The 112360-nt window shown below is 60.4% G+C and carries 106 protein-coding genes, 1 tRNA gene and 1 pseudogene (2 of these 108 cut by a window edge); 64 read left to right on the top strand and 44 right to left on the bottom strand.

All coding sequences use genetic code 11. The features are described from left to right. Positions 1–59 carry the 3' portion of a hypothetical protein gene (locus ACHZCU_RS07840; RefSeq protein WP_106309052.1) on the top strand. 178 nt of this gene lie to the left of the window's left edge, so 59 of the gene's 237 nt are visible here — the last part of the coding sequence; its start codon lies beyond the left edge, outside the window; its stop codon occupies positions 57–59. A 217-nt stretch (positions 60–276) separates the two neighbouring features. Here ACHZCU_RS07840 and pgi read toward each other — a convergent pair whose 3' ends face one another. Both pgi and ACHZCU_RS07830 read right to left on the bottom strand, forming a co-directional pair. Then, complete coding sequence (gene pgi / locus ACHZCU_RS07835; RefSeq protein WP_319518326.1) at positions 277–1902, bottom strand: glucose-6-phosphate isomerase; 1626 nt, start codon at positions 1900–1902, stop codon at positions 277–279. Between the two features lie 228 nt (positions 1903–2130). Next, complete coding sequence (locus tag ACHZCU_RS07830; RefSeq protein WP_319518325.1) at positions 2131–2535, bottom strand: hypothetical protein; 405 nt, start codon at positions 2533–2535, stop codon at positions 2131–2133. A gap of 573 nt (positions 2536–3108) precedes the next feature. Here ACHZCU_RS07830 and cyoA point away from each other — a divergent pair. The 9 genes from cyoA to nrdF all read left to right on the top strand — a co-directional run bounded on the left by cyoA (position 3109) and on the right by nrdF (position 13007). Continuing rightward, entirely contained in the window at positions 3109–4218 is a 1110-nt protein-coding gene (gene cyoA / locus ACHZCU_RS07825) for a ubiquinol oxidase subunit II (protein WP_319518324.1), read from the top strand. Further along, positions 4215–6197, top strand: coding sequence for a cytochrome o ubiquinol oxidase subunit I (gene cyoB / locus ACHZCU_RS07820; RefSeq protein WP_106306775.1), 1983 nt, complete (start codon positions 4215–4217; stop codon positions 6195–6197). Before cyoA ends, cyoB begins: the two co-directional genes overlap by 4 nt. Further along, positions 6194–6799, top strand: a complete 606-nt coding sequence (gene cyoC / locus ACHZCU_RS07815) for a cytochrome o ubiquinol oxidase subunit III (protein ID WP_319518323.1) — start codon at positions 6194–6196, stop codon at positions 6797–6799. The genes cyoB and cyoC overlap by 4 nt, the downstream gene beginning before the upstream one ends. Further along, on the top strand, positions 6796–7278 hold the full coding sequence (gene cyoD / locus ACHZCU_RS07810; protein ID WP_319518322.1) for a cytochrome o ubiquinol oxidase subunit IV: 483 nt from the start codon (positions 6796–6798) through the stop codon (positions 7276–7278). Before cyoC ends, cyoD begins: the two co-directional genes overlap by 4 nt. A 325-nt stretch (positions 7279–7603) precedes the next feature. Continuing rightward, the gene (locus ACHZCU_RS07805; RefSeq protein WP_319518321.1) at positions 7604–8359 is read left to right on the top strand and encodes an SURF1 family protein; all 756 of its coding nucleotides are present in this window, start codon (positions 7604–7606) and stop codon (positions 8357–8359) included. Positions 8360–9053: 694 nt separating this feature from the next. Beyond that, positions 9054–9275 carry a glutaredoxin-like protein NrdH gene (gene nrdH / locus ACHZCU_RS07800; protein WP_106307328.1) on the top strand — a complete coding sequence of 74 codons (222 nt, stop codon included), beginning with the start codon at positions 9054–9056 and terminating at the stop codon, positions 9273–9275. Positions 9276–9409: 134 nt separating this feature from the next. Further along, the gene (nrdI, locus tag ACHZCU_RS07795; RefSeq protein ID WP_106306787.1) at positions 9410–9811 is read left to right on the top strand and encodes a class Ib ribonucleoside-diphosphate reductase assembly flavoprotein NrdI; all 402 of its coding nucleotides are present in this window, start codon (positions 9410–9412) and stop codon (positions 9809–9811) included. Between the two features lie 29 nt (positions 9812–9840). Next, complete coding sequence (gene nrdE, locus ACHZCU_RS07790; RefSeq protein ID WP_319519763.1) at positions 9841–12012, top strand: class 1b ribonucleoside-diphosphate reductase subunit alpha; 2172 nt, start codon at positions 9841–9843, stop codon at positions 12010–12012. 17 nt (positions 12013–12029) lie between these two features. Continuing rightward, positions 12030–13007 (top strand): class 1b ribonucleoside-diphosphate reductase subunit beta, encoded by a 978-nt coding sequence (gene nrdF / locus ACHZCU_RS07785; protein ID WP_106307334.1) that lies wholly within the window; start codon positions 12030–12032, stop codon positions 13005–13007. 483 nt (positions 13008–13490) lie between these two features. Here the strand turns inward: nrdF and ACHZCU_RS07780 are convergent, their stop codons facing one another. The 7 genes from ACHZCU_RS07780 to ACHZCU_RS07750 form a co-directional block, all read right to left on the bottom strand. Further along, positions 13491–14468, bottom strand: coding sequence for a DctP family TRAP transporter solute-binding subunit (locus ACHZCU_RS07780; RefSeq protein WP_319518319.1), 978 nt, complete (start codon positions 14466–14468; stop codon positions 13491–13493). 27 nt (positions 14469–14495) lie between these two features. Then, a complete protein-coding gene (locus ACHZCU_RS07775; protein ID WP_319518318.1) occupies positions 14496–15776 on the bottom strand; it encodes a TRAP transporter large permease subunit in 1281 nt (426 codons plus the stop codon). After that, positions 15773–16291 (bottom strand): TRAP transporter small permease, encoded by a 519-nt coding sequence (locus ACHZCU_RS07770; protein WP_319518317.1) that lies wholly within the window; start codon positions 16289–16291, stop codon positions 15773–15775. Before ACHZCU_RS07770 ends, ACHZCU_RS07775 begins: the two co-directional genes overlap by 4 nt. A 217-nt stretch (positions 16292–16508) precedes the next feature. After that, positions 16509–16841 carry a hypothetical protein gene (locus ACHZCU_RS07765; protein ID WP_319518316.1) on the bottom strand — a complete coding sequence of 111 codons (333 nt, stop codon included), beginning with the start codon at positions 16839–16841 and terminating at the stop codon, positions 16509–16511. A gap of 92 nt (positions 16842–16933) precedes the next feature. Beyond that, positions 16934–17818, bottom strand: coding sequence for an NAD(P)-dependent oxidoreductase (locus ACHZCU_RS07760; protein WP_319518315.1), 885 nt, complete (start codon positions 17816–17818; stop codon positions 16934–16936). Continuing rightward, on the bottom strand, positions 17815–18333 hold the full coding sequence (locus ACHZCU_RS07755; protein WP_319518314.1) for a gluconokinase: 519 nt from the start codon (positions 18331–18333) through the stop codon (positions 17815–17817). Before ACHZCU_RS07755 ends, ACHZCU_RS07760 begins: the two co-directional genes overlap by 4 nt. Position 18334: 1 nt before the next feature. Beyond that, entirely contained in the window at positions 18335–19099 is a 765-nt protein-coding gene (locus tag ACHZCU_RS07750; protein ID WP_319518313.1) for an SDR family oxidoreductase, read from the bottom strand. A 227-nt stretch (positions 19100–19326) separates the two neighbouring features. Here ACHZCU_RS07750 and ACHZCU_RS07745 point away from each other — a divergent pair, with 227 nt between their 5' ends. Further along, the gene (locus ACHZCU_RS07745; protein ID WP_319518312.1) at positions 19327–20361 is read left to right on the top strand and encodes an L-idonate 5-dehydrogenase; all 1035 of its coding nucleotides are present in this window, start codon (positions 19327–19329) and stop codon (positions 20359–20361) included. A gap of 101 nt (positions 20362–20462) precedes the next feature. Here ACHZCU_RS07745 and ACHZCU_RS07740 read toward each other — a convergent pair whose 3' ends face one another. Beyond that, positions 20463–20882: a heme-binding protein gene (locus tag ACHZCU_RS07740; protein ID WP_319518311.1), complete on the bottom strand. Its 420-nt coding sequence runs from the start codon at positions 20880–20882 to the stop codon at positions 20463–20465. A gap of 29 nt (positions 20883–20911) precedes the next feature. After that, the gene (locus ACHZCU_RS07735) at positions 20912–21901 is read right to left on the bottom strand and encodes a LacI family DNA-binding transcriptional regulator (protein WP_319519762.1); all 990 of its coding nucleotides are present in this window, start codon (positions 21899–21901) and stop codon (positions 20912–20914) included. Between the two features lie 387 nt (positions 21902–22288). On the opposite strand from ACHZCU_RS07735, the gene ACHZCU_RS07730 reads away from it, so the two are divergent. Continuing rightward, complete coding sequence (locus tag ACHZCU_RS07730; RefSeq protein WP_319518310.1) at positions 22289–23161, top strand: NAD(P)-dependent oxidoreductase; 873 nt, start codon at positions 22289–22291, stop codon at positions 23159–23161. A gap of 85 nt (positions 23162–23246) precedes the next feature. Continuing rightward, positions 23247–24194, top strand: coding sequence for a 2-hydroxyacid dehydrogenase (locus tag ACHZCU_RS07725; protein WP_319518309.1), 948 nt, complete (start codon positions 23247–23249; stop codon positions 24192–24194). Positions 24195–24333: 139 nt separating this feature from the next. On the opposite strand, the gene ACHZCU_RS07720 is transcribed toward ACHZCU_RS07725, so the two are convergent. From ACHZCU_RS07720 to ACHZCU_RS07705, 4 genes are read right to left on the bottom strand one after another with little or no spacing between them, the layout of a single operon-like run. Next, complete coding sequence (locus tag ACHZCU_RS07720) at positions 24334–24801, bottom strand: heme-degrading domain-containing protein (RefSeq protein ID WP_319518308.1); 468 nt, start codon at positions 24799–24801, stop codon at positions 24334–24336. Further along, entirely contained in the window at positions 24798–25868 is a 1071-nt protein-coding gene (locus ACHZCU_RS07715) for a sn-glycerol-3-phosphate ABC transporter ATP-binding protein UgpC (protein WP_319518307.1), read from the bottom strand. The genes ACHZCU_RS07720 and ACHZCU_RS07715 overlap by 4 nt, the downstream gene beginning before the upstream one ends. Before the next feature lie 24 nt (positions 25869–25892). After that, positions 25893–26648 carry a ribonuclease activity regulator RraA gene (locus tag ACHZCU_RS07710; protein WP_106306823.1) on the bottom strand — a complete coding sequence of 252 codons (756 nt, stop codon included), beginning with the start codon at positions 26646–26648 and terminating at the stop codon, positions 25893–25895. Then, entirely contained in the window at positions 26645–27661 is a 1017-nt protein-coding gene (locus tag ACHZCU_RS07705; RefSeq protein WP_319518306.1) for a Gfo/Idh/MocA family oxidoreductase, read from the bottom strand. The genes ACHZCU_RS07710 and ACHZCU_RS07705 overlap by 4 nt, the downstream gene beginning before the upstream one ends. Before the next feature lie 132 nt (positions 27662–27793). Here ACHZCU_RS07705 and ACHZCU_RS07700 point away from each other — a divergent pair, with 132 nt between their 5' ends. After that, positions 27794–28990, top strand: coding sequence for a mandelate racemase/muconate lactonizing enzyme family protein (locus ACHZCU_RS07700; RefSeq protein WP_106306829.1), 1197 nt, complete (start codon positions 27794–27796; stop codon positions 28988–28990). Positions 28991–28992: 2 nt separating this feature from the next. Here ACHZCU_RS07700 and ACHZCU_RS07695 read toward each other — a convergent pair whose 3' ends face one another. Further along, positions 28993–29841 carry an IclR family transcriptional regulator gene (locus tag ACHZCU_RS07695; protein WP_106306832.1) on the bottom strand — a complete coding sequence of 283 codons (849 nt, stop codon included), beginning with the start codon at positions 29839–29841 and terminating at the stop codon, positions 28993–28995. Positions 29842–29954: 113 nt separating this feature from the next. On the opposite strand from ACHZCU_RS07695, the gene ACHZCU_RS07690 reads away from it, so the two are divergent. The 9 genes from ACHZCU_RS07690 to ACHZCU_RS07650 all read left to right on the top strand — a co-directional run bounded on the left by ACHZCU_RS07690 (position 29955) and on the right by ACHZCU_RS07650 (position 37604). Beyond that, the gene (locus tag ACHZCU_RS07690) at positions 29955–30386 is read left to right on the top strand and encodes a VOC family protein (protein WP_319518305.1); all 432 of its coding nucleotides are present in this window, start codon (positions 29955–29957) and stop codon (positions 30384–30386) included. 167 nt (positions 30387–30553) lie between these two features. Next, complete coding sequence (locus ACHZCU_RS07685; RefSeq protein ID WP_319518304.1) at positions 30554–31636, top strand: mannonate dehydratase; 1083 nt, start codon at positions 30554–30556, stop codon at positions 31634–31636. Positions 31637–31667: 31 nt separating this feature from the next. Next, positions 31668–32894, top strand: coding sequence for a sugar ABC transporter substrate-binding protein (locus ACHZCU_RS07680; protein WP_106306841.1), 1227 nt, complete (start codon positions 31668–31670; stop codon positions 32892–32894). A gap of 69 nt (positions 32895–32963) precedes the next feature. Next, a complete protein-coding gene (locus ACHZCU_RS07675; protein WP_106307343.1) occupies positions 32964–33818 on the top strand; it encodes a carbohydrate ABC transporter permease in 855 nt (284 codons plus the stop codon). A 4-nt stretch (positions 33819–33822) separates the two neighbouring features. After that, positions 33823–34653 (top strand): carbohydrate ABC transporter permease, encoded by an 831-nt coding sequence (locus ACHZCU_RS07670; protein ID WP_106306843.1) that lies wholly within the window; start codon positions 33823–33825, stop codon positions 34651–34653. Positions 34654–34663: 10 nt separating this feature from the next. After that, positions 34664–35470 (top strand): aldo/keto reductase, encoded by an 807-nt coding sequence (locus ACHZCU_RS07665; RefSeq protein WP_319518303.1) that lies wholly within the window; start codon positions 34664–34666, stop codon positions 35468–35470. Between the two features lie 325 nt (positions 35471–35795). Then, positions 35796–36929: a Gfo/Idh/MocA family oxidoreductase gene (locus ACHZCU_RS07660; RefSeq protein ID WP_319518302.1), complete on the top strand. Its 1134-nt coding sequence runs from the start codon at positions 35796–35798 to the stop codon at positions 36927–36929. Between the two features lie 29 nt (positions 36930–36958). Continuing rightward, a complete protein-coding gene (locus ACHZCU_RS07655) occupies positions 36959–37147 on the top strand; it encodes a hypothetical protein (protein ID WP_319518301.1) in 189 nt (62 codons plus the stop codon). Between the two features lie 100 nt (positions 37148–37247). Then, on the top strand, positions 37248–37604 hold the full coding sequence (locus ACHZCU_RS07650; protein WP_319518300.1) for a DoxX family protein: 357 nt from the start codon (positions 37248–37250) through the stop codon (positions 37602–37604). Positions 37605–37628: 24 nt separating this feature from the next. Here the strand turns inward: ACHZCU_RS07650 and ACHZCU_RS07645 are convergent, their stop codons facing one another. After that, positions 37629–38003 (bottom strand): helix-turn-helix domain-containing protein, encoded by a 375-nt coding sequence (locus tag ACHZCU_RS07645; RefSeq protein ID WP_319518299.1) that lies wholly within the window; start codon positions 38001–38003, stop codon positions 37629–37631. Positions 38004–38189: 186 nt separating this feature from the next. On the opposite strand from ACHZCU_RS07645, the gene ACHZCU_RS07640 reads away from it, so the two are divergent. Genes ACHZCU_RS07640 through ACHZCU_RS07630 form a run of 3 tightly spaced genes read left to right on the top strand, consistent with a single transcriptional unit; the run spans position 38190 to position 40816 of the window. Beyond that, positions 38190–39110, top strand: coding sequence for an NmrA family NAD(P)-binding protein (locus ACHZCU_RS07640; protein ID WP_319518298.1), 921 nt, complete (start codon positions 38190–38192; stop codon positions 39108–39110). Position 39111: 1 nt separating this feature from the next. Next, entirely contained in the window at positions 39112–39879 is a 768-nt protein-coding gene (locus tag ACHZCU_RS07635) for an SDR family oxidoreductase (RefSeq protein WP_319518297.1), read from the top strand. Positions 39880–39910: 31 nt separating this feature from the next. Continuing rightward, the gene (locus ACHZCU_RS07630) at positions 39911–40816 is read left to right on the top strand and encodes an NADP-dependent oxidoreductase (RefSeq protein ID WP_319518296.1); all 906 of its coding nucleotides are present in this window, start codon (positions 39911–39913) and stop codon (positions 40814–40816) included. Positions 40817–40843: 27 nt separating this feature from the next. Here ACHZCU_RS07630 and ACHZCU_RS07625 read toward each other — a convergent pair whose 3' ends face one another. From ACHZCU_RS07625 to ACHZCU_RS07610, 4 genes are read right to left on the bottom strand one after another with little or no spacing between them, the layout of a single operon-like run. Further along, positions 40844–42262 (bottom strand): M81 family metallopeptidase, encoded by a 1419-nt coding sequence (locus ACHZCU_RS07625; protein WP_319518295.1) that lies wholly within the window; start codon positions 42260–42262, stop codon positions 40844–40846. 6 nt (positions 42263–42268) lie between these two features. Next, complete coding sequence (locus ACHZCU_RS07620) at positions 42269–43258, bottom strand: membrane dipeptidase (protein ID WP_319518294.1); 990 nt, start codon at positions 43256–43258, stop codon at positions 42269–42271. Positions 43259–43276: 18 nt separating this feature from the next. Next, positions 43277–44722, bottom strand: coding sequence for an NAD(P)/FAD-dependent oxidoreductase (locus ACHZCU_RS07615; protein ID WP_319518293.1), 1446 nt, complete (start codon positions 44720–44722; stop codon positions 43277–43279). 14 nt (positions 44723–44736) lie between these two features. Beyond that, positions 44737–45702: a LysR family transcriptional regulator gene (locus ACHZCU_RS07610; RefSeq protein WP_106306870.1), complete on the bottom strand. Its 966-nt coding sequence runs from the start codon at positions 45700–45702 to the stop codon at positions 44737–44739. A 119-nt stretch (positions 45703–45821) separates the two neighbouring features. On the opposite strand from ACHZCU_RS07610, the gene ACHZCU_RS07605 reads away from it, so the two are divergent. The 14 genes from ACHZCU_RS07605 to ACHZCU_RS07540 all read left to right on the top strand — a co-directional run bounded on the left by ACHZCU_RS07605 (position 45822) and on the right by ACHZCU_RS07540 (position 62814). After that, positions 45822–46832, top strand: coding sequence for a TRAP transporter substrate-binding protein (locus ACHZCU_RS07605; protein ID WP_319518292.1), 1011 nt, complete (start codon positions 45822–45824; stop codon positions 46830–46832). Between the two features lie 6 nt (positions 46833–46838). Then, on the top strand, positions 46839–47360 hold the full coding sequence (locus tag ACHZCU_RS07600) for a TRAP transporter small permease subunit (RefSeq protein ID WP_319518291.1): 522 nt from the start codon (positions 46839–46841) through the stop codon (positions 47358–47360). Then, entirely contained in the window at positions 47357–48646 is a 1290-nt protein-coding gene (locus ACHZCU_RS07595) for a TRAP transporter large permease (protein WP_106306877.1), read from the top strand. The genes ACHZCU_RS07600 and ACHZCU_RS07595 overlap by 4 nt, the downstream gene beginning before the upstream one ends. Next, positions 48643–49131: a hypothetical protein gene (locus tag ACHZCU_RS07590; protein ID WP_319518290.1), complete on the top strand. Its 489-nt coding sequence runs from the start codon at positions 48643–48645 to the stop codon at positions 49129–49131. Before ACHZCU_RS07595 ends, ACHZCU_RS07590 begins: the two co-directional genes overlap by 4 nt. Then, on the top strand, positions 49128–49715 hold the full coding sequence (locus ACHZCU_RS07585) for a peroxidase-related enzyme (protein ID WP_319518289.1): 588 nt from the start codon (positions 49128–49130) through the stop codon (positions 49713–49715). Before ACHZCU_RS07590 ends, ACHZCU_RS07585 begins: the two co-directional genes overlap by 4 nt. Continuing rightward, positions 49712–50086: a RidA family protein gene (locus ACHZCU_RS07580; protein WP_319518288.1), complete on the top strand. Its 375-nt coding sequence runs from the start codon at positions 49712–49714 to the stop codon at positions 50084–50086. The genes ACHZCU_RS07585 and ACHZCU_RS07580 overlap by 4 nt, the downstream gene beginning before the upstream one ends. A gap of 4 nt (positions 50087–50090) precedes the next feature. Continuing rightward, complete coding sequence (locus ACHZCU_RS07575) at positions 50091–51221, top strand: PLP-dependent cysteine synthase family protein (RefSeq protein ID WP_319518287.1); 1131 nt, start codon at positions 50091–50093, stop codon at positions 51219–51221. Positions 51222–51471: 250 nt separating this feature from the next. Beyond that, a complete protein-coding gene (locus ACHZCU_RS07570) occupies positions 51472–52062 on the top strand; it encodes a sigma-70 family RNA polymerase sigma factor (protein ID WP_319518286.1) in 591 nt (196 codons plus the stop codon). Positions 52063–52153: 91 nt separating this feature from the next. Beyond that, positions 52154–53107 (top strand): FecR domain-containing protein, encoded by a 954-nt coding sequence (locus ACHZCU_RS07565; RefSeq protein ID WP_319518285.1) that lies wholly within the window; start codon positions 52154–52156, stop codon positions 53105–53107. A gap of 139 nt (positions 53108–53246) precedes the next feature. Beyond that, positions 53247–55895 carry a TonB-dependent receptor domain-containing protein gene (locus tag ACHZCU_RS07560; RefSeq protein ID WP_319518284.1) on the top strand — a complete coding sequence of 883 codons (2649 nt, stop codon included), beginning with the start codon at positions 53247–53249 and terminating at the stop codon, positions 55893–55895. A gap of 84 nt (positions 55896–55979) precedes the next feature. Continuing rightward, positions 55980–56786: a hypothetical protein gene (locus ACHZCU_RS07555; RefSeq protein ID WP_319518283.1), complete on the top strand. Its 807-nt coding sequence runs from the start codon at positions 55980–55982 to the stop codon at positions 56784–56786. A 12-nt stretch (positions 56787–56798) separates the two neighbouring features. Then, positions 56799–58637: a type I secretion system permease/ATPase gene (locus ACHZCU_RS07550; RefSeq protein WP_319518282.1), complete on the top strand. Its 1839-nt coding sequence runs from the start codon at positions 56799–56801 to the stop codon at positions 58635–58637. Beyond that, positions 58624–59928, top strand: coding sequence for an HlyD family type I secretion periplasmic adaptor subunit (locus ACHZCU_RS07545; protein ID WP_319518281.1), 1305 nt, complete (start codon positions 58624–58626; stop codon positions 59926–59928). The genes ACHZCU_RS07550 and ACHZCU_RS07545 overlap by 14 nt, the downstream gene beginning before the upstream one ends. Before the next feature lie 57 nt (positions 59929–59985). Then, on the top strand, positions 59986–62814 hold the full coding sequence (locus ACHZCU_RS07540) for an autotransporter domain-containing protein (RefSeq protein WP_319518280.1): 2829 nt from the start codon (positions 59986–59988) through the stop codon (positions 62812–62814). Positions 62815–63142: 328 nt separating this feature from the next. Here the strand turns inward: ACHZCU_RS07540 and ACHZCU_RS07535 are convergent, their stop codons facing one another. From ACHZCU_RS07535 to ACHZCU_RS07520, 4 genes are read right to left on the bottom strand one after another with little or no spacing between them, the layout of a single operon-like run. Next, entirely contained in the window at positions 63143–64621 is a 1479-nt protein-coding gene (locus tag ACHZCU_RS07535; RefSeq protein WP_319518279.1) for an FGGY family carbohydrate kinase, read from the bottom strand. Further along, a complete protein-coding gene (locus tag ACHZCU_RS07530) occupies positions 64618–65583 on the bottom strand; it encodes a transketolase C-terminal domain-containing protein (protein ID WP_319518278.1) in 966 nt (321 codons plus the stop codon). The genes ACHZCU_RS07535 and ACHZCU_RS07530 overlap by 4 nt, the downstream gene beginning before the upstream one ends. Next, positions 65567–66445 carry a transketolase gene (locus ACHZCU_RS07525; protein WP_319518277.1) on the bottom strand — a complete coding sequence of 293 codons (879 nt, stop codon included), beginning with the start codon at positions 66443–66445 and terminating at the stop codon, positions 65567–65569. The genes ACHZCU_RS07530 and ACHZCU_RS07525 overlap by 17 nt, the downstream gene beginning before the upstream one ends. A 10-nt stretch (positions 66446–66455) precedes the next feature. After that, a complete protein-coding gene (locus ACHZCU_RS07520; protein WP_319518276.1) occupies positions 66456–67922 on the bottom strand; it encodes a fucose isomerase in 1467 nt (488 codons plus the stop codon). A 239-nt stretch (positions 67923–68161) separates the two neighbouring features. Here ACHZCU_RS07520 and ACHZCU_RS07515 point away from each other — a divergent pair, with 239 nt between their 5' ends. The 6 genes from ACHZCU_RS07515 (at position 68162) to ACHZCU_RS07490 (ending at position 75039) form a co-directional block, all read left to right on the top strand. Beyond that, positions 68162–68986 carry a DeoR/GlpR family DNA-binding transcription regulator gene (locus tag ACHZCU_RS07515; protein WP_319518275.1) on the top strand — a complete coding sequence of 275 codons (825 nt, stop codon included), beginning with the start codon at positions 68162–68164 and terminating at the stop codon, positions 68984–68986. A 221-nt stretch (positions 68987–69207) separates the two neighbouring features. Beyond that, positions 69208–70461 (top strand): extracellular solute-binding protein, encoded by a 1254-nt coding sequence (locus ACHZCU_RS07510; protein WP_106306923.1) that lies wholly within the window; start codon positions 69208–69210, stop codon positions 70459–70461. Between the two features lie 96 nt (positions 70462–70557). Further along, positions 70558–71457, top strand: coding sequence for a sugar ABC transporter permease (locus ACHZCU_RS07505; protein ID WP_319518274.1), 900 nt, complete (start codon positions 70558–70560; stop codon positions 71455–71457). 11 nt (positions 71458–71468) lie between these two features. After that, positions 71469–72344: a carbohydrate ABC transporter permease gene (locus ACHZCU_RS07500; protein ID WP_319519761.1), complete on the top strand. Its 876-nt coding sequence runs from the start codon at positions 71469–71471 to the stop codon at positions 72342–72344. A 40-nt stretch (positions 72345–72384) separates the two neighbouring features. Continuing rightward, the gene (locus ACHZCU_RS07495; protein ID WP_319518273.1) at positions 72385–73920 is read left to right on the top strand and encodes a DUF5060 domain-containing protein; all 1536 of its coding nucleotides are present in this window, start codon (positions 72385–72387) and stop codon (positions 73918–73920) included. 15 nt (positions 73921–73935) lie between these two features. After that, positions 73936–75039, top strand: a complete 1104-nt coding sequence (locus ACHZCU_RS07490) for a sn-glycerol-3-phosphate ABC transporter ATP-binding protein UgpC (RefSeq protein WP_319518272.1) — start codon at positions 73936–73938, stop codon at positions 75037–75039. 41 nt (positions 75040–75080) lie between these two features. On the opposite strand, the gene ACHZCU_RS07485 is transcribed toward ACHZCU_RS07490, so the two are convergent. Next, the gene (locus tag ACHZCU_RS07485; RefSeq protein ID WP_106306933.1) at positions 75081–75758 is read right to left on the bottom strand and encodes a GntR family transcriptional regulator; all 678 of its coding nucleotides are present in this window, start codon (positions 75756–75758) and stop codon (positions 75081–75083) included. Positions 75759–76218: 460 nt separating this feature from the next. Here ACHZCU_RS07485 and ACHZCU_RS07480 point away from each other — a divergent pair, with 460 nt between their 5' ends. The 5 genes from ACHZCU_RS07480 (at position 76219) to ACHZCU_RS07460 (ending at position 82771) form a co-directional block, all read left to right on the top strand. Next, a complete protein-coding gene (locus tag ACHZCU_RS07480) occupies positions 76219–77817 on the top strand; it encodes an ABC transporter substrate-binding protein (RefSeq protein WP_319518271.1) in 1599 nt (532 codons plus the stop codon). Between the two features lie 20 nt (positions 77818–77837). Next, positions 77838–78794: an ABC transporter permease gene (locus tag ACHZCU_RS07475; protein WP_319518270.1), complete on the top strand. Its 957-nt coding sequence runs from the start codon at positions 77838–77840 to the stop codon at positions 78792–78794. Between the two features lie 10 nt (positions 78795–78804). Next, positions 78805–79635 (top strand): ABC transporter permease, encoded by an 831-nt coding sequence (locus ACHZCU_RS07470; RefSeq protein ID WP_319518269.1) that lies wholly within the window; start codon positions 78805–78807, stop codon positions 79633–79635. Next, on the top strand, positions 79632–81263 hold the full coding sequence (locus ACHZCU_RS07465; protein WP_319518268.1) for an ABC transporter ATP-binding protein: 1632 nt from the start codon (positions 79632–79634) through the stop codon (positions 81261–81263). Before ACHZCU_RS07470 ends, ACHZCU_RS07465 begins: the two co-directional genes overlap by 4 nt. A gap of 86 nt (positions 81264–81349) precedes the next feature. Beyond that, a complete protein-coding gene (locus ACHZCU_RS07460; protein ID WP_319518267.1) occupies positions 81350–82771 on the top strand; it encodes an amidase in 1422 nt (473 codons plus the stop codon). Positions 82772–82863: 92 nt separating this feature from the next. Here ACHZCU_RS07460 and ACHZCU_RS07455 read toward each other — a convergent pair whose 3' ends face one another. From ACHZCU_RS07455 to ACHZCU_RS07445, 3 genes are read right to left on the bottom strand one after another with little or no spacing between them, the layout of a single operon-like run. Further along, the gene (locus ACHZCU_RS07455; RefSeq protein WP_319518266.1) at positions 82864–83799 is read right to left on the bottom strand and encodes an ornithine cyclodeaminase; all 936 of its coding nucleotides are present in this window, start codon (positions 83797–83799) and stop codon (positions 82864–82866) included. Between the two features lie 32 nt (positions 83800–83831). Further along, the gene (locus ACHZCU_RS07450; protein WP_106306954.1) at positions 83832–84176 is read right to left on the bottom strand and encodes a RidA family protein; all 345 of its coding nucleotides are present in this window, start codon (positions 84174–84176) and stop codon (positions 83832–83834) included. 45 nt (positions 84177–84221) lie between these two features. Then, positions 84222–85415, bottom strand: a complete 1194-nt coding sequence (locus ACHZCU_RS07445; protein WP_319518265.1) for a M20 aminoacylase family protein — start codon at positions 85413–85415, stop codon at positions 84222–84224. A 216-nt stretch (positions 85416–85631) separates the two neighbouring features. Between ACHZCU_RS07445 and ACHZCU_RS07440 the strand changes: the two are divergent. The 3 genes and pseudogenes from ACHZCU_RS07440 to ACHZCU_RS07430 all read left to right on the top strand — a co-directional run bounded on the left by ACHZCU_RS07440 (position 85632) and on the right by ACHZCU_RS07430 (position 88354). Further along, a pseudogene (locus ACHZCU_RS07440) lies at positions 85632–86698 on the top strand (ornithine cyclodeaminase). A gap of 4 nt (positions 86699–86702) precedes the next feature. Further along, positions 86703–87881, top strand: coding sequence for an amidohydrolase (locus tag ACHZCU_RS07435; RefSeq protein ID WP_319518264.1), 1179 nt, complete (start codon positions 86703–86705; stop codon positions 87879–87881). A gap of 149 nt (positions 87882–88030) precedes the next feature. Then, entirely contained in the window at positions 88031–88354 is a 324-nt protein-coding gene (locus tag ACHZCU_RS07430; protein ID WP_319518263.1) for a hypothetical protein, read from the top strand. Positions 88355–88455: 101 nt separating this feature from the next. Here ACHZCU_RS07430 and ACHZCU_RS07425 read toward each other — a convergent pair whose 3' ends face one another. Together ACHZCU_RS07425 and ACHZCU_RS07420 are read right to left on the bottom strand one after the other, a co-directional pair. Then, a complete protein-coding gene (locus tag ACHZCU_RS07425; RefSeq protein WP_319518262.1) occupies positions 88456–89748 on the bottom strand; it encodes an Hsp70 family protein in 1293 nt (430 codons plus the stop codon). 137 nt (positions 89749–89885) lie between these two features. After that, on the bottom strand, positions 89886–90839 hold the full coding sequence (locus tag ACHZCU_RS07420; protein WP_106306973.1) for a bifunctional enoyl-CoA hydratase/phosphate acetyltransferase: 954 nt from the start codon (positions 90837–90839) through the stop codon (positions 89886–89888). A 432-nt stretch (positions 90840–91271) separates the two neighbouring features. Here ACHZCU_RS07420 and ACHZCU_RS07415 point away from each other — a divergent pair, with 432 nt between their 5' ends. Both ACHZCU_RS07415 and ACHZCU_RS07410 read left to right on the top strand, forming a co-directional pair. Continuing rightward, the gene (locus tag ACHZCU_RS07415; protein ID WP_319518261.1) at positions 91272–91619 is read left to right on the top strand and encodes an MliC family protein; all 348 of its coding nucleotides are present in this window, start codon (positions 91272–91274) and stop codon (positions 91617–91619) included. After that, positions 91616–92149, top strand: a complete 534-nt coding sequence (locus ACHZCU_RS07410) for an AAA family ATPase (protein ID WP_319518260.1) — start codon at positions 91616–91618, stop codon at positions 92147–92149. The genes ACHZCU_RS07415 and ACHZCU_RS07410 overlap by 4 nt, the downstream gene beginning before the upstream one ends. On the opposite strand, the gene ACHZCU_RS07405 is transcribed toward ACHZCU_RS07410, so the two are convergent. Next, positions 92143–92538 carry a VOC family protein gene (locus ACHZCU_RS07405; protein ID WP_106306982.1) on the bottom strand — a complete coding sequence of 132 codons (396 nt, stop codon included), beginning with the start codon at positions 92536–92538 and terminating at the stop codon, positions 92143–92145. The two genes, ACHZCU_RS07410 and ACHZCU_RS07405, sit on opposite strands and share 7 nt — an antisense overlap. A 184-nt stretch (positions 92539–92722) precedes the next feature. On the opposite strand from ACHZCU_RS07405, the gene ACHZCU_RS07400 reads away from it, so the two are divergent. The 3 genes from ACHZCU_RS07400 to ACHZCU_RS07390 all read left to right on the top strand — a co-directional run bounded on the left by ACHZCU_RS07400 (position 92723) and on the right by ACHZCU_RS07390 (position 94493). Beyond that, a complete protein-coding gene (locus ACHZCU_RS07400; protein ID WP_106306985.1) occupies positions 92723–93610 on the top strand; it encodes a DMT family transporter in 888 nt (295 codons plus the stop codon). Between the two features lie 88 nt (positions 93611–93698). Continuing rightward, positions 93699–94301 carry a GTP cyclohydrolase I FolE gene (gene folE, locus ACHZCU_RS07395; RefSeq protein WP_319518259.1) on the top strand — a complete coding sequence of 201 codons (603 nt, stop codon included), beginning with the start codon at positions 93699–93701 and terminating at the stop codon, positions 94299–94301. A 116-nt stretch (positions 94302–94417) separates the two neighbouring features. Continuing rightward, a tRNA-Thr gene (locus tag ACHZCU_RS07390) sits at positions 94418–94493 on the top strand. A gap of 342 nt (positions 94494–94835) precedes the next feature. Here ACHZCU_RS07390 and ACHZCU_RS07385 read toward each other — a convergent pair. Next, positions 94836–96158 (bottom strand): TRAP transporter large permease, encoded by a 1323-nt coding sequence (locus tag ACHZCU_RS07385; protein ID WP_319518258.1) that lies wholly within the window; start codon positions 96156–96158, stop codon positions 94836–94838. Position 96159: 1 nt separating this feature from the next. Continuing rightward, entirely contained in the window at positions 96160–96663 is a 504-nt protein-coding gene (locus ACHZCU_RS07380; protein WP_319518257.1) for a TRAP transporter small permease, read from the bottom strand. A 187-nt stretch (positions 96664–96850) separates the two neighbouring features. Between ACHZCU_RS07380 and ACHZCU_RS07375 the strand changes: the two genes are divergently transcribed. Then, positions 96851–97882 (top strand): LacI family DNA-binding transcriptional regulator, encoded by a 1032-nt coding sequence (locus tag ACHZCU_RS07375; protein WP_319518256.1) that lies wholly within the window; start codon positions 96851–96853, stop codon positions 97880–97882. Positions 97883–97955: 73 nt separating this feature from the next. Here the strand turns inward: ACHZCU_RS07375 and ACHZCU_RS07370 are convergent, their stop codons facing one another. The 5 genes from ACHZCU_RS07370 to ACHZCU_RS07350 form a co-directional block, all read right to left on the bottom strand. Beyond that, complete coding sequence (locus ACHZCU_RS07370; protein ID WP_319518255.1) at positions 97956–100454, bottom strand: hypothetical protein; 2499 nt, start codon at positions 100452–100454, stop codon at positions 97956–97958. Continuing rightward, positions 100454–101290: a 5-dehydro-4-deoxy-D-glucuronate isomerase gene (kduI, locus tag ACHZCU_RS07365; protein WP_319518254.1), complete on the bottom strand. Its 837-nt coding sequence runs from the start codon at positions 101288–101290 to the stop codon at positions 100454–100456. Before kduI ends, ACHZCU_RS07370 begins: the two co-directional genes overlap by 1 nt. After that, a complete protein-coding gene (locus tag ACHZCU_RS07360; protein ID WP_319518253.1) occupies positions 101290–102381 on the bottom strand; it encodes a glycoside hydrolase family 88 protein in 1092 nt (363 codons plus the stop codon). Before ACHZCU_RS07360 ends, kduI begins: the two co-directional genes overlap by 1 nt. Before the next feature lie 222 nt (positions 102382–102603). Further along, positions 102604–103362, bottom strand: a complete 759-nt coding sequence (kduD, locus tag ACHZCU_RS07355; RefSeq protein WP_319519760.1) for a 2-dehydro-3-deoxy-D-gluconate 5-dehydrogenase KduD — start codon at positions 103360–103362, stop codon at positions 102604–102606. Between the two features lie 222 nt (positions 103363–103584). Further along, positions 103585–104562: a TRAP transporter substrate-binding protein gene (locus ACHZCU_RS07350; protein WP_319518252.1), complete on the bottom strand. Its 978-nt coding sequence runs from the start codon at positions 104560–104562 to the stop codon at positions 103585–103587. 694 nt (positions 104563–105256) lie between these two features. On the opposite strand from ACHZCU_RS07350, the gene zigA reads away from it, so the two are divergent. Then, positions 105257–106468 (top strand): zinc metallochaperone GTPase ZigA, encoded by a 1212-nt coding sequence (gene zigA, locus ACHZCU_RS07345; RefSeq protein ID WP_319518251.1) that lies wholly within the window; start codon positions 105257–105259, stop codon positions 106466–106468. Here zigA and ACHZCU_RS07340 read toward each other — a convergent pair whose 3' ends face one another. The 3 genes from ACHZCU_RS07340 to ACHZCU_RS07330 are packed head-to-tail and all read right to left on the bottom strand — an operon-like array spanning position 106469 to position 109283. Beyond that, a complete protein-coding gene (locus tag ACHZCU_RS07340) occupies positions 106469–107758 on the bottom strand; it encodes a TRAP transporter large permease (protein WP_319518250.1) in 1290 nt (429 codons plus the stop codon). Continuing rightward, positions 107755–108270 (bottom strand): TRAP transporter small permease, encoded by a 516-nt coding sequence (locus ACHZCU_RS07335; RefSeq protein WP_106307025.1) that lies wholly within the window; start codon positions 108268–108270, stop codon positions 107755–107757. Before ACHZCU_RS07335 ends, ACHZCU_RS07340 begins: the two co-directional genes overlap by 4 nt. Continuing rightward, positions 108267–109283: a TRAP transporter substrate-binding protein gene (locus tag ACHZCU_RS07330; protein ID WP_319518249.1), complete on the bottom strand. Its 1017-nt coding sequence runs from the start codon at positions 109281–109283 to the stop codon at positions 108267–108269. Before ACHZCU_RS07330 ends, ACHZCU_RS07335 begins: the two co-directional genes overlap by 4 nt. Between ACHZCU_RS07330 and ACHZCU_RS07325 the strand changes: the two genes are divergently transcribed. Together ACHZCU_RS07325 and ACHZCU_RS07320 are read left to right on the top strand one after the other, a co-directional pair. Next, a complete protein-coding gene (locus tag ACHZCU_RS07325; RefSeq protein WP_319518248.1) occupies positions 109282–109509 on the top strand; it encodes a hypothetical protein in 228 nt (75 codons plus the stop codon). The genes ACHZCU_RS07330 and ACHZCU_RS07325 overlap by 2 nt on opposite strands. A 57-nt stretch (positions 109510–109566) precedes the next feature. Then, positions 109567–110604: a zinc-dependent alcohol dehydrogenase family protein gene (locus tag ACHZCU_RS07320; protein ID WP_319518247.1), complete on the top strand. Its 1038-nt coding sequence runs from the start codon at positions 109567–109569 to the stop codon at positions 110602–110604. Positions 110605–110751: 147 nt separating this feature from the next. Here the strand turns inward: ACHZCU_RS07320 and ACHZCU_RS07315 are convergent, their stop codons facing one another. Together ACHZCU_RS07315 and ACHZCU_RS07310 are read right to left on the bottom strand one after the other, a co-directional pair. After that, positions 110752–110937, bottom strand: a complete 186-nt coding sequence (locus ACHZCU_RS07315) for a hypothetical protein (RefSeq protein ID WP_106307034.1) — start codon at positions 110935–110937, stop codon at positions 110752–110754. A 34-nt stretch (positions 110938–110971) separates the two neighbouring features. Further along, positions 110972–111127, bottom strand: coding sequence for a DUF3309 family protein (locus ACHZCU_RS07310; RefSeq protein WP_106307037.1), 156 nt, complete (start codon positions 111125–111127; stop codon positions 110972–110974). A gap of 734 nt (positions 111128–111861) precedes the next feature. On the opposite strand from ACHZCU_RS07310, the gene ACHZCU_RS07305 reads away from it, so the two are divergent. Next, positions 111862–112360 carry the start of a helicase-related protein gene (locus ACHZCU_RS07305; RefSeq protein ID WP_319519759.1) on the top strand. Its footprint extends 2564 nt past the window's final position, so only the first 499 of its 3063 coding nucleotides appear in the window; the start codon lies at positions 111862–111864; its stop codon lies off the right edge, out of view.

Below are 112360 nucleotides of genomic sequence, written 5' to 3'. Positions count from 1 at the left end.
GCGTTGGCGAAAACGGCGAACTTGAATTCGTTGATCAGGTTCGTCAGAGCAACGACTAATCTCCTCGTCGTTACTCTTACCCTGGGCAAAGCATAAAGGGCGGCCGCAATAAGCGGCCGCCCTTTTTTTGTGCTTAAATCAAGACCTTCGCCCGCAGTGGCGATTACGTCCTTCGGGTTGGCCGAAACCGGAAAGGTCCGGCAAGCCCGGACGCGATCCGGCGTATCCCGACCGTGCAGCCACCCGCCCGGATCGCTATTTCACGCGAACCAGGCTTCAGTGCGCCGCAGCAAGAAGGGTGGCAACGAGGCCTTTGGTCGAGGAATCGTGCCCGTCGGCGCTTTCACTTCCCGAAACCACCGGCAGCAGACCGGTGGCAAGTTCCTTGCCAAGTTCCACGCCCCACTGATCGAAGGAATTGATGCCGAAAAGCACGCCTTCGACGAAGACGCGATGTTCGTAAAGCGCGATCATCCGGCCAAGCGCATAAGGCGTCAGTGCATCATAGACGAAGGTGATCGACGGGCGGTTGCCGGAAAACACGCGGTGCGGCGCAATCTTGTCGGCCGTTTCGGCATCCATGCCCTTGTCGAGAAGCTGGGCTTTGGCCTCTTCCAGCGTGCGCCCCTTCATCAGGGCTTCCGACTGGGCCAGGCAATTGGCCATCAGCAGCTGGTGCTGGTGACGCAGGTCGGTTTCATGGCCATTGGCGGCGATCATGAACTCGATCGGGATGATGTTGGTGCCCTGATGGAGCAGCTGGAAGAATGCGTGCTGGCCGTTGGTACCGGGCTCGCCCCAGACGATCGGGCCGGTCGGCGTGGTCACATCTTCGGAGTCGATCGTCACCGACTTGCCGTTGCTCTCCATGTCGAGCTGCTGAAGATAGGCGGCAAACCGCGACATGCGCTGGTCATAGGGAATGACGGCGCGCGAGGGATAGCCGAGCACGACACGCTGGTAATAGCCGATCAGGCCAAGCATGAAGGGCAGGTTTTCGGTCACCGGCGCTTCCTGGAAATGCTTGTCGATGGCGTGCGCGCCATCAAGGAAAGCGCCGAAATTCTTCTGCCCGATCGCGATCATCAGCGGCAGGCCGATTGCCGACCAGATCGAATAACGTCCGCCGACCCAGTCCCAGAAGCCGAAGACGCGCGAGGAATCAATGCCGAAATCGGCAACCTTGTCGAGCGCGGTCGAAACGGCGCAGAAGTGATGGCCGACAGCCTCTTCGCCAAGCGCTTCCGCGATGAATTTGCGCGCCGTGCCGGCATTGGTCATGGTCTCGATGGTGGTGAAGGTCTTGGAGGCGACGATGAACAGCGTCGTTTCCGGATTAAGGCCGGCAATCGTATCGGCAATATGCGCGCCGTCAATATTGGAGACGTAATGCAGCCGCGGTCCGTCGTGATAAGGCGCCAGCGCCAGCGTGGTCATGGCCGGGCCAAGGTCCGAACCGCCAATGCCGATATTGACGACATCGGTGAAGGCCTTGCCGGTGGCGCCGTTGATGCTGCCGCTGCGAATGCCCTCGGAGAATTCGCCCATGGCGTCGAGCACGTCGTTGACGTCGGGCATGACATCCTTGCCATCGACCATGACCGGCGTATTGGCGCGGTTGCGCAGTGCGGTGTGCAGCACGGCGCGGTCTTCGGTGATGTTGATCTTTTCGCCCGCAAACATGGCCGCGCGTTTTTCCTCGACGCCCTTTTCCGCGGCGAGCCTGACGAGCGCGTCAAGGACCTCGGCATTGATGGCAATCTTGGAGAAATCCATCAGCAGGTCTTCAAACCGCAGGCTGAAATTCCTGAAACGCTCCGGGTCGCTGGCAAATGCTGCGCGCAGATCCGTGGCGCTTGTCCTGTCGGCCGTTTCCTTGAGGGAATTGAGAAGGGCATTCATGTCGATGTGCTCCCTGAAAATGCTTTGATCGGGCGGTTATAGCGCTTTTTTAAAACGATTGAATGGGATTCTGCTAAATCATGACAGCGGAGTCGAACGGATTTTTGACATTGAAGGCGGTTGAGACATGAAAATCAACCGTTCGAATGTGAAAAGCCATCGGCGAAAGACACAGGAAACCGCGCGCCGGAGGGCGCGCGGTTGAGGCATTCGGATCAATGAGTTCGTTCAGCCGGCGGTGTGCGGCGTGGGATGATGCTCGCGTTTGTGGGCGACCACCATGAAGTAGATGAACACGAACGGGATCGCGCTCCAATAGGCGACCGACGTGTCGTGGCCCATATTGCGGGCGCGAAATGCGGTGAAGCGTCCGAACGCAAGGCCGGGCACGATCGCATAGATCGACAGGCCCATATAATAGGCGGTCGAAAGCGCCATGCCTTCGCTGCCGACGGATTCACGCGGAAATGCGAATTCCAGAAGATAGGAAATCACCAGATTGATCACGAAAATGAAGCAGGCGCGCAGGAAGTAGTCCCGGCGGTCGTACTCTCTGGCCTCACGGGTCAGGTAAACCCCCAGCAGCACGCCGATGGCGCTTGTTACATATGGAAAGAAAAACAGGCCTGACATCACGTCTCCTCCTCGAAACGATTGTGTGCAGTTTGTCGCATGTGGCGTATTGTCGCACATAACCCCGCGCCTATGCAACTCCCGGCAAAACCGGGCCTTTCATTTGTGCGCGCCGGATGTTTAACAGGCTGTCGGATGAATACTGAAAGTCTATGCTGCGCTGCAGCAAAACCGCAGTCCTGGGCGACAATACTGCTGCGCTGTTCTTTTGAGCGAGATCAATGAAGGCGGCTGAAATCGCCGCCATTGCCGTCGGTAAACCTGCCGATTGCCAATTTACGTGGCATTTTTCACGCATTACGCGCAAAAAAGAGGCGGGCAGGTGACGTGAATGCGGCCTTGTGCCAAAATGCCACAGGACGGCAACGCTTCATTTTTGCTCTGATTGCGATTAAGAGACCGTCAGAGATGACACCTCCGTGCGCACAGGCAGGGGGCTGTCTATTAAGGAAATGCCTGCATTACGCGTTCGGCCGCCGCGGGGCGATGGGTTGGGGCCGGCAGGCATTTTATCGACAATCAAGTCTGGATTATCCGCGCAATCCGGCGTCATTGTAGAGAATGAAGGCGATTGTGAACTTTTTCAAGTTATTGAAACCGGCGCTGCTTTTGCCGCTTGCGCTGCTGTTGTCGGGCTGTCAGCTCATTCTTCTCGACCCGGCCGGCTGGGTCGCCAATCAGGAGCGCGATCTTCTGATTGCCTCGACCGTGCTGATGCTCGTCATCATCGTTCCGGTCCTGGTTCTGGCCGTGTACATCCCGTGGCGCTATCGCGACAGCCGCAAGGCAACGGATGATTACGATCCCGAGTTCGAGCATTCGTCGCTGTTCGAGGCCTTCATCTGGGGCGTGCCGGTGCTGATCATCATCGCGCTCGGCGCGCTGACATGGATCTACACCCACAGGCTCGACCCCTACAGGCCGCTGGATCATATCGCCGGCGAACCGCTGGAAATCGAAGCCGTGTCGCTCGACTGGAAATGGCTGTTCATCTACCCTGAACAGGACATGGCCGTCGTCAACCAGCTGGTCATTCCGACGGACCGTCCGGTCAACCTGAAGCTCACCTCCAGCTCGGTGATGAACACCTTCTCCGTGCCTGCCCTTGCCGGCATGATCTACACCATGGCCGGCATGGAAACCAAGCTGCATCTGGTGGCCGAAGAAGCCGGCCAGTATTACGGCCGTTCGGCCAACTATTCCGGCCCCGGCTATGCGCACATGGATTTCGAGACATTCGCGGTTTCCGAAGACGAGTTCGACAACTGGGTCAACACGGTCAAGACCTCTTCCAACACGATGAGCGACGAGACCTATCTTCAGCTTGCCAAGCCGACGGTTGCCGACAGCGTGTCCTATTATAACGGCGTGGCCGACAACCTCTTCGACAAGATCGTCGGATTGTGTGTCGAGCCGGGCAAGGTCTGTATCGGCGACATGATGATGCAGGACATGATGGGTGGCGGCGGCCTGCAGGGCGTCAACACCAAGGACCAGTACATCTATGACGAATTCCCGCCGGGCGAAGGGTTCGACCAGCATGAATTCGACGAGGTGCTCCACGCCAACCCCGATGAGCCGACGAAGGGTCCGGTCAACGTCAAGAACCCCGACCAGACCGTGACCAATCTTTCCGGCGGCGACGATGCGTCGAACGCTTCTGAACCCGTGAGGCAGCAATGAGATCTGAAATCTGGAACATCATATTCGGTAAACTCACCTGGGATGACATTCCCTACGACGTTCTCATTCTCGATTTCACCTTTGCGGCAGTCGTCATCGCCGGTCTGGCGGTTTTCGGACTGATTACCTATCACCGTAAATGGGCCTATCTGTGGAATGAGTGGTTTACTTCGGTCGACCACAAGAAGATCGGCATCATGTATATCGTGCTGGCGCTGGTGATGCTGTTCCGCGGCTTTACCGATGCCTTCATGATGCGCACCCAGCAGGCGATTGCCGCCGGCGGGGCGCAGGGCTACCTGCCACCACACCATTTCGACCAGATCTTCACCGCCCACGGCACGGTCATGATCTTCTTCTTCGCCATGGCCTTCCTGGTCGGCGTGATGAATATCGCCATGCCGCTGCAGATCGGCGCGCGCGACGTGGCCTTTCCGTGGCTGAACAATTTCTCGTTCTGGATGACGGTGGCCGGCGCGATCCTGCTCAACGTGTCGCTGTTCATCGGGCTTCTCGGCCGCACCGGCTGGCTCGCCATGCCGCCGCTTTCGGGCATTGCATACTCGCCCGATGTGGGGGTCGACTATTATATATGGTCGCTACAGATCGCGGGGATCGGCACGACGCTTTCGGGCGTCAACATGATCGCCACGATCCTGAAGATGCGCGCGCCGGGCATGACCATGATGCGCATGCCGGTGTTCACCTGGACCACGCTTGCCGCCAATGTTCTGATCGTCGCCGCCTTCCCGGTGCTGACGGCAACGCTGGCCATGCTGGCGCTCGACCGCTATCTCGGCATGCACTTCTTCACCAATGACATGGGCGGCAACCCCATGCTCTACGTGAACCTGATCTGGATCTGGGGGCACCCGGAAGTCTATATCCTGATCCTGCCCTGTTTCGGCATCTTCTCCGAAGTGGTCGCGACCTTCTCCGGCAAGCCGCTGTTCGGTTATCGCTCGATGGTCTATGCGACCTCCTGTATCCTGGTTCTGTCCTTCGTGGTCTGGCTGCACCACTTCTTCACCATGGGGTCTGGCGCCAGCGTCAACACCTTCTTCGGCATTGCCACGATGGTGATTGCGGTGCCCACGGGGGCCAAGATCTTCAACTGGCTGTTTACCATGTATCGCGGGCGTATCCGGTTCGAGACGCCGATGTACTGGACGGTCGGCTTCCTGATCACCTTCACCATCGGCGGCATGACCGGTGTGATGCTGGCCGTTCCGCCGGCCGACTTCCAGCTGCACAATACGCTGTTCCTGATTGCCCATTTCCATAACGTCATCATCGGCGGCGTGGTCTTCGGCCTGATGGCGGGGTATCAGTACTGGTGGCCGAAAGTCTTCGGTTTCAAGCTCGACGACAAGTGGGGCCGCCGCTCCTTCTGGTTCTGGTGCATCGGTTTTTACGTTGCCTTCATGCCGCTCTACGTTCTCGGCCTGATGGGTGTGACCCGCCGTCTGCAGAGCTACACGGATACCGGCTGGCAGATCTATTTCATCGTTGCCTGTATCGGCATGCTGCTGATCGGCTGTGGCATCGCCTGCACGGTCATTCAGCTGGTCGTGACCATCAAGAACCGCGACAAGCTGAAATGCGGTCCCGATCCGTGGAACGGCCGCACGCTGGAATGGGCCACCGCTTCGCCGGTGCCTGCCTACAACTTCCCGCAGGATGTTGTTGTGACCGGTCGTGACGCCTGGTGGCAGATGAAGAAGCAGGGCTTCAAGTGGTCGACGGATTATGAGCCGATCCATATGCCCAAGGGCACCTGGGCCGGCATCGTTCCCGCCTTCCTGGCGCTGGTGCTGGGTTTCGCGCTCGTCTGGCACATCTGGTGGCTGGTCATTGCCAGCTTCCTCGCTGCCGTCGGCACGATCATCTATCACACCTTCAATTTCGATCGCGACTTCTACATTCCGGCCGAGGAAATCGCCCGTGACCAGGAGAAGGCCAAGGAGGCTTATGCATGACGATCGCTGATCAGACGGGCGATACGCATCACGAAGAACACGCCCACAGCAGCCCGACACAGCTCGGCTTCTGGATCTACCTCATGAGCGACTGCCTGATCTTCGGCACGCTGTTTGCAACCTATGCCGTGCTGGGCCGCTCCTATGCGGGCGGTCCCTCGCCGGCCAACCTGTTCGAGCTCGATTTCGCGCTCATCGAAACGGCGCTGCTGTTGTTTTCCTCGGTCACCTTCGGCATGGGCATGCTGCGGATGGACAAGGGCGACAAGGCCGGGCTGATGAAGTGGCTGGTTGTCGCCGGGCTGTTCGCCATCGGCTTTCTGGCAATGGAAGTCTACGAGTTCCATCACTTCATCGAACTCGGCGCCACCCCGGATCGCTCGGCGTTCCTGTCGGCCTATTTCACCCTGGTCGGCACGCACGGCCTGCACGTGACCTTCGGTACGATCTGGCTGATCGTTCTGCTGGTTCAGATTTCGCGCAAGGGTCTGAACGAGGCGACGCGCCGGCGCACCGCAACATTGTCGATGTTCTGGCACTTCCTCGATCTGGTCTGGATCGGCGTGTTCTCGCTCGTTTATCTCACGGGAGTGGTTCTATGAGTTCAGCCAACGAACATGTATCCCACGAAAGCCACGGTCACGACGGTCACGACGGTCACGGGCACGGCAGCTTCAAGGCACTGATGACGGGCTTCGGTCTGGCGGCCGTTCTCACCATCATTCCCTTCGGTCTGGTGATGGCGGATGCGATCACGAGCAAGAGCTTTCTGATTGCGGTCATCATGATCTGTGCCGCCGCGCAGATCCTGGTGCATCTGAAGTATTTCCTGCTTTTGAGCAGCCAGCAGGAAGAAGGCTGGACCATGGCGTCCTCGCTTCTGGCGCTGATCCTGCTTCTGATCGTGCTGGCCGGCTCGCTGTGGGTCATGCACAACATGAACGCCTACATGATGCCCCTGCCGGAAAGCGGCTATACCTATCTCGACGATGGCACCATTGTCTGCGCCACGCCCGAGATCGCCCAGCAGCTGCGCGATGCCGGCGTGACCGGAAACATCGTCGTTCAGGGTCAGCAGTAAGGCCTCGTCCTTGTTGTCAGGACACGAAAAGGAGCATGGCGACTATCGGTCTTGCGACGCCATGCTCTCAACATCTTGATGCGTCATCCTCGGGCTTGACCCGAGGATCCAATGTCCTGTCTCCACGATAGGACCGGGCTATCCAGATCGCGTGTTTCTAAAAAGCCAATTGTTTTTTTCGCGGAAAGGCTGATTGGATGCTCGGGTCAAGCCCGAGCATGACGCCGAAAGATGCATTCCGGCCCAAAAATGTCTTTCATTCCTGCACCTGAGCTTCCTTACAAAACATTTTCAGGACGCTTCAGGTCCGAAAGGTGCTTTCCCAATGGCTGCTTCTTCATCCAGAACACGTCTGATCGCCATCACCGCCATTGCCGCGGTGATCTTTGCCGGTTTCGTCGCGCTCGGCGTCTGGCAGGTCTATCGCCTGCAATGGAAACTCGACCTGATTGCCGCTGTCGATGCGCGGGTCGAGGCGCCGGCCGTGCCTGCGCCCGGACCTGACGCATGGCCCGAGATCACCCGTGACAAGGATGCCTACCGGCATGTGACGGTGACGGGCAAGCTGCTGAACAGCCAGGAAGTGCAGATCTATTATTCGACCGAGCTTGGACCCGGCTTCTTCGTGATGACGCCATTGCTGCGGCCCGACGGCACCTATGTGCTGATCAACCGCGGTTTCGTGCCGGAGGAAAAGCGGGACCCCGCAACCCGCACGGCGCCGGAAGGCGAGGTGACCATCAACGGCCTGCTGCGCATGTCGGAGGACAAGGGCTGGCTGTTTTCCCGCGCCAACGATCCTGAAAACGGCAACTGGTACCGGCGTGATGTGCAGTCGATCATGGCGACCAAGGGCCTGCTTCCGGCAGCGCCCTATTTCATCGACGCCGACAATACGGCCAATCCGGGTGGCTATCCGATCGGCGGGCTGACCGTGGTGAAGTTCCGCAATGCCCATCTCAGCTATGCCCTGACATGGTTTGCCATGGCGCTCGGTACCGCGTTTTTATACGGGCTGGTGCTGCGCTATGAAGGTGTCTGGGGCACGCGCCGTCCGCGGCAGGACGACGACGACGAATAGCACCGGTTTTCGCCGGTCAAGCGCTGCGCACGGCCGCGCCTGTTTTCCAAGCCGCATATCACCAGCTTTTTTGTGTGGCTGTGGAAAGTGCTGAAGAATAGCCGCGTGTATGCGTGTTCAATCCTGGGTTGGTAGCCGTCGCCCGGGATATGCAGGCATCTTTGCCGCCGTCGACATTCATGTCAGATCGATTCGCCAGGTTGCCGCTGTTTGTTTTCAAAAGCGGCACGCCTGCGCAGGCTGTTATTTTCCCTTTACCAAAAATTAACGCTGTATGTGGAAAACATCTCCACGTCGCACTATATATTGTGAGTTCGGGCATTTCAGTTCGCATATATTGTGTTATGGTGATTCTATCGAATCAAGCTGATGCGTCAGCAGCGTCCGGTTTTCAGGTTTTTGAGTCTTCAATAGCATATGTCGAAGCGGTGCTCGCCCGAGAGCTGCGCGACCTGTGCCGACTTGTCGAGGGCCAGAAAATGCAATCCGGTCAATACGTTCGAGGAGATCGTTGAGAGACGGTGGCGAAGACGGTTTACAACCGCAGCTGTCCGGTTCGGCGGATGTCGGCGACGATCGGATCCGGGGTCATCCTGTTGGTTTTGCAACAGGGCTTACCCTTCAGATGCGCGGAAAGGCGCCGTGGTTTTGCCGGCGGCGCTTTTTTGAGAAAAATGATTATGCGAGGATAACGATGAAGATCACTGTCTATTCCAAACCGGCTTGCGTGCAGTGCAATGCAACGACCCGCGCACTGGAGCGCAAGGGCCTCGACTACGAGATTGTCGATGTGTCGGTAGACAACGATGCCTATGATCATGTTGTCGGCATGGGTTATCGCCAGGTACCGGTTGTCGTTGCCGGCGAACAGCACTGGTCCGGCTTCCGTCCGGACATGATCGGCGCCCTCGCCTGAATAGAACGTTCCGGCCGCGCTTCTGCGCTGCGGCCGGCAATATGCGCGTGACCGCAGGCAGGAATGCGGTTCGGTGATTGGACAAAGCGGCGGCGCGTCAGAAAGGCGCGCCGCACTGGTGAAGAGGTAAGGGGATGACGGGCATGCTCGTCTATTATTCCAGCGCAACGGGCAATACCCACCGTTTCGTCTCCAAGACGGGGCTTCCGGCAAGGCGGCTTTACCCGCAGGGCGACACGGAAACGGTGGATGAACCCTATGTGCTGGTGGTGCCGACCTATGCCGGCGGCGATGGCAAGGGGGCTGTGCCGAAACCGGTCATCCGTTTCCTCAACAACCCGGAAAACAGGGCACTTCTGAGAGGCGTCATTGCCTCCGGAAATACCAATTTCGGGATTACATACGGTGTCGCAGGCGACATCATCGCGAAGAAATGCAGCGTACCGTACCTCTATCGTTTCGAACTGCTCGGGACTGAAGAGGATGTCAACAACGTCAGACAGGGACTGGAAGAGTTTTGGAAACGGCAGAACTGAGGATGGCCGCAAGCGCCGAGGAAGAGACCGTGCAGGATACCGCCACGGAAACCAAGACCGCTGAAAAGGGCGCCGCCAAGACCAAGGCGGCGACGCTGGACTATCATGCGCTGAACGCCATGCTCAATCTCTATGACGAGAACGGGCATATCCAGTTCGACGCCGACCGGATGGCGGCCAAGCAGTATTTCCTGCAGCATGTGAACCAGAACACCGTGTTCTTCCACAATCTGCGCGAAAAGCTCGATTACCTCGTCGATGAGGGCTATTACGAGCAGGAAGTGCTGGACCAGTACGCGTTCAATTTCGTGCGTGATCTGTGGGACCATGCCTTCGACAAGAAATTCCGTTTCCAGACCTTCCTCGGCGCGTTCAAATATTACACCGCCTACACACTGAAGACGTTTGACGGTAAACGCTACCTGGAGCGTTACGAGGACCGCGTCTGCATGGTGGCGCTGGCCCTGGCCAAGGGCGACGAGACGCTCGCAACCGCGCTGGTCGATGAAATCATCGCCGGCCGTTTCCAGCCCGCAACGCCCACTTTCCTCAATGCCGGCAAGAAGAGCCGCGGCGAGCTGGTCTCCTGCTTCCTGCTTCGGATCGAAGACAATATGGAAAGCATCGGCCGCTCGATCAATTCGGCGCTGCAGCTTTCCAAGCGCGGCGGCGGCGTGGCCCTGTCGCTCACCAATATCCGTGAATCCGGTGCGCCGATCAAGAAGATCGAAAACCAGTCCTCCGGTGTCATTCCGGTGATGAAGCTGCTGGAAGATAGCTTCTCCTACGCCAACCAGCTGGGCGCGCGCCAGGGTGCGGGTGCGGTTTATCTGAACGCGCATCACCCCGACATCATGCGCTTCCTCGACACCAAGCGCGAAAATGCCGACGAGAAGATCCGCATCAAGACGCTGTCGCTTGGTGTTGTCATTCCGGATATCACCTTCGAACTGGCGAAGAACAACGAGGACATGTACCTGTTCTCGCCCTATGACGTGGAACGCGTCTACGGCAAGGCGATGTCGGAAGTCGAAATCTCCAAGCACTATCGCGAGATGGTCGACAATTCCGAGATCCGCAAGAAGAAGATCAACGCCCGCGCCTTCTTCCAGACGCTGGCCGAACTGCAGTTCGAAAGCGGCTATCCCTACATCCTGTTCGAGGACACCGCCAACCGCGCCAACCCGGTCGAGGGCCGGATTTCGATGAGCAATCTCTGCTCGGAAATCCTGCAGGTCTCCGAGGCCAGCGAATTCCGCGACGACCTGTCCTACAAGCATCTCGGCAAGGATATTTCCTGCAATCTCGGCTCAATGAACATCGCCATGGCGATGGATTCATCCGATTTCGGCCGCACCGTCGATACCGCGATCCGCGCGCTGACGGCGGTCTCCGACATGAGCCATATCTCCTCCGTGCCGTCGATCGAGAAGGGCAATGACGAAAGCCACGCCATCGGCCTCGGCCAGATGAACCTGCATGGCTATCTCGCCCGCGAACGCATCTTCTACGGTTCGGAAGAGGGCGTCGACTTCACCAACATGTATTTCTATGCCGTGACCTATCACGCGCTGAAGGCATCGAACCGGATTGCCGTGGAGCGTGGCGTTTCCTTTGCCGGCTTTGAAAACTCGAAATATGCCAGCGGCGAATATTTCGACAAATACACCGAGCAGGACTGGGCACCGGCGACTGAAAAGGTGCGCGATCTGTTCGAAAAATCCGGCATCGATCTGCCGACGAAGGAAGACTGGCTGGCGCTGAAGGACGCGGTGATGAAGGGCGGTCTTTATAACCGCAACCTGCAGGCCGTGCCGCCGACGGGGTCGATCTCCTACATCAACAATGCCACGGCCTCGATCCACCCGATCGTCTCGAAGATCGAAATCCGTAAGGAAGGCAAGATCGGCCGCGTCTATTATCCCGCGCCGTTCATGTCGAACGACAATCTGGAATATTACCAGGATGCCTACGAGATCGGGCCGGAAAAGATCATCGACACCTATGCGGCTGCCACCCAGCACGTCGATCAGGGCCTGTCGCTGACGCTGTTCTTCCGCGACACCGCCACCACGCGCGATGTCAACAAGGCGCAGATCTACGCCTGGAAGAAGGGCATCAAGACCATTTACTACATCCGTCTTCGGCAGATGGCGCTTTCGGGCACCGAGGTCGAAGGCTGCGTATCGTGCAGCCTGTGATGAAGGGAAACAGAACCGTGAACATGCAGACAAAACCCGCCATCGCCGTGCCGCGCGCCGTCAACTGGAACCGCATCGAGGACGAGAAGGACCTGGAAGTCTGGAACCGTCTCACCGGCAATTTCTGGCTGCCGGAAAAGGTGCCGCTGTCGAACGATATCCCGTCATGGGCGACACTGAAGGAAGACGAGCAGCAGCTCACCATCCGTGTTTTCACCGGCCTGACGCTGCTCGACACCATCCAGAACACCGTCGGCGCGATTTCGCTGATGCCGGATGCCGTAACCCCGCATGAAGAGGCGGTGCTGTCCAACATCTCCTTCATGGAAGCGGTGCATGCGCGCTCCTATTCGTCGATCTTCTCGACGCTGTGCTCGATGGCCGAGATCGACGACGCCTATCGCTGGTCCGAGGAAAACTCTTTCCTTCAGGAAAAGTCGCAGCTGGTGCTGCAGGAGTACCGCGCCACAGACCCCTTGCGGAAAAAGGTCGCCAGCGTTTTCCTCGAAAGCTTCCAGTTCTATTCGGGCTTCTATCTGCCGATGTACTGGTCGAGCCGCGCCAAGCTGACCAATACCGCCGACCTCATCCGCCTGATCATCCGCGACGAGGCCGTGCATGGCTACTATATCGGCTACAAGTTCCAGGAAGGGCTGAAGAAGGTCAGCGAGGCAGAGCGCCAGGCCATCAAGGATTTCGCCTTCGGCCTGCTGTTCGAACTTTACGACATCGAGTCGAAATACACCGAGCAGCTCTACGATTCGGTGGGCCTGACCGAAGACGTCAAAGCCTTCCTGCACTACAACGCCAACAAAGCGCTGATGAACCTCGGTTACGAAGCGCTGTTTCCGCCGGAAGCCTGCAAGGTCAACCCGGCGATCATGTCCGCGCTTTCGCCGAATGCCGACGAGAACCACGACTTCTTCTCCGGCTCCGGCTCCTCCTACGTCATCGGCAAGGCAGTCTCGACCGAAGACGACGACTGGGATTTCTGAAAAAGCACGGACAGTGCAGATGACATCGAAAAGGCGGCCTTTACGGGCCGCCTTTGGTTTATGGCCAAACCCTGCAAGCAATCACGGTTTTGCCTCCTTCCCCGCCGTCATTCCGGCCCTGAGCCGGAATCCAGTGAGCGCAAGTCCTTGCGCACAAAGACTCTTTTTGAAAGCGCATAACACGCGGCCCTGGATACCGGCACAAGGCCGGTATGACGAAAGAAAACTGGGGCGAGCTTTGTCAGCAATCTGAGGCGGCCTTTGCGGGCCGCCTTTGGTTTATGGCCAAACCGCTCATACCTCGGTTTGACCGAAGGCGTCAGAGAGCTGTTTGTTCGATAGCTTGCGCGGAAGGGATGTTCGGGCGGGGTGGACAACAAACTGAACCCCGGACCAGAGGCCCGGGGTTTTGTGTTTGAACGTCAGGATGTTGCGGAACGGGGTTGCGCAGCCATTACCAGAATGAGGGCGCGTGTTTGCGCGTTATTTCGACGTGACGGCCTGAACCTTGTTGACGAGTTCGTCGCCGTATTTTGCGGTAAACGTATCCCAGACGGGACGAACGGCTTTCTGGAATGCGGCGTGGTCGACGTCATCGTTGACGATCATGCCGTTGCTTTCCAGATCGGCGATCATCGCCGCGTCGCCATCTTTCGACAGCTTGCGTTCGTAATCGATGGCGTCCTTGGCCGCCTTCATGATGATGGCCTGCTGCTCTTCGGACAGGCTGTTGAACTTCTTCTGGTTCATGGCCAGAACCAGCGCTGCATAGGAATGGTTGGTGAGCGACAGATATTTCTGCACTTCGTAGAACTTGAAGGACTGAACGATGGTGATCGGGTGATCCTGTGCGTCAACGACGCCGGTTTCCAGCGCGGTATAGAGTTCCGCCACCGGGATCTGTTGCGGGTTGGCCTTCAGCAGCGCGAACATTTCGTTGAGCGCTTCTGAATTGTTGGTGCGCATCCGCAGACCTTCAAGATCCTTCGGCTCGACAATCGGGCCGCGGTTATTGGTGATCTCGCGGAAGCCGTTTTCCGGATAGCCGAGAACCTTGAGGCCGAAATTACCAAACTTCGCAGAGGCTTCCTGACCGATCTCGCCGTCATAGACTTCATAGGCCTGGTCACGGTCGGTGATCATGAACGGCAGCATCAGGCCGCCGAGTTCGGGCATCATGCCGGTGAAGTTGTTGAGGCCGCTCATGGTGATGTCGATGATGCCGGAGCGTGTTCCGGTGATCATCTGGGAATCATTGCCGAGCTGTCCCTGCGGGAAGATCTGCACCGTGATATCGCCGTCCGACATGGTCTTGACGTCTTCGGCAAAGCGCTCGGCCAGCTTTTGCTGCAGGTCGCCCTGCGGTGCTGCATGCGCCAGCTTCAGCGTCGTGGCATTGGCAGAAACCGTGCCGGCGATCAGCATGCCGACGGCAATCAGGCCTGTTGTAAAACGTTTCATTTCATATCCTCCGTAGAAAGTGAGAAGTCAGCCCGCGATCCATCCGAGTGGAACCGTGATCAGTTGCGGTACAAGAATGAACAGGATCAGCACGGCCACATAGACAGCTATGAATGGCAATACACCTCCGACTGCGTCCTGAACGCGGGTTTTTCCAACGCCGCAAACAACGTTGAGAACCGTACCGACCGGCGGCGTAATAAGGCCGATACAGGTATTGATGACGAACATCAGTCCGAAATAGACAGGGTCGATGCCGGCTTCCTTGACCACGGGCATCAAGAGCGGCACGAGGATCAGAATGGTGGGGCTCAGATCCATCACCATGCCGACCAGCAGCACCAGAACCATGATCGCGGCCATCAGCAGGCGGGGGCTGTCGACAAGCGGGCCGAGCATGACGGCGAGCTGTTGCGGCAGCTGGGCCACGGTAATCAGCCAGGATGCGACCATTGCCGCGCCGACCAGGAACATGACCATGGCCGTGGCGCGGCCGGAACTGAGCAGGACCCGGTAGAACTTGGCAAGCGTGAGCTCGCGATAGACCAATGCCGAGACCAGAATGGCATAGACGGCGGCGACAACGGCGGCTTCCGTGGGCGTGAATATGCCGAAGCGGATACCACCGACGATGATCAGCGGCAGGATCAACGCCCAGATCCCATCCTTGAGGGCGGTGCGGCGTTCTTCCTTCGGCGCTTTTTCATGAGTTTCCAGCTTTTCGTTGCGCAGCAGGAAGGCCCATGTGCCGATCAGCGCCGTGCCCATGATCAGGCCCGGCACAATGCCGCCGAGGAACAGTTTGGCAATCGAGATATTGCCCGCAACACCCATGATGATCAGCGGCAGGGACGGGGGAATGACCGGGGCAATGATGCCGCCGGCGGCTAGAAGACCGACCGAACGCTTCTGCGGGTAATTGGCCTCGCGCATCATCGGATAGATGATCGATACCAGCGCTGCGGCGTCCGCCACGGCCGAACCGGACAGGCCGGCAAGCACGATCGATGTCAGGATCGCGACATAGCCGAGCCCGCCCTTGCGGTGACCGACATAGGCCATGGCAAGGCGGACGATGCGCCGAGACAGGCCGCCGGTGGACATGGTTTCGCCGGCGACCATGAAGAAGGGGATGGCGAGCAGGGGAAAACTGTCGACGCCGTTGACCAGCGACTGGGCGAGAATGTCGACGCTGAACAGGTGCATGTGCAGCATCAGGCCGACAGAACTCAGCAGAAGCGCAAAGGCGACGGGAACACCAAGCAGGATGGCGCCGATCAGAACGGAAAGAAACAGCACGAGGGTCATTGTGCATTCTCCCCGGCATTTTCGGCGTCGGGGCCATAATCGGGCGCCGCATTGCGCGGATCGATCAGGCGGAGGAGAGCAATGCCGGCCATCAGCACGCCGCCGATGACGCCGGCCAGATAGAACATGCCGACGGGAATGCCGCTCATCGGGGAGATGTTGTCCCAGTTCGCGACAACCTGCGGGCCAGCCCCCAGAACGAGCATGATGCAACAGCCGAGAATGACGGCGTTGACGAAGCGCCGCAGCCAGAAGCGCGCTTTCGGAAACACGGCCTCTGCGATGTCTGCAAGGGCAAGATGTTCGAAATTGCGAAGGCAGGTGGCCGCGCCAAGCATGATGACCCAGACGAACAGAAGCCTTGAGATTTCGACCGACCCCAGAATGCCGCTGGAGAAGCCGTAGCGCAGAACGACATTGGCAAACACCAGAACAATCATGACCACAAGTGCAAGTGCGATCAGCGCATCAATAATTCGCCAGCCAATACTGACGATCCGGGTGAGCATGCTCATTTCCAGGTACCTCCCTGAATTCTCCAGTTTTGTCTCGCAGAGACATGTTATCGATAACAAACCTCTGCGGAATTGTCCCGTCTTTTCTGGCCTTCCAGGCATAAAGTTTGGACTTTTCGACGTGAAAATATCCGAAGCTTTTGGCGCTCCCGGCCCGGCCGCGCAGGCGCTTTTGGCCGGGTTCCCGGTCCGTCAGAAAACGTGGACGAAGCAAGCGTCACGCCGGTGCGTATTGGTCGCCGTCGAAGACGTGATGGTGAACGCGGCCGGTGAACATCTCCAGAAGCCCCTGGGTCACGTCCCGGCTTTGATAGCGCACATCGGATTCCAGCGCTTTGGCGACAGCGTCAAGACTGTCATAGCGCACCGCCATGACGAGCGCATATTCGGGCGCGCCATCGTCGCGTTCGACGCCGAAATAGACCTGCAGGTCTTGCGCGCCGGGGAATTGACGCCAGAGCGGCACCAACCGTTCGGTCACGTAAGCGCGAAATTCGGCCTCGCGGCCTTCATTGATCCTGCCTTCGAAAAGGGCGTAGCGGATGATCATTCAAGTGTCCTCCCTGAAAAGCCGCGTTAGCGCGGTCAGGCGCTGGGAATGGAGAAAGGCGCACCCTTTCCCGGTTTGTCATGCCAGCCGGATCATTCCGGCCGGGTGGTCCCGTCGAGCAGGCGCATCATTTCAGCAGAGTCCTTCGGACCCAGCCCCGCGGCGACCAGAAGACGGTGAATTTCGGTCACCTGGCCGGTCATCGGCAGCGGCGTGCGGGTCTTCAGCGCAAAGGATTGCAGGCTGTCGAGGTCCTTCAGCATGTTGTCGATGCGGCCTGTCGGGGAGAAATCGCGGGCGGCGAACTTGCCCATGAATTCCTGCATGATGTTGCTGTCGGCCCGCCCGCCGGCCAGCGCCTGCGGAATGCTGGCCGCATCGACGCCGCCGGCCTCGGCCAGCTTGACCGCCTCTGCGACCGCCTGAAACTGGACGGCGCAAAACAGCTGGTTGATCAGCTTTGTTGTCTGTCCGGCGCCGCTCGGGCCCATCAGGGTGTAGTTGGCGCAAAGATCGTCCATGACGGCGCGCGCGCTCTCGAAATCGTCCCTTGTGCCGCCGGCCATGACGGTCAACCGCCCTTTCGCCGCACCCGGCGCGCCGCCGGAAAGCGGGCAGTCGACCCAGCCCATGCCGGTCTGTGAAAGCAGCTGTCGGGACATGTCGGCGGTGGCCTTCGGGTCGATCGACGACATGTCGATCAGCAGCTTGTCTCCGCTTGCTGCTTCGGCGACGCCGTCCTTGCCGAAAACGACGGCGTTGACGATATCGGCATGGTTCAGGCTCAGGATCACGAAGCGGGAAGCCGCGGTTGCCTCCTGCGGATTTGCCGCGGCCGTCGCGCCGCGCTCCACCAGGGCTGCGACCTTTCCGGCATCCAGATCCGAAACTATCAGCTTGTGTCCCTTTTCCAGGAGGCGCGTGGCAATGGCGGTACCCATGATGCCTGCGCCGATGACGGCGATTGCCTCGGTCATTGTCGGTCTCCTTGTTCCGCTTTCACAAAGGCGAGAGAGGTCTCGGCAATCTTTTCCGGTTTCAGATCGCAATCGAGTGTCAGGACATCCGGCTCGCCGTCGGTGGCTTCCAGCGTTGCAAGCTGACTGTCAAGCAGGGAGACCGGCATATAATGGCCGGGCCGGTTGGCCATGCGTCTGGCAAGCACATCGCGCTCGCCCTTCAGGTGAATGAAGCGCAGTGCCGGGCCGGCGCGCTGTCTCAAAAGATCACGATAGCTTTTCTTCAGCGCCGAGCAGGCAACGATAACGCCGTTGTCGTCGCCCGCTGTGGCAAGCGTCTGGCCAACCAGTTCGAGCCACGGTTTGCGGTCGTCATCGTTGAGCGGAATGCCGGCCCGCATTTTCTCCACATTGGTGTCCGGATGCAGGCTGTCACCCTCGACGAAACGGGCGGCGAGCGCTTCGCCAAGGGCGCGGCCGGCAGAGGATTTGCCACAGCCGCTGACCCCCATGACCACGATAGCGGTCGTCATCTCACACGCTCACAGTGATGCCGCCGTCGACGGCAAGGACATGGCCGTTGACGAAGGATGATGCCGGCGAGGCCAGATAAACCGCAGCGCCGACGAGTTCCTCGACGTCGCCCCAGCGACCCGCGGGGGTGCGCTTTTCCAGCCATGCGGTGAATTCGGGATTATCGACCAGTGCCTGGTTGAGCGGGGTCTTGAAATAGCCGGGCGCGATGCCGTTGATCTGCAGCCCGTATTTGGCCCAGTCGGTGCACATGCCGCGTGTCAGGTTGCGCACGGCGCCCTTGGTGGCGGTGTAGGGGGCGATGCCGGGACGGGCAAGCTCGCTCTGCACCGAGCAGATGTTGATGATCTTGCCGCTGCCGCGCTTGATCATGTGGCGCGCAACCGCCTGGCCGGTGAAGAAAACGCCCGAAATATTGGTTTCGAGAAGGCGGTGCCATTGTTCTTCGGGGAAGTCCTCGAGCGGCGTGCGATACTGGATACCAGCATTGTTGATCAGGATTTCGATCGGGCCGGCCTTGTCCTCAATCGCATCGACACCGGTTTCAACAGCCTGTTTATCGGTAACATCAAACACCGCCGAATAGGCCTTCACGCCCTTTTCGGCAAATGCTTTCACGGCCGCTTCCGCACGCTCGCCATTGCGGTCGTTCACGACAGGAATGGCGCCCTGATCGGCGAGCCCGGAAATCAGCGCATGACCGATTCCCTGGCTGGAACCCGTTACAAGAGCGAGCTTTCCGTTGAGCTTGAACATATCGGACATTGGCATTCTCCTACCCTGTGGCCGGCGCGCTTTAATGGGTGATCCGCTGGTGCATGGAAATATCTGCGCCGCTTCCGAATGTTCTTGACTTAACTGTTATCGATAACATAATCAACATTAAAATCGGTCCCGGACAAAAATCGTCGGGCAGGACATTACAGGCGGGGCGAAAACCGGTCTCCGATTTCCGGAGCTGCGCCGAACAACGCTTATCAAGGGAGGCAGTGATGAAAGCTGCAATCATCCACGCGGCAAAGGACCTGCGCATAGAGGACATCGCACCGGAAACGGCCGGTCCCGGCCAGCTGGAAATCAGGATCGGTGCGGGCGGCATTTGCGGTTCCGACCTGCACTACTACAATCACGGCGGCTTCGGTGATGTGCGCGTTCGCGAACCGATGATCCTGGGACACGAGGTGGCCGGAACGGTCACGGCGCTTGGTGCGGGCGTTGACGGGTTTGCGGTCGGTGATCGTGTTGCCGTTTCGCCGTCACGGCCCTGCAATAGCTGCGAATACTGCCTGAAGGGGCTGCAAAACCACTGCGTCAACATGCGCTTTTACGGCAGCGCCATGCCGATGCCGCATATTCAGGGCGCGTTCCGGCAAAACCTGGTCGCCGAAGCCTGGCAGTGCCACAAGGTTGCCGATACCGTTTCGCTTGGCGAAGCCGCAATGGCGGAGCCGCTTGCGGTCACCCTCCATGCGGTTTCCCGCGCAGGATCGCTTCTCGGCAAGCGGGTTCTGGTGTCCGGCTGCGGCCCCATCGGGGCGCTGTGCATTGTGTCTGCCCGCGCGCATGGTGCGCGTGAAATCGTGGTCACCGACGTCATGGACGACGTCCTGCCTTATGCGGAAGCTGTCGGCGCCAACCGGGTGATCAATGTTGCCAAGGACCCGGAAGCGCTTTCGGCCTATGCGGCCGGCAAGGGGTCTTTTGATGTGATGTTCGAGGCATCCGGCAATGCCCGTGCCCTGGCCAGCGGCCTGGAGGCTCTGCGCCCGCGCGGCGTTCTGGTTCAGCTCGGCCTTGGCGGCGAAGTCGGTCTGCCGCAGAACATGGTGGTCTCCAAGGAGATCGAGATCCGCGGTTCGTTCCGCTTTCACGAGGAATATGGACTGGCTGTCGATCTCATCAATCAGGGCAGAATCGACATCAAGCCGCTGATTTCGCAAACCTATCCGCTCGATGACGCTATCGCTGCCTTCGAAACCGCCAGCGACCGGTCGAAATCGATGAAGGTGCAACTGGCCTTCGAATAGAAATGCTGGCCCTGTCGCTTTTCCATCGATGAAGCGACAGGGCTGTCTTTTGCATCTCAGATGCGGCCTCGTCCTTCGGACCGGGGCCTTGCGTCGGACACTCAGACCGGATCGGCGCCAATGGCGGCAAGTGCTGCCTGGGCGACGATGATGTCCTGATCGCCGGTGCCCGAACCGATGCCGATGCCGCCGGCCAGCAGGCCGTCAAAGCGGATCGGAAGGCCGCCCTTGAGATTGATGACGTCGCCTTCGGTGGCGATGGCCGCCGTTATCGCAAAGTCCGGCGCCATCTGCCCGGTCGGCCCATTGATCGAGGCTGCGGTTATGGCCTTGGCCCGCGCCGTTTTCATCGAGGTGAACTTGGCGCCGTCCATGCGGAAAACGGTCAGCGTTTCACCGCTCTGATCAACGATCACGACGTTCTGCGGAACCTCGATTTCTTCTGCCTTGGCCACGGCTGCGGCAAGGGCGGTCATGACGCCGCTGTGGCTGAGGGCGACGGCTGGGCGGGTGTGGGACAATTCGCTTTCCTTTCGTGAGTGATGAACGGTCACGTGCTTTCGCGCAACAACACCTTATAGGGCGTCAGGATCAGTTCGTCATTGCCGGCTTCGTCACCGGCAATCTCGCGCAGCAGTTTTTCGGCCGCAAGGCGACCGATATCGTGGCAACCGACATTCACCGTGGAAATGCGCGGATGGCAGAAGGCGGAGATCTCGTAATCGCCAAATCCGGCAATCGCGATATCCTCGGGGACCCGGATATTGCGCCGCTGGCATTCCATCAGCGCGCCGAAGGCAGAGAGGTCGGAGACGCACAGGACCGCCTCGGTATCCGGCCAGCGCTCGAGCATCGAGACAATTGCCTGGGCGCCCTGCTCGATCGAAATGGGGGGCACGCCGAAGGAAATCAGCCGTCCGGGTTCCAAATCCAGTTCCTTGATGGCGTTGAGAAAACCGATCTTGCGCATATTGCCGCGGGTGTCGCGCGTGCTGGTGCCACCGATATAGCCGAATTTCCGATATCCCTTGGCTGCCAGCGCCTTCACCATGTCGCGCATCACCGCGCTGTTGGAAAATCCAACGACGCTGTCGATCGGTTCCTCGGGAATTTCCCAGGTCTCGATCACCGGTATTGCGGAATTGACCAGCATGCGCCGGGCGCTCAGCGTGTGCGCACCGCCGGTCAGGATAATGCCTTCGGGGCGGCGCTGCAGCATCGACTGGATCAGCTGTTCTTCCTTGTCCGGCGAGTAGTCGGTATAGCCGAGCAGCAGCTGCAGTCCCGTTCCTTCCAGCGTTTCGGTAATGCCGCGCGCCGTTTCGGAGAAGTTCGAATTGTTGAGGGAGGGGACGAGGGCTGCGACGAACCCGGTCTTGCGCGACGACAGCGAACCGGCCGACTGATCGAGAACATAGCCGAGCTCGTCAACCGCTTCGAGGATGCGCTTTCGCGTCTCGCGGGAGACGTGGCCGTCTTTCTTGAGCGCTCTTGAAACCGTCATCGTCGAAACGCCCGCCAGCCTGGCGACATCTGCCATGGTCGGGGCGCTTTGCGGTCGAGCGACGTTTTTCTGGCCGTTTTTCACTTTGTCTTTTGCCAAACCGAATTTCCGTAAACGGTTCCCTGCTGCTGAACCATGGGCCTGCGGCTGTGCGCGCCACCTGATCTTCTGGTCAGGGGGCGGCCAGCTGTCAATGAAGCATAGCCTTCACCCCCAGAAGATGCCGGAACCGTAGCCCCGATTTCCCAGGTTTGAGAAGGCTTTGTCTTGACGTTTATAACATATCTGTTATCGATATCATAGGTCTTTGTTACCACTGTTTCCGCAACACCGTTTTCGGGTGATCATATCGGAATGGCTTTGACCGGCGGACAGGGCGCAGGTCATGTTGAACAGTCTGAGAATCACGCGGCTGAGGATATTATGAAAATAGCATTTCTGGGAACCGGGCTCATGGGCGCACCGATGGCGCTCAACCTGATCAAGGCGGGCTTTCCGGTCACCGTCTGGAACAGGAGCTCCGGCAAGACGGATGCCCTGTCGGAAGCCGGCGCAAAAGTGGCGACGACACCCGCCGGCGCTGTTGCGCAGGCCGATGTTGTCATCACCATGGTTTCCGATGGTCCCGCCGCCGCCGACCTGCTGTTCGGGCAGGAGGTCGCCCGCAACATGCAACCCGGCGCGACGGTGATCGACATGAGTTCGATCAAGCCTGCCGAAGCGCGTGAGCACAGCCGCAGACTGGGCGAAATGGGTATCCATCATATCGATGCGCCGGTCAGTGGCGGAACGAAGGGGGCGGAAGCCGGCAGCCTGGCCATCATGGCGGGCGGCGAAGATGCGGTGTTTTCGCCGCTATTGCCGGTTTTCGAGGCCATGGGGCGGGCCATCCTGCTCGGGCCTTCGGGAAGCGGGCAGCTGGCAAAGCTTGCCAATCAGGCGATTGTCGCCATTACCATCGGTGCGGTGGCGGAAGCCACACTGCTGGTGCGCGAAGGCGGCGTCGATCCGGCCCGGTTCCGTGCCGTGCTGCAGGGCGGCTTTGCCGATTCCGTTATTTTGCAGCAGCATGGTGCGCGCATGCAGAACAGCGATTTCACGCCCGGCGGACGCTCTGCCTTCCAGCTCAAGGATCTTGAAAATGTCCTGGCGGAATGCCGGGAGATGGGCATTTCACTGCCGCTGACCACGCTTCAGCGCGATCGTTTTGCAGATCTTGTCGAGCGCCTCGACGGCGCCGATCTCGATCATTCCGCCTTGTTCGTCGAACTTCTCGACCGCAACAATCTGTCCTGAAAACAAGGGCCGTCCGCTTTCCGGCAGGCGGCCTTTGCTTCGGGCATCTATGATATCGATAACATATAATCAAAGGAAAACACCCATGTCCAAAGTCGAAATCCTTCAGATCGGCGCCTATCAGAGCTGGGACGACGAAAGGCTGAACGCGCAATTCACCATGCGGCGCTATTACGAGGCCGAAGACAAGCAGGCCTTCGTCAAGGAGCATGCGGCCAATATCCGCGGCATTGCCACCCGCGGCGAACTGGGCGCCGACCGGGCGCTGATCGAAGCCCTTCCTGCCCTTGAGATCATCAGCGTCTACGGTGTCGGCTATGATGCCGTTGACCTTGATGCCGCCCGCGAACGCGGTATCCGCGTCACCAATACGCCGGATGTGCTGACCAAGGATGTCGCCGATCTCGGTGTTGCGATGATGCTCTGCCTGTCGCGCGGCGTCGTCGGTGCGGAGGCATGGGTGAAAAGCGGCAATTGGGCAGAAAAGGGGCTTTATCCGCTGATGCACCGCATCCACGGCAAACGCGCCGGTGTGCTCGGTCTCGGCCGCATCGGCTACGAAGTTGCCCGCAGGCTTTCCGGCTTCGACATGGATATTGCCTACAGCGACGTGGCGCCGAAGGATTTCGCCAGCGACTGGACATATGTCGAGACGGCCGAAAAGCTGGCGGAAAATGTCGACTTCCTGTTCGTCACGCTGGCGGCATCCGCCGCAACGCGCCATATCGTCGACAAATCCGTAATCGAGGCGCTGGGGCCGGATGGCATGCTGGTCAACATTTCACGCGCGTCGAATATCGACGAGGAAGCGCTGCTCGATGCGCTTGAGGGCGGCAAGCTCGGCGCGGCAGCGCTTGATGTTTTCGATGGCGAGCCGAATATCAATCCGCGGTTTCTGGCGCTCGACAATGTCCTGCTGCAGCCCCATCACGCCTCGGGGACCTATGAAACCCGCAAGGCGATGGGCAAGCTGGTGTTTGACAACCTTGTGGCCCAGTTTGACGGCAAGCCCTTGCCGACGCCGGTGCTCTAAGCGGCACGGTAAGCGCCCCGGTGCCGCCACTATCGTCCCGAAGCGTCGGGCGAAAAAGCCTTTACCGGCTTTTCGTTACCCGACGCGCCGGGGGTAAAAAAACGGACCGTCGGACGATGTTCATCAGTCGCCCGATGGTCTAGGCAAGCAGTGCGCGAAGCGCCTCGGCGCCCAGTTGATGATCCTGATACTGGGTGAGGCCGGAGACGGTGACGCAGCCGACGAAGCCGCTGTCGGCGGTCCTGATGGCGACGCCGCCGCCGGAATGCACGAAATCGGCTTCGCTCAGCTTGAACTGTTCGGGGATCTTGCGGCCGCGCTCGTCACATCTGAGGGTGACCAGAAGCGAGCTTTCCCAGAACCGTTCGACGACGTTGCGCTTGCGCCTGATCCACTCCGCGTTATCCGGGCTTGCACCCGGCATCGCGGCGAAGAACAGCCGCCCGCCGATGCCCGAAACCTCGATGGCAATCGGATAATTCTCGGCGGAGGCGCGCGCCCGGATGTGATTTCCGATCGTCCAGGCGACATCCGCGTTGAATGCAGGCAGAACGAGCGTGCGGCGCTCTTCTTCCAGGCGGGCGATATGATCGAGCCGTTCGCTCACAGGCGCCTCCCCGACTTGCGGTCGAAGACATGGACCTTTTCCGGCGGGACATGCGCCTGGATCGTCTGATCCACCGCATATTCGCTGGCCGCATCGACCACGGCGAGGAATGGTTGGGCCGTCTTTCCGGTGGAAACCGAAACCAGTGTCTGCGCGCCCGTCGGCTCGACCATGGTCACGGATCCGGCAAAGCTGCCGTCACCCAGGGCAAAATCTTCCGGCCGGAAGCCGAGGGTCACGTCCAGACCGGCCTTGTCGGCATAAGACGCCGGCAGCACGATGTCGTTGCCATCGACACAATGGCCGACGACGGTTTCACCCTTCTTCGCGATTTCGGCGTCGATGAAATTCATCGCCGGTGAACCGATGAAGCCCGCGACAAACAGGTTTGCCGGCTCGCGATAGAGGTCGAGCGGCCGTCCGACCTGTTCGATGATGCCGCCATTGAGCACGACGATGCGATCGGCAAGGGTCATGGCCTCGATCTGGTCATGGGTCACGTAGACCGAGGTGGTGCGCACCTTCTGATGCAGCGCCTTGATTTCGGCGCGCATCTGGACGCGCAGCTTGGCATCGAGGTTCGACAGCGGTTCGTCGAAAAGGAACACCTCGGGATTGCGCACCACGGCGCGGCCCATGGCAACGCGCTGGCGCTGGCCGCCGGAAAGGTTGGCAGGCTTGCGGTCCAGCAGGTTTTCCAGCCCCAGCATGCGGGCGGCTTCATCCACGCGCTCGTTCTGCTGGGCCTTGGGCGTGCCGGACAAACGCAGATTGAAGCTCATGTTCTGGCGCACGGTCATATGCGGATAGAGCGCATAGGACTGGAACACCATCGCGATATTGCGTTCGCGCGGCGAAAGATCGTTGACGGTTTTTGCACCGATCTGGATTTCGCCTGCCGTCACCTCCTCAAGGCCGGCCAGCATGCGCAGCAATGTGGATTTGCCGCAGCCCGAAGGACCGACCAGCGCCAGGAATTCGCCATCCCTGACATCGAGGCTGACGTCGTGAATCACTTCGACCGAGCCAAAGGACTTCTTGACGTTCTTGAGACTGATATTAGCCATGTTACTCCTCCACGGCGGGTTTGTTCAGAGCGGGTTCTTTTCGCGCCATGCGCGGTATTCGGCCTCGACTTCCTTGGAAATCGGGTAGTATTTGCGAAGATCGGCACCCTGGCTCAGCCTGAGACGGGCAAAATCCTCCCAATCGGCATGTTCATTGCCCATTTCGAGGATCTGTTCGGCAAGCTTGATCGGAACGACCACCGCGCCATCATCGTCGGCAACGACGATATCGCCCGGCAGCACCGTGGTGCCGCCGCAGGCAACAGGCACGTTGACGGCATAGGGCATCAGGCCGGTCTGGGTGTGGAAATTGGGGGTGCGGCCGCGCGACCAGATATTGACCCCGAGATCGGCAATCTTCGGCGTATCGCGCAGGCAGCCGTCAACCACCAGCCCGGCACCCTTGCGGCCCTTGAAATAGGTCATCATCATCTCGCCGAAAATGCCGGAATGCATGTCGCCGCGGGCATCGACGACGACGACATCGCCTTCCTGCACCAGATAGAGCACATGGCGGTGGATCTGCTTTTCCGGCTCTTCATATTCCTCGCCGGGGGCAAGGTCTTCGCGCTTGGGCAGAAACTGCAATGTCAGCGCCGGGCCGGCCATGCACTGGCCGTGGGCCATCGGCGTCAGGCCGGTCAGTTGCGGATCGCGGATGCCCAGCCGGCTGAGTTCGCCGCTGATGGAGGCCGTGCCGATCTGCGCCAGGCCGTCGACAAGCTTTTTCGGCGGGCGGGTGATATCGGCAGGCGGCGTGACGGATGGATCGATGATCATATGGAAGCGACCTTTTCCCAGGTATGGCTCTTGGCAGAGCGGTAAAGTGCGTCGATTGCCGCCATGTTGTTGACGGCGTTTTCGATCGGATATTCGGCGGGTGTCTCGCCACGGAAGACGCGGGCGGCCAGATCGGCCTGAAGCGTGTACTGGTCCGAAGCCGCAATCACTTCATGGCGCATCTGCGCCGGATCGTTGGTGCCGTCGGCATCGATCGTGATCGTCACTTCTTCGCCTTGTGGCGCATTGAGTGAAACCGGCACCTCGATACGGCCCTTGCGGCCGATGATCTGGACCGTCTGGAAACGCGCCAGCTGCGTGCCGCAGGTAAAGGAAAGCTGCCGTCCGTTGCCGAAGTCGATGATCCCGCTCATCAGCCGGTCGGTGTGCATGTTCGGGTCGATATCGCTGATGGCGACGACCTGCTGAGGTTCGGCATTGAAGACAAATCGCGACAGGAAGAGGGCATAACAGCCGACATCATAGAGCGCCCCACCGCCGACTTCGGCGATGTTGCGGATATTGTTGGGGTCGTCGTTGAAGAAACTCATCGTCGTCTGCATCAGGCAGACTTCGCCGATCTCGCCGGAACGGATGATCTCGGCGACGCGCAGCCATTGCGGATGCTGGCGCACCATCACGGCTTCCAGAACCTGTTTGCCGGTGCGCTCACGTGCGTCAATCAGACGCGCGGCTTCTTCGGCGCTCATCGCAATCGGCTTTTCGCACAGCACATGCTTGCCGGCTTCCATGGCGCGAATCGACCAGTCGACATGCATGTTGACCGGCAGCGGATTGTAGATCGCATCGATTTCCGGATCGGCCAGCAATTCTTCATAACTGCCGTAAGATACCGGAATCTGGAGTTTTTCGGCCGCCGCCGCCGCTTTTGCCGCGTCGCGCGAGGCAATCGCCTGAACCGTGACCAGCTCGGATTTCTTCATACCGGGAATGACCTTGCGCATACCGATTCCGGCTGTGCTCAAGACACCCCATTTGAGTTTATCGGACATGGATGCCCTCCCATAGTTTCATATTTGGACCAAATAGGTTCCGAATATGGATTGAAAAGAGAGGAAAATTCAGTCAAAGTCAATAGCGAAGAGTCGCGATCACAGCGACGGGCAGGGAAGCAGGAGCGCCCAATGAAAATCACGGACCTTAAATGCGCGGTCATTGGCAACCACCCGGTTGTCCGTATCTCAACCGATGAAGGGATTTACGGGATCGGCCAGGCCGAATTCTACAAACCGTTTCTCAAGCCGCAGATACTGCAACTTCGCGAAGCCATTCTCGGCGCCGACCCGACGGACGTGGAGCGCGTCATGTTGCGCATCCGCCAGCGGGGCGGCAACAAGCCCTTCGGAAGCGCCGTCAGCGTGATCGAGATGGCGCTGTGGGATATTGCCGGCAAGGCCGCGAACCTGCCGGTTCACAAGCTGCTTGGCGGCAAGGTTCGCGACAAGCTGCGCGTCTATAATGGCGGCATCCGCTTTCCGCTGAACGGCTACCGGCCGGAAGACTATGCCGACGACATGCGCAAGATGATGGCTCTGCCGGAAGGCTTCACCATGATCAAGCAGCCGATCGCCTTCCACTGCGCCATGAAGGAGGTGGTTCCCGGCTATCATTATGGCGAGCATGCGGGGGCCGGGCCGCACGGTATTCTCGAGCGCGGCAAGATCACCGAGAAGGGGCTGCGCCATACGATCGATTGCGTCGAGGCGATGAAGGAAGTTGCTGGGGAAACGGTCGGCATCGCGCTTGATTGCGGTCCGGGCTGGATGTTTTCCGATGCGCTGCGGTTTGCCCGCGGCGTGGAGCACCTCGATCTGCTCTGGCTCGAGGACCTGATTTCGGGCGACTACACGCCCTGGTCGGACACCGATCTTTATCGCGATCTGACGACGGCGACCTCGTCACCGATCCATACCGGTGAGCAGATCTATCTCAGAAACAACTACAAGCCGCTGATCGAAGCGCGCGCTGTCGATGTGATCGGCCCCGATCCGGCGGATGTCGGCGGTCTTGCCGAGCTGAAATGGATTGCCGAATACGCCGACCTGCACGGGATCATGATGGCGCCGCATGGCACGGCCAACGGATTGATCGGCCTTGCCGCGCTCATCCAGGTCAGCGCAACGCTGCCTGCCAATTTCATCGCGTTTGAATACCCGATCGCCGTTCCCGAATGGTGGGCGGAGATCGTCACCGGCTTGCCGGAGACGATCGTGAAGGACGGGTTTGTCGACGTTTTGACCGCACCGGGCCTCGGCGTCGACCTGATCCCCGAGGCAGCCGAACGCTATCTGAATGACGACGATGCGGATTTCTTCAAATGAGATCAGCCGTTCCAGCCCGTCGAACTGCGCTTGGGCGCTGCCGGCAGGTCCGCTGCGATGGCGCCGGCGCTGGAAATCGTGGCGGCGCGCAGCATATCGAGGCGGCTGCCATCGGTTTCGCCCGCGAGATAGGGCAGGCTGAGGGCGGCAATCGTCTTGCCGTTGCGGTCGGGCACCGGCGCGGCAAAGGCGTTCACGCCGGTGGAAAATTCGCCTTCGTCCCAGGCCCAGCCCTGACGGCGGATGCGGGTCAGTTCGGCGCGCAGGCTCTTTACCGAGGTGATCGTGCGCGGCGTGTAGCGCGCCAGCGTCTCGGGCAGAATGGTGTCCAGCTCCGATTTGGTGAGGCTGGCGAGCAGGACCTTGCTTGCCGCGCCCGCATGCAGCGGCAGGCGCTGTCCCGGCACGCCGGCAAGCGCATGACCGCGCGAACCGGGGCTGGCGGCAATCACCACAACGCCGTCCTCGTTGAGAACGGAGAGTTTGCAGCCTTCCCCCGTGGTCTCCGAAAGCCGCTCCATATGCGGGGTGGCCAGCAGCACGATATCGATATCGGCGGCGCTCGGCAGGACGCGGGCGGCCAGCGAAATCAGCCGCGTGCCGAGCACATAGCTTCCGTCTGGAAGGTGGCGGACAATACCGTAGGCATGAAGCGAATTCAGCAGGCGGTAGACCGTGGTGCGCGGCAGGTGCAGCACTTCCACAAGCTCGCGCATCGATGCGCCGCCGGGCTTTCGCTCAAGATAGGACAGAACATCCATCATGCGATCGATTGCGGGAATGCGGTTTTTTTCCGCGGCTGCACCATACCCCTCGGCTGCCACCCCCGGCGCATCAGACCTCGTTTTCATAGAATGATCCCAAATATGAACTTTTTCTTTTGGGTATCGGGATTTTCGGCGCTTGTCCATCGGTCGGGCGCACAAACCTTGGGTACAACCCACATTGCAGAGGAGTAAACGCAATGGTTTTCACCGGAATCGCTCACGTGGCCATTCGTTGCACGGACATCGAAAAGTCGCTTGAATTCTACCAGACGGTTTTCGGTTTTCCCGAAATGTTCCGCCTGAATCAGGACGACGGCCGCGTCTGGCTGGTCTACCTGAAGGTGACCGACACGGTCTATCTCGAGCTCTTCCCGGAAGGCGAAGGCAACCCGGTTCCCGGGCCAAACGCCACGGGTCTCAACCATTTCTGCGTTGAAACCGGCGATATCGACGCGGCTGCAAAGCGCTTTGCGGAAATGAATGTTCCGCTCGCCAAACCGGTTGTGACCGGCCGCGATGGAAACCGCCAGTGCTGGGTCGACGACCCCGACGGCAACCGTATCGAGGTCATGCAGATGATGCCGGACAGCATGCAGTTCGCTGCCATCAAGGCCATGGCTGCCAAGTAGGCGATAATTCGCTCAACCGGCGTCGCATTCAGGACAAAGGTCTTGACTCGATGCGTTATGACGATCTAGTTTCATATAAAGAACAATAAGTTCCAAATATGGACTTTTTGAAAGAGATGCAAAACCGGGAGAGGCGAAGGTTTGGCAATCTCGATTGGGAGCACGAAATGCGGGTAGGACTGACACTTTTCGGAGAAAGCCTTTCACCGGCCGGTGCGCGCTTTGCCGTCCAGCTCGGTGTCCGGGATGCTGTCATCCATCTCGTGCGCTACGGCCACAAAGCCGACCCTTCGGGCTGGCTGGCCGGCGAAGCAGGTCCGCCTCTCTCCGAAGACCGCGACGCCGTGCTCTGGGACTATGAAACGCTTTCCGGTGCGGTGAAGATGCTGGCCGACAACGGCCTTGGCGTTGCCGCGCTGGAAAACTTCTCGCCGTCCTTCTGGTCCGACATCCTCCTGAACGGCCCCGAACGGGCAGCGCAGATGGATGGTCTGAAAAAGCTCGTCCGCGATTGCGGGCGGGCCGGCATCCCCGTCATCGGCTACAATTTTTCACTGGCCGGTGTGTGGGGCTGGCAGAGACAGCCGATCGCCCGTGGCGGCGCGATGGCAACGACATTCGACATGTCACGCTTCGATCACGACCGGCCGATCCCCGACGGTATCGTCTGGAACATGCGTGTGCGTGAAGGTCGCGGGCCCGATCCGGTGACCTGCAGCGAAGAAGAATTGTGGCAGCGCCTCGAATGGTTCCTGAAGGAACTGGTGCCGGTGGCCGAAGAAGCGGGCGTGGTGCTTGCCGCGCATCCCGACGATCCGCCTGCCGACAGCCTGCGCGGGACCGCCCGTCTGGTCAATCGCCACGAAAAATACGACCGGCTGCTGCAGATCGTCGAAAGCCCCTCCAATGCCATGCAGTTCTGCATCGGCTCGCTGATGGAAATGCCGGGCGATGTCTACGAAACCACGCGTCACTACGCCCGCACGGGGCGGATTGCCTATGTGCATTTCCGCAACGTCAAGGGCAAGGTTCCCCGCTATGCGGAAGCCTTCATCGATGACGGCGACACCGATATGGCCGAGATCGCCCGTATCCTTCATGCCGAAGGCTATGACGGCGTGCTCGTTCCCGATCACATTCCTGAAATTTCCTGTCCTGCCCCCTGGCATGTCGGGATGGCGCACGCCGTGGGCTACATGAACGCCCTCGTCAGGACAGCGCCGCGGGTCAACGACCCGCAAATGTCCTGAACCACAACACTTCTTACTTGGGAGGAAGACCATGAGACTTAAATCCAAACTCGCACTGACCGCGGCCGTGCCGCTGTTCCTGATGCAGGCCCCGGCCTTTGCCGGCGAAATTACATGGTGGGCGCCTGAATTCGGTGCCGATCGCGCCGAAGCGCTGGCGCAGAAGTTCGAAGAGCAGAACCCCGATATCTCGGTCCGGGTCGAACGCGTCGTGCCCAACGGCCTGCAGAACCGCGTTCTCGTGGCCCTGCAATCCGGCAATACGCCTGACCTCATCGATGTCGCCAACGGCTGGACCGTGCCGTTCGCAACCACCGGCGGGCTGGCTCAGCTCGACGATTTCATCGCCGAAAACGAGATCGACCTTGATGACTTCCTGCCGGCAGCCCTGCAGACGGCCGAAGTCGACGGCGGCCTTTACGGCATTCCCTTCCGCGCCGAAGCGCATGCGATGATCTACAACAAGGACATGTTCCGCGAAGCCGGACTCGATCCGGAAGACTTCCCGGAAACCTGGGCCGAGCTGACGGAAACCGCTGCCGCGCTGACCAATAACGGTCACTATGGCATCGGCATTGCCGGTGGCGGCGAGGTCTCCAACACGATCTTCCGTTCGCTTCCCTTCCTGTGGATGAATGGCGGCGGCGTTCTTGCTGAAGACCTGCAGTCGAGCATTCTCGATACGCCGGAATCCGTGGAAGCCGTCGACTTCTATACCAGCTTCCTGGCTGACGGCTCCGCGCCGCCCTCCACGCTCGAAAACGACGGCACGGCGCTGCGCCGCCTGTTCATCGCCGGCACCATCGCCATGTATCAGTCGGGCCAGTTCGATCTCGGCTCGATCGGTCAGGAAAACCCGGATATTGATGTCGGTACCGCGCTGATCCCGCACCCGGAAGGCAAGGAAACCGCGGTTATCCTCGGTGGCTGGAACTTCGTGATCCCGGAAGCGGCAAAGAACAAGGAAGACGCAGAAACCTTCCTCGCCTATCTGCTGGAGCCGGAAAACATGGGCTTTTACACCCATGACAACTTCCCGGCCCGCGAAACGGCCATGCAGATGGAGCAGTTCCAGCTTCCCGAATACGAGAAGTTCCGCGAAATGCTGCAGTATGCGCGTCCGCAGCCGCCGGTGAACAACTGGGTGCAGATTACGCAGATGTATTTCGACTCCATCCAGGAAATCCTGCTCGGCGGCGCCGATGTTCAGGAGGTTCTGACGGATACGACCCAGCAGATCGACGGTCTTCTGAAATAACAACTTTTCCGGCCGGGCCGCACCCATGTGCTGCGGCCCGGCCTCTCCGCTGTTTTCAAGAGGAATGCCATGCGTGTCAGTTCCCGCTTCACCGGACCGCTGTTCGTGTTTCCGGCACTTTTCGTGCTTGCCCTGCTGGTGTTTTATCCGCTGGTCTACACAGTCGTCCTTTCCGTCACAGATCCTGCGGGCAATTATGTCGGTCTGGAGAACTTCCGGACCATGCTGGATCAGCGCCTGACCGGCATCACGCTCCGCAACACCTTCGTCTACGTGTTCTTCTCGATCGTCTTCCAGATCATTCTGGGCACGGCGGTCGGCATCCTGCTCAACGCGCCCTTCTGGGGCCGTAGCGCGCTGCGTGCGATGATCGTCGTGCCGTGGGTTATTCCCGGCATTGTTGCCGCCACCACCTGGGCATGGATGTTCCACACCGAATTCGGCATCATCAACTACATGGCGCAGGGCGCCGGCGTGATCGATCAGCCGATCGGCTGGCTGACCAACCCGAACACCGTCATGCCGGCGCTGGTCACCGTCAATGTGTGGAAGATGTTCCCCTTCGTCGCCATCATGGTTCTGGCGGGCCTGCAGGCCATTCCGCAGGATGTCTATGAGGCCGCCCGCATCGACGGCGCCAAGCTGCACCACGAAATCCTCTACGTGACGCTGCCCTATCTGAAGCCGGTGCTGAGCTCGCTTTCGCTGCTCCTGGCCATCTGGGGGCTGAATGCCATCACCATCATCTACGCGATGACCGGTGGCGGACCTGCCAACCGCAGCATCATCCTGCCGATCCAGATCTTCCGTCAGGCCTTCCAGTTCTTCCAGTTCAACCAGGCTGCCGCCCTTTCGGTGATGTTCCTGGGCATTACCGGCGTGCTGATGGTTCTCTACGTAACCGTATTCGCAGAAAAGGAGTAAGGTGATGGCTTCCCGTACCCGGGCCAAATGGCCGCTTTATCCCGCTGTCGCCGTCGTCGTCGTCGTCACGATGTTTCCGTTTCTCTGGATGCTGATCTCATCCTTCAAGAAACTGAGCGAGCTCTATACCGTTCCGCCGACATGGATTCCCGAAGCGCCGAGCTGGGCCAATTACGCAAAGGTGCTGTTTGAATCCAACGTGCCGCGCTACTTCCTGAATTCGCTGATCATCTCGGCCGGTTCGACGGCAATCGCGCTGGCGCTCGCCATTCTCGCCTCCTACGGCTTTGCCCGTTTCAAGTTCAGGGGCAAGTCGCTGGCGATCTCGCTGATCATCGTCGGCCAGCTTTTGCCGACGGCGGCGATCATCGTGCCGCTTTATGTCGTGCTCAACTGGCTGAACCTGCTCAACACCTATCTCGGCCTGATCCTCGCCTATCTCATCCTGACCCTGCCGCTCAGCGTGTTCATGCTGATCTCCTATTTCCGCGGTATTCCGGTTGAGCTGGAGGAGGCGGCCATTGTCGATGGCGCCTCAAGGCTCGGCGCGCTGCTGCGCATCACGCTGCCGCTGTCGCTTCCCGGCGTTGTCGCGGTGATCGTCTATGCCTTCGTGACCACATGGAACGAATTCATCTTCGCGCTGTGTTTCGCCATCGACTCCTCCACCAAGACGCTGCCGATCGGCCTGTCGGAATTCACCACCGAATTCAACACCGACTGGGGAGCCGTCATGGCCGCCTCGGTGATCATGACGGTGCCGATCGCCATTCTTTTCCTTGCCATGCAGAAGCTCTTTGTCGGCGGTCTGACGGCCGGCGGAACCAAGGGCTGAAGGAGATACCATGCCTGACAAAATCCCGATGATGGGCCTTGGAACCTATGGCCGCCTCGAAGAAGACGGCATCCGCGCCATCGTCTCCGCGCTCGAAATCGGCTATCGCCACATCGACACGGCACAAAGCTACGGCTCCGAGCCGATGGTCGGCGAGGCGGTGCGCAGAAGCGGCATCGACCGCGACGATATCTTCATCACCACCAAGGTGGCGCAGAAGAAACTCGACCGCGCCCAGTTCATGCCGTCGGTCGAAAACAGCCTGAAGGATCTGCAGGTCGATGTCATCGACCTCGTGCTGATCCACTGGCCGTCGATTGATCCCGATGTGCCGTTCGAAAGCTATATGGAAGATCTCGGCCGCCTTCAGGATCAGGGAAAGGCGCGCCATATCGGCGTTTCCAATTTCCCGATTGCACGCCTGAAACAGGCCGAAGACGTTCTCGGTCCGGGACGGATTCATACCGACCAGGTGGAAATCCACCCCTTCCTGCAGAACAGCAAGCTCGTCGATTTTGCCCTGTCGAAGGGCATCGTGCCGACGGCCTACATGCCGCTGGCGCAGGGGCGCGTTGCCGACGATCCGGTGTTGAAGGAGATTGCCGAGGAGCACAATGCGCTCGCCTCGCAGATCTCGCTCGCCTGGCTGATGCAGCGCGGCATCGCCGTCATTCCCGCATCCTCCAGCGCCGAGCGCCAGAAGAGCAATTTCGAAGCGCAGAACATTGCCCTGAGCGAGGCGGAAATGAACCGCATCGCCGAACTCGACCGCGGTTTCAGGATTGTCGTGCCGGAGGTCGGCCCGGACTGGGACTGATTTTCAGCCCGGCCCGGCCGTGAACCCAACAGCAATGACGGGGGCGTGCGTCGTTTCCGTCAGTGCGCTGACAAAGGTTTTTCCACCCTCTTTCGTCATGCTCGGGCTTGTCCCGAGCATCTAAGCACACATCATCGCGACAGGCGTCTCGGGCGAAAAATCTATTGAATTGCAACCCATTACGAGACGCCAACGTCGCTCGCGCGGAGCGGTGATTAGATCCTCGGGACAAGCCCGAGGATGACGTCCGTAAAAAGGATAAGCTTTGTCAACACGCTGACGGGGCCGTGCGCCGTCCCCGTTTCAACAAACCGGAATAGAGATCATGAAAACCGTTCTCGGCGTCGGCCTTATCGGCTGCGGCAATATCTCGGCGGCCTATCTTGCGCGTGCCAAAACCTTCGAAAACATCACCTTTGTCGGCGTTGCCGACATGGATGAGGCCGCCGCCGAGGCGCGCGGCGCGGAATTCGGGATAAAGGCGATGTCGCCGGAGGCGCTTCTGGCCGACCCGGATGTCGATATCATCCTCAATCTCACGCCGCCCGCCGCGCATTTCCCGGTGTCGAAAATGGCGCTTGAGGCGGGAAAGCACGTCTATTGCGAAAAGCCGTTCGTGGTGGATGTCGATGAGGGCAAGGCCCTGATGCAGCTTGCCGAAGCGCGGGGCTTGCGGGTCGGTTCCGCGCCCGACACGATCCTTGGCGCGTCGCATCAGCTTGCCCGGCATCTGATCGATGACAATGCCATCGGCACAATCACGTCGGGAACCTGTTTCGTGATGAACCACGGCATGGAGGAATGGCATCCCGCGCCCGATTTCTTCTTCCGTAAAGGCGGCGGGCCGATCCTCGATCTCGGCCCCTATTACGTTGCCAATCTCGTCCAGCTTCTCGGCCCCGTTGCCCGCGTCTCCGCCGAAGCGGCAATGCCGGAAAATTCCCGCCGCATCGGCTCCGGCCCGCGCACCGGCGAAACTGTTCCGGTGGAGGTCGCAACGACGGTGCAGGCGATCCTCACATTTGAATCGGGCGCGCTGGTGACCCTCGTGACAAGCTGGGATGTCTGGCAGCATAATCTCGCGCCGATGGCGCTCTACGGCAGCGAGGGCACCATCCACATTCCCAACCCGAACTTCTTCGATGGCCCGGTGGTCGTGACCAGAAAGCGCGATATTGCCGAACTGCCGCACTGGGACCATCCGCTTGGCCCCCCCAACCGCACGGTCTCCAGCGGCGAGGTCGCCGATTACCGCACTGCCGGTCTCGCCGACATGGCGCAGGCCATCGTCGAAGGTCGCGAACACCGCTGCAACGGCGAATACGCGCTCCATGTCGTGGACGTCCTCACTGCAATTCTGCGTGCCGCCGAAGAGCAGCGCAGCATCAAAGTGTCCACGCGTTGCCGTCGTCCCGAGGCGCTGGACGGCCCGCAGGCCGGTCGCCTTCTGAAAGCCTAGGCGGGCAATTCTGCGGGAAGCAAAAGATCTTGAAGCGGCTCGGCCGCTTCAAGATCGCGCAACGGCGGACGGAATTAACAGCAGCGATGAAGCGCTGCGAGCGCGGACTTTTCTGCGAATATGCTGCCCTGCCGGTGACGTCCTTTGAGGAGCAAACGCCCTCTTTATGTTTGCAATGCGTTTTTCAAAACTTACATGACGTTCATCAATTTGCCTGATGAAGAAACACAGGCGGTCGGCAATGGCGAGCGTGGAACAGCCCGGACGTGCTGGCCGCTCACACGGTCAAATCACTTTCGCGTCATGAGGAGAAACGCTATGAAAAACATTCCCTGGAATCATGTTCTCGCAGGGCTGTTGACCGCGTTTTTTGCCGTTGGCGGAACGCTCAACCTGATGGCGTCTCCGGCAACGGTCGAGGAATATGTGCACTGGGGCTATCCGGCCTGGTTTCCCTATGTCACCGGAACGCTGGAATGGGCAGCGGCCGTGCTCATCGCCCTTCCCGTCGTCCGGCTCGCCGGAAGCGCACTTGCCGGTCTGGTCATGACGGCGGCCGGCATAACCGTGCTGTCGAATGGCGAATACGCTCACGTCATTCCGCCTGCGGTGATATTGACGCTGGTCTGCCTCAATGGCTGGCTGACATGGCGCAGCCGGCGCAAAACCATATAAATTCCAGCTTTAAAAACGGGGCTGTTACGACTTTTCGTCGTAGCGGATCCGTGATGTTTCGATTTCCGACAGGTGGCAGAAGGCCCATGCGCCGACCGCCTGAACCGGCTCGGCGAGCGAATGGCCCAGTCCGGTCAGTTCGTAATCGACGCGCGGCGGTATCGACGTCGTCACCGTGCGCGTGACGAGGCCATCCCGCTCGAGATTGCGCAATGTCAGTGTCAGCATCCGTTGTGAGATGCCGTCGATGCCCCGCTTCAACTCGCTGAAACGAAGCGGTTTTTCCCTGAGCAGCATGATGATGAGGACACTCCATTTGCCGGCGATGCTCGAGAGCACGCGCGCAACGCGCAGGCATTCCTCGGAATGGCGGATAACAGGTTGGTCGGTTCCTTGCATGTAACCCCGGTATCATTTTTGTGCCGTCTTGCGGCGGAAATACGTGGCTACATATATATACCGAGTTACAAAAATATACCAGAAAGCGACCGCCCATGGCGGCGGGCCTTTCCGGTATCCCGACCACGAACAAGGCTTCGCCGTCCTCCCGGTGCGTTGCCGAAAATCAGACAGACGAGGATAAATATGACCGAAGCAGGCAAGATCGTTGTGCTCGCTGGCGCAACCGGCAATCTGGGCTCGCTCATCGCCGATCAGCTTCTGGACAGGCCGGATGTACAATTGCGCGTGCTCGTACGGCCGCAAAGCGCGGCAAAGGTCGCGGGCCTGCGCGAAAAAGGCGCGGAGATCGTCGAGATTGAAGTCGACTCCGAGGCTCAGGCAGACCGTCTGGAAGACGCGCTTCAGGGCGCATATTCCGTGATCTCGGCAATACAGGGCGGTCCCGCCATCATCGTCGATGCGCAGCTGCGTCTGCTTGAAGCCGCCCGCAAGGCCGGCGCGCGCCGGTTCATTCCATCCAACTTCTCCTACAATATCTTCGGCGTCGACGACGGTGACAACATCAACTCGGACGACCGCCGCGCCTTTGCCAGGGCAGCCGAAAAGGCGAAGGGCGATGTCGAAGTCGTGCAGATCCAGAACGGCGCTTTCATGGACCGGATTGTTCTGTTCGGCTTTCTAGGCGCCTTCGACCTTGACGCGCGCACCGCGTTTCTGTGGGGCGACGGCAATGCCCTGATGGATTTCACCACCTATGCCGACACGGCCCGCTTCACGGTCGAGGTGGCGCTGGACGATGAACCCGTTCCAGCCATCTTCGAGGTTGCCGGTGAGACGCTCGATTTTCATGGCCTCCTGAAGACCTATGAGGATGCGTCGGGCAAATCCCTGACCGTGAAGCAGATGGGAACGCTCGCTGATCTCGACGACGAAATCGCAAAGCGCCGGGAAGCGGAGCCTGCCAATGTGTTCAGCTGGCTGCCGCTGATGTACTGGCGTGCGCTGCTGACGGGCAAGGGCAAGCTCAATGCGATTGCCAACGACCGCTATCCGCATATCATGCCGGTCAGCGTCGCGGACTATGTCAAACGCGAGGGACTTTGAGATGACCGCGACGATCGATCTTGCAAAGGCGCGCTATCCCGATCTTTCCGACCGCCGTGTCGTCATTGCCGGCGGCACGGGCGATGTCGGCGAGGGCATTGTCCGCACATGGCTGAAGACCGGCGCGCATGTCATCGTGCCGTCGCGCACCGAAGGCCGGGTGAAACGGTTCCGGGAGGTTCTGGCTGAGGCCGGTGAGAGCGAAAAACTGTCTTTCGTGACCGGCGATTACACCGGTTTCGACAGTGCGCAGGCGATGGCCGAGCGTATTACCGCCGAGTTCGGCCCGGTCACGGATGTCATCGCCTCCATTGGCGGCTGGTGGCAGGGCAAGACCCTGTGGGAGATTTCCGAAAGCGACTGGCAGCGCTATTTCGTCGATATGTCGACGGCGCATGTCGCCACCGCCCGCGCCTGGATCAGGCGTCTGCCGCAGACGGGCAGCTATCAGCTTGTCCTCGGCGGCAGCGCGGTCGCGCCGGTCCCCGGCGCCTCGATCATCAATATGCAGCAGGCAGCCCTCTTCATGATGCGCCAGGTTCTTTCAGCCGAGGTTGGAAAGGCGCAACGCGTCGCCGCGCAGGTGCTGGGGCCGGTGATCACCCGCGCCAGGCTGCGCTACAATGACGACTGGGTTTCCAACGAGGAAGTCGGCCTGGTCTCTGCCGGCATTGCCGCCAATCCGGCGGTGAGCGACGAGGATTATTTCGCCTATGACAAGACCGAGATGCTGGAAGGCCTGCAGAAACTCGGCGTCTATCCGAAATAAACAGCAAAGCACGAGCTGAAAGGAAAAGATCATGAAAGCGGTCCAGTTCAGTGAATATGGCGAGCCGGATGTCCTGAAAGTGGTTGACGTGGACGAACCGCATGCCGGTCCCGGTCAGGTGCGCATCGCCGCGCGGGCGGCGGGCGTCAACCCGGCCGACTGGAAGCGGCGGTCGGGAATTTTCCGCGACTTCATGCCGCTGGAGTTTCCCCACACGGTCGGCTTCGAAGCCTCCGGCGTGGTGGACGAGGTCGGTGAAGGCGTAACCGGCGTTTCCGTCGGCGATGCGGTCTTCGGGCTCGGCAACCACGCCACGGCGGAATATGTCGTGCTGAAAAGCTGGGCGCTGAAGCCGGACGACATGTCCTTCGAAACGGCCGCAGCCCTGCCCGTGGCCGTCGAAACGGCCTGGCGCATTCTCGATCAGGTGCAAGCGAAAGCGGGCCAGACGGTGCTTGTCAGCGGCGCTTCCGGCGCGGTGGGCTCCGTAGCCGTCCAGCTTGCCCGCCATCGCGGTTTGACGGTGATTGCAACGGCCAGCGCGCGGAACCATGATTACCTTCGCAAACTGGGCGCAACCCCCACGACATACGGCCCCGGCCTCGCAGCCCGTGTGCGCGAACTGGCTCCCGACGGCGTGGATATTGCGCTCGATATCGCCGGTTCCGGCATCATCGACGACCTGATCGAGATCACCGGCGATCCGGCGCGGGTCATTTCCATCGCCGATTTTTCCGCATCCGATCGCGGCGCCCTGTTCTCGCCCACGCAGCTGAAAGAGCCCGGTATCGTATTCACCGAGGCCGCCCGGCTTTACACCGAGGGCGCATTGCGCCTCGATGTTCAAAAGACATTTCCGATGGAAAAGACCGGCGAAGCACAGGCGCTCAGCGCCGAAGGGCATGTGACCGGAAAGCTGGTGATTTCGGTGGCCTGAAGGATCATACCTCGCCCGGCGTGCGGCTCATGGAGCGCCATGGGCGGCGTCGATGCGCCTTGGTGATGAGTAGCCGCCGCTGTCGACCAGCACCAGAGCGCCGGTGGCCAGCGGCGTGTAGGAAGCGCGGAAATGGCCGATGGACTTCACCGCGATGAGGTCCATCTTTTCCAGATCGATCCCCTGTGAGATGAACGCGTTGACGTCGTAGGCCTGAATGCGGAGGCTGGAAACGAGAATGCGCGAGGGACCGATGGACAGCACCGCGCCGGGCCCGCCATAAAGCATCTCGCCTTGCATCATCGCGCCGGTATTGCGGTAACGGATATCGGCCAGCGCCTCGACACCGGCCGTAATCGTGCCGTCCGGAACGGCGATCCCAATCGTGCTGCCAGTTCCGGCCTGCCGTGCTGCGGTCACCAGTTCGGGCGCGACCAGAAAACCGAAGGCGAACGGTCTTTTCAGCGAAACGAGGGCGGGCAGAAGAGCGGTGACGTCGCCAAGTCCGCCGCCGCCCGGATTGTCGCCGATATCGGCGATGACGACGCGGCCGCGTGACAGGCCGTCACGGATTGCGGGCAGCGCGTCGTCAATGCCGGGAACGGGCGCCAGAAGGGCCGTGCGCCGTTCGTCGATGGCAGCACGCACCTTGTCTGCCACGGGCACCGCTTTCGTCTTGTCTGTCGTGGTCACCAGAAGACTTGTTCCCCGGAATGGCGCCATCGAGAACGGGAAGCCGCCAAGCAGCGTGACGTCGCCGATATCGCCGCCTTCCAGTCGATCCGTCAGCGCCGCCAGTGCGCTGAAGGGGCCATCGACGGTTTCCTGCCGGGGCATCGGCACCTGAAGGCCCATCGGGATGTGCACCGTCTTCCAGCTTTTGCCGGAGAGCGCCAGTTCCACCAACCGTTCGCCGCGCTCGCGCGTATCCGTATGCGGATAGAGCTTGCCGCCCAGCACGATATCGGCAGCCTCGATCAGGCCCGGTCCGGGATTGGCGTGGAAATCGAGCGGCACGGCGATACGGGCCGCGCTGCCGACCCTTTTGCGCACGGCGCGGGCGATATCGCCTTCCGGATCGTCGCGCCCCTCGGCCAGTAGCGCGCCATGCAGCAGCAGGAAGACGTGGCTGACGGGGCCTTCGGCAAGAAGCACGTCGAGGCTTTCCAGCAACTCCGCCTCAAGCATGGCAAAGTCGTCAGCAGCGATGGGGCCGCCCGGCAGGGCCGCCGTGCAAAGCCCGATCTCATATGGCATATCGGCCAAATCGAGTGCCGTCAGAACGCCGCCCATCCAGTTGCGGGTGTCGCGAAAGGCATCGGCCACGGCGCGGCCGCGCAAATGGTGGCGTTCGAGGAATTCCGCCCGACGCACCTGGAGCGGCGAAATGGCGCTGGCCTCATGGAAAAGCTGAAGAACGACAGCACGCCGGACGGGGCTGTTCATGGCCGTTTAACCCCAGGTTTCACCGAAAAGACGCATCCAGTTGCCGCCGAGGATTTTTTCGATCCGTGCCTCGCTCCAGCCGCGTCGCTGCATTTCCGCAGTAAGATTGGGGAATTCGTCGTTGCGGCGGATGCCTTCCGGCTTGGTGATCTTTGCCGAGCCGAATTCTGTCAGCGTGCGGCCGGTTCCCTTGTCCTTGTTGGCCCAGAGAAGCCACGGGCCGGGACGGGCCCGGTTGTGGTTGAAATCCGTACCGATGGCGACATGATCTTCGCCGACCAGACCGAGCGTATATTCCATGGCGTCGATGACATCGGCAACGGTGGCGTCATTGCCCTTTGCAAGGCCGGGCGCAAACAGCGACGTGCCGATCACGCCGCCCTTTTCGGCGCATGCCCGGAAAACGTCGTCCGGCTTGTTGCGCGGCACATCCTTCAGGCCGCGCGGCAGGCAATGGGTAATGGCAACGGGCTGTTTCGCGTAGTCGATCGTATCGAGCGCCGTCTGGACGCCGACATGGGAAAGGTCGATCATGATGCCGCAGCGGCGCATCTCGTCGACGGCCTCGCGACCGAACCCGGTCAGCCCGCTGTCCTTTGCCTCGAGATAGCCGGCGCCGAAGAAATTCTGGGTATTGTAGGTCAACTGCATGATGTTGACGCCGAGATCCTTGAAAATCCCGAAATAGTCGAGCCGGTCTTCCACCGGAGAGGTGTTCTGCCAGCCGAAAATAATGCCGACCTTGCCTTCAGCCTTTGCCCGGCGGATGTCGTCAGGCGTTTTCACCGGCATGGCGATGTCGGCGTTCTCCTCCAGCTTCTTCTTCCACATGATGACATATTCCATGCCGCCAACGAAGTTTTCCCAGAGAACCGACGAGGCGCTGATTGCCGTCACCCCGCCCTTTTGCGCCTCCAGCAGGATTTCACGGTTGAAGTCGGAGCATTGCAATGCGTCGATGACGAGTGATCGGGTATGAAGGTCGGTATCGGTCATGGAAGACATCCCATTGGTTCAGGCGGTGACGGAGAGATCGGAAGGACGCCATTCCTCGCCGGTCATGTCAGGCACATCGTAATTGCGGAAACGGGCGAGGTGAAGTTCGCCATCCTCGGCGAAAAGCGAGCGGACCAGGCCGGAGGCAAGCCGGCGCGCGCCCTCGCTGGAGGCCGGAATGCCGGAGGTCACCTTGCCGTGGCTGGGCACGGACGGGTAGGCGAAACAGGTCACTTTCGAAAGGGAAGGGCAGGCGCCCTTTTCGTTTTCGGTGAAGGCAAAATCGAAATCCAGATAGGGGTGGGCGGCAAGACCGGGATTGGCGGCGGCCTTTTCAGCGCCCATCACATCGCCCCAGGTGCGGATATGCGCGGCAAAGGAGGAAAGCTCAGGCCGCTGCGCCAGATCGATGCCGAAACCGGTGGCGAAAATGGCGATATCGGCTTCGAGTGTGCCGGCCGGCGTCACCACGCGAATGCCGTTTTCCGTTTCCTCCAGGCCGGTGACAGGAGCGCCGACATGCAGGAAGGCGTTTTCGTGGCGGGCAACCCGTTCGACGGAATGTTTCGGCGGCGGAACGGGAAAACGGTCGCCCTCGTTCATCAGTTCCCACTTGATGGTATCCGGCAGGCCGACATAGCCGGACGTCATGCCGCGCGAGCCGGTTCCGGTAAACTTGTCGATGACCGGAATGGCCGGGCGGCGCACCAGAAGGTCGAGACGCGCGCACCCCGCCTCGAGCGCCGTTGCTGCATTGTCCATGGCAGAAGCGCCGGCGCCGACAACGACGACCCGCTTGCCCTTCAGGGTCGCGGTGTCAAAGGTATCGGCAGAGTGGCAGACCTTGTCGCGCGGCAGGTGGCGGGCGATTGCGGGCAGGCGCGGCGCGCCCATGGCATCAAGACCGGTGGCGATGACCACGCGGCGGGCGAAAACCGCACCGTTAGAGGTTTCCAGACGCAGGAGCGCGCCTTCCGGCTCGATCCCGGTCACGGCGCAGTCATTCACGACATCGGCCCCGGTCATCGCCCGGAACCAGTTCATGTAGTCCATCCACATGGTGCGCGGGGCAAGATCCATCGCGTCCCAGGCATCGTCACCCCATTGCGCCTCGAACCAGGCGCGGAAGGTCAGCGCCGGTATACCCATGGCCGGTCCCGCCGCTTCCTTGACGGTGCGCAGCGTTTCCATGCGGGCATAGGTGATCCACGGCCCTTCACGCCCTTTTTCAGCCCGGTCGAACAGGCGGATATTGAAAATGCCTTCCATCTGCAGCGCCAGATTGGCGACAAGCCCGCACAGTCCCGCGCCGATAATGGCCACGTCGAGCACGGCGGCGCCGTCTGGTCCGGTCGTTTCCGGCATCCATGCTTTCGGCGGCAGGTTCAAAAGTGTCTTCTGCCGCTGAAGTTCGGTTTCGAGGGCGGCGAGGCCGGAAGCATGAGGCCCGGAGGATTGGGACATAGTTGCGTCCTTGTCTAGATACTGGCGTGGTCGAGCTGCCGGATGTCGGCGGGATCGTGAAACACGCAATCGGGGATAATGGTCGTGCAGGCCGTGCGGAAACTGTCGATGAAGGGGGTGATGTCACCGGGAAGCGTGCGCCCTGCCGCGCTGAACAGCCCCCATGTATAAGGCATCTCGTGATCGATCTGCCGGATCGCGGTGCCTTCGACGGGAATTCCGAAAGCGGTGACCGGATCGATGATCGCAATCCCCAGACCGGAGCGCGCCGCCATCAGGGCATTGAGCGATGAATTCGTCGCGAGTTCGGCTTCCGGCGAAAGTCCGGCCTCGCTGAAGACGCGGTTGATTTTCCGGCGGATGCGATACGTGTTGCCGACCGTCAGAAGCCGGGTTGCGGCAATCTCTGCCAGTGTAACCGGCGTATCCGTGTCGAACGGTCCGCCGGCTTCAACTGCTGCGACAAGGCGGGAGCGGCAAACCACCAGCGCTTCCAGCGCGGCATGTTCGAGCGGCAGCGCGGAAACGCCGAAATCGGCGGTGCGCCCGGTCAAGTTTCGGGCCACGTGTTCGGCGGTCATGCTCTGAATATTGACGATGCCGGGCAGGCTGTCCTTCATCCGTGCCAGCGCCGGGCCGAGCAGACCGCCGGCCATTGTCGGCGTGGCCGCGATATCGATGGCCGGAAGCCGCTGATCACGGATGGCGGCGGCCCGATCGCCGATCTGATGCAGGCCGGACATGAGGCGCTGGACCTCATCATAAAAGCGCAAGCCGCGATCCGTCGGCGAAATGCGGGGCCCGTTCCGGTGGAAAAGGGCAAAGCCGACGATCTTTTCGAGGTCTTTCACCAGACGCGTGACAGCCGGCTGACCAATGCCCAGCTGTTTAGCCGCGCCGGTCATCGAGCCATAGGCCATGGCCGCCTGAAAGGCCTCAAGCGCCTTGACATCGAAAATCTTACCATTCTCTATTGACATAATTTGCTAATCATTATCCAAATTATGAATATTGACAAGACCAGAAAGCAGGCCGGTCCGCAGATGAAGCAATGTCTGGCGTGACCGATACCCAAGAAGAGCCACAGAGGAGTTCCCGCATGTCTGTTATTGCCCGTTTCGTGGGGAGCGTCACAATTGCCGCTTCGGCCGTGTTCATGTCCCAGTCCGCTGGCGCCGCAGAGGTGTGGCGGCTCAGCTCGATGATGACCCCCGACAGTTTCGAGGGGCAGACCTACCAGAAGTTCGCGGATCTGGTGGATGAATACACCGATGGCGAAATCACGGTGCGCATCTATCCCAACGAGCAGATCGGCTCGATGGATTCCGTCGTGGAACAGCTCAGCCAGGGCATTGTGCAGCTTGCGCCCTCCGGCCTGTCCTTCCTGTCGCGCTGGGAAGACGGTATCCGCTATGCCGCAGCGCCGTTCCTGTTCGACGATTACCAGCACTGGTCGAACTTCGTGAACGGCGATCTGTTCCAGTCCTGGCTCGCCAGTGTCGAGGAAGAAGCTGATATTACCGTTCTTGGCAATATTCCCGATACGCCGCGCGGCTCCTTCCGCACGCTTCTGTCCAAGACGCCGGTTGAAACCGCCGACGATATCGAAGGGCTGAAATTGCGGCAGTATCAGGACCAGCTCGTGATCGACGCCTGGACCCATCTCGGCGCCGAGGTTCGGGTTCTGCCGTGGGGCGAGGTCTATGACGGCATCAACCGCGGCATTGTCGATGCGGTGACATCCCCTGCCGAACTGATCGAATCCATGCGCTTTTATGAAGTGGCGCCGTATATCATCCGCACCAACGAATATCCGCAGGCTGTGGCCTGGATGATGAATGCCGATGCCTGGAATGCGTTGACGCCGGACCAGCAGGACGCCATGCTGCGTGCACACAGCGAAGCCGCCGCCTATGGCCGGCAATTGCTCGACGACGCTTCGGCCACGCTTGAACAGGATCTGAAATCGAAGGAAGGGGTTACCGTGAATTTCGATTTCGACACCGCGCCGCTGGTGGAGAAAATGGCGACCTTCTATCAGCAGCGCGCCGATGCCGGTGAACTGCCGGAAGGCCTGATGCAGGCGGTGCAGGCCGCACGGCAAGAGTAAGCCCCGATGGGTGCGCTCAACCGGGCACTTGATCTGCTCGCCAGCCTCTTCAAGGGGCTGGCGACGCTTTGTCTTGCGGTCATGGTCACGCTCAATCTGTTCAACGTGATCTGGCGCGCGGTTTTCGATCAGGCGTTCGGCTGGGTGTTCTCGTGGACGCTGCTTCTGTTCATGTGGATGCTGCTGTTCGGTTTCTTTGCCTATATCCGCGGACGCCGCGATGTGGTGGTCGATATCTTCATGTCGCGCCTGAGCACGGTGCCGCGGCGGATCATGGGCATGTTCTCCTGTCTTGTCGGCATGGCGGTGATGGTGGCAATTCTGCGGGCAGCACCCGAACTGCTCGCCCTGCAGCGCGCGCCCATGGAAGGCACGGGGCTGCCGATTTGGAGCCGTTCCCTGCCGCTGTTCATTTCCGCAGCGCTGATCTTCGTGCATTTCCTTATCTTTTTCATCGAGATCGCCACCGGCCGGGTCGAGCCCTTTCCGCATGACAGCGAGCCCGTCGAACACGGAGCTGTCGAATGATACTCGGACTGATCGTTGTCGGCGGATTCATACTTCTGATGCTGCTCGGCGTGCCCGTCACGATTGCCATCGGGGCGAGCTCGATCATCGGTCTCTACTGGGCCGGATTTGGCGATATGAGCCTTGTCATCCCCCAGCAGATCCTGGACGGCGCCGGCAAGCCGGCCCTGATGGCCATTCCGTTTTTCGTGCTGGCCGGCAATCTGATGAACACGATCGGGCTGACGGATCGTATCTTCAATTTCTGTCTGGCGCTGGTCGGCCACTTCCGCGCCGGCCTGGCTTATGTGAACGTTATTGCATCGCTGTTGTTTGCCGGCGTTTCCGGTGCCGCTACCGCCGATATCGCCGGCCTCGGCCAGCTTGAAGTCAAGGCGATGCGCAAACGGGGGTATTCGCCCGAGTTTTCCGCAGCCCTGACGGTTGCGACCTCGCTGGTCGGGCCGATCGTGCCGCCTTCAATCAGCCTGATTGTCTATGCCTGGCTTGCCAATCAGTCGGTCGCCCGGCTGTTTCTCGCCGGTATCGTGCCCGGCATTCTCGTGGCGCTGTCCTTTATCGTCTATATCCGCGTCGTTGCGACCTGGACGCCGATGCCGCGCGAAAAGCGCGCGACCATGCGCGATCTCGGCCGTGCGACAATCGAGGGCGTGCCGGCGCTGATCGCACCCGCCATCATTCTCGGCGCAATCGTGTTCGGTTTTGCGACAGCCACTGAAGCCGGTGTGATTGCCTGCGGCTATTCCCTGCTGATCGGTCTGTTTTATCGCTCGATCCGCTGGAAGGGCATCTGGGATGCACTGGTCGAAAGCGCCATCCTGTCGGCCCTGATCATGATGATCATCGGCGTTTCGCAGATCATGGGCTGGCTGTTTGCCTTCGAACAGGTGCCGCAGTCCTTCGCATCCGGCATTCTGGACACGATCAGCCAGCCCTGGGTGTTCATGATGTTCACCATCGTGCTGCTGGTGGTGATCGGCTGCTTCATGGAAGCGACGCCGGCCAAGATCATCCTTCTGCCGCTTCTTCTGCCGGCCGCCGATGCGTTTGGCATCGACCGGGTGCAGTTCGGCATGGTGATCACGCTGGCGCTGCTTCTGGGGATCGCGACGCCACCACTGGGCGTCGGGCTTTATCTGATGTCGGCGGTTTCGGGGGTGCGGTTCGAGAAACTGGCGATTGCGATCCTGCCGCTGATGATCCCGCCGATCATCGTGCTGATCCTGCTTGCCACCGTGCCGGAGATCACGCTCTGGCTCCCCGATCTGATCATGGGACCGCAATGACGACATCACACGAACGCCCCGATACACTCGACCGCGCCGGCGCGCTTGCCGAAGACGGCGCCGTCTTTGCCCTGCGCGCGCAAAGGCCGGAATTCCTCAATGGCGCGGAGGATTGCCGCAAGGCGGTGCTCGCGCCCGACAATGATCTCGGTCTTTCACATGATCTCCGTCTTGCCATCGGCCGCCGTGTGGCGCTGACGGGGGGCAATGACCGGCTTCTTGCCGAATATCCGATGCCGGAAAGCGATGATCACCGCACCCTGGCATCTGGCGATATGCCGGAAGATGCAAGGCTTGCGGCCATCGCGGTGCATACCGACATGATTGCCACCGATCCCGGGGCAAGCAGCCGTGAAAGTCTCGACAGGCTTCTGGATGCGGGGCTTTCCGTGCCGCAGGTGATTGCCCTGTCCGAACTGCTGGCCTTCGTCTGTTTTCAGATTCGGGTTGCCCACGGACTGGCGCTTCTGGAGGCCTGTGCATGAGCGCGCCCGGCAATATCCGTATCAAGCCGCTGACCTGGCACCCGCATCTGCCGCCGGTAGAGGTCAGCGAGGCAACGCCGGAACAGCTTGAGGCGATGAAGGTGACGCCCTCGGCCAAGAAGGTTTCACCCTATGTGCGCACGCTGGCGCATGACCCGGAAAGCTATGTGGCGCGCACCACGCTGTTCAACGCGATCATGTATGCTGATGGCGGCCTGCCGCGCCCGGACCGCGAGCTTGGCGCCCTTGCCGCCTCGCTGGTCAATGGCTGCCGCTACTGCGCCAATGTCCATGCCCGCCAGCATATCCGGCTTACCGGTTCGTCGGCGACGATTGCGGCGCTGTGGACGCAGGAGCGCGACCGGCTTTCGCCGCGCGATGCGGCAATCGTGGATTTTGCCGAAGCACTGACGGCAACACCGCCGAAGGCAGACCGGAACCATATCGAACGGCTGAAAGCCGAGGGCGTGGATACGTTCGAAATTATCGACCTGATCCATGCCATCGCGATTTTCGGCTGGGCAAACCGGCTGATGCACCCGCTCGGTCATTCCGATCCCGGAGAAAAGGAAAAGCAGCAATGAAGGCCATCTCTACCGAAACCGCTCCGGCCGCCATCGGCCCTTACAGCCAGGCGATGCGTTCGGGCAATCTTCTGTTCGTTTCCGGCCAGCTTCCGCTCGATCCTGAAACCGGGGAAATCGTACCCGGCGGGGCCGTCGAGCAAATGCGCCAGTGCCTGAAAAACATCGCCGCGATTGCAGAAGGTGCGGGAACCGAGCTTTCCAGAACCGTCAAGACCACCATTCTTGTCACCGATCTTTCCGGTTTTGCCGACATCAATGCTGAATACGGCAAGGCCTTCGCCGATCCTTTTCCGGCCCGGGCCTGCTACGAGGTTTCGGCGCTGCCCAAGGGCGCAATGGTGGAAGTCGAAGCGGTGATCGAGATCTGACGTCATGGAAACGGATGTTTTTTCAGGTGATGATCTGCCGCTTGCCCTGCCGGAATGCGCCGGGCGTGAATGGGCGCGGCGCGCCATCGGCCTTTTGCAGGGCGACGCGCGCCGCTCGGCCGATACCCATCTGATCAAGCCGGTGTTTCCGGGGCTGGGCAATATCTCGGTCTATCTCAAGGATGAGAGCACCCATCCGACCGGCAGCCTAAAACATCGGCTGGCGCGTTCGCTTGTGCTCTATGGCATCTGCAACGGCTATATCCGCGAGGGCACGACGCTGGTTGAAGCCTCCTCCGGATCGACGGCGGTGTCGGAGGCCTATTTCGCCCGGATACTGCATCTGCCGTTCATTGCCGTCATGCCGCGCTCGACATCGGCGCAGAAGATCGAGGCGATCGAGCGCTTCGGTGGACGGTGCCATTTCGTCGAAAGGTCGGCGGAGGTCTATCAGGCCGCCCAGCAGATCGCGGCGGAAACCGGCGGCCATTATCTCGACCAGTTTACCTATGCGGAGCGGGCGACGGACTGGCGCGGCAATAACAATATCGCCGAAAGTATTTTCGCGCAGATGGAAAACGAGCCGCAGCCGGAGCCGGAATGGGTGGTGATGAGCGCGGGAACGGGGGGAACGTCGGCGACGATCGGCCGCTATATCCGCTACCGCAACCTGTCGACGCGGCTCTGTGTTGTCGACGTCGAGAATTCGGTCTTTTACGACAGCTATGTCAAAGGCGATCCGGCGATGACCTGCACGGCCGGTTCGCGGATCGAGGGGATCGGACGTCCGCGCGTTGAACCGTCCTTCATGCCGACGGTTATCGATCATATGATCCGGGTGCCGGATGTGGCCTCGCTTGCGGCGATGCATGTTCTGTCTGACAGGATTTTCCGGCGGGTCGGCGGCTCGACCGGCACGAATTTCTTCGGCCTTTGCCGGATTGCCGCGCAGATGCTGCGCGAGGGGCGCGAGGGATCGCTTGTCACGCTGATCTGCGACAGCGGCGCGCGCTACACCGATACCTATTACAATCCCGACTGGCTGAAGGACAACGGCTTCGAGTTGGGGCCTCACATCGACCGGCTGAATGCGTTTCTGGATACCGGAAAAACGCTCACTTCCTCGGCCGAGTGAGATGCGGAGCCAGGTCGCGTATCGCCGGCTGATTTTGAGCGATCTTCGGCACAGAGAACGCAAGACGGATCCCTGAAAGCACCACCGTTTGAATTTCGACCGGCTGTCTCAACGGTTTGGCCGAACGCAAAATGTTTTCCGGCAACCCGCTAAACGGAAAATTCATAAACTTGACGCTAGAAAAAAACATGATTTAAACAATCAACTTTCATGGTGCTCTCTTCCGTCGGGCGGCTGACCGTCCGCTCGGATGACGGGTGACATGAGTATACGGCATCTCAGACCTGGCCTGACGTCTGCTACGGGTTGCAAGGGACATTCGTTTCTTATGACTTCTTGGAAACAGCAACTGGCGCGGCTGTTTGCCATGCACAAGGGGCATGTCGAACAGATTGCATTCCGGCGCGTGCGCGATCGCGAGGTGGCAGCCGATATCGTGCAAACCGCTTTTACAAAGTTGCTCGCAAGCGGTGGCCGCGAGAGCGAAGAGGAAAATACGAAGATCTTGTTTACCGCCGTCCGGAATGAAAGTTCGAACTATTTGACTGGCAGCATGCGCCGGTCGAATATTCTGTCCGGCCTGACGCTGGAGCAGATGTTCAGGCAGCAACCGTCCTCACAGGACGCAATGGAAAGCGCGCAGGCGATGACGGCGCTTGAAGAAGCCCTTGGTGCATTGCCGGAAAGAACGCGGCATATTTTCATACGGCGGCGTGTCCACGGTGAAAGCAATGCCGTGATTGCCGCCGACCTTGGCATTTCCGTGCGTGCCGTTGAAAAGCATCTGGTGCGGGCGATGGAGCATTGCCGCTCCGCAGTTGAAGACTATTTTCTGCCCTGAGGCTCACACGCCGTTGATAAAGCGCCAGAACGGGAGAAACTGTCGGCACATGAACAGGGACGACGGGAAGCAAGAACAGGAAGACGCAGCGATGCAATCCATTATCCTGACCGGTGCTGACAGGAAGGCCGCCTATGAATGGCTGGCGTTGAGGGACGGGGAAACGGGACCGGAAACCGAGGCCTCGTTTCAGAACTGGCTGCGCCAGAGTCCCCGTAATCGCAAGGCCTATGAAGAGGCGAACAGGCTGTGGGCAATGTTGCGCACGCCGGCGCTGAATATTTCCGCCGCCAATGACTGTCGGCCCGAAACGCGCGTGCGAGCCGGACCCGCCTTCACGCCCTGGGCGCTGGCTGCCTCGTTTGTTTTCGCCATCGCTGTTGCGGTCTGGATGATTGATCCGGCATTCGTCCAGAACTGGCGCGCGGATATGAAGACCGCCTATGGCGAAACACGCAGCTTTTCGCTTCCCGATGGGTCTTCGGTCATTCTCGGGCCGGATGCCGCGCTTGTAAACAATTTTGCCGAAGGCGAGCGGCGTGACGTCGAGATCTTGCGTGGTGAAGCGTTTTTTCGGGTGAAGCACGGCCTTCCCACGCCGTTTGTTGTCGATGCGGGCAAAGGGCGTGTGACGGTGACGGGCACGGCTTTCGATGTCGACAGGATCGGCGACCATATTTCCGTGGTTGTCGAAAACGGTTCCGTCGATGTGTCCGGCAATGCGGGTCAGACGCGTTCGCTGACGCCGTCTGAAAAAGTATCGCTGGATGACGGCAGGCCCGGTGCGGTCAGCACCGTTGACCTTGGCCTCGAACTTGGGTGGATGACTGGCCAGATTTCCTTCGACCGTCAGCCGGTTGACCATGTGATGGCGACGCTTGAACGCTATCTGCCGGTCAAGATCATGATGCGGGGCGGAATTGGTGATCGTCTGGTCTCCGGCAGCTTCCCGACCGATGATCCGGAAGAGGCGATGCAGGCAATCGCTGCGGCCGTGGATGCACGCGTTAGGCACATAACTCCTTGGATTGTTATCGTTTTCTGACAATCCGGAGAGGTTGGATTTTTTTAGAAAAAACTTGAGTAAAAAAGTTCGCTTTTAGCGCGCTCGCTTGTTTTATCTGATGGAAGGCAAGAACGCCTTCTGCCGGAAACGGCAGATATAAACAGGGAATGCTCGCTTTATGGTGTATCGCGTATTGGGAAGACGGGGCGTCGTCTGTTTCGCCTCGCTGCTTTTGGCTTCGACTTCATTCGTTCCTCCCGCATCGGCACAATCTTCGTCCGGCAACACGGCTGTCGAGGCCGGGGTCTATGATTTCAATCTGCAGCCGTCTTCGCTTGCCTCCACCGTTGCCCGGATCGGCGCCGTGTCCGGCTGGCGGATCTTTTATGGCGGGAGCGTTCCCTCCGACACGCTGACCAATGCCGTCAGTGGCCAGTTGACGGTGACCGAAGCACTCGGGCGCGCGCTGCAGGGGACCGGCCTTCAGTATGAACTGACCGGCTCGCGTTCCGTCAGTATCGTTTCCGCAATGCCCATCGAAGACGACGTGTCGTATCTTGATGACGGCGTTTCCACCTTCCTTGATCCGGTCTATGTCACTACCGGTGCGGGCGGCGCTTCCGGCGCGGGCTTCATGGGCACGCCGGACTGGGTTTACGACACAGCCGGTTCGCTCAGCGTTGTCTCCCGCGATGCGATCCTTGCATCGCCATCACGCAATGCGCGCGATCTTCTCGACAATGTTGCCGGCGTCTACGCCAACCGCTCCAACGGGCAGGACCCGGGCATTTCCGTCAATATCCGCGGCCTTCAGGACCAGAACCGCGTCGTCACCATGGTTGATGGCGCGCGGCAGAATTTCCAGATCGCAGGTCATGGCTCCACATCGCGCGCCTATGTGGATTCCGCCTTCATTCGCGAGATCGATATCGACAAGATGGGCGGCTCCGGTGTCGGCGGAGCGGGCAATCTTGGCGGTTCGGTCAATTTCCGCACGCTGATTGCCGATGACGTGATCCTGCCCGGCAATGACTGGGGCCTGTCATTCAACGGCGCCAGCGGCTCGAACGAGTTCCAGTATGACGGATCGATCGTGGCGGCCACGCGGATCACCGACAATTTCTCGGTTCTGGGCGGCTACAGCCGCAAGAAGATGGGGGCTTACAATTTCGGCACCAATGGCGATGTGGAGATCAATCAGGAAACCACGATTGACGGCGTTTCGGTGTTCACCGGCTCCGAGGTCGAATCGAGCATTCTGAAAGGCGAGGCGTTTCTGGGCGATGACATCGACCTGACGCTGACCTGGCTGCGCAACAGCTCCGAATTCAGTACGGGCGGCTATATCTGGTCCGGCCCGCTGGAAGGTGGAACACAGGAATCCAGATACGGTGTTGTCAACAACACGGTAACGGCCAATCTCGGTTGGAACCCTCTGAGCGATCTCGTCGATCTCGATGTCAACCTCTGGTACAACCACCTGCAGAACGATCAGGAATTCGAACAAATGCTGATCGGCGTCATCCTTTCGGCGCCGGCTCATTATGAGCTCGGCACGATCGGCGGCAGTATCGACAATACCAGCTTCTTCGATACGCGGTTTGGCGACCTGACCGTCAATTACGGCATCGAAGGGTTTCACGATGATGGCGAGACGACCGTCGAAGCCGATTTTCCGCGGGACGAACTCACCGGTAATGAAGGGCTTACCGGGCCGAATCCGACCGGAACGCGCGATGTCTTCAGCGGTTTCGCCAGCGCCACGCTGGAGCCCACTGACTGGCTCTCGCTGACCGGTGGTCTTCGTTATGACTGGTACAGGATCAAGGGGATCGGGTCCTACGCATGGCATCGAACGCATCCCAGCACGTATGAATGTGAAAGGGTCTGGGATGCTTCGACCGATTCGTGGCGTCAGATATGCACAGGGGAACGGTCCTGGAAGGAATGGGTCAAGGAAGATGTTGACATTGACCGCTCGGACGGCGCGTTTCTGCCTTCCGTAACGGCGGCGTTCGGTCCGTGGGACGGTCTTCAGCCCTTTGTCCGCTATGCGAAAACCTTCCGCCCACCGACCCTGATGGAGCAGCTGTGGGGAGGCCAGCACTATATCGGAAGCTCACCGCTCACTTATGCGCCCAATCCGAGCCTGAAGGCTGAGAGCGCCGATACCTATGAGATCGGGGTCAATTATGCGCGCGACGGCTGGTTCCGGGGCGACGACAGTTTCAGGATGAAGGCTGTGGGCTTCTTCCGCGCGGTCGATGACTATATCGCGCTTGGCCACGTCTACAAGGATGTCAGCGACCGCGTTTATCAGTCCTTCGTGAACCTCGACGGCGCAAGCTACATGAAGGGCATCGAGTTCGAGGCCAATTACGATGTCGGCCGGTTTTATGTCGGCGCTTCGGCAACCGTTCTCAGCACCGATTATGCCGATACCTACACCTATCATGGCGAGAGCGCACATGGTTCGGGAACGATGGGGCAGCTCCATGATGGAGATGTGAGAAGTTCCGACACGCTCTATGCTCCGCCGACCTTCTACCTGACCATGGATGCGGGGCTGCGGTTTTTCGACGAGCGCCTGACCCTCGGCGGGCGGCTGACCCATTCTTCCGGCGGCAAGGCCGGTGAGCTGCGGGCCTATGATGTCGAGGATTACACGGTCTACGACATCTACGGCTCGTGGGAATTCAACGAGACTGCGGCACTGCGCTTTGCCGTCGATAACGTCACCAATCTTGCCTATGTGCCATCCATGGGCACCGCCGACCTGCCCGCACCGGGCAGAACCTTCACCGCATCGTTGAATCTGAACTTCTGATATTCCCCGGCCCGCGCCGGGAACAGGGATCCGTCTGTGGACGGATAATGCGAGAAACGCCATCAACTTGGAAGGAAAAGGAAAATGGCAGTTACAATCACGCAGCAGAATGGTGCCAGCAACGACCTGCTTGGCTACTTTGATTCCTGGAGCAATAACTACTCCTACGACGATAACGGGTTTTTCAATCCGGATTATAATTCCGGCGGTCCTTACACACAATGGGGTGCCGGCGATATATACGATCCAGCGAATCCGGCGGCCACGCCGACACCAAGTGTGATTCTGGGAGGTCAGAATTTCGAATATAATCCCGGGGAATTTTCGGGTGATATTCAGTCACTGAACTTCGGAGAGGGAATTTATTATGATTCCGCTTCTTCCGAATATGTGCAGAACGATCAGTTGCTTATCGATGTAAGCAGCGTAGATGTCAGTACTTCCAACACGTTCTCCTACGCAATTTATGTCCTGTCCAACTTCGGTTCGTTCACTAGCCAGACTGTTTTCGGCACGAACTTCCCGGGCATGTATGACTTTTTCGCAGAACAGGGGACGGAGCAGATCGGTACGGCCAGCGCCGATACCCAGTCCAGCTTTGGCGGCAATGATTCCCTGACTGGCGGATCGGGCAACGATGCATTCCGTTTCGTTCTAGACGACACCGGGGCAAGTGCGATCGGCGAAGACACCATCACCGATTTCGACGCTGCAAACGAAACGATCTACATCGGTCTCAACGATAGCGCCTACGACAGCTACAGCGAGATTCGCAATGCAGCCTCCGATACCGCTGAAGGAGTCAACATTAATCTCGGCAGCCATGGATCGATCACACTGGAAGGTGTAACCGTCTCCGAGCTGTCCAGCGACAATTTCGATTTCGTGTAGGCACCCAGACATATGTTTGGATCTTCCAGACAGGGTCCGTCGCAGCCACGTGCTGCGGCGGTATCCTTCCCGATTGCGAAAAGCGCGGCAGGCATTGCCATGATCAGCGGCGTGGTCAACGTTCTGGCGCTGACGTCGCCGCTGTTCATGCTGCAGGTTTATGACCGGGTGCTGGCAAGCGGCAGCGTGCCGACATTGATCGGTCTGGCCGTGCTGGCCGCCGGCCTCTACGGTTTTCAGGCCGTGCTCGATGCCTTGCGCGGGCGTGTGCTGCTGCGGATCGGCGAGCGTTTCGACGGTGATTTTTCCGGCCGGGTCTTTGATGCTGTCCTGCGTGTGCCGCTTCTTACTCGCGTGAAAGGTGACGGCCTCCAGCCGTTGCGCGATCTCGACAATGTGCGCGGCTTTCTGGGCGGCAATGGTCCGACGGCCTTTTTCGATCTGCCGTGGATGCCGCTTTATCTGGCAATCTGCTTCCTGTTTCATTTCTGGATCGGCATGACTGCACTTGTCGGCGCGGTGCTTCTGATCGGCATGACGCTTCTCACCAATGCCCTGTCTCAGACCGCAATTCGCGACGTTATCGCGCGCAACATGACGCGCAACACGCTGATGGAGGCAGGCCGCCGCAATGCCGAAGTGGTGCGTGCCATGGGCCTGCATGCGCAGATGGCCGGGCGCTGGCAGACGGCTAACGGCGCCTATCTGGATGCCAACCGCAAGGCAGGGGATGTCGCGGGCGGACTTGGCTCCCTTTCGAAGACAATGCGGATGATGCTCCAGTCCACAATCCTTGGTGTCGGCGCTTATCTTGTTATCCGCCAGGAAGTGACTGCGGGTGTGATGATCGCCAGTTCGATCATGATGGGCCGGGCACTCGCGCCGGTCGATATCGCGATTTCAAGCTGGAGACCGTTTCTCATGGCCCGGCAAAGCTGGGGCCGCCTGAAGGACCTTCTGGGTTCGGTTCCCCACGACGAGCGCTTTCTGGCTCTGCCGGACCCCGAAAAGGAACTGCGGGTGGAAGCGCTTGCCGTCGTTCCTCCGGGGCAGAAGGCCCCGAACCTTGCCGGGGTCGGCTTTTCGGTCAGCGCGGGCAACGCGCTCGGTGTGATCGGTCCGTCCGGTTCGGGAAAATCGACATTCGCCCGTGCTCTGGTCGGTGTCTGGCAGCCGGCTTCCGGCAAGGTCCGGATCGACGGTGCGAGCCTCGATCAGTGGGACCGCCAGATGCTCGGACGCCACATCGGCTACCTGCCTCAGGGTGTCGAACTGTTCGACGGCACGATTGCCGAAAACATTGCCCGTTTCGAACCGGATGCTGACGCGGCGGCAATCGTCTCTGCCGCCCGGATCGCCGGCGCTCACGAGCTGATCCTGCGCTTCGAGAACGGATATGAAACGCAGATCGGCGAAAGCGGATCGGCACTGTCTGCCGGCCAGCGCCAGAGGGTCGGTCTTGCCCGCGCTCTTTATGGCAATCCGTTTCTCGTGGTGATGGACGAACCCAACGCCAATCTTGATGCCGCCGGGGAGGCAGCCGTCGTAGAGGCGATTTCGGCGGTGCGCGAAAGGGGTGGCATTGTCGTGGTGATCGCCCATCGGCCCAGCGCCATAGACGCCGTCGATCTCGTTCTGATGCTTGAAAACGGACGGCAGAAAGCCTTTGGCGCACGCGATGAGGTGTTGTCGCGTGTTTTGAAGCCGGCGGCGGCCACCGCATCTGAAACCCGCGGTTTTCCGGCGTCCGCGACCGGGCTGACACCGCTGCGGGTGATCGCCGAGGCGGCTTCGAAACAGGCAGGTGCTCAGGAGACAGAGCTGAAGGAGGCGCCGGATGGAACGCACTGACAGGGTGTCCCGCTCGATCCGCTTTCATCTGATGGCCGGAATGGCTGTCAGTCTGCTGCTGGTTGGCGGCGTCGGCGCCTGGGCGACGACGACAAGGCTTGCCGGCGCGGTTGTCGCTTCGGGACACTTCGTGGTCAACAGCTATGTCAAGAAGGTGCAGCACCCGACAGGCGGCGTTGTCGGCGAGATTCTCGTGCATGACGGTGATGATGTTGCGGCAGGTGAAGTCGTCATGCGTCTCGACGCCACCCAGACGCGCGCCAATCTGGCGATCATTGTCAAGAGGCTGGATGAACTGAATGCCCGGCTTGCGCGGCTACAGGCAGAAAGGGACGATCTCGACCAGATCACCTTTCCGGAAGACCTTCTCGCGCGACAGGATGAACCCGATGTGGCCTCGGCAATCCGCAGCGAGACGCGGCTGTTTGAATTCCGGCAGGAATCGCGGGCCGGCAGAAAGGCGCAGCTTCGGGAACGTATCACCCAGTTCGAGCATGAGATCGAGGGGCTCAAGGCCCAGGAAGTTGCCTATTCCCGTGGACTTGAGGTGCTGGAAGGGGAGATCGCTTCACAGAAATCACTATTCGAGCAGGGAATCGTTTCCGTTCAGCGTCTCAATGGTTTGCTTACAGAAGCAGCGACCTTCGGCGGAGAGCGTGGCGAAAAGATCGCCTACCAGGCGCAGGCCGCCGGACGGATTGCCGAAACCAGACTGCAGATCCTTTCCATCGACAACGACCTGAAAACTGAGGTCGGTCAGGAACTGAGGGAAGTGCAGGCTCAGATCGGGGAATATGTGGAGCGCAGGGTTGCCGCTGAAGATGAACTGAAGCGCATCGACATCATCGCGCCGCAGTCAGGCGTGGTGCACCAGCTCGCCGTTCACACGGTGGGCGGTGTGGTTTCGCCGGCCGAACCGGTCATGCTGATCGTGCCCGAAAGTGACGATCTGACGCTTGAAGTGCGTATCCGTCCTCAGGATATCGACCAGATACGGACCGGCCAGAAGGCCATGCTGCGTATGTCCGCTTTCAATTTGAGGACTACGCCCGAGCTGGAAGGATATGTCAGCCGTGTTGCTGCCGATCTGACCACCGACGAGCATAGCGGCATGACCTACTACCTGATCCGGATCGCCGTGCCGTCTGCCGAACTGGACAAGCTCGGGGAACTGACGCTGGTGCCGGGCATGCCTGCCGAAGCGATGATCCGCACCGGCGACCGGACCGCACTTTCCTATTTCATGAAACCGCTTTCCGACCAGTTGGCGAAAGCCTTCCGCGAACAATAGCCGAGCGGTCAGGGCTGCATTGTCAGCACCCGCTTTAAAAGAAGGGACACAGAACACATGACTGATATCAAGTATTGCGTTGCAAACCAAACCAACGCGCGTCCGACAGGCCATACGCTTCGGCGTTTCAACCGCCACCTGCTGGCCGGTGCGGTATTCGCCGCGACGGCGCTCGGGGTACAAGCGCCGCTTCACGCAGAGGACTGGATTGCCGGAACGGGCGACTGGTTCAACGGCGCCAACTGGTCCAACGGTCTTGTGCCGGATGTTAATATTGATAACGGCATATACCGCTCGGCCGTAATCGAGAACGGGGGAGAGGTGACGCTCAGTGGCGGAGATGCCGTCGCCATGACGCTGGACATCGGTAGTCTCAACGGTCCTGGCGGCACGATGACGGTCACCGGAGGAACCCTGAATACCGGGAATATCGGTATCGACGGCGGCGGTTCGATGACGGTTTCCGGCCGAGGAACGGAGTGGGACCTGGCGAAGCCCAACACGCCTTTTTTCACCAGTGGAAGTATCAGGGTCTGGGATGGATCGCTCGCGATTTCCGGCGGGGCGAAAGTGCTTAATGCCGGCATTGCAACGCTCGGGGCCAGGGCTGGGCAGACTGGATCGTTAATACTGAGCGGTACGGGTACTACGATGACATCAAATGTCGGAATCAGCGTTGGTTCTCGCGGAATCGGTCTGTTGAGAGTGGAAGATCACGCAATTCTCCAGTACAGCAGGTTGGAGATCGGCACATTTGACGGTGGCCAGGGGACAGTCGTGGTAACTGGCAACGGCACCAGCGTGCTTGTCAGCGATCTGATCGTCGGATACCGGGGCGATGAAGAAGACCGGGCCAGCGCTATATTGACCATTGCTGATGATGCACAGGTAACGGCTTCGGACGAAGCCTTTATCACCAACGACGGCAATTATGGTGGCTGGACATCCGGTACGATAAACATCGGCGCCGCCGAGGGTGAGGCAGCGGCAGCGGCGGGTACGCTCAATGCCGATAACGGCGTGTATTTCGGTTATGGCGATGCCAATCTGGTCTTCAATCACACCGAGACAGACTATGACTTTTCCCATGACATGACCAATTCCGATGAGGCGACGGCCAGCGCGTCGATCAGGCAGGTGGCCGGCGTCACCGAGCTTTCCGGCAACAGCGCCAGCTTCACCGGCTCCACGGAAGCAACCGGCGGCACACTGCTGGTGACCGGCAATCTGGGCGGCGTCCTTTCGGCTTCCGAGGCGGGCACGATCGGCGGAACCGGCACGATCGGCTCCACCACGATCGGTGACGGCGGCACGCTGGCGCCGGGCATGCGCAATGCAATCGGATCGCTCACCGTCAATGGCGATCTGACGTTCGAAAGCGGTTCGACCTATGCCGTCGACCTCACCGGTGCGGCAAGCGATACGGTAACGGTTTTGGGAGCAGCGACGCTGTCCGGCGGCACGGTCACCGTCCGCTCGCTTGATGATTCCACCAGCTACCAGCAAAGCCAGACCTACACGATCCTGTCGGCGGGAACACTCGACGGTTCGTTTACGGAAACAATCAGCCCGTCGGCTTTTCTCGACGTAACGACCACGTATGAGGGCGACAATGCCAAGATCACGGTCGCGCTTATCGGCTCCGGCGAAGGCGATGGGGGCGATAACGGCGGCGGTGACAATGGCGGCGGAGACAACGGTGGAGGCGACAATGGCGGCGGCAGCGGCGTTTTCACCTGGGCAGCCGATACGCCGAACCAGTATGCCGTGGCTCAGTCTCTCGATTCACTGGATCAGTCCGGCCAATCGCTCGAACTTTACAACGACATGCTGATGCTCAGCCTCGACGAAGCGCGTGAAACCTATGAACAACTCGGTGGCCTCGATTACGCTGCCGGACAATCGGCGATGATGCAGAATTCGCTGTCTGTCGGCAGGATGATCAACAACCGCCTGCGGTCGGCGTCAGGTGGTGCTGCCGCGCCGTCCGTGCCCGCGCTTGGCTATGCCGAGGAGAGTGACATCGCCGCCAAGGGCGCCTTCCCCGACAGTGCAACGGATGGCTTCGATGAAGGACGCTTTACCGCCTGGGGCAGCGGCTTCGGTACATGGGGTGAGATCGACGGAACCAATGGCAGTGCCGATGCGGATATCGGCAGCGGCGGTTTCATCGGTGGTGCCGACATGATGGTCAATGATATGTGGCGGGTCGGTGTCGCCGCCGGCTATTCGCGTTCCACCTTCGATGTCAACCAGTCGACCGGCAAGAGCGACAACTACACCCTGGCGACCTATGCCGACATGGAGTGGAACGCGCTCGCCGTGCGCGGCGGCCTTGGCTATACCTTCCACAGCGCCGAGGCCGACCGTAAGATCACCGCGCTTGACCAGACGCTGAAGGGCGAATATGACGCCAACAGCTTCAACGCGTTCGGCGAACTGGCCTATCGCGCAGACCTCGGTCCCGCATCGGTGGAACCCTTCGCCAATCTGGCCTTCGTTCACCTGAAAACCGACAGCTTCACCGAAACCGGCGGCACGGCGGCGCTCAGGGTGGATGGCCAGACGATGAGCACCACCTTCACCACAATTGGCCTGCGGGCTGCCACCGATTTCGACTTCGGCGGTGTGCCGACAGTCGCGCGCGGTTCGCTCGGCTGGATGCATGCGTTTGGCGATGTCGACACGCAGACGACGGCGCGCTTTGCCACCGGCAACGACTTCACCGTCTTCGGCACGCCGCTCGACGAGAATACGGCGTTGGTGGAAGCCGGGCTGGACTTTGCGGTTACGGAATCGGCCACGCTGGGCGTCAGCTACAGTGGCCAGTTCGGCGAAAACGCCACCGATCAGGGGCTGAATGCCAACTTGCGCGTGCGGTTCTGATATGCTGAAACCTACGCCGGCGACGCATTGTCTTCGCCGGCGTTGCCATGATGTGGCGGATGGCCGGATGCCCTCGGTATATCCGGCAAGGCCATCAAAACGAGAGGAAGAAATTCATGAAGATTTACGCCTCGTTCCCCCGAATTCCTGTGTACGGGTTCATCGGAGAGCGGACGCCGTTCGGCAAGGCCGCCCGGTGTCGCTGATGTGACCTCCTCACAGGGCCGGACCGGCAAGCCAGCCAGCCAAGCGCATCGCGCGTCTTGGCAAGCCAGCCAGCCGGTCCGGGTTTCTTTTCCCGATCTGTGTTCCGGTCAAACGAAGAGCTTCAGGGCCGGTTTCGGGCCCTTGTCACGGCATCGCGCCAGTTGCGACGTCTTTCGCGGCGGTCGCAATCCCGCCCGTTCGGTGCGAATGAACGTGTATTCTCGCGGACAAAACCGCGGGCATCCTCGTCGTCAAACATGCCGTCCGCAACGCCGGCCATGAGACCGGCGCCGTAGCCGCTTAAAGCATGAATGGCCGGAACATGAACCGGGGCATTGAGAAGGTCGGCCTGGGTCTGCATCAGAAATGGATTTGCAGCCGCTCCGCCATCGGCAAGCAGGCCGGAAATGGCGACACCGAGATCGGCAGCCATGGCGTCTGCGACATCGCAGACCTGCATGGCGATGGCCTCCAGCGTGGCGCGGGCAATGTGGGCGGGTTTCGTCGAAAGGGAAAGGCCGGTAAGGCTTCCCCGCGCTTCGGCGTCCCAGTGCGGCGCACCAAGGCCAGCCAGCGCCGGCACGAACACGACGCCATCCGTGTCGGTCACTGTTTGGGCCAGCGATGAAAGCGCGGCAGGGTCGGCCAGACCCAGCATGGTGCTTGCAAAGGCCGCTGCCTGCCCGGAAACTGTGATGTTGCCCTCAAGCGCGTAGAGCGTTTCGCCATCACGCTTCCAGGCGATTGTCGTCGATAGACCGTTTTGTGAATGCAGGGGCGCCTCGGTCAGTGTCATCAGCGAGGTGCCGGTGCCATAGGTTGCCTTGATCACACCCGGCCCGCGGGCGCCGTGGCCGAAGAGGGCTGCGTGACTGTCACCGATCATCGCCCGGATCGGGATACCTGCCGGCAGCGCCAGTCCTGTCGCGGTCTGACCGAAAGTGCCGTCGCTGTCGACGACATCGGCAAGCAGGGAGGTCGGAACGTCGAACAAGGTACAGAGATCTTCGCTCCACCGATTGGCGGCAATATCGAAAAGCTGGGTTCTCGACGCATTCGATGCATCGGTCCTGAAGTTTTCACCGCCGGTCAGCCGATAAAGAAGGTAGGTGTCGATCGTCCCGGCACAGAGCCTGCCTTCATTGGCGGCCCGTCGTGCGCCGTCAACATTGTCGAGCAGCCAGCCGATTTTTGCCGCCGGAAACAGCGGGTCGAGGTTGAGGCCGGTTTTTTGTCGCACCAGCCGTTCTGTCTCGTCGCTGCGCAGCGGGCCGAGGCGTTCTTCCGAGCGCCGGCACTGCCAGATGATGCAGGGGCCGACGGGCTCACCGGTCTGCCGGTCCCACAGGAGGACCGATTCCCGCTGATTGGAAATGCCGATTGCGGCAATGCTGACATCGCCCGCCATGCTCAGACAGGCGGTGATGGCCGCCTCGACGCTCTTCCAGATTGCCTCGCCGGTTGTTTCCGCCCAACCCGGTCTGGGATAGACAACCTCAAGAGCGGCCGACCCCGTCGCGACAATTGCGCCTTTCCCGTTGATCAGGAGAACCTTGGTGTTGGTCGTCCCCTGATCGATGGCGAGGGTATGCCCTGTCATGTGTCGTTCCCGGCCTCAAGCACACCACGAACAGAGGCGGTGATGCCATCGGCAGTCAGGTTGAAATGCGAATACAGAAACGAGATCGAGCCCGTCGGCGCAAATTCCGGGAAGCCCATGATTTTCAGGCGTGCCGGGCAGTGCTCGGCCATGACTTCCGCTACGGCTCCGCCCAGTCCGCCTCGAACCGAGCCTTCCTCGACGGTGACGACGGCGCCTGTTCCGGCCGCTGAAACGATAGTCTCGATATCGAGCGGCGCGATCGACGACATGTTGATGACGCGGGCATCGATGCCTTGTCCGGCCAGTTTGGCCGCGGCTTCCAGCGCCCGATGCACCATCACGCCATTGGCGATGATGGCCGCATCATTGCCCGTCTTCAGCGTTTCGGCGACGCCGAGCCTGAACTGCACGCCTTCCGGCCGCGCGATTGCCGGCACGGGAAAGCGGCTGATCCTGAGATAGAAGGGCCCCTCAAGGCTGGCCGCCAGCCTGACGGCTTCGCTCGTCTCCCAGGGGTCGGAGGGTACGATGATCTTAAGGTTCGGCAGCGCGCGCAGCCAGGCCATGTCCTCGATCGAATGATGGGTCGGGCCGAGTTCGCCGTAAGCAACGCCGGATGACTGCCCGACCAGCTTCACATTGGTATTGGTATAGCAGACATCCGCCTTGATCTGTTCAAGCGCGCGTGCCGTCAAAAAGCAGCCGGCGGCGCTGACGAAGGGAATTCTGCCGCCGTTTGCAAGACCGGCGCCGACGCCGACCATGTTCTGCTCGGCGATGCCGACATTGACCAGCCGCTCGGGCCAGCGCTTCTGAAAGCCGCCGAGCTTGGACGAGCCGACGCTGTCATTGACCACCGTGACGATGGCGGTGTTGTCTTCGGCCAGCGCTTCCAGCGTCGAGGCGAACGCAACGCGGCAGTCAAACAGCTTTTCTTCCTTTTCAGCCAGCGCGCTCATCGCTCAACTCTCCTATTGCCTGGTCATATTGTGTGCGGTTCAGGACACCGTGATGCCAGTGCACCTCGTTTTCCATGAAGGAGACGCCCTTGCCCTTGATCGTGTGGGCAATGATGCAGCGGGGCTTGCCTTCCGAAGCGGCGGTGAGGTGCCCGAAAAGCGCGCCATGATCGTGGCCGTCACATTCCCGCACGTCCCAGCCGAAGGCGCGCCACTTGTCGCCCAGCGGCTCGAGCGTATTGGTGTGTTCCACCCTTGCCCCCTGCTGCAACCGGTTGCGGTCGATGATCAGCGTCAGATTGTCCAGCTTGCGATGGCCGGCCAGCATGCCGGCTTCCCAGTTGCTGCCTTCCTGCTGCTCGCCATCGCCGGTGACGACGAACACGCGCCGATCGGAACCGTCGAGCTTGGCGGCGATCGCCATGCCGGCGGCAACCGGCATGCCGTGGCCAAGCGGCCCGGTATTGGTTTCCACGCCCGGCAGATAATTGCGGTTCGGGTGGCCGTTGAGGCGCGAGAGCGGGCCCATATAGGTGGAAAGTTCTGAATGCGGAAAATAACCGGCTTCGGCAAGCGTTGCGTAGAACGCGCCGGTGCAGTGGCCCTTGCTCATGACGAAGCGGTCGCGTTCCGGCGCATTGGGCTCGGCCGGATCGTAGCGCAGGACGCCGAAGAACAGGGTTGCCAGAATGTCGGTGACCGACATATCGCCGCCGGGATGGCCGATCTGGGCCTCGAAGACCATGGACAGCGCACTGCGCCGGATGTGTGTGGCCTTTTCCCGAAGGAAGGCAATGATTTCATCCGGATCGGATGACAGGCCGGCCCTTGTCGTGCCGGCAGGCAGGGTAACGGTGTTCATTCGTCTGGCCTCACTGGAAAATATTGGGTTGCGGACAGAGCGCTTCGGCCTCGCCGCCATGCCGGTAGAGCGGCCATTTCAGATAGCGCGTGATTGCTTCCTCCACGACATCGCCGTGATGGCCGCGGACCATGGCGACGTGGTGCTCGAAACCGTTGCGCACGATAAAGCGCATCAGCGAGCGCAGTTTCTGCACCGAGGTGACGGCGATGCCGCCATCCATCGGGAACGGGTCATCGGTAAAGTCGCCCTCGCCGGTATAGGCTTTCAGCGTGCCGGCAGTGTCATCGGACGACAGCCGGAAATAGGTCATCGGGCCGGCCTTGACCTTGCCCTTGACGGCGCCGAAGCATTTTTCCTTGCCGATCACCGTGCCGAGAACGTCGAGTTCTGAGATTTCCGGCTCCGCGCCGATGAAACTGCGGGGGAAATTGCCGCAATGCGTGCACACGCATTTGTCCGCCTCGCGGGCATAATTGTTGTTCCAGTCGAGAATGGCGGCCGGCGCGCCGGAAGCGAGCGAGAGCGCATACATGGAGATCGCGCCCATCACATCCACCTCGCAGGCGCTTGGCATCAGCTTTTCGCTCAGCATTGACATCGAAACACAGGTGGCACAGCCGAAATTGTCCTGAAGCGAGCGCCAGCACTGGATGGCGCTGGCATCGCATTCGTTTTCCGCAATCCAGCGGTCGACGGTGACACCCCATTTGGCCTGGCGGACAAGTTTTTCACGGCCGATATGCGCCGGGATATGGCCGTACTGGGCAATCGCCTCGACCTTGGCCGCAACCTCGCTGTCGGCATCGCTCAGCTTTCCGGCGCGGTCGATCAGCTCGGAAAGGTCGACGGTCACAACCGTGACGCCGCTTTTTTGCAGCAGCTTTTCCGAATAGCGCATCGTCTGGAATGAGCCGGTGCGCGCGCCAATGGAGCCGATACGGGCGTTTTTAAGCCCGCGTACGGTGCGACAGATGCGGGAAAACCGCTCCAGGTCCGCGCCGAATTCGTCGCCATCGACATCCGATGTATGTGTGGTCGTGTCGGTGAAATCGATGCCGTACTGATAGAAATTGTTCGAAACCGAGATCTTGCCGCAAAACGCATCGCGGCGGGAATGGACATCGACCTTGTCGACTTCGTCATTGGACGCCTGCAGCAGCACCGGCACGTCGAGCCCGGCGCCGGCAACGGTTTCGGCGATTGCGATCTCGTCGCCGAAATTCGGCAGCAGCACGACAAGACCGTCGATCTCGTCACGATGTTCCTTCAGAAAACGCGCACACAGTGCGGCGTCCTCGCGTGACTGGACCGCGCCGTTTTCCGTTGCATCGAACGGTAATATGCGGTGGTCGATATCGTATTTCGAAAGCTGCTCGATAACCTGGCGGCGGCTTTCAACGGCGGGCGCGCCATTGAAAAACTGACGACTGCCCACGATAAGTCCGAATGTGATTTTCTTCTCGAAATGATGCACTGAGCCTCCTCCCGGCAACGCCACATCGCGAATTATTTTCGATTTCTATCGAATATTTGTGTTTTTAATCATTTTGTCAATCGCAGATTTCTGTTTTTCTTTGATGGCTGTGCAGTTCTAAGGTATGGATTGCCTAGATTGCGGGAGTGTGAAGCATAGTTGCAACCGTCCGGCGCGCGCGTGATTTTGTTCTTGATCGTGGCTGCCTCGCGGGCTTGTCTATGCGGAAGGAATGGCTGATGGCACAAAGAAAATCCGGAAAAAATGTGGATGCGGCAACGGGCAACGGTGACAGGAAAGCACTGCTTGCCGAGCCGCGCCGGCTCAAGATCATGGAATGGCTGCAGGAGGAAGGCAGTGCGCGCGTGCGCGATCTTTCGGTTGCTTTCGAAGTCTCCGAGGCCACCGTCCGTCAGGACCTCGAACGGCTGGAAAATGAGGGGCATATCGTTCGGGAGCATGGCGGCGCCTATCTCAAGACCATGCCGCAGCAGGTGCAGACCCTTTCGCTTCAGCATCACGATCACATGGTCGAAAAAGCCGCGATCGGCCGGGTTGCCGCCGGGCTGGTGAAAGACGGTGAGACAGTTATTCTGGATGCCGGCTCGACAACCACGGCCACGGCCGAAAACCTGTTGAAACACAAGGACCTGACGGTTATCACCAATGCGCTGAACATCGCGCTGATGCTCGGCAGCGTGCCGGGCTTTACCGTTCATATGCCGGGCGGACAGTTCAAGGCGCCGACCCTTTCGCTCAGCGGTGACAAGTCGGTCGAATACTTCCGCGACATCTTTGCCAACAGGCTGTTTCTGGCAACAGCCGGGGTCGGTATCGAGACGGGACTGACCTATCCGAGCTTTGCCGATCTTCAGCTCAAGGAAGCGATGATACGGGCCGCCTCACGGGTCTATCTTGTCGCCGATTCCTCCAAGATCAACCGCGCCTCTTTCACCCGCCTGGGCGCGCTGGACATGATCCATTCGTTTGTGACCGATGCCGGCATCAGCGACAAGGATGCGCAGGCGCTGGAGCGCCACGGCATCGAAATCATCATCGCCTGATCCATTCATTTTCGTCTGTTTTGCCTGCGTAAACCCGTGGCGCGTTGTCGCGGCGGGTGTTCGCGTCGATTCCCGTGTCCGCTTTTCAGAGCGTCCCGGCGGTATGGCGACCGCAAAAATCAAAAAAAATAATAGGAAAACAAAAAAATATTGACAGTTATCGAAAGTTCGCCATGATAATCGTCATTAATCGAAAATAGTTGAAGCCTTGGGAGGAGAACATGGCGAAACTGTCTATTCGTGCGGCGCTGATGGCCGGCGCGGCTGTTGCGGGTCTGGGGGCAGGTGCAGCGCAGGCGCAGGAGGAGAAACTGACGATCTGGACGATCGCCTACACGTCCGATGCGCAGGTACAGGCGCTTATGAATGCCGCGACGGGCTTTGAGGAGACTCATCCGGGCGTGGATGTCGAGATCGTTCAGCGCGGTATCGACGAACACAAGACCGCGCTCAGGGTTGCCGCGGGCGCCTCCACCGGCCCCGACATCTATATGAGTTGGGCCGGGCTTGGTCTCGGCGGTGAATATGTTGCTGCCGGTCTCAGTGCCGATATTTCGAAATATTACGAACAGTATGGCTGGGCCGACCGCCTGTCTGCGCCGTCTCTGGCCTTTGCCAGCCAGTTCGGCGAGGGCATGCACGGCATTCCTTTCCGCTTTTCCGGCGAGGCGATCTACTACAACAAGACGCTCTTTGAGGAAGCGGGCATCGAAAGCGAGCCGCAGACCTATGACGAGCTGGTCGCCGCGGCCCAGAAGCTGGCGGATGCCGGCATCCCGGCCTTCACCTTCGGCGGAACGGTCAACTGGCACCTGATGCGCCTCATGGACAACCTGCTGGAAACCGAATGTGGCGCCGAAACGCATGACGCGCTGATGGCCATGGAGCTCAACTGGGCGGAGACGGCCTGTGCGACCGACGCATTTTCGGAAATGCAGATGTGGGCACAGAATTACATCCTGTCTCCCTTCATGGGCATCGACCAGGCGCAGTCCTTCAACCTCTACGTTGCCGGTCGCGCGGCCATGATGCTGGAGGGTGACTGGCTGGTGAACCAGCTGAACGAAGTCACCGATATTGCCGATTACGACGTGTTCCCGTTCCCGACCGGGACCGACCGGCTCTATGGCTTCGCCGAATATTTCTACATTTCGACCAAGACTGACGATCCTGATCTGGCGGCGGAGTTCTTCGACTTCTTCACCTCCGATGACTATCAGGAACAGGTCAAGGGCACGTTCGGCGCCATATCGGTGAACATGAATGTCGACCTCGACGCCGATGCGCTGCCGATCGAACAACAGTGGTACGACATTTTCGCCAATGCCAAAGGCACGTTCGTGAATGGCGACCAGGCGTTTCCGCTGGATGTCACCACCGAATATTTCCGCGTCATCAACGACGTGGCATCGGGCAATATGGAGCCCTCGGAAGCTGCCGGAGAAATGCAGACCTTCATCAACAATCGCGGCTGATGTCCTCCTGTCGCAGTTGACAGCCGGCCGGGCCGAAAAGGTCCGGCCGGTCTGCCCCGTGCCGGTGAAACAATGCCGCTTTGAGGATGTGGAAACATGAACCTGAAGAATATGCTGCACGATCCGCGCTATCAGGCGTTCGTCCTGTTGGGGCCCGCGCTGATCATCTATGCGGTTTTTGCAATCTACCCGATGATCGACGTGATCATCCTGAGCTTCCAGCGCTGGAACGGGCTGGACCCGAACCGGGAATGGGTGGGGCTCGCCAATTACCAGCACATCTTCACCCGCGATCCGGTGTTCTGGGTGGCCTTCCGCAATACGGTGATCTGGACCGTTCTTTCGGTCATCTTTCCGCCGATGATCGGCCTGTTGCTGGCGCTCGGGCTCAACCAGAAGATTTTCGCCCGCGGCAGCCTGCGTGCGCTTTACTATCTGCCCGTCATCATCGCGCCGATTGCGGTCGCCACCATGTGGCGCTGGATGTACGACCCCTTCTTCGGCCTGTTCAACCAGCTTTTGACCGCGTGGGGCATGCGGGGCCTGATCCAGGACTGGTTGGGCGACCGCGATATCGCGCTCTATTCCGTTTTCGTTGCCTATGTCTGGCAGTCTGTCGGCTTTTCCATGGTGCTGTTTCTCGCCGGTCTTCAGGGCGTTTCGAAATCGCTCGTCGAGGCGGCGCTGATCGATGGCGCCAGCCGCTGGCAGGTGTTTCGCTTCGTCACCCTGCCCGCACTTCAGGCAACGATGACCATCGTGCTGGTTCTGTCGCTGATCAATTCGCTCAAGGCCTTCGACATCATTTACGGCATGACCGGCGGCGGGCCGGCGCAATCGACGCAGATGCTGGCATTGTGGGCGTTTACCCAGGCCATGCAGATTTTCGACTTCGGCCGGGGCGGTGCGATCTCGGTGGTTCTTCTGGTGATCACCATGGTGATCGTCGTGCCCTACATGAACTGGTCGCGCAAGCGTGAGGAGGCGGCGCAATGACGGCAGAAACGATGGTTGCCGACCGCAAGGACGATGTTTCGAAAGCCGTGGCGATGAAGCCGGCCCGCGATCCCGTTCTGATCGCGCTGTGGATCTGTCTGGTTGCCGTTGCCGTGATCTGGGTGGCGCCGTTCGTCTTCATTGTTTTCACTTCGCTGAAAACGTCCAAGGATGTGATGATGACGGGGGCATTCAGCTTTCCCTCGTCTCTGGAATTCGCGAACTACACCAATGCCTGGGGGCGGGGGAATTTTGCGACCACATTCTTCAACAGCGTGATCATCTCGGTCATCAAGGTGCCGCTCGGCATCTTCTTTTCGGCCATGGCCGCCTATGCGATTTCGCGCATCGAGGTCGGGTTCAACAAGTTTCTGCTGATGCTTGTCCTGTTCGGCACCATGATCCCGTTTCAGGTCATGCTGGCGCCGCTGTTCACGCTGGTGAACCGGTTTGGCCTTGTCGATACCTATGCCGGCGTCATCCTGCCCTATATCGCCTTCGGCGTGCCCTATCAGGTGTTCATCCTGCACGGGTTCTTCAAATCCGTGCCGAAGGAGCTGAGCGAGGCCGCGCGCATCGACGGGGCATCGCATTTCACCATCTTCCGGCGCATCTTCCTGCCGATTTCGATCCCGGCGCTGTCGGCGCTGTTCATTCTCGATTTCGTCAACACATGGAACGAGTTCGCCATGGCGCTCGTGCTGTTGCAGGACCAGGGCATGTGGACGCTGCCGCTCGGACTGATGAGCTTTCAGGGGCAGTTTTCCAGCGATTACGGCCAGCTCAATGCGGCCATCGTCATGACCGTCCTGCCGGCCACCATCGTCTATCTGATTTTCCAGCGCTATTTCGTCTCCGGACTGACATCCGGTGCGGTGAAGGGGTGAGGCTTCGCCGGCGCGCAACATGCAAGAATTGAGGAGTAACATGCAGTTTCCATCCAGCGTATCGAAGTGGTCCGTGTTCGAAGTCAGCCTTGAAGGCACCGAAACGGGCAATCCCTATCTCGATGTTGAACTGTCCGGCCGTTTCAGTCAGGCAAACCGCGTGGTGACGGTGCCCGGCTTTTATGACGGCGACGGTGTCTACAAGCTGCGGTTCATGCCGGACAGCGAGGGCGAATGGCAGTTCGAGACGGCATCCTCGGATGCAGCACTTGACGGCAAACAGGGGGCCTTTTCGGTCGGCTCGGCAGACGCCGGCAATCACGGTCCCGTGCGCGTTGCCCATCGCTACCACTTCGCCCATGAGGACGGCACGCCGTATTTCCCGCTCGGCACCACCTGCTATGCCTGGACGCATCAGCCGCTGGAAGAGCAGGCGAAAACGCTTGAGACCCTTGCGCAGACGAAGTTCAACAAGATGCGCATGTGCGTCTTCCCGAAAGACTATCCCTATAACCACAACGAGCCGCTCTATGATGTCTATCTGCCGCTGGCAGACGGCGAGGGCCAGGATTTCGACCGGCCGAATTTCGAAGCCTTCCGGCATTTCGAAAACCAGGTGAAGGCGCTCGGCGACATGGGCATCGTCGCCGATATCATCATCTTCCACCCCTATGACCGCTGGGGTTACTGCATGATGAGTGAGGCGCAGGATTTCCGGTACCTGAAATATCTCGTCGCCCGGCTTGCGGCCTATCACAATGTCTGGTGGTCGCTCGCCAACGAGTATGACTTCCTCATCGACGTCAAGCCGATGCAGCGCTGGGACCGGTTCTTCCATATCATCGAGGAAAACGACCCTTACCGGCACCCGAAATCGATCCATAATGGCGATCCCGATGCCAATTACGACCATCGCAAGCCCTGGGTCGATCATGTCTGCATCCAGAACTGGGATGTGAAGCGCACGGCCGACTGGCGCGCGGATTTCGGCAAACCGGTGGTCAATGACGAGCCGGAATATGAGGGCAATCTGGTTCAGAGCTGGGGCAGCATCACCGCGGAAGAACTGGTGCACCGCTTCTGGATCACCGTGATGCGCGGCGGCTATGCCGGCCACGGCGAAACCTATGTGCAGCCCGACGACCGTCTCTGGTGGGCGAAGGGCGGCGTGCTGCATGGCGAAAGCTACAAGCGCATCGGCTTCCTTCTCGACATCATTAGCGAAGACGTGACCACCGGCCTGACGCCGCTTGGCCCGACCCCGCTCGGCTTTCCCTGGAACCGTGTTTCCGGCGCCGGCGACGAGAATGTCACCTACATCTATTTCGGCGAACACCAGCCGGTGATCTGGTCGTCGGGTTTTCCGCTGGAAGACGGCGATTACGAGATCGACATTATCGATACCTGGAACATGACGGTGACGCCGGCAAAGAAGGTGCCCGCGCCCGTCCCGCATCCGACCCGCCATGGCTCGGTGGTGCGCGGCGGCGTGGCCGATGCCGCCTTCGGCGTGGAATTGCCCGGAAAACCCTATCTCGCCGTCCGCGTCAGACCGCGCGGCAAGAAAATCGCTTAACAGGGAGCGCAGCTTATGGCTTCAGTTGAAATCAGGGACGTTCGCAAATCCTATGGCGCCGTGGATGTCATCCACGGTGTCTCGGTCGACATCGCGCATGGCGAGTTCGTCATCCTCGTCGGGCCGTCCGGCTGCGGCAAGTCCACGCTTTTGCGGATGATCGCCGGTCTGGAAACGATTACCGGCGGCGAGATCGCCATTGAAGACAGGGTGGTCAACAACCTCCAGCCCAAGGCCCGCGATATTGCCATGGTGTTCCAGAACTATGCGCTCTATCCGCAGATGACGGTCGCCCAGAACATGGGCTTTTCGCTGGAGCTTCAGGGCGCGAAGAAAGACGAGATCAGGACCAAGGTCGGCGAGGCGGCTGCCATTCTCGGGCTGGAACCTTTGCTGGAACGCAAGCCGGCCCAGCTTTCCGGCGGCCAGCGCCAGCGCGTCGCCATGGGTCGCGCCATCGTGCGGGACCCGAAGGTGTTCCTGTTCGACGAGCCGCTTTCCAATCTCGATGCCAAGCTCAGGGTGCAGATGCGTTCCGAAATCAAGGCGCTGCACCAGCGTCTCGGCTCCACCATCGTCTATGTCACCCACGACCAGATCGAGGCGATGACGATGGCCGACAAGATCGTGGTGCTGCAGGGCGGCTATATCGAGCAGGTCGGCGCACCGCTGGAGCTATACGACAATCCGCGCAACATGTTCGTGGCGGGCTTTCTCGGTTCGCCGGCGATGAACTTCATCCACGGCACGATCGCCGAAGATGGCGGGCCCGCGCTTCGCCTGCCGTCCGGCCTGCGCATCCCGCTGAGCCGGGTGCCCGCAGGCTGGCAGGGCCGCGACGTCGTGCTCGGCATCCGGCCGGAGGACATTGCGCTCGGCGGCCCGGATGATGTCAGCGCGGAAGTCGAGTTGATCGAGCCGACCGGCTCGGAAACCCATCTGAACGCTGGCCTTGATGGCAAGGAACTCGTCTGCGTCTTCCGCGAGCGCGTCGACCACAATCCGGGCGAACAGATAAGACTGTCCTTTGCGACGGACTCCGTGCATTTCTTCGATCCCGAAACGGAACTGCGGATTACGGAGGATGTAGGGCAGGTGACGGAGATGACCGGCGCCTGAGATGAACCTCAAGGGGCATGTGCCGCTGGCTGGTGAAGGCGCTAACCGGTGGTCTGGCGTGGCTCTTCGAAACGTGGCGCCACGTCACGGCTCCAGTAGGCGGCATCGTCGTGGAGAACCGTTCGGGCCTTTTCGTAGTCGCCCGCCACCATTGCACTCCAGAACTTTCGCTGGGTGTCGATAATGCGATGCATGCGCTCCACCGTATGTTCAGGGTGGAGCAGGGCGGACACGATAAAAAAGTGGCGATGCAGGGACTGGATCTGGCCTGCAAGGAAACGGTTGTTCAGGTGTGCGGACATCCGAGTGCGGAACGCAAGCAGGCTGTTTGCAAATTCGAGCTTTCCGCTGGTATCGATCGTGTCGATGTCGGCCAGGATTTCGGCGTAAAGCGTTGTATCGCTGTGTGTCCTGAAATCTTCAATCATGGCCTGGTCCAGCCATTGCTTGGCCTCATAGAGGTCGCTGATTTCCTTGGGCGTATAGTCGGTGACGTAAAATCCCTGCCGGGGCCGGCTGATCAGGACGCCCAGTCCCTCAAGCTCGCGGGCGGCCTCGCGCACCGGTCCGCGGCTGACCCCGAAACTCTCTGCCAGATGCACTTCGTTCAGCCGTTGTCCGGGTTTCAGGATTCCGGCTGCGATCAACTGCATCAGTTCTTCGCCGATCCGCTCGGACAGTCTGACGGATGAGATTTGTATATTTTTTATCAATGTCATTTTCCTGCTGTCCCTAGCTTGCGCTGACACGCGTGTTCACGTCAATGCAATGACCAAAAATTGGCTTTCAGTCAACTGTTGACAGTTTTATGAGCCACTCATATAGTTTTCAAAAAAAAGAGTTCGAACGCCTGGTTCGGACGCTGTGTGTGGAATTGGTGCTCTCCTTGTTCCGGCTGCATCCTGTCTCCGCAAAAGCCTGCCATGCAACTGCAAATGGCAGGTCGGTTTTGCGAAGAAGGTCATGCCTGCCCAAGGCCCAGAACCATGTCCCGATTGCGCAGGTCATGACCGGGGGAACATGCACAATCGGTAATGCACATTTCCGAAATGGCGCGGAATTTCGGCATCCGTCCCCATGACGAAAGTGCAAGTGAGGCACGCGCGCTTCGGCAACCTGCCTCAAGCCTGTCCTGCAACATGACCAGAAGCAGCAGGTGACAACATGGAGACACACACGATGAAAAGACGTGATTTCAATACCATGCTTCTGTCAGGGCTGGCTGCGGCCGGTGCGGCGTCCGTGACCAATCCCTGGGGCGACGGGATGGCTTATGCGCAGACCGAAAGCGGCGGGCTGACGGCGCTCCTGACGCCGGAACCGCCGCTTATTGTCCTGCCGCTCAACCAGCAACAATCAACACTCGTCGTCGGCACAAAGATCTATGAAGGACTGCTGAGTTTCGATTTCGACCTTAACCCGCTGCCGCAACTGGCCGAAAGCTGGGACATCTCGGATGACGGCCTGATCTATACCTTCCATCTGCAAAAAGGCGTAACTTGGCATGACGGCGTGCCGTTTACCGCAGCCGATGTCGTGTTTTCCTGCCAGGTGATGCTGATGGAGCTTCACCCGCGCGCCCGTGGCAATTTCGAGCGTTGCGAAACCATCACGGCGCTTGACGATCATACGGTCGAATTCGTTCTGAAAGAGCCGTTCTCGCCGTTTCTCAAGGCCTTTGAATGCGGCTCCGCCCCGATTTGCCCGAAGCATATCTACGATGGCACCGATTACGCCAACAACCCGCATAATGACCGCCCGATCGGCACCGGACCGTTCCAGTTTTCCGAATGGGTCCGCGGATCGCATATTCATCTGGTCGCCAATCCGGATTACTACGTTGAAGGCCAGCCCGGCCTGAGCGAGATTTATTTCCGGATTGTGCCCGACGCTGCCTCGCGGTCGGTGGCCATGGAAACGGGAGAAGCCCAGCTTTCCTCCTGGAACGACGTGGAGATGTTCGATGTCGAGCGTCTGGCCAGCCTTCCGCATCTGACGAAAACCACCAAGGGTTATGAATTCTTCTCGCCGCTGGTGTGGTATGAGCCCAATTTGCGCAGGGAGCCGCTCAACGACGTGCGCTTCCGCAAGGCGATGATGCACCTGCTTGACCGGTCTTTCATCGTCGATCGGATCATGTTCGGACAAGCGCGTCCCGCCCGGGGGCCCCTGAGTTCGACCACGCCGTTTTACGAACCGGACCTGCCGGAATACGCTGTCGACGTGGCGCAGGCAAACGCGCTTCTCGACGAGATGGGGCTGGAGCCGGACGGCAGCGGAGTGCGCGTCACGATCGATTTTCTGGTGGCGCCCGCAGGCGAGATGTGGATCCGGTTGGCCGAATATTTCCGTCAGGCGCTGTCGGCCGGCGGCATTAACGTCAATCTGGTTTCGACCGACATGGCCGGCTGGGGCCAGTCGGTGGCGAACTGGGATTACGACATAACCGCCAACCTGCTCTTCCAGAATGCCGATCCGGCGCTGGGTGTGGCGCGCAGCTATATCAGCAGCAACATCCGCAAGGGCGTGCTGTTTACCAACACGGAGGGGTATGACAACCCCGAGGTGGACCGTCTTTTCGCCGAGGCCGCCGTTGCGGTGGACCCGGCAAGGCGACAGGAGCTGTATTCTGACGTTCAGCGGATTCTTGTCGACGAACTTCCCGTTCTTTGGATGGCCGAACAACGCTATCCGACCATCTATGACAACCGACTGTCCGATCTGGTCGTGACCGGCACGGGCGTTAACGGCAATTTCGCTGCGGCGCGCTACCTCTGATGCCTGTTTTGATGCGCCTTATGGCAAAACTGGCGGGGATTGCTTTCGCAATCCTCGTCATAGCCACCATCAATTTCACACTGGTGCATTCGGCGCCCGGAGACCCGGCATTGGTCATTGCCGGACAGTCCGGCGCAACGGATGCCGAATTCATTGACAATATCCGTCGGGATTACGGGCTCGATCAGCCATGGTTCGTGCAATATGCGAACTATATCAAAAAGGTCGTCACTCTCGATCTGGGCTACTCGATTCGGCAGCGGGCCGATGTCAGCACTCTGATCATGGAGCGGTTGGGGCCGACCCTGCTTTTGACGATTTCGGCCTTCCTGCTGTCTCTGATCGGGGGCGTCGTCTTCGGGGCATTCGCCGGGTTGCGACAGGGCAGCTGGCGGGATCTGGCGATCTCGCTTGTGGCGCTGATCCTCTATGCCACGCCGGTGTTCTGGCTGGGGCTGATGCTGGTTCTGGTGTTCTCGATCAATCTCGGATGGCTTCCGGCCTTCGGATATGTCGACATCCGTGCGGCGGGTTTCGGCCCCTGGCACTATGCGCTGGATGTTGCGCGCCATCTCGTCCTGCCCGCGGTGACACTCTCGGCAATCTACATGGCGGTCTATACCCGTCTCATGCGCGCCTCGCTGATCGAGGTCAGTCATGAAGACCATGTGAAAACCGCCCGCGCCAAGGGGTTGAGCGAAGGCCGTATCCTGCGCGGCCACATGCTGCGCAATGCAGCCGGGCCGGTGGTGACCTTTGCCGGGCTTCAGGCCGGGGCTCTCATTGGCGGTGCCGTGGTTGTGGAAACGGTCTTTTCCTGGCCCGGGCTGGGGCGGCTGACCTTCGATTCCGTAACGGCGCGCGACTATCCGGTCCTTCTGGGGCTGTTCCTCGTGATGTCGGTTCTCGTGATCGTGATCAACCTTTTGACCGACCTGATTCACCGTCTGGTCGATCCGCGCATCGGGGCACAATAGGAGGCACGCCATGTCAGACGTTTTCAAAACCTTTCTGCGGCGGCCGGCAGGCGCCGTCGGGCTTCTGCTCCTGACCCTGGTTATATTGATGGCTGTGTTCGCATCGGTCCTTTATCCGGGCTCGCCCTGGGACATGTCGAGCATCCCCTTCAGCCGCCCCGGCGAAAACGGCATGCTGATGGGCAGCGATACCATGGGCCGCAACATTGCGGCGGGCGTGGTTCACGGCGCGCGTATCTCGATGGTGATCGGCGTGGCCTCGACCCTGACGGCCCTCCTGATTGGCGTCACGCTCGGCTGCGTTGCCGGTTATGCCGGCGGTTTCGTGGATGCGGCCATCGTGCGCTTCACCGAGGTTTTCCAGACCATTCCGAATTTCGTTCTGGCGATCCTGCTGGTGGCCATCCTCACCCCGTCGATCGGGACCATCATCCTGGCCATCGGTCTGGTCAGCTGGCCGCCGCTGGCGCGGTTGACCCGGGCGCAGGTGCAAGCCGTCTCGCAGCGTGAGTTCGTTCAGGCCGCGCGCTGTCAGGGCCAGTCGACCCTGTCGGTGGTTGTCCGTCATGTGCTGCCTAATGCGGTGTCTCCGATCATCGTGCTGGGCGCGATGACGGTGGCCGCGGCCATCCTGATCGAGGCTGCGCTGTCGTTCATGGGGCTGGGTGATCCCAACTACATGAGCTGGGGCTACATGATCGGCGCGGGCCGCACCGTCATCCGGCAGGCCTGGTGGATGAGCGTGTTTCCCGGATTGGCCATCCTGATCACGGTCATTGCGATCAATCTGGTCGGCGAAGCCCTGAATGACGCCCTGAACCCGAGGATTTCACGCGCATGACACATCCGCTTCTGACGATTGAGGACCTGGTCCTGGCCTTGCCGGAAAGCGCCGATCGCGCCAATGCGGTGGACGGGATCAGCCTGGAGATCAATGCCAACGAGATCGTATGCCTGGTCGGAGAAAGCGGTTCGGGCAAATCGATGACGGCGCATGCCATCCTGGGCCTGCTGCCGCCAAAGGTGACGGCGAACAGCGGCCATATCCGGTTTCACGGCGACGATCTGCTGCGCCTGCCGGAAAAGCGGATGCGCGGGCTGCGCGGCGGCGAGATCGCGATGATCTTTCAGGAGCCGATGACCGCGCTCAATCCGCTGGCGCAGGTGGGCAAACAGGTGGCCGAGACCATCCGCACCCATGATCCTTCGCTGCCGGCAAAAGCGGTTTCCAGGCGGGTGCAGGAACTGTTCGAACAGGTCGGGCTGCCGGATCCGAAATCGCTGGCACGGGCCTATCCGTTCCAGCTTTCCGGCGGTCAGCGCCAACGCGTGATGATTGCCATTGCCCTGTCCAACAATCCGAAACTGCTGATTGCCGATGAGCCGACAACAGCTCTGGATGTGACCACGCAACGGCAGATCCTCGATCTGATCAAGTCGTTGCAGGCCGAACGAGGCATGGGCGTTCTGTTCATTACCCATGATATCGGCGTGGTCGCGGATATTGCCGACCGGGTGGCCGTATTGCGGCATGGACGCATCGTGGAACAGGGCGCGGCCGGTCAGGTTCTCCATGACCCGCGCGAGGACTATACCCGGATGCTGCTTGCCGCCGTGCCGGGGCGCGGCTCGGCAATGGCTGTCGCGTCGGATGCGCCGCCGCTTCTGGATATTCGCGGTTTGCAAAAAACCTTTTCCACCGGGTCCGGTTTCCTGTCATCCCGGCGCCGGGTCATGGCTGCGAAGTCTATCGATCTGCAGCTTGCGCGCGGCGATACGCTGGCGGTCGTTGGCGAGAGCGGTTCGGGAAAATCGACACTGGCGCGGATGGTTCTGCGGCTGATCGAACCCGATGCGGGTGAAATCCTGTTCGATGGCGTCGACGTGCGCGCCATGCGCCGGGAAGCCTTGCGCCAGTTCCGGCGCAAGGTCCAGATCGTGTTTCAGGATCCCTATGCCTCGCTCGATCCCCGGCTCAAGGTCGGGGAGAGCATCCTGCGCGGGCCGGCGTCTTTCGGAACCCCGCGCGAAGAGGCGCGGGCCATTGCCGAGAAATGGCTGGTGCGGGTTGGACTGGGCGCGGGGGCGCTGGATCGTTTCCCGCATGAATTTTCCGGCGGTCAGCGGCAGCGTATCTGCATTGCCCGCGCGCTGGCGCTCGATCCGACCTTCCTGATTGCCGATGAAGCGGTCTCCGCGCTGGACGTTTCGGTGCAGGCCCAGGTGCTGGACCTGCTGTCGGAACTGAAGGCCGAGATGAGCCTGACCATGCTGTTCATTACCCACGACCTGCGGGTCGCCCGCGAAATTGCCGACCATATCGTCGTGATGCAGCGCGGCGAGATCGTGGAAAAGGCCAGCGCGACGGAGGTATTCGCAAACCCGAAATCGGACTACACGCGCCGTTTGCTCGAAGCGGTGCCCGGCCGCGACTTTTTTGCCGACACCGAGACGGAACCGGTCGGGTGAGCGCAACGACCGAAACATCTGCGCGGCCCGTTTCCTGTCGGGCGGGCCGGCAGCCTTCTTTGAAACCCTCTACAAAAGGTTAGACAATGAGCGACGATCTCTGGCGCTGGAGCGCAGCTGATCTTGCCCGTGGCATTGCCGCAGGGCACTTCACCAGCGTTGAGGCCACCACGAGCGCGCTGGCGCGCATGGATGCCGTCAACCAGCCTCTCAATGCGGTTGTGGACCCGTTGCATGACGATGCAATGGCCGCAGCGCAAGCGGCGGATGACACCCTGCGCCGGACCGGCCCGCTCGGCCCGCTGCACGGCGTTCCGGTAACGGTCAAGATCAATGCAGATTACGGCGGGCGGGCGACCACCAACGGCGTGGTTGCCTATCGGAACCTGATCGCGCCCGAAGATGGCTCGGTGGTGCGCAATCTGAAAGCGTCCGGCGCCGTTATCATCGGCCGCACCAATACGCCGTGTTATTCGATGCGTGGTTTTACCAGCAACGATCTTCATGGCCAGACGCTCAACCCGCACAATCCGGCGATCACCGCGGGCGGATCGTCGGGCGGGGCAGGTGCCGCCACGGCCGCCGGTATCGGCGCGATGGGCCATGGCAACGATATCGGCGGGTCGATCCGCCACCCGGCGAACTGCAACGGCCTTTACGGATTGCGGCCCACAGCGGGCATGGCGCCGGCCTTCAATCCCAGCCAGGCTGCCGAACGATTCATCGTCTCGCAGATGGCTGCGGTTCAGGGGCCGCTGGCACGCTCCATGGAGGATATCCGGCTTGCAATGCAGGCGCTTTCGGCCCCGGACCCCCGCGATATCTGGCAAATACCCGCCGGCGACGAATATCGCGTGCCCGAACACGCGCCCTGCCGGGTCGCCATCCATGCCGAGACCGACGAAAGCGTTGTTGATCCGGAGGTTTCCGCTGCCATTCGCCACGCCGGCGAAATTCTCTCGGATGCCGGATATGATGTTGTCGAGGTCGCGCCGCCTTCACTGTGGGAGGCGATGGAATTCTGGCTGCTGCTGCTGGGCAACGAGATGCGCGCCGGGCTGGGCCTGCTGATGGAAGAGCACGGCGACTGGAAGATGAAACAGGCCTATCGGGTGCTGACGGACGGTATCCCCGAAATCTCCGATCGCGATGGCTTCCTCAAAGCCTATGCGCGCCGGTCGGCGTTGCTGCGGCAATGGCAGCTGTTCTTCGAGGAATATCCGCTTGTGGTGACAGCTGTGACCTGGACCAGACCAATGCCGGCCGAACACGACGTGTCCGAAGGGCTCGATTACGACTGGTTCCGTCGTGCGACCGCGCCGATGAGCGGGACGCCCACGCTGGGTCTGCCGGGGCTGGCTGCGCCGGTGAACACCGTGCCTGGACGTCCCATGGGGGTTCAGCTTCTGGCCGGGCGGCATCAGGATCATCGCCTGTTGCAGGCCGGCATTGTTCTGGAACGCGCCATCGGGCAGATCCTGCCGGTTGACCCGGTCTTGCCTGTCTGAACCGACCGGTCCCGTCGCGGCTGAGCGGCGGCGGGATCGACGAAGGCCGAACTGGGTTTTTCGCTGTGAGAGAAGTGGACGTGGCTGCGCTTTCAGCCGGCAGCGACTGCGTCGGCCACATAGATCGCGATCATGGTATCGAGATGAGCGCCGCCGCCATTCTTGTACAGGGTAATATCGCTGTCGGTTTCACGTCCGGCCTCGCCTGAAACCAGCGCGTAGAGATCGCCACGCACGCTGTCTTCTGAAATGATGCCGCTGGCGATGGGGATCGCGAGTTCCCCGATATGCCCGATCGTGCTGTCGCGGCTGTCCACGAACAGTCGGGCCCGCGCGATCAGATCGTCGTCGGCCTCGCGCATGTCGGCCTTGAAAGCGCCGATCAGGTCGACGTGGGTGCCGGGGCGCACCCATTCTCCCCGCAAAATGGGAGTGCGGGCCATGGTTGCCGTCGAAACGATATCGGCCGCGCCGACAGCGTCGGGCAGGTCGGCAACAGCACGGACGTCGTAGCCGTTGGCGCGCATTTCGGCGCACATGTCGTTTGCCTGCTTCGGCCGCCGGGTCCAGACCGAAATCGTCTCCAGACCCGGAAATACAGCGCTGTAGGCCTTGACCAGATTGCGGGCCAGTGTGCCGCCTCCGACAATCAGCAGGTGGCGGCTGTCGGGCCGAGCCAGAAGCCGGGCCCCCAGAACGGAGTCTCCGGCGGTCTTCAGTTCGGTGATGATCCGGGCGTCGATTATGGCAGTCAGGGTTCCGTGGACCGGTTCGAACACCATCATGGCCCCCTGTACCGTATCGAACCCCGCCTCTGGATTCCGGTCGAATACGGTGACGGCTTTCACACCGTAGCCGAGCCCCTCGATAAAGGCGGCCCGGGTCAAAAGGGTGCGGTCGGAAGGACCCTGAAACAGGTCGCCCAGCTTTGCCTTCGGCCGCGTATGCCCGTCACGCAAGGCTTCAATCGCTTCATGCCAGGAGACATGGGGGCGTGCGTCTTCGTAGGAAATGACGGTTTGCGTCATGGGGCGGGCCCTTCCGTCCTGTCTTGCGCCGGTCAGGCGATGGCGGCAACAATCATGAATTCGACACGATATTGCGGCGTCGCAAGCCTGGCCTCGCCGCAGGCGCGCGCCGGCGGGTTCTGCGGGTCGATCCATGCGTCCCAGACCGCATTCAGCGCGTCGAAATCGTCCATGTCGGCCAGCCAGATGGTTGCCGACAGGATCCGGGATTTGTCCGAACCGGCCTGGGCCAGCAGTCGTTCGACTTCGGCCAGGGCATTCCGGCTTTGTTCGGATACATCCGCACCGGCGCCGACCTGACCGGCAAGGTGTATGGTTCCGTTGTGGACAACAGCCTGGCTCATGCGCGGGCCGGGTGCGATACGGGTGATGGTCATGAAGGTCCTTTCATTTGTCTTTGATCTTGATTGCAATGATCCGTATCAGCCTGCCGGGGGAAGAACGCGGTTGACCAGTTCGACCCAGAAGGCAATGCCGTGACCCAATGCTCTGTCATCGAAGTCATAGGCGGGATTGTGCAGCGGCGCGCTGTCGCCATTGCCGATAAAAATATAAGCCCCGGGCACCGCACGCAGGAAAAAGCCGAAATCCTCCGAAGCCATTGCCGGTTTCAGATCCAGATGCACGTTTTCGAGCCCGGCGACCGCCCTCATGGCGTCTATCGCCAGATTGGTTTCGGTCGGGTGGTTTACGGTCGGCGGATAGGGTTCGCTCGGTGGACGTTCGACCGTCACGGTGCAGCCCTGCGCCTCGGCGGTCGCGGTGCAGATACGCTGGAGCTCGCTGAAGATCCGGGCCGACACGGTTTCGGAAAAACAGCGAAAATTGCAGCGCATGGTGACGGTGTCGGGAATGACGTTCCAGGCTTCGCCGCCGTGAATGGAGGTGATCGAGACAACGGCCTGATCGAACGGGCTGATGCTGCGGGATACGATCGTCTGCGCTGCCGTGACGATGGCGGCGGCGCACACCACCGGATCGCGTGCAAGCTCGGGCTTGGCAGCATGACCGCCTTCACCTTTCACCGTAATCAGCGCGCCGTCGGCCGAGGCCATGACCGGGCCATGGATGGCGGCGAAATGTCCAACGGGCAGGTCCGGCCAATTGTGCAGTGCATAGGCGCTCTTGACGGGCCAGCGTTTCAGCACGCCTTCCCGGATCATGACGTTCGCGCCGCCTTCTCCCTCTTCGGCGGGCTGGAAGCAGAAGATCAGCGTGCCGCTGAAATCACGGGTCTGCGCCAGATGGCAGGCGGCGCCGAGCAGCATCGCGGTGTGTCCGTCATGTCCGCAGGCATGCATGACCCCTTCGGTCTGTGAGGCATAGGGCGCGCCTGTTGCCTCTGTGATCGGCAGCGCATCCATATCGGCGCGCAGGAGAACCCGCGCATCGGCTTTTTCCGCCGGTCCGTCCTGACCGTGCAGAACGCCGATCACACCGGTTTTGGCAATGCCTTCGATCACCTCGTCGAACCCGAATCCCTGAAGCTGACGGGCGACGGTCTCCGCAGTGTGCGGCAGATCGAACATCAGTTCGGGCTGACGATGCAGTGCACGACGCAGCGCCACGAAATCGGGAAGGATCGATGCGATGGAAGGCGCAGTCTCTGTGGGCATGGTGTCCTCTGGTCTCAGTCGGGGTTCGGGGCGCAACAGACAGCCGGATAAACGCGACATTGCCGGATGCGGCCGGGGTCTGGCCGATCGAACAGCCCGGTTGTCGCCCGAAACCGGCTGGATCATGGCACCGTGAAGCGATATGTGTCAACTGTTGACAGTTTTTGAATTGCGTTCTATGCCCGTTTCTATACAATTATCGCAGGGAGTTCCGTCATGACGCAGGGCCAGCCAGGACCCTTCAGCATCGTTCCGTTCGTCAGCGTTGACGACATGATGAAGCTGACGCTCGACATCGGGATCGAGCAGATGCTGTACGATCTGGCGCAATGGATCGAACAGGACTTCCGGCGCTGGGAGCAGTTCGAGAAAACGCCCCGCGTGGCCGCCCATTCCGACGAAGGGGTGATCGAGCTCATGCCCACTTCGGACGGCGAGGCCTACGGCTTCAAATATGTCAACGGCCACCCCAAGAACACCCGCAGCGGGCGCCAGACGGTCACCGCCTTCGGGGTCTTGTCTGATGTCGAGAACGGTTATCCCGTTCTTCTGACCGAGATGACCCTGCTGACGGCTTTGCGCACAGCAGCGACATCGGCCATGGTCGCGCGTCATCTGATGCCCGAGGGCGCCAGCACCATGGCGATGATCGGCAATGGCGCACAGTCGGAATTCCAGTGTCTTGCCTTCAGGGCGGTGTGCGGCATCAAGCGCGTGCAGCTTTTCGACATCGACCCGGCGGCGACGGCAAAGGCGGTGCGCAATCTTGAGGCGCAAGGGCTCGATGTAGTCGGCTGCGCGTCGTCGCAGGAGGCCGTCGAGGGGGCTCAGATCATCACAACCTGTACCGCCGACAAGCAATATGCCACGATCCTGACCGATAACATGGTCGGCAACGGGGTACACATCAATGCCATGGCGGTGATTGCCCGGGAAAGACGGAATTGCACCGCGATATCCTGACCCGGTCCGAGATTTTTGTCGAATACCCGCCGCAGACCCGGATCGAGGGTGAGATCCAGCAACTGGCCGCCGATCATCCGGTCACCGAGATGTGGAAGGTGATCACCGGGCAGGCACCCGGGCGGACCTCGTCACGCCAGGTTACCCTGTTCGACAGCGTCGGTTTCGCCACCGAAGATTTCAGCGCCCTGCGCTATGTCCATGCCCAGCTGAAAACGCATCCCTATTACCAGAACCTCGACCTGCTCGCGGACCCGGACGATCCCCGTGACCTATTTGGCATGCTGATGCGCAAGCAGGCACAGTCTGGGGCGTCCTAGGGACATGGACAGCAGGGATTTGCACAATTCCGGCCTGTCGGCCGGCGATATCGCAGAATTGACCGCGTGGCGCCGGGATCTGCACCGCACGCCCGAACTGTCGGGCGAGGAGGCCCGGACCGCTGAAAAGGTTGTCGGGATGCTGGAGCCGAGCGAACCGGACCGGATACTGACCGGCATGGGTGGACATGGAGTGGCTGCGGTCTATGCCGGATCGAAACCCGGGCCCTCGGTTCTGCTGCGCTGTGAGCTGGATGCGCTTCCGATCGCGGAGCTGAACGACAACCTGCCGCACCGGTCCCAGGTGCCGGGAACGGCGCATCTGTGCGGGCATGACGGGCATATGGCCATGCTGGTTGCCACGGCGCGCTGGCTTGGCCGGAACCGGCCATCGCACGGGCGCGTGATCCTGCTTTTCCAGCCGGCCGAAGAAGACGGTTCCGGCGCGAAAAGGGTTATCGAAGACCCGCGGTTCTCTGAAATTCAGCCCGACTTTGCCTTTGCGCTGCATAACTGGCCGGGTTTGCCGCTCGGCCACGCAATCCTGTCGGAAGGACCGGCACATTGCGCCTCCCGCGGCATGAAGATCGTTCTGACCGGGCGCACCGCCCACGCCTCACAGCCTGAAACCGGCCTCTCTCCCGCCAGTGCGCTGGCACTGCTGATTGAAGATCTGGAAACGCTTTGTGCTGGCGAGGATGCGGCTTCGCCCGATTTTGCCCGTGCGAATGTGACCCATGCCCGGTTGGGCGAAGCGGGCTTCGGCACCACGCCCGGCGATGCCGAATTACATGTGACCCTGCGCACGCAAAAGGATGATGGCATGGCGCTGCTGGTGCAGCAGGCCGAAGACAGGGTAACGGCCGCCGCTGCGCGTTGGAACCTGCGGTCGGATATCAGCTATCACGATATTTTCCGTCATTGCGAAAACGCGCCGGAGGCTGTGCAGGTCTTCCGCAAGGCACTTGCAGCTGAAGATATTCCGCTTCATCCGGCAAATGGCCCGGTGCGTGGTTCGGAGGATTTCGGGCGGTTCGGCGATCATGCCAGATCGGCGCTGCTGCTGCTGGGGGCCGGCCTTGACACGCCCGATCTGCACAATCCGGATTTCGATTTTCCCGATGAACTGATCCCGGTTGGCGCACGCCTGTTTGCGCAGATCGTAACCAGCCTGCTGGATTAAGGGGCAACGGTTCGGCCGTCGGATCGTGTTTCGTGCATAGATGGCGGTGTTGTTCCGGAAAAGAGACTTGCGCAAGACCGGGCATGAAATTACTCATGTCATGATATCGATATCATATTGTCTTTGCCCGTTTGCAGAAAGAGCAGTGAATGTTTACCAGAAGTGCCATTTTCCGTGGCCGGATCAAGCCGGGGCGGGAAGACGAGTTCTATGCAGCCGTTCAGGAGAGGCTGGTTCCGGCGTGGTCGCAGATGCTGCATGCACGAGCCGTGCGGGTTTATCGGCCGCGGCAGTGCGAGGCCGGGGAGGAGGATGTCTTTCTGGTTCAGGAAATCGACTATCCCTCGCTTGCCCACATTGAAGAGGCGCTGTCTTCGCCTCGGCGCGAAGCTGCCGTTGCTGCGCTGGCGTCTGTGCGGGCGCTTTATGATGGCGAGCATCGCCATATCATTTACGAGCGTTTGACGGATTGAGGGCGTTGCAAACCCGGCCTTGATTGTGCTGCCCGCGGTCATCGGGCAAGGGCGACGCGAACAAGGGCCGTTCACCCGGCGAGCGGCACGGAAGCCGGCGCTCACATCCCGTCTGGAAAATCGTCTTCCGCCCCGATCAGCGCCAGCCCGTGGGCAATGGACAGCAGCTCGCCGCCGGTCTCGATGCGGGCAATGTCGAAACGGTCTTCGAAGATCTTGCGCACCGCCGGCACGAAGGATGAGCCACCGGTGAGGAACACCTTGTCGATTTGCGACGCGGCAATGCCGGCGCCCTCGATCGCCTCGTCGAGCGCGGCCTCCATCTGGTCGAGTTCGCCTGCAATCCAGCGCTCGAAATCGGCACGGCGCACGGTGCGGCGACTGTCCTTGCCAAGCGGGGCGAAGAAGAATTCGGCTTCCTCTTGTGCCGACAGCGCCCGTTTGGTGGCCGATATCGCCTCATAGAGCGGATAGCCTTCATCGTTTTCGACCAGGTCGATGAACAGTTCGAGCGCGTCCGGGTCGGTGGCGTCGCGCACCAGGCTTTTCAGGTCGATGAAATCGCGGGTGGTCTTGAAGATCGAAAGCTGGCTCCAGCGGCCGAAGCTTGCGTAATAGTTCGACGGCACGTCGAGCACCTTGCCGAAGCTTTTATAGCTGGTGCCCTTGCCCAGCATCGGGCTCACCACATTATCGATGATGCGGTAGTCGAACATGTCGCCGGCCACGCCGACACCGGAATGCGACAACGGCTCGGCGGAGAGCTTTCCCGCGCTTTTGGAAAACCGGATGATCGAATAGTCGGTGGTGCCGCCGCCGAAATCGGCGACCAGCACATTGGCATCGCTCTCAAGCCGGCTTGCGAAATACCAGGCGGCTGCCACCGGCTCCAGCACGAAGCGGATTTCCGGGAAACCGAAGCGGGACAAGGCCTCATTGTAACGCTCAAGCGCCAGCGCCTCGTCGGCGCCGGTGCCGGCAAAGCGCACCGGCCTGCCGGCGGCCACGCGGCTGATATCGCCGGGCCAGCCGTCGCCGGCATAGGTCATCAGCTTTTCCAGAAACACCGCCATCAGATCCGGAAACGAATGGCGGCGACCGAGCACGGCGGTTTCCCTGAAAAGCGGGCTGGCGGCATAGGTCTTGATCGACTGCAGGAAGCGGCATTCGCCGGGATGGTCGATCAGCGTGCGGATGGCGGCGGCCCCGGCCTCCGTTGCAAGCGGCGCACCGACGCCGGCCTGCCGGTCTTTCATGAACGAAAGGCAGGTGCGCATCGTATCCGTCACCCCCGCCTGGCTTTCAAACGTCAGCGAACGGGTTTCGCCCTTGCCGCGCGCGGGCAGCGCGATCACGGTGTTGGTCGTGCCGAAATCGAGTCCGAGTGCGGTCATGACGCCGTCCTTTTGCCGGGAGTGTGGTGTGAAGGCCGGCGGTTATATACCCTTACCGTGCATTGGCAAGATGGCGGGCATGAAAAAGCCGCCGCGACAGATGTCGCGACGGCTTTTGATGTTGGGGGCGTTGTTTTTCAGAGCGCCGGATAGCGGCCGTTGCGGCGGGCATCGGCCATCAGGGCTGCAATTGCGCAGGAACCGATACGGGCCTGTGCGCCATCGGCACGGCTGGTCAGGATGATCGGAATACGCGCGCCGAGGATGATGCCCGAGGAGGTGGCGCCGCCGAGCAGGACCAGCTGCTTGGCCAGCATGTTGCCGGATTCCAGATCCGGTGTCAGCAGGATGTCGGCGTCACCGGAAACGGCAGAGGTGATGCCCTTGATCTTGGCGGCCTCAAGGCTGATTGCATTGTCGAAGGCCAGCGGTCCGTCGACAATGGCATTGGTGATCTGGCCGCGATCCGCCATCTTGGAAAGGCATGCGGCGTCGATGGTGGACTGGATCGAGGGGTTGACCGTTTCCACGGCCGAGAGCACGGCGACCTTGGGGGTGATTTCGACATCGGAGGTCGCGATCATCAGGTCGATGGCGTTCTGGGCAATGTCGACCTTTGCCGCCAGATCCGGTTTGATGTTCATCGCCGCATCGGTGATGAAGAAGGGTTTCGGATATTCGGGATCGACCATGGCGAAGACGTGGGAAATGCGGCGTCCGGTTCTCAGCCCCGCATCCTTCTTGATCACTGCGCCCATATATTCATCGGTGTGCAGGCTGCCCTTCATCAGCGCTTCGGCCTCACCCTTGCTGGCAAGGGCCACGGCCTGGGCGGCGGAGGCATGGCTGTGGGGCGTGTCGATGATCCTGTAGGCGGAAATGTCGATTTCGTTTTCGTCGGCGATCGCCTTGATCTTGTTTTCAGGACCGACCAGGATAGGTTCGATCAGGTTTTCATGTGCTGCTTCAACGGCGCCCAGAAGCGCATCGCGGCTGCAGGGATGCACAACGGCGGTGGCGATTGCGGGCTTCTGCGCGGCGCGCTCGATGAAATTCTTGTTGAAGCCTGCGACATCGAATTTGTCGGCCATCGTCTGATACTCCTTGGGTATAATCGGTTATTCTTGGGAGGCTGGACAGGACAGAGCCGTCGGCGGCCTGTTGTCTGACGTTGGAAAATGTGGACCGGCGACACGGCGCGCCCTTGAAAAGACGAATGTCTCTGGGAGGTTCAGGCGCATTTCCGGTTTTTCTGCCATATCGGTCTTATCCATTTGCCGTCATGCGCCGGGTCGGCGTTGTAGACTTCGACGAAGCTGCCGGTTAACATCAACCCGCTTCGGCCAGAGGGCCGCCGCAAGACGCCTACGACTTAAGACTAAGTCCTGGTCCGGGCCTTGAGCAAGATCAATCTGGCATATCAGTCTGTCACATCTTGCACGCAACAACAGCCCTGCCGGAAGGCTCATTTCACTCAAAAACGGTTAAGGGGTAGGTTTATGCCTGGGAAAACCACAATTTTGATGTCCGTCATTTTCATGAGCCTTGCCACCGGTGCGGCCCGTGCTGACACCGGACTTTCGATCGCGGTGCCGGATGGCCCGGATGCCCGCGACATCGAAGCTGTCTATGATTGCGGCGATTTCACCATGACGGCGCGCTATGTCACCAGCGGTGAGATTGCGCTGGCGCGGCTGCAATGGCAGGATCACCTGACGGTCGCCGCCGAAGTTATCGCCGCTTCCGGCGCGCGCTATGCCGCGGGGCCTTATGTCTGGTGGACCAAGGGCGACAGTGCGACGCTTTACAATGTGATGAACGGCGAGGACGATCCGGGCATTGCCTGTGAGGCGGCGCCTTCGGGAAAATGAACCGTTTTTTTGTGATTTCCGGCTGCTCGGGCGGCGGCAAGTCGACCCTTCTCGACGCCCTTGCTGCCCGCGGCTTTGCCGTGGTGGAAGAACCCGGCCGCCGGATCGTGGCCGAGGAGACTGCCGGGGACGGCAAGGCCTTGCCCTGGGTCGATATGGCAGCCTTTGCCCGCCGCGCGATTGCGATGGCCGCCGCCGATCAAGCGGCGGTGGCTGAAAGCATGCGGCCGGTGTTTTTCGATCGCGGACTGGTCGACGCCGCCGCCGCACTTTGTCATGCGACCGGCGCGGCCGCGCCACCCGATATCGTCCGGCAGGTTCGTTACAACACGACCGTCTTCATGACCCCGCCCTGGCCGGAAATCTACCGCCGGGATGGCGAGCGCCGCCACGGGCTGGAAGACGGCATTGCCGAATATGAGCGGCTGATGGCCTTCTACCCGAAGCTCGGCTATCGGCCGGTCGAACTGCCGAAAGCCGATGTCGAAACGCGTGTGCGTTTCGTGTTGCAGCAGATCGGCTTTTACTGAAAGCGGCCGCCGCGCTGCAGCACTTCGATCTTGTATCCATCGGGATCGGTGACGAAGAAAAAGCGGGCGAAGGTCGCTCCCTCGCGTTCCATGGTCACCAGCTTGCCGACGGGAATGCCGAGTGCCGTCAACCGTTCGTGTTCGGCCGCGATATCATCGACACTGACGGCAAGGTGCCCGTAGCCATTGCCGAGGTCATAGGCTTCGCTCTGGCCTTCATTGACCGTCAGTTCCAGCTCGAAACCGGTTTCCGCATTGGCGAGATAGATCAGCGTGAACCCGTCAAAGGGGTAGCGGTCCACCACTTCAAGGCCGAACAGCAGGTTGTAGAAATCGATCGAGCGGGCTTCATCCAGCACGCGGATCATTGAGTGGATCATCTTGGCCATGGCGGCGGGCTCCCTTGGTTTTTGTCTTCCTACGCCATTTGGCGGACCCTTGAAAGGCTTTCGCCGTGCAGGCAGACGTACCCTTCAGCCGCTTGTGTGGCTTGACCGGCTGTGGGGTCGCGGCTATCGCGGGGCGTTGAGATGCTGTGTCCGGGCGGGCCGGCCGGCGGCACGAGGGACAAACATGGTATCACTGACCCGGACATCGGGCGTCAGCTTCGCGGTGGCAGCCGTTGCCACGCTTTCCGGCGTCGATGCGCTGGCCAAGAGCCTGGGCGCGGAGATGTCGAGCTTTCAGGTCACTTTCCTGCGTTATACGGTCTCGACCGTGTTTCTGGCCCTTTTCGTTGCCGTCTTCGTGCGCCGCAGACCGAAACCCGGCTTCATGAAGGAACATGCGCTGAAGGGCGTGCTGTCGGCTGCCACGGCAAGCCTGTTTTTCTACGGCATTGCCGGCATGCCGCTGGTGATGGCGCTGGCGTTGGCCATGACGGCGCCGATCTACATGGCCCTGCTCGGCGCGCTGGTTTTCGGCGAGCGGCCCGGGCGGGCGACCTATGGCGCTCTTTTCCTGGCGGTTTGCGGCTCAGGCATCATCGTTGCCACAAGAGGGTCCGGCCTTGCCGGCCCGCCGGTTTCGGTTGTCGCCATCGTGGCCGGGCTGACTGCGCCGCTGGCCTATGCGGTTACGGCAATCGTAATGAAAAAGGCGTCGGCCAACGACCATCCGATCACGCTGAGCCTGATGCAGACCGTGTTCGCAACCCTGTTTTCTGCGCCGCTGGCCATGCTGTTGTGGCAGACGCCGGACCCCGGCCTTTTCTGGCAAGTCGGCCTGATCGGGTTTTGCGGCGCGCTCGGTTTTGTCTTTCTGGTTGCCGGGCTCAACCGCATGCCGGCCTCGCTCTATGCGGTGATCGATTATTCGGCTCTGGTCTGGGCCGGGTTTTACGGTTTCGTCTTTTTCGACGAAATTCCCGCATGGCCGACGCTTGTCGGCGGAGCGCTGATCGTGGCGGCCTGTGTGCTGTCGGCGGGCCGTTCGCGCGCAATGATTGAAGACAGGCCTTGAATTTGACATCTGGCAGGGTCTAGATGCGGCCAGAATGGGACCGCATATGTGACGCAATGAAACGGCATGCGGCGAAAACAGGTGAAGCGTGAACGATATTCCCAGACAGGTTGACGATGCCGAGGCGCGTCGCGAAAAAATCAGGAAGGCCGTGACCGACATTCTGGTCGCGCTCGGCGAGGATCCGACCCGCGAGGGTTTGCTGGACACACCGTCACGTGTGGCGAAGATGTATATGGAGGTGTTCTCCGGCCTTGCCGAGGACCCGTCGGAGCATCTGAAGACCGTGTTCACCGAAGACGGCCATGACGAGATCGTGATCGTCAAGGATATCGCCTTTCACACCATGTGCGAGCACCACCTGCTGCCGTTTTTCGGCAAGGCGCATATTGCCTATCTGCCCGATGGCGGCCGGCTGACCGGCCTGTCCAAACTGGCCCGCGTGGTCGACACGCTTGCCCGCCGCCCGCAGCTTCAGGAACGGCTGACCGGCCAGATCGCCGATGCGATGGAAGCCGTGCTGAAGCCGAAGGGCGTGATGGTGCTGGCGGAAGCGCGCCACATGTGCATGGAAATGCGTGGCATCAAAGCCCACGGCGCCAACACGGTTACGCTGGTTTCGCGCGGCGTTTTTGACACGGATTCCGCAAAGCGCGCCGAGACGCTCGCCCTTCTGCGCTCCACCGGCTGAACGCCACACCGGGCCCGGCATCATTTTTTGCCGTTCTGAAGGTAAAGGCGCTTGAAAAAACCGCCAAGAGCCTGTAACAGCCCCATGCATCGCAACGCGCTCGAAAGCGCGTTCGGGCCGCCTTAGCTCAGTTGGTAGAGCATCGCATTCGTAATGCGGGGGTCACGTGTTCGAGTCACGTAGGCGGCACCAGTTTTCTGATCGCGATACGACCATCCACGATACCGGCTTGCAGTGCGCATTCCCTGATTTTTGACGGGATTATCTTATGAGTTGTTTCGCAAGAGGCCGGGAAACTCCCGAACCTGTGCACTCGGCGCGCTGACAAAGCTCGCCCCACGTTCTTTCGTCATACCGGCTTTGAGCTGGTATCCAGGGCCGCTTGTTGTGCGCTGCCAGAAAGAGTCCTTGCGGGATTCCGGCTCAAGGCCGGAATGACGGTGGGGGGTAGGCAAAGCCGTGATTGCTTACAGGGTTTGTCAACAAGCTGGGATGCGGCGCAGGGCGCCGCATCGGTGCAGCCGGAGGCTGCTTTTACATCAGGCCCAGAAGCCGGGGCAGGCCGGTTGTGAGCGCGGGGATGTAGGTGATCATCAGCAGCGCGATCACCAGCGTTATGAAGAATGGCAGCAGCGGTTTTGCCACCTTCTCGATGCTGACGCCGGCGATGCTGCATCCCACGAACAGGACCGAACCGACAGGCGGCGTCATCGAGCCGATGCCGAGGTTGAAGATCATCATCAGGCCGAACTGGACGGGGTCCATGCCCACTTCCCGCGCGATCGGCAGGAAGATCGGGGTGAAGATCAGCACGGCCGGCGTCAGGTCCATGAAGAAGCCGATGATCAGCAGGCAGATATTCATGATCAGCAGGATCACGATCGGGTTCTGGAAGGTCAGCAGGGCATCGGCGATCGCATCCGGAATGCCGGTGATGGTCATCACATAGGACATCACCCCGGAAGCGGCGATCAGAAACAGGATGACGGCGCTGGTGACCATCGAGCTTTTCAGAACTTCGATATATTCCCGCCAGGTCGCCAGCCGGTAGATCAGCGACAGGACGAAGGAATAGAGAACGGCGACGGCAGCCCCTTCGGTTGCCGTGAAGGCGCCGATGACGATGCCGCCGATGACGACGACGACCATCAGCAGGGAGGGCAGGGCCTGCCAGACGATCCTGACGGCCTCTCCGGCGCCGGGCGCTTTCGAAATCGGGAAGTTGCGGCGCTTGGCGATGATGCCGGCGACGATCATGACAGCTAGCCCCATCAGCAGCCCCGGCACATAACCGCCGATGAAAAGCGCGGAGATCGATGTGCCGCCGGAAACCAGCGAAAACAGGATCAGCGGGCCGCTTGGCGGGATCAGGATGCCCGACGGTGCCGAGGCAATGTTGACGGCCGCGGAGAAGGTCGGGTCATAGCCTTCCTTCTTCTGCAGCGGCGCCATGGTTCCGCCGACGGCGGCGGCTGCGGCGATGGCCGAGCCGGAAATCGAGCCGAACAGCATGTTGGCGATCACATTGGTATGTGCAAGCGCGCCGGGCAGGCGGCCGCCGATCAGCTTGGCAAGATTGACGAGCCGGATGGCAATGCCGCCCTTGTTCATGATGTTGCCGGCGAGAATGAAGAACGGGATCGCCAGCAGGGTGAACGAATCGACGCCGGCAAACATCTTCTGTGTGGCGACGAAGAAGGTGACGCTCGGCGGCATGAAGAACAGGCCGGTCACGATCGAGGACACGGCGATCGCCACGGAGATGGCGATGCCCTGGGCCAGCATCAGGAAAAACAGGCCGAAGAGCAGGACGGACGCAAAGACCGTTTCGTCCACATAGTCAAAGATAAAGTCCATTTTACAGGCTCCCGACCGGCTTGAGCGATGCCCGGTTGCTGTCGCGGACCAGGATGATCATGTTGAGCGACTGAAGGATGAAGATCAGCACGGCGGCGATCGGCATGATCAGGTAGATGTCGCCGATGGGAATCCGCATGATCGGCGAAAACTGTGCCATCGATGACGAGACGGCCTTGATGCCGCCGAGAAACAGGATGAACACGGAAAACACCAGAACGACGGCGTCGTTGATCAGCATCAGGATCAGTTTCTTTCGTCCGCTCAGCGCTTCGATGGCGAAAACCAGTGACAGGTGCTGGCGCGTGCCGAAGGCATAGGCCGATCCCAGAAAGGCCATCCAGATCATCATGAAACGGAGAAGTTCTTCGGTGTAGAGCGCCGGTGCGGCGAGCACGTAGCGGGTGAAAACCTGCCACAGCATCAGCCCGACCATGATCGCGAGCATCGCGGAGGTCAGGTAGAGCAGCAGGCTTTCCAGAGCATGTTTTGTCTTGTCTATCATGGATGTCCTCCATGTCGCGAACAACAAGGGGCGAGCGGCTGCTTCGCATTGTCGTCCGGGACGGTTCTCTGGTGCGGCCGCAGAGGTGTCCTCCCTGGGCGACCGCTTTTGAAGATATCATGCATCATGAAAAAAGATTGCGCCATATGAAAGAATATTTCATATTGTGGCAAACGGAGTGATGCACATGAAAAAGGAAAGCAGGCGTCTTCGTCTGAGCGATCTGGCGCGCTATTGCGGCGTTTCGCCGTCCACCGCCTCGCGGGCGCTTTCGGGAACGCCGGGCGTTCGCCCGGAGCTCAGGGAAAAGATCCTGCAGGCGGCCAAGTCGCAGAATTACCACGTTCCCACGTCGATTGCGGGCATGAAGGTCATCGTCGCTGCCAGCGCCAGCGCCATGCTCGACTACCAGCGCAATCAGTTCACGGCATTCGTGCTGGAGGGCATGCGCGAACGGGCGGAGGTTCTCGGGCTGTCGCTGACGACAAAAGCGATTTCCAGCGCCGACGACGAGCGAAAAATGCTGGAAGACGCGGCCAAGGATCCCGAAATTGCCGGTGTCTTGATGCTGACCATCGATGAGGACGATATGCTGGTCCCGGCCCGGGCCTTTGCCAGACCGGTGCTGCTGGTCAATGGCGACGATCCGCTGATGCAGCTTTCGAGCATTGCGCCCCACAACCGCGCGGCGGCCGCCCTGGCCACCCGCTATCTGCGATCGCTGGGTCATTCGCGAATCCTGTTTCTTTCACGGCCCGGCCGCCGCACCATTCTCAGACGTCTGGAAGGCTGGCGTGACGAGATCAAGACCATTCCGGGCGTTGCGTGGCGCGATCTCGTCGTCGATGCCAGCGACTGGACGCCCGAAGCCGCGATCGAGGCGATGCGCCGGCATGTCGAGGAAAAGGGGACATCGTTCACGGCCGTTCTGGCCGCCGGCGACAGTCTTGCGGCGGGCGCCATTTTCGGGCTGCGCGCGCTCGGCCTGTCGGTTCCGGACGACATATCGGTGATGGGGATCGACGGTCTGCCGCAGAGCGATTTTCTCGATCCGCCGCTGACCACCGTCCAGATCCCGATGCGTGAAATGGGCGCTGCGGCGCTGGACATGATGCGCGACCTTCTCGATAACGAGCCATTCCTGCCGCGCCGGACGGAACTGTCCTGCCGCCTGACCGAGCGCGGTTCGACCGCGGCCGTAAAGGGTGGCGCGGACTGATCTGCCGCTTGCGGCAATCCCGCAGAAAGAATGCCGACCGACGGGCCACAGGGCCCGTCGGAATTTGCAAGGGTTACACAGTCGTGCCGGCGATCGTTCCTTCGATTGTCCATTCCGTCGGATCGAGCCGGCGCCCTTCGGCCGCGACAGACCCGTCATCCCCGAAAACGATCTGGCCATATTCCGGATCATCGACAGTGATGGTCCCGTCCTCAGCCTGCGTGAAGCCGGTGGCCTTGAAGCGCGCGTGGAAACCGGCGAGGCCGCCGTTTTCTCCATCGCTTTGACCAAGCCGGAACAGCCATGCGGTCTCCCGCCCGTTCTGGCGGATCTCCATGCCGGCCGTGGGACCTGTTTCGACGGGCACGAGCGGTGTCGCGCCAGTCACCTGAACCATGCCCTTGCCAGAGCGCGCGCAGGCGGCGTGGGTGTCGGCGATGGTTTCGTCGAAGACCTGCGCCGGGAACCAGATATGGCTGAAATCCGGCTGGTCTTCGTGGGTGCTGAAGATGACCACGGCCAGGTTCTTGTACTGATGGACGCGCGGCAGCGCGCCGCAGCCGCCCCAGTAGGATGGCCGGCCGAAGCCGCAGTGGATGACCTCGCCGGGATGGTTCACCCAGATCTGGGCATCCGGATTGTCCCCGATCCGCAGTTGCAGAACGGTTTCCTGATAGCCCCATTCGCCCCAGCGGTAGCGGGCAAGCGAGCCCATGGCCGTTTCGGCGGTCTTGTAGTGGTAGAGATGCGCGAACCGGTTTTCGCCCTGCGAGAAGGTCCATTCCTGTTCCTCAGCGCCGGTAAGGCAGGCCTTCTGGCGATCGCTTGTCGGAATGACAAGGCCGAAATCGCGCAGGCACAGCAGGAACTGCGGCAGCGTCTGGAAGGTGCGGCCGTAATTGCCGCGCGACCAGAGGACCCGGGCGATGGCCGAAAGCTCACTGGTGCGGGCGGCCATCAGGGTATGCTCGTAGGAGCGGCCCTGTGCTGCCGTCAGCGTGCCGTGATGGGCGGAAGCGGCAACGACCGTAATCAGCCGCAGGATCGCCTTTCCGGCGCGCGCGCGGATATCCGCGTCATGGGCCAGCGCATAGAGCGTCGTCAGACCCTTCAGATCGATCGGGAAATAGGGAACCGAATTGAACTCGGCCATTTCCCATTTCTCGAAGTGATCGAACCAGTCCCGGAGCCGGGCTGCACCGCGTTCTGATTGCTCGGCGCCGCTCACACTGGCGCGCATGAATGTCTTGTCGACATGAAAATGACCGGCCAGATAGGCGGCGGTGTGAAACAGCAGCGCATGGTTTTCCGAATAATACCACTGCACGTCATTGCCGGGCTCATCCATCCAGTAACGGAAGTTGAGGGTTGCGGCGTCGATCCGCGCGCGGATGTCATCCGACAGAAGATCGCCGTAGCGAATACGTCCGAACAGCAGCGGCACCAGATGGAAGTCGGCGCAGTCGTGGCAGTTTTCGATTTTCGGCAGCGAGGCGGCAATCATCGCCTCGGTCTGTGCGCCGCCAAGGCCGAGCCCCAGCCGCGCCAGTGCCGAAATGGCATCGGCATAGCCCTTGTCGGCGACATGGCGGAGCGCTTCCGCGATGCGGTCTTCAAGGCTTTCGGGTGGTTCGCCCTGATCTTCGCAGCGCGCGATTTCCACCGTAAACGGTCGCGACAGCGTCAGGCCGCCGGCGCTCAGGCGCACGTCGAAATGACGGAAATCGCTGTGAAACGCCGAAACATCGCCAACGACAAGCCGCGAGGCGCCGGCCGGCAGGCTTGCGGTAAACGTGTCATGTTCTTCCGCCAGGAAATCCCCGGCGACGACGATTTCGACATCGAGATCGCGGCTGACGGTTTCGGGGCAATGAAAGGCGACCGTCCCGGCAGAATAGGCCGGGTGCTCGAAATGCATGGTTTCCAGCATCGTCTCGATTTCGTCGGCAAGCCCGCTTTCGCAGGGGACATCGAGCGAAACGGCAGCGGCAGGGCCTTCGCAGTAATCGAGTTCGAAGAAGTAACGGGCATCGCGCTCGGCAAGGTCGTCGAAGAACACGGCGATGTCGTTCAGCCCGGCCTTCAGCTCGACGTCGAATTCCTGGTCGGTCTCGAAATTGCGCTGATAGACGCTCATCGAGCCCGCTTCGGCTCCGTTGACGAACAGGATCGCGCCGCCGCAGCAACTGAGCTTCAGCCGCGCCGTTCCGGCAGTTTCAGCCTCGATGCGCGTTTCCGCCCATGCGGAAACCGCCGTGGCGCGGAACCAGAAGCCGGACAGATCGACGCGCGGCGAACCGAACGGCGTCCAGATGCGGCCGGGGCCTTGTTTTTCGACGATTACCGGCCGCTTGCCGCGCCGTTCGCTGACGAACTGGGTGCGGCAAGGATATTCGTGCGGAATGAAGTTCTTTTCCTTGGTGAGGAAGAACTGGGCATCCATGTGGCCCGACATGGTGGTGTCGGGCACGTTGTATTCTTCCTCGGCTATGGCCGATACGTGCCAGTAGCAGACCGGAGAACCGTCCGGCAGCGGCCGGCGCATGGCGCCGTCTTGTGCTTGATGTGCCATCACAGAAGGTCTTTCACGGCAACGGGCGTAACATCATTATAGGCCTTGTTTTCACCGGTCATGCCCCAGACGAAGCAATAGGGACCGGTGCCTGCGCCCATATGGATCGACCATGCGGGCGAAAGTATGCCCTGCCGGTCGGCGACCACGATATTGCGCACCTGTTTCGGCTCGCCCATGAAATGCATGACCCGGTCTTCCGGCGCCATGTTGAAATAGACATAGGCCTCCATGCGGCGTTCGTGCACATGCGGCGGCTCGGTGTTCCAGATGCTGCCGGGCGCAGGCTCGGTAATTCCCATCAAAAGCAGGCAGCTCGGCAAGACTTCCGGGTGAATATACATGCGCAGCGTGCGCTTGTTGGCATGCGCCTCGTCACCCATGGTGACGGGCTTGGAATCGGCCTGCCGGATAAGCGCCGAAGGCACGGCATAACCGGCGGGAACCGAGTTCATGTAAAAGGCGGCGGGTTCGGACGGGTCTTTCGAGGCAAGGCGGACGGATTTCGTGTCGCGCCCGACATAGACGATATCGCGGTGCTCGACCGTGAAGACCGCGCCATCGACCGTCACGGTTCCGGTTCCGCCGAGATTGGCGATGCCCATTTCGCGGGCGTCGAAGAAGCCCGGCGTTCCCACAGCCGCGCCATCGGCGATTTCGGTTTCCGCATTGACCGCCAGGAAGCCGCCGATGATCATCCGGTCGACATGGGTGTAGACCATCTGCAGCTTGTCGGCGACAAACAGGTTATCGAGCAGGAATTCCTCCCGCAGGCGTTCGTTGGAATAAGTGCGGACGTCTTTCGGGGATACGGAATAGCGTGTGTCTTCAAACATCATTCTTCCTCCGCTTGAGCAATATTGAGGGCTTCGACCAACAGCAGCAGGGCCATGGACTGGCCATAGCCGGTCGGCTGGATCGGGATGTCCTTGTAGAACTGGAGATCGTGCCCCATACGGGTGCCGTAGGAGACATTGTCGACAATGCCGTCAGCGCCGATATTGTCGAGCGTGACGGAAAGCGCCTTCAGGCCGGCCTCGTGCCAGCTTTGAGGGCCGATCCCCAGCCTGGCGCCTTTCAGGAGCGCGTAACCAATGGCGGCGGTGGCGGAGATTTCCTCATAGGAGGTCGGATCATCCACCAGCGTATGCCATGCGCCGCTTGCCGCCTGATAGCCGATCAGCGTTTCAAGCTGGGCCTTGACCACTTCCGTCAGGTAACGCTTCGTGCCCTCGTCGAGTTCGGCAAGCTCGATCAGGTCGAGAACGCCGGCTGAAATCCAGGAATTGCCGCGCGCCCAGCGGGCACGGGCGAAATTGTGGTTGCCGTCAAAGGTCCAGCCGTGGAACCAGAGCCCGGTTTCCGGCTCGGACAGGTAATGCGTGTGGATCATGAACTGGAAGGCCGCTTCGCTGACCAGGTCGCGGCGGCCTGCGCCCTCGCCGTAACTGGCCAGGAACAGCGCCACCATGAACAGCGTGTCGTCCCACAATTCATCATCATTGATCTTGTCGGAAACATTGTGCTGGAAACCGCCGCAGCGCGTGCGCGGCATGTCCGTCAGAATTCTGTCGGCCCAGTCCTTCATCGGCGCTTCCCAGCGGGGATCGCGGGTTTCGCGCCACAGAAGCGAGAGCGCCAGCATCGGCGCGGTGGTGTTGACGTTTTGCGGCGGCAGCCCTTTTTCGATATGGGCTGAATACCAGTCCTCAAGCAGGGTCTTCACTGCCGTGTCGCCCGTCTTCAGCCACATCTGTGCCAGTCCGTAAAGGCCGACGCCCTGCGGCCATTCCCAGGCGTTGAAGCTGACATAGTCGCCGGCTGTGCCGTCGAGATTCGGTTCGTCGAACTTGCCTTCATCCCGCAGCGATTTCAGGCCGGCGACCAGCAGCTCGATCTTTTGTTTCAGTTGGGTTCTGGAGAGCACGGGTTTTCCTCCGGTGCATGGTCATGATGGCAATAATATGCACCATGAAAATTAATTGCGAAATATGAAAGAAAATTTCATTTCGCGTTTTTTGGATGACAACAGCCGGTCACGAACGACAACGCGCTGAAGCGGCTGCGCAGACGCGCAACCGCAGTTTTGGCCTTGCCCGGATGCGTGAGAGGCAGCGCCCCACCGGACGATCGGCCGGCAGTAGATGCCTCAGCGGGCGAGCCAGCCGCCATCGACCGCAATGGTGTAGCCGTTGACATAGGAGGATGCTTCGCTGGCGAGGAAGACTACCGGTCCGGCCAGATCGCGCGGGAGGCCCCAGCGCGCAGCGGGGATCCGGCCGAGGATTTCGCTGCTGCGTTCCTCGTCGGCGCGCAATGCGGCGGTGTTGTTGGTGGCCATATAGCCGGGCGCAATCGCGTTGACGTTGATGCCGTGCTGCGCCCATTCATTCGCCATCAGCTTGGTAATGCCCATAACGCCGCTCTTGGACGCCGTATAGGAGGGAACGCGGATGCCGCCCTGAAACGACAGCATGGAGGCGACATTGACGATCTTGCCGCCACGCCCCTGTTCGATGAACCGGCGTGCAACGGCCTGGGACAGGAAGAAGACGCTCTTGATGTTGATATTCATCACGTCGTCCCAGTCCTTTTCGGAAAAGTCGACGGCGTCTTCGCGGCGGATAATGCCGGCATTATTGACCAGAATATCGATCCCGCCGAATTCGCGAACGGCCGTTTCAACGATCTGCGGTATCTCGTCCTGTTTCATCAGATCGGCTTCGATGGAGACGAAACGGCGCCCCAGCGCCTCGATCTTGGCGATCGTTTCCGCCGGTTCGACGATATTGACGCCGACAATATTCGCACCGGCTTCCGCCAGCGCAACGGCCATGCCCTGGCCAAGCCCGGTATCGCAGCCGGTGACGATTGCCGTTTTTCCGGAAAGGTGAAAATCATCGGTGATCATGGTGCTTCCAGTCTTTTGATTGGTGAAACGGTGCGGGCGACAGCCCGCCAGAACGGGCGAGCGATTCGCGGAAACGCGCCGCCACTCGAACTGATTGTTTTGACAGGATTTCTCTGTAACCAGGTGCGACCACCTGGCTGCGACATGCCTTGAAAAAGAAAAGGCGCTTCCTGTTTTGATGAGACAAGAAGCGCCTTTTCCGTCAGGTCCGGGAGGACTTTACTGAGCGTTCTGGATGGCATCGACCAACTGGCCGATTGCCGGATCCTGCTTGTATTCCTCGATCAGAGGCGCAACCTTTTCCTGGAAAGGCGCCTTGTCGGGACGGACGATGGTGACGCCCATTTCTTCGATCTGCTGCATGGCCTCGTCGACGGCCTCGTTCCAGACCTTCTTCTGCTCCTGCGTGGCGTGAACAGCGGCTTCCTCGATGATGGTGAGTTGCTCATCGGTCAGCTCGTCCATCGCCGTCTTGGAAATCACCAGGAAGTCGGGAATGCGCAGATGTTCGTCCAGCGAATAGCATTCGACCACTTCGCCGTGACGGCCGAGCGTCAGCGCCGTCGGGTTGTTTTCAGCGCCGTCGATGACGCCCTGCTGCAGGGCCGTGTAGATTTCGCCGTAGGGCAGCGGGGTCGGAATGCCGCCCATCAACTCGACCATCCGGATGGAGGTGTGCGAGTTGATCACGCGCAGCTTCTGGCCCTTCAGGTCGTCCGGCGTCTCGACGCATTTCGACTTGGTGTAGAACGAGCGGGCGCCGCTGTCGAAATAGGTCAGCCCCATGAAGCCGCTGTCGAGCGAGGCCTGATAGACCGGATCGACAATCGGCCCGTCCATGACGTCGTAGAAATGCTCCTGGCTGTTAAACAGATAGGGCAGCGTGAAGGCCTGATAGATCGGGTTGAAGTTTTCCAGGTTGGCGGCGCTGACGCGGGTAATGTCGACCGCGCCGTTCTGGACCTGCTCGAGAACTTCACGCTCGGAACCCAGAACGCCGTTCATGTAAAGGCGGATCTTGACCTCGCCGTCGGTCTTTTCCTCGACCTCTTCGGCGAACTGTTTCAGGATCACGCTTGTCGGATGGTCTGCCGCCAGCGCGTCGGCCAGTTTCAGGCGAACCGTGGCATTGGCCGAGCCGGCTGTCAGTGCGATGCCCGCGGCAAAGACCGCCAGCGCTGATGTCAATTTCTTCATTGTCTCACTCCCTGTGGCAATTTGTTGTCCGCTGCAATGGCGTCCTGGACGCAAGTTCAACGGACATGATGGAATTCATTATGCAGGATGAAATTATATTCTCAATATGAAAGAAAATTTCATCCTGGTGTGAGCCGTCGTTTGTTTCAGGTGTGCCTTTGGGCGTGCCCGAAGGGCATGTGTTCCGAAGATGCTGTGGCTGCCGCACGAATCCAGAATTTTGAAGCAGAACGATGATCAATTCCGACTGTCGCCCAACCGTGCTTTTTGCCGGGGGGGATTGTCCGGCCTGCCCGAGGGCTTTCGCGTTGTTGGATGGTCGTTTCCGGTTCATCGCAAGAACCTGTTTTATCTGGATATCGATCCCGCTTCATCGGTGGTTCCGAAAACTGGAGGCCCCTCGCAGCAAGCCCGGACATGACGCTGAGAGATGGAAGACAAGCCGTCTCGGCACAGTGATGGAGCGATGCTGATCATTCCTGTCGGCGACGCATCGTCATCGTGTCTATTTTGCCGTTCGGCGTTCGTGGCGCCATCGGCAGATTCGGGACTGGAGGGCAGGGCGCTCTCAAATTTTTATGAAAAAGTTCTGCTATATCAAAGCGTTGTATATGTGGTCGTTACCGTCTGCTTGACGTCTTCATTTTTGTTGGAATAGTTATGATATAACATTACCAAAAGTGAAGGATACCGCATGCTTTCCCGAAACGACCGCCGTCTGCCCGTGACCGTCCTTTCCGGCTTTCTCGGGGCCGGCAAGACGACCCTGCTCAACCATGTGCTCAACAATCGCGAAGGGCGCCGGGTTGCCGTCATCGTCAATGACATGAGCGAGGTGAATATCGATGCCGATCTGGTGCGCGAGGGCGGTGCGGATCTTTCGCGCACCGACGAGAAGCTGGTGGAGATGACCAATGGCTGCATCTGTTGCACGCTCAGGGACGATCTTCTGACCGAAGTACGCCGGCTCGCTGCCGATGGCCGCTTCGATTATCTGCTGATCGAGGGAACGGGCATTGCCGAACCGCTTCCCGTCGCCGCCACGTTTTCCTGGCGCGATGAACAGGGCTTCAGCCTGTCGGACCACGCCCGGCTCGATACCATGGTGACCGTGGTCGATGCCGCCAATCTGCTGCGCGATTATGCCAGCCACGACCTCCTGAGCGACCGTGGTGAAACGGCAGGTGAAGGCGATGACCGCACTCTGGTCGACCTGCATGTGGAGCAGATCGAGTTTGCCGATGTCGTGGTGGTCAACAAGGTTTCCGATGTCTCGGCCGCCGGGCGGGCCGATGTGATCAGCGTGATCCGGGCGCTGAATGCGGATGCGCGCATCATCGAGGCCGATTTCGGGGCCGTGGCGCTGGATCAGGTGCTCGATACCGGGCTGTTTTCGGAAGACAGGGCCAGCCAGCATCCGCTCTGGGCCAAGGAGCTTTATGGTTTTGCCGATCATGTACCCGAAACGGAGGAATACGGCATCGGCAGTTTCGTCTATCGCGCGCGCAAACCGTTTGCGCCGGAAAAATTCGACCGGTTCACGAAGACGACCTTTCCCGGTCTGATCCGTGCCAAGGGGCATTTCTGGCTGGCCACGCGGCCGGATTTTGCCGGTGAATTCTCGCTTGCCGGCGCGATTGTCCGCTGCGGGCCGCTCGGGCGCTGGTGGGCCGCGGTGCCGGAAAGCCGCTGGCCCGACAGGCCGGAGCTGAAGGCGATGATCGCGGCAAGCTGGGACAAGGCCTTCGGCGACCGACGGCAGGAGATCGTGTTCATCGGTCAGTCGATGGACGAGGCGGCGATCCGCGCAGCGCTCGATGCCTGCCTCGTCGATGCCGATACCGTAAACCCCTACAATGCCGATCGCCACCTCGACCTGACGGACCCGTTCCCGCGCTGGGGCTGATCACATCATGGACGGAATGAAAAGCGCCAGGGCCGGAAAGGCGATGAGAAGGGCGATGCGGACGATGTCCATGGCCACGAAGGGCAGCAGGCCGGAGAAGATCGTGCGAAGACTGACATCGCGCACCACCGTGTTGAGCACGAAGGCGTTCATGCCGACCGGCGGGGTGATGTAGCTCACCTCGGTGATCACGACCACGAAAATGCCGAACCAGATCAGGTCGAAGCCCTGCGCGGCGACGATCGGATAGAAGATCGGCACGGTGAGCGTGATCATCGAAAGCCCCTCCAGCACGCAGCCGAGCAGCAGGTAGACGATCAGGATGGCAATGATGGTGGCATAGGGCCCGTCGCCGAACATCGAGAGCGCGGACTGGATATCGCTCGTCATGCCCGAGAGGTTGACGTAGTTGGTGAAGGTCAGCGCGCCAAACAGGATGAAGAACATCATCGCCGTGGTCTTGACGGTGGAATAGAGAATGCTCCCGAGATCGGCCAGTTTCAGCCGGCCGGAGAAAAGCGCGAGCACGAAGGCGCCGAATGCGCCCATGCCGGCGCTTTCCGTCGGCGTGAAGATGCCGAGATAGATGCCGCCCATGACGAAGATGAAGAGCGCAAGCGCGCCGGCCGTGCCCTTCAGCGCCAGAAACCGTTCCCTGAGCGAGAGCCTTGGCTCTGCGGGCAGGTCCTGTTTCAGAAACCGCACGGAAATCATCACCGCGATGGCATAGCCGAAAATGCCGAGAAGGCCGGGCACGATGCCGGCCATGAACAGCTTGCCGATATTCTGCTGCGTCATGATGCCGTAAAACACCAGGATGACGGAGGGCGGGATCAGGATGCCGAGCGTGCCGCCGGCGGCAATCGAGGCGGTGGCCAGACTGTCGGGATAGCCGAAGCGGCGCATCGAGGGCAGCGCGATTTTCGACATGGTGGCCGCCGTTGCCAGCGACGAGCCGCACACGGAGGAAAACCCGCCGCAGGCGGCAACCGTTGCCAGCGCGAGGCCGCCCTTGCGGTGCCTGAGCCAGGCATGGGCGCTGTCATAAAGCTCACGCGCAATGCCGGACTGGACGACGAAATTGCCCATCAGCAGAAACAGCGGCATGACGGTCAGCGCATAGGAGCGGCCATTGTCGAAAAACGTGGCGCCGAGCAGCGCGAAGGACGGCTTGAACCCGATGATCGAGGCCGTGCCGGCAATGCCGATCAGCGTCAGCGAAAAGGCGATCGGCATGCCGACCAGCAGCAGTGCGATCAGCACTGCAATCCCGATGGGCCATTCGATCATGATGGTCTCTTGAAAAGGGCTGTGAACGCCAAAGCGAGCGTGACCAGCGCGGAAATCCCCGCACACACGGCACAGAACCAGACGACGGGCGCAACCGGCAGGCGCAGCGAATTGGTGACGAGATTATAGCCGCCGACCTGCAGGCCATAAACATAAAGCCGCCAGGCGATGACGCCGAGAACGCCGGATGAGACCAGCCCGGTCAGGAACAGGCGCGGCCGTTCGCTCCAGCGCGGCAGTGACTTGGTGACGAGGTCGACGGTGACATGACCGCCATCGAGGCAGACGGCCGGAAGACCGAGATAGACGATGGAAACCAGAAGAAGCTCCGAGACCTCGGCAGCGCCCTTGACCGGTGCGTTCAGCAGGTAGCGCCCGACGACGTCGGTGACGGTCAGCGCCATCAGCGCCAGCAGCAATGCGCCGGCGGTGACACTGAGCACAATACGAATGCCGCGAGCCATGGGACTCGCGGCGTGATGCGCATCATCGATAATGTCGGCGTCGCTCATTCGCCCTGCAGTTCGTCGATATTGTCCTTCATGAGGGCCATCGCCTTGGCGGACGACACACCGGCCTCATCGATCTCGGCAAGCTTGGCTTCCACCACCGGCGCAACCTTTTCGCCGATTTCGGCGACCTGTTCGGGTGTCGCGTCGTGGAAGGTGACCTTGCCCTGCATGGCTTGAAGGCCCGCCGCATCGGCCGCATCCCAGGCCTGGCCTGCAAGTCGTGCCAGCGCCTCGCCGGAAACGCTGTCGATTGCCGCCTGGTCTTCCGGCGAAAGCCCGGCCCAGCTGTCCTTGTTCATCACCACGAAGAAGGAGGTGTTGTAGAGCCCGCCCGGAATGACCAGCGCCTGGTTCACCATGTCCGTCAGCCCGAAGAAATTGACTGATTCATAGGGAAAGGTAATGCCGTCGGCGACGCCCTGCGACAGCAGTTCATAGGTCTGCGAGGAGGGGCCTTCGACCGGCACGCCGCCAAGCGCGCTCACCAGCTCATGAACGATGCCGCCGCCAACGCGGATCTTGGCGCCGTCGATGGCCGAAAGCTCGGAAAGGTCGCCGCCATTCATGAAAACCTGGCCCGGCCCGTGCGTAAACACGGCCAGCACATGCACATCGTCATATTCGCCGGCGTCTTTCAAAAGCGAATCCCATGTGCGCCAGTAGGCGACCGACGTGGCCTCGGCGGTATCGCCCCAGAACGGGATTTCGGCGATATTCGTGGTGCGGAACCGGCCCGGATTATACCCCTGAACCCCGAAGGTGATGTCGGCAACGCCGTTGACGGCGAGATCGTACTGCGCCGGCGGCGGCCCGAGCGGTGCCGGCAGGATATTGGTCGTGACCCGTCCGTCGGTGGCTTTCTCGATGGAGGCCGCAAAGGGCTCGATCACGTCCTTGACCAGCGGGTGTGAAGGCGGCAGCCAGTTTGCAATCGTCAGCGTTTCGTTCGCAAATGCATGGCTTGCGAACAGAATGCCTGCAAGCATGGTGGCCGCCTTCAACGTGGTCTTCATGTTTTCAAGTTCCCTGATGGTGTTTGGTTTGCAAAGAAGCTGGACCAGAGCGCGTTGCATTGTCAATTGGCAAAGCGGTTCTGCTCTCTGCACCGTCGCTGCTTTTGTGCCGGAAGCCGGCGTTTTGCAACAGAAAAAGCCGCCGGCGCGTGCCGAGGGCTTAAAACGCCTTCCCGATGACGCTGCGTGCATTTGCCGCTCGGATTCACTTCCGGTTTTCGGCTGAAATATGCGATACTTGTCAACGCAGGGACGTCATCGTTTCTCAAGGGAGGAGAATAAAATGAAAGCGCTTGTCTATCAGGGCCCCGGCAACAAGGAATGGGCTGAAAAGCCGATGCCGAAGATCGAAAAGCCCACCGACGTTATCGTCAAAATCACCAAAACCACCATTTGCGGCACTGATCTGCACATCCTGAAAGGCGATGTGCCGGAAGTCACCTCCGGCCGCATTCTCGGGCATGAAGGGGTCGGCGTGGTCGAAGAGGTTGGCGCTGCGGTGCGCAATTACAGGAAGGGGGACCGGGTCCTCATTTCCTGCATCACCTCATGCGGCAGCTGCGCCAATTGCAAGCGCCAGCTTTATTCGCATTGCGAGGACGGCGGCTGGATTCTCGGCCACCTGATCGACGGCACCCAGGCCGAATATGTCCGCATTCCCCACGGCGACAATTCGCTCTACCCGATCCCCGAAGACGCGGATGAGGAAGCGCTGGTGATGCTGTCGGATATCCTGCCGACCGGTTTCGAAATCGGCGTTCTGGCCGGCGCCGTCAAACCGGGCGATGCGATTGCCATCGTCGGTGCCGGGCCAATCGGCATTGCCGCGCTTTTGACGGCGCAGTTCTATTCGCCGGGCCGGATCATCATGGTCGATATGGATGAAAACCGGCTGGGTGTGTCCCGCCAGTTCGGCGCGACCGATACGATCCGCGTCGGCGAGGAGGATGCGGTGGCCAAGATCCGCGAAATGACCGGCGGTGTCGGCGTCGATGTCGCCATCGAGGCGGTTGGCGTTCCGGCGACGTTCGATGTCTGCCAGCAGGTTGTCGCTGCTGGTGGCCATGTCGCCAATGTCGGCGTTCACGGCGCGCCGGTGGAACTGCACCTCGAAAACCTCTGGATACAGAACATCAACATCTCCATGGGGTTGGTGAATACCAACACCACGCCGATGCTGATGAAGACCGTTCAGTCCGGCAAGATCGATCCGTCGAAACTGATCACCCACCGGTTCGAACTGAACGATATTCTCAGTGCCTACGAGGTTTTCGGCAATGCCGCACGCGAAAAAGCGCTGAAGGTGATCATCAGCGCCTGAGTGTTGCCCTGCGGGTGTTTTTCACACCGGGCTACAGTCCCGAAAATATGTTGAGGCGCTGCCTGTCGGCAGCGCCTGGACCGGCTGGCGATGTGTCGCGCCGATCTTGACGCGACAGCCTTTGGCGCGCGCCGCTTTCGTTGTTGGTTATCTGGCGGTCGCCGCGCCAATGCCGCCGCCGACCAGACCACCTGCGATAGCGCCTGTGGCATCACCGGTGATGGCGGACCCTGCGGCAACACCGACGCCGGCGCCGATCGTGGCGTTGCGCTCCTGCGTGGTGCAGGCGGCGAGCGGAAGTATGAATGCGATGGCGAGAACGGCTTTCTTCATTGTGTCTGTCTCCAGTGATCAATCCAATGGTCGATTAGATATAACCTGCGAGCAGCAGGATTATGACGATGAGCAGGACAAGGCCAAGACCGCCGGATGGCCCGTAACCCCATGTCCGCGAATATCCCCAGCGCGGCAATGCGCCGAGCAGAAGAAGAATAATGATGATAAGCAGGATAGTACCGAGCATTTTTTCTCTCTCCTGGGTAATCAGTTGGAGCTTCAACGTCCCGGCGTTGTATTTTGTTCCCGCAATCGCATCCGTTGACGGAAAAGTAAACTGGAAAGCAGCACGTGACGCTTCGGTGTTCGGTTTTCCAACGCACTGAAAAATATGGTTAAAAAGTCATTAATCCACCAAATATAGCGGTGAACAAAACCGGAAGATCGCGCTGTCTGTGATTCGTCGCTGATTCGTTCCGGCTTTGGTCTTCGACCCGTAAATCAGGTTTTCCGAGCGTTTTTCGGCCACCTGATGTGAGGCGACATGCCTGGGATTTGCTTTCTTGCCGGGGCCGGTGAGTGAGAGAATGGCGGACAGCCTGTCGGATTCAGCAATGTCCCGTCTGTTCATCTTTTGTTTACGAAGGTTAACGCGATTGTCCTGATTTGCACTGGTGAAGAATCGTGCGTTCCACATCTAGGGTATTAAATTGGCAAAAACCCAACATATAGCCGTGAACAAACCGGGAAAACAGCAGAGTCAGCGATTCGTCTGTGATTCGTTCGCATCTGTTCCAAATATTAAGAAAGGTCGGGTTTCGGGGCAAAATGCACGCCCCTCTTGCTTGCAGGGCGCAGGCGGTCCATCTATAGAGAAACGCGCGCCGGAGGATTGCGATCCGGCGATTGAAGCAATGGACGGGGGCGGAGATTTTGGCCCCGGCCAGGGAATTTGGGACCGGGACATTGAATTCAGAAGCAATGATCTTGAGCGGACGCGGGGTGACCGCCATGCTCGGTCCGACCAATACCGGCAAGACCCATTTTGCCATTGAACGGATGGTGGCGCACTCATCCGGGGTTATTGGCCTGCCGCTGCGCCTTCTTGCCCGCGAAGTCTATAACCGCCTTGTCGAGCGCGTCGGCGTCAATCGCGTCGCGCTGATCACGGGCGAGGAAAAGATCGCCCCGAAAACCGCCCGCTACAGCGTCTGCACCGTGGAAGCGATGCCGCGGGAAACCGATGTCGCCTTCGTTGCCATCGATGAGGTTCAGCTTGCCGGCGACCTGGAGCGCGGCCACATCTTCACCGACCGGATCCTGCATCTGCGCGGGCGTGAGGAAACGCTGCTTTTGGGCTCGGCGACGATGAAGCCGATCCTCAGGCAATTGCTGCCGGGTGTTTCGATCGTGGAGCGGCCGCGGCTTTCAAGCCTGTTTTATGCCGGCCAGAAGAGAATTACCCGCCTGCCGCGCCGTT

Source organism: uncultured Martelella sp. (assembly GCF_963677965.2).
Lineage (GTDB): Bacteria > Pseudomonadota > Alphaproteobacteria > Rhizobiales > Rhizobiaceae > Martelella > Martelella mangrovi.
Note: the sequence above shows the minus strand (reverse complement) of the source record. Positions and strands in the feature narration are given on the sequence as shown.

Bases quoted from the DNA above. Each gene is read 5' to 3' on its own strand.
- ACHZCU_RS07465 (WP_319518268.1), top strand. From the start codon at position 79,632: ATGACACATCCGCTTCTGACGATTGAGGACCTGGTCCTGGCCTTGCCG.
- ACHZCU_RS07725 (WP_319518309.1), top strand. From the start codon at position 23,247: ATGTCCAAAGTCGAAATCCTTCAGATCGGCGCCTATCAGAGCTGGGAC.
- ACHZCU_RS07450 (WP_106306954.1), bottom strand. From the start codon at position 84,176: ATGACCATCACCCGTATCGCACCCGGCCCGCGCATGAGCCAGGCTGTT.
- ACHZCU_RS07665 (WP_319518303.1), top strand. From the start codon at position 34,664: ATGCCTGACAAAATCCCGATGATGGGCCTTGGAACCTATGGCCGCCTC.
- ACHZCU_RS07805 (WP_319518321.1), top strand. From the start codon at position 7,604: ATGGCTGCTTCTTCATCCAGAACACGTCTGATCGCCATCACCGCCATT.
- ACHZCU_RS07595 (WP_106306877.1), top strand. From the start codon at position 47,357: ATGATACTCGGACTGATCGTTGTCGGCGGATTCATACTTCTGATGCTG.
- ACHZCU_RS07455 (WP_319518266.1), bottom strand. From the start codon at position 83,799: ATGACGCAAACCGTCATTTCCTACGAAGACGCACGCCCCCATGTCTCC.
- cyoB (WP_106306775.1), top strand. From the start codon at position 4,215: ATGAGATCTGAAATCTGGAACATCATATTCGGTAAACTCACCTGGGAT.
- ACHZCU_RS07600 (WP_319518291.1), top strand. From the start codon at position 46,839: ATGGGTGCGCTCAACCGGGCACTTGATCTGCTCGCCAGCCTCTTCAAG.
- ACHZCU_RS07630 (WP_319518296.1), top strand. From the start codon at position 39,911: ATGAAAGCGGTCCAGTTCAGTGAATATGGCGAGCCGGATGTCCTGAAA.
- ACHZCU_RS07325 (WP_319518248.1), top strand. From the start codon at position 109,282: ATGTTTTCAAGTTCCCTGATGGTGTTTGGTTTGCAAAGAAGCTGGACC.
- ACHZCU_RS07375 (WP_319518256.1), top strand. From the start codon at position 96,851: ATGAAAAAGGAAAGCAGGCGTCTTCGTCTGAGCGATCTGGCGCGCTAT.
- ACHZCU_RS07330 (WP_319518249.1), bottom strand. From the start codon at position 109,283: ATGAAGACCACGTTGAAGGCGGCCACCATGCTTGCAGGCATTCTGTTC.
- ACHZCU_RS07605 (WP_319518292.1), top strand. From the start codon at position 45,822: ATGTCTGTTATTGCCCGTTTCGTGGGGAGCGTCACAATTGCCGCTTCG.
- ACHZCU_RS07695 (WP_106306832.1), bottom strand. From the start codon at position 29,841: ATGAAAACGAGGTCTGATGCGCCGGGGGTGGCAGCCGAGGGGTATGGT.
- ACHZCU_RS07550 (WP_319518282.1), top strand. From the start codon at position 56,799: ATGTTTGGATCTTCCAGACAGGGTCCGTCGCAGCCACGTGCTGCGGCG.
- ACHZCU_RS07770 (WP_319518317.1), bottom strand. From the start codon at position 16,291: ATGAGCATGCTCACCCGGATCGTCAGTATTGGCTGGCGAATTATTGAT.
- ACHZCU_RS07490 (WP_319518272.1), top strand. From the start codon at position 73,936: ATGGCTTCAGTTGAAATCAGGGACGTTCGCAAATCCTATGGCGCCGTG.
- ACHZCU_RS07545 (WP_319518281.1), top strand. From the start codon at position 58,624: ATGGAACGCACTGACAGGGTGTCCCGCTCGATCCGCTTTCATCTGATG.
- ACHZCU_RS07570 (WP_319518286.1), top strand. From the start codon at position 51,472: ATGACGGGTGACATGAGTATACGGCATCTCAGACCTGGCCTGACGTCT.
- ACHZCU_RS07310 (WP_106307037.1), bottom strand. From the start codon at position 111,127: ATGCTCGGTACTATCCTGCTTATCATCATTATTCTTCTTCTGCTCGGC.
- ACHZCU_RS07700 (WP_106306829.1), top strand. From the start codon at position 27,794: ATGAAAATCACGGACCTTAAATGCGCGGTCATTGGCAACCACCCGGTT.
- nrdH (WP_106307328.1), top strand. From the start codon at position 9,054: ATGAAGATCACTGTCTATTCCAAACCGGCTTGCGTGCAGTGCAATGCA.
- ACHZCU_RS07510 (WP_106306923.1), top strand. From the start codon at position 69,208: ATGGCGAAACTGTCTATTCGTGCGGCGCTGATGGCCGGCGCGGCTGTT.
- ACHZCU_RS07400 (WP_106306985.1), top strand. From the start codon at position 92,723: ATGGTATCACTGACCCGGACATCGGGCGTCAGCTTCGCGGTGGCAGCC.
- ACHZCU_RS07760 (WP_319518315.1), bottom strand. From the start codon at position 17,818: ATGACCGAGGCAATCGCCGTCATCGGCGCAGGCATCATGGGTACCGCC.
- cyoC (WP_319518323.1), top strand. From the start codon at position 6,194: ATGACGATCGCTGATCAGACGGGCGATACGCATCACGAAGAACACGCC.
- ACHZCU_RS07500 (WP_319519761.1), top strand. From the start codon at position 71,469: ATGGTTGCCGACCGCAAGGACGATGTTTCGAAAGCCGTGGCGATGAAG.
- ACHZCU_RS07380 (WP_319518257.1), bottom strand. From the start codon at position 96,663: ATGATAGACAAGACAAAACATGCTCTGGAAAGCCTGCTGCTCTACCTG.
- ACHZCU_RS07635 (WP_319518297.1), top strand. From the start codon at position 39,112: ATGACCGCGACGATCGATCTTGCAAAGGCGCGCTATCCCGATCTTTCC.
- ACHZCU_RS07315 (WP_106307034.1), bottom strand. From the start codon at position 110,937: ATGAAGAAAGCCGTTCTCGCCATCGCATTCATACTTCCGCTCGCCGCC.
- ACHZCU_RS07405 (WP_106306982.1), bottom strand. From the start codon at position 92,538: ATGGCCAAGATGATCCACTCAATGATCCGCGTGCTGGATGAAGCCCGC.
- ACHZCU_RS07370 (WP_319518255.1), bottom strand. From the start codon at position 100,454: ATGGCACATCAAGCACAAGACGGCGCCATGCGCCGGCCGCTGCCGGAC.
- ACHZCU_RS07335 (WP_106307025.1), bottom strand. From the start codon at position 108,270: ATGAGCGACGCCGACATTATCGATGATGCGCATCACGCCGCGAGTCCC.
- ACHZCU_RS07525 (WP_319518277.1), bottom strand. From the start codon at position 66,445: ATGAACACCGTTACCCTGCCTGCCGGCACGACAAGGGCCGGCCTGTCA.
- ACHZCU_RS07575 (WP_319518287.1), top strand. From the start codon at position 50,091: ATGGAAACGGATGTTTTTTCAGGTGATGATCTGCCGCTTGCCCTGCCG.
- ACHZCU_RS07610 (WP_106306870.1), bottom strand. From the start codon at position 45,702: ATGTCAATAGAGAATGGTAAGATTTTCGATGTCAAGGCGCTTGAGGCC.
- nrdI (WP_106306787.1), top strand. From the start codon at position 9,410: ATGACGGGCATGCTCGTCTATTATTCCAGCGCAACGGGCAATACCCAC.
- ACHZCU_RS07765 (WP_319518316.1), bottom strand. From the start codon at position 16,841: ATGATCATCCGCTACGCCCTTTTCGAAGGCAGGATCAATGAAGGCCGC.
- pgi (WP_319518326.1), bottom strand. From the start codon at position 1,902: ATGAATGCCCTTCTCAATTCCCTCAAGGAAACGGCCGACAGGACAAGC.
- ACHZCU_RS07755 (WP_319518314.1), bottom strand. From the start codon at position 18,333: ATGACGACCGCTATCGTGGTCATGGGGGTCAGCGGCTGTGGCAAATCC.
- ACHZCU_RS07515 (WP_319518275.1), top strand. From the start codon at position 68,162: ATGGCACAAAGAAAATCCGGAAAAAATGTGGATGCGGCAACGGGCAAC.
- ACHZCU_RS07480 (WP_319518271.1), top strand. From the start codon at position 76,219: ATGAAAAGACGTGATTTCAATACCATGCTTCTGTCAGGGCTGGCTGCG.
- ACHZCU_RS07670 (WP_106306843.1), top strand. From the start codon at position 33,823: ATGGCTTCCCGTACCCGGGCCAAATGGCCGCTTTATCCCGCTGTCGCC.
- cyoD (WP_319518322.1), top strand. From the start codon at position 6,796: ATGAGTTCAGCCAACGAACATGTATCCCACGAAAGCCACGGTCACGAC.
- ACHZCU_RS07495 (WP_319518273.1), top strand. From the start codon at position 72,385: ATGCAGTTTCCATCCAGCGTATCGAAGTGGTCCGTGTTCGAAGTCAGC.
- ACHZCU_RS07705 (WP_319518306.1), bottom strand. From the start codon at position 27,661: ATGTCCGATAAACTCAAATGGGGTGTCTTGAGCACAGCCGGAATCGGT.
- ACHZCU_RS07410 (WP_319518260.1), top strand. From the start codon at position 91,616: ATGAACCGTTTTTTTGTGATTTCCGGCTGCTCGGGCGGCGGCAAGTCG.
- ACHZCU_RS07425 (WP_319518262.1), bottom strand. From the start codon at position 89,748: ATGACCGCACTCGGACTCGATTTCGGCACGACCAACACCGTGATCGCG.
- ACHZCU_RS07675 (WP_106307343.1), top strand. From the start codon at position 32,964: ATGCGTGTCAGTTCCCGCTTCACCGGACCGCTGTTCGTGTTTCCGGCA.
- ACHZCU_RS07435 (WP_319518264.1), top strand. From the start codon at position 86,703: ATGGACAGCAGGGATTTGCACAATTCCGGCCTGTCGGCCGGCGATATC.
- ACHZCU_RS07650 (WP_319518300.1), top strand. From the start codon at position 37,248: ATGAAAAACATTCCCTGGAATCATGTTCTCGCAGGGCTGTTGACCGCG.
- ACHZCU_RS07690 (WP_319518305.1), top strand. From the start codon at position 29,955: ATGGTTTTCACCGGAATCGCTCACGTGGCCATTCGTTGCACGGACATC.
- ACHZCU_RS07660 (WP_319518302.1), top strand. From the start codon at position 35,796: ATGAAAACCGTTCTCGGCGTCGGCCTTATCGGCTGCGGCAATATCTCG.
- ACHZCU_RS07560 (WP_319518284.1), top strand. From the start codon at position 53,247: ATGGTGTATCGCGTATTGGGAAGACGGGGCGTCGTCTGTTTCGCCTCG.
- ACHZCU_RS07620 (WP_319518294.1), bottom strand. From the start codon at position 43,258: ATGACCGATACCGACCTTCATACCCGATCACTCGTCATCGACGCATTG.
- ACHZCU_RS07730 (WP_319518310.1), top strand. From the start codon at position 22,289: ATGAAAATAGCATTTCTGGGAACCGGGCTCATGGGCGCACCGATGGCG.
- ACHZCU_RS07625 (WP_319518295.1), bottom strand. From the start codon at position 42,262: ATGAACAGCCCCGTCCGGCGTGCTGTCGTTCTTCAGCTTTTCCATGAG.
- ACHZCU_RS07420 (WP_106306973.1), bottom strand. From the start codon at position 90,839: ATGGCCGACAAATTCGATGTCGCAGGCTTCAACAAGAATTTCATCGAG.
- ACHZCU_RS07415 (WP_319518261.1), top strand. From the start codon at position 91,272: ATGTCCGTCATTTTCATGAGCCTTGCCACCGGTGCGGCCCGTGCTGAC.
- ACHZCU_RS07590 (WP_319518290.1), top strand. From the start codon at position 48,643: ATGACGACATCACACGAACGCCCCGATACACTCGACCGCGCCGGCGCG.
- ACHZCU_RS07750 (WP_319518313.1), bottom strand. From the start codon at position 19,099: ATGTCCGATATGTTCAAGCTCAACGGAAAGCTCGCTCTTGTAACGGGT.
- ACHZCU_RS07735 (WP_319519762.1), bottom strand. From the start codon at position 21,901: ATGGCAGATGTCGCCAGGCTGGCGGGCGTTTCGACGATGACGGTTTCA.
- ACHZCU_RS07715 (WP_319518307.1), bottom strand. From the start codon at position 25,868: ATGGCTAATATCAGTCTCAAGAACGTCAAGAAGTCCTTTGGCTCGGTC.
- ACHZCU_RS07470 (WP_319518269.1), top strand. From the start codon at position 78,805: ATGTCAGACGTTTTCAAAACCTTTCTGCGGCGGCCGGCAGGCGCCGTC.
- ACHZCU_RS07430 (WP_319518263.1), top strand. From the start codon at position 88,031: ATGTTTACCAGAAGTGCCATTTTCCGTGGCCGGATCAAGCCGGGGCGG.
- kduI (WP_319518254.1), bottom strand. From the start codon at position 101,290: ATGTTTGAAGACACACGCTATTCCGTATCCCCGAAAGACGTCCGCACT.
- ACHZCU_RS07320 (WP_319518247.1), top strand. From the start codon at position 109,567: ATGAAAGCGCTTGTCTATCAGGGCCCCGGCAACAAGGAATGGGCTGAA.
- ACHZCU_RS07775 (WP_319518318.1), bottom strand. From the start codon at position 15,776: ATGACCCTCGTGCTGTTTCTTTCCGTTCTGATCGGCGCCATCCTGCTT.
- ACHZCU_RS07460 (WP_319518267.1), top strand. From the start codon at position 81,350: ATGAGCGACGATCTCTGGCGCTGGAGCGCAGCTGATCTTGCCCGTGGC.
- ACHZCU_RS07555 (WP_319518283.1), top strand. From the start codon at position 55,980: ATGGCAGTTACAATCACGCAGCAGAATGGTGCCAGCAACGACCTGCTT.
- ACHZCU_RS07340 (WP_319518250.1), bottom strand. From the start codon at position 107,758: ATGATCGAATGGCCCATCGGGATTGCAGTGCTGATCGCACTGCTGCTG.
- zigA (WP_319518251.1), top strand. From the start codon at position 105,257: ATGCTTTCCCGAAACGACCGCCGTCTGCCCGTGACCGTCCTTTCCGGC.
- ACHZCU_RS07580 (WP_319518288.1), top strand. From the start codon at position 49,712: ATGAAGGCCATCTCTACCGAAACCGCTCCGGCCGCCATCGGCCCTTAC.
- ACHZCU_RS07385 (WP_319518258.1), bottom strand. From the start codon at position 96,158: ATGGACTTTATCTTTGACTATGTGGACGAAACGGTCTTTGCGTCCGTC.
- ACHZCU_RS07485 (WP_106306933.1), bottom strand. From the start codon at position 75,758: ATGACATTGATAAAAAATATACAAATCTCATCCGTCAGACTGTCCGAG.
- ACHZCU_RS07350 (WP_319518252.1), bottom strand. From the start codon at position 104,562: ATGAAGAAATTGACATCAGCGCTGGCGGTCTTTGCCGCGGGCATCGCA.
- ACHZCU_RS07540 (WP_319518280.1), top strand. From the start codon at position 59,986: ATGACTGATATCAAGTATTGCGTTGCAAACCAAACCAACGCGCGTCCG.
- ACHZCU_RS07685 (WP_319518304.1), top strand. From the start codon at position 30,554: ATGCGGGTAGGACTGACACTTTTCGGAGAAAGCCTTTCACCGGCCGGT.
- ACHZCU_RS07615 (WP_319518293.1), bottom strand. From the start codon at position 44,722: ATGTCCCAATCCTCCGGGCCTCATGCTTCCGGCCTCGCCGCCCTCGAA.
- ACHZCU_RS07505 (WP_319518274.1), top strand. From the start codon at position 70,558: ATGAACCTGAAGAATATGCTGCACGATCCGCGCTATCAGGCGTTCGTC.
- ACHZCU_RS07585 (WP_319518289.1), top strand. From the start codon at position 49,128: ATGAGCGCGCCCGGCAATATCCGTATCAAGCCGCTGACCTGGCACCCG.
- ACHZCU_RS07645 (WP_319518299.1), bottom strand. From the start codon at position 38,003: ATGCAAGGAACCGACCAACCTGTTATCCGCCATTCCGAGGAATGCCTG.
- ACHZCU_RS07565 (WP_319518285.1), top strand. From the start codon at position 52,154: ATGCAATCCATTATCCTGACCGGTGCTGACAGGAAGGCCGCCTATGAA.
- ACHZCU_RS07780 (WP_319518319.1), bottom strand. From the start codon at position 14,468: ATGAAACGTTTTACAACAGGCCTGATTGCCGTCGGCATGCTGATCGCC.
- ACHZCU_RS07710 (WP_106306823.1), bottom strand. From the start codon at position 26,648: ATGATCATCGATCCATCCGTCACGCCGCCTGCCGATATCACCCGCCCG.
- ACHZCU_RS07745 (WP_319518312.1), top strand. From the start codon at position 19,327: ATGAAAGCTGCAATCATCCACGCGGCAAAGGACCTGCGCATAGAGGAC.
- ACHZCU_RS07535 (WP_319518279.1), bottom strand. From the start codon at position 64,621: ATGACAGGGCATACCCTCGCCATCGATCAGGGGACGACCAACACCAAG.
- ACHZCU_RS07830 (WP_319518325.1), bottom strand. From the start codon at position 2,535: ATGTCAGGCCTGTTTTTCTTTCCATATGTAACAAGCGCCATCGGCGTG.
- ACHZCU_RS07445 (WP_319518265.1), bottom strand. From the start codon at position 85,415: ATGCCCACAGAGACTGCGCCTTCCATCGCATCGATCCTTCCCGATTTC.
- ACHZCU_RS07475 (WP_319518270.1), top strand. From the start codon at position 77,838: ATGGCAAAACTGGCGGGGATTGCTTTCGCAATCCTCGTCATAGCCACC.
- ACHZCU_RS07530 (WP_319518278.1), bottom strand. From the start codon at position 65,583: ATGAGCGCGCTGGCTGAAAAGGAAGAAAAGCTGTTTGACTGCCGCGTT.
- ACHZCU_RS07640 (WP_319518298.1), top strand. From the start codon at position 38,190: ATGACCGAAGCAGGCAAGATCGTTGTGCTCGCTGGCGCAACCGGCAAT.
- ACHZCU_RS07680 (WP_106306841.1), top strand. From the start codon at position 31,668: ATGAGACTTAAATCCAAACTCGCACTGACCGCGGCCGTGCCGCTGTTC.